Consider the following 107,030-nt stretch of genomic DNA (forward strand, 5'->3'; position numbering starts at 1 on the left):
GTATTCCGGCCGCCCCGGAGTCGGCTTTCTCTCTGCCAGTTCGTCGGGCCGAACCTCCAGGACCAGAACCTGCGGGCGGAAGTCCTCGATCGCGGAGCGCAGACGATCGTGGTCGAACGCCGGCTCGCGATCATGCAGGCCATGCAGGGCGCCGATGACCACGACCCGGTCGTCGGCCTCGAAGGCCTGGATCGAGCCGATCGCCAGCAGCAGCATGGGCAGAGCGAACAGCAAAGCGGAGTACATGTTGCGCACGGCGAAGCACCTCGTTCCTGGACCTGGAGGCAAGCTAAGCCGGGGCCGGGCGCACGGGCCAGGACAATTCTGCGAGCGGGACCGCCCGGTCGGCGAGCGGGTTCAGCGGGCCAGGAAGGTCGCGAGGTTGTCGCGGTAGCGCCGGCTCAGACGCAACGTGCGGCCGTCCCGCAGGACCACGCTGGCGTCGCCCCGGCCCAGGCTGCGCACCTCGCAGATCCGGTCCAGGCGCACGATCGCGCCGCGATGGATCCGGGCGAAGTCGGCCGGGAGTTCGCCGGTCAGGGCGGCAAGCGACCGGTCCATGAGCAGGCTGCGGCCGCCGGCGTGGACCTCGGCGTAGTCGCCGGCGGCGGCGATCCAGTCGATCTCCTGGAAGCGGACCAGGCGCGAGCCGGCGCCCACGCGAATCCAGAGGCCCTCGCTTTCGGGCTTTTCCAGCGCCGGCTCGGCGGCGCCGGGGCGCCGGCGCAGGTGCCGGCGGACCAGCACGACGATCATCAGGGCGGCATAGGCGAACGCGGCCTTGTCCACGTTGGCCATCACCACCGGCCAGACCATCGCCGACGGGCCGGGCAGCCCCACCCCGTAGACGGGCCAGAAAACAACCACGAACAGGGCCACGTGCAGTCCGGTCGCGACCGGATACCCGAGCACGGCGACGGCCGACTGCAGCCCTCTGCTCCAACCGGTCGCGAGCAACCGCTCGGCCCCTGCCAGTATGGCCGGCGCCAACGCGGCCCAGACCGAAAATATCGCAGCGGTATAACCGAGCGTCGCCCACCAATCCTGGGGGCGGCCCCGATAGGCGGCGAACGCCTGCCCCTGGGCCGCGCTGACCAGGGTCACAAACGCCCACGCCGCCACGCCCACCAGGATCGGTCGCGCGCCGGGCGCGGGCAGACGGGCCTCGATCAGGGTTCGAAGCGTGCCCCACTGCTTTCGCATCAAGGTTCGATCCGCTCGGGGAACTCGGAGCGGGGAGTCTGCAAGGTTTTGCGTTGCTTGTAACCTGCTCCCGACTGCGCTGGGGAACTAACAGCGGTTCGCGCGCTGGCGGGCTGCCTAGGCGTGCTGCGGCGGCAGCCGTCGGCCGCAGCGCCCGGATGGGGCATTGATGCCGAACGGCACGAGCCGGACGAAACCCGAGTTTGCATGGTCGGACGCGGCGACGACGGCTGGGCCAATCCGGGCGTCGGGTTGCGGTTTCGAGACGACGCCCACGCGCACCGTGCAAGGGAACAGCAGGGCGGGAGCACCGTTCTCAGCGATTCGCCGGAAGCCGTCGCGCGGTATATCCCGCTCGTCCCGGATGGGCGATCGTGCCTGAAATCCCCCGGGGAATTCGGACAAACCCGCCTGGGAAAAAAGCGCGCTGCTATTGGCTATCGCACGGAGATGGACTGGCCGCGCTGCGGCTCGCCGCGGGCGACGCGGCGGCCGTCGGCGGCGTAGTCGTTGAAGAATGCCGGCAGGCCGGCGCCCTGGCCGAAGTGTGGCGAATCCTGCAGGTGGAAATGCAGGTGGGGTTCGCTGGTGTTGCCGCTGTTGCCGCAGCGGCCGAGCACGTCGCCGGCGGCGACCCGGTCGTCCGCTTCGACCTGCACGCTGCCCTGGCGAAAATGCGCGAGCAGCGCGTACTCGCCGTTGCCGAGATCGAGCATGACGTGGTTGCCTGCCGGCGCGTCGGTGTTGGTGGTGCCGATCGCCTGGTCGGGCAGGCCGTCCACCGCGGCGACCACGCGTCCGGCCGCCGGAGCGAGTATCGGCTGGTTCCAGCAGTGGTAGTCCGCGAGCTGGGCGCCGTCGCCGCGATGGCTGCTGCCGTCGACGCGCTTGAGGAAGTCGTAGGCGAAACGCTGGTCCGGGCTCGCGGCATGATAGTTCTGCTCGAGCGACCGTCCGCCCCAGGCGACGAATCACCCGCCCTCGAACGGCAGCCGCAGCGCCGCCTTGGTCTCGTAGTCGAGATGAGGCGAAGCGGCGGCCTTGTTCGTCGGCTGCGCGGGGCGGACGTAGAAGCCTTCGACCCGCCCGTCGGCGCCGATCGCCCATTGCATCGCCACGGACACAGGCGCCTTGCTCCAGCGCGCGGTGCGCAGATACACGCGGATTCCGCCTTCCTCGCGGGTCGTCTCCGAGATAGGCGCCTGCTCCTCGCCGAACTGCGTGCCGAGTTGGGTGCGGAATGCGGCCAGCGTTTCGGCGTCCGGCACCGCCTGGCGCATCTTCGGTGAAAACCGTGACCAGACCTCCTCGGCCTTGCCGTCCAGGAACAGCCGCGACAACTCGCGGCCGGCACGGAGGGAGGCTTCGTCCTGTCCGGCGCTTTTGGCCGGCTGAGGACCGGTCGCCTCGGATTTCGTCTGCGGCATGGTGGACGCGGCGGTCGCAGCCAGCAGGCAGGCCGTCGCGACGAGGTGTCGAAGAACCTTCATGATCGATCTCCTGTGCTGGAGGGCATGCCTCGATCCGCGCTGCGAGTTGTTGCTAACGCACCGACGCATCGCGTCCTGGTGCAGCGATGGCGGACAAGCCGCCATCGCTCCCGGCGGCGGACGGTTTCGACGGGTCCAAACTACACCCGCTGCACGCCAGAGAACGCCGCGTGGATCGCCGGCCAAGCAGGTTCATGCACGATGCGATCGGCCGTCTCGATTGAAAGCTTAGTAGTGCGTCGTTCATCGGGTGGACGACATAGGCGAACGGGTCCACACGCTCCGGTTCGGCACGTTCCCTATTCGGGCTTAAGTCCGGCGAAGTGTAGCAATGCAGCCACTCGCTAATCCGTGTCTGGGATCAATCTTGCCTCGGCGAGTCGTCGGCGATACGCCCACGAAGCAAGCCAGGGGCGATCAGCGGGCGATTGTTATGAACCGCTTCTCGCTCCGGTCACAGTCGGAAAACGGCGCCGGAGTTATGCCTAGGCGCCCCGCTCAGAGTGAGGCCGGTTATGAGCGCGTCATCGCAAAAATCGACGATCGAGCGATTGGAGAAAGCGTTCTGGAAATCCATCGTGGACGGGCAGCCGAAAACGGCCACCGAGCTGCTCACCGAGCCGGCCCTGATGGTCAGCGCGCACGGGGTCAACAAGTTCGACCATGCCGCCTATACCAAGATGGCCCGCAGCGACCGGATGAAGCTGCTCGACTACCGCATCTCGGAGATGGACGTCCTGTTTCCGACCGACGATGTGGCGATCGCCACCTATCGCGTGGCCCAGACGGTGGAGGCGGACGGCAGGAAAACACAGATGGACGTCTACGACAGCTCCACCTGGCTCAAGGTCGACGACCGCTGGCAATGCGTGATGCATACCGAAAGCCCGATCTCCTCCAGCCACTAGCGAGCTCGCGCGCGCGAGCGCCAGCGGGCTCTTGCGCGAGACTCCATCCGCGGCTGCCGCGGATAGCGGCGCGTCCCCGCCTGCATCAGGCATCCAGCGAAGCTTGGGTCAGCGAGGCGGAGACGGAGGCTCTGAGAGTCGCCCCATTGAAGGGCAGATAGCGCGGCGAAGCGCAGGTGCGCGGGCGACCGACCGGAGGCACAGCGCTGCTCTGGCCGGTTGCGGGCGCACCGGGACGCCCCTCGCGGCACTAACCCGCCGCGCCGCGAGAGTCCGCAGCTGCAGAAGCAGCGACGCCGCCATCAGCCGGATAGCCGCCGGACGATCGACAGCGCCAGAGCATCAACGCACCCGGACCCGGTTATCCACGGCCCGAACCCCGGCCACCAGCCAGGCGGCGTCTTCGACGGCGTTGAGGGCTCGCCAGTCGGATACCTTCCCTTTCAGCACGACTTCGCCCTTCTCGTCCACCTCCACCCGGATATGTTCGGACTCCAGATCGGCACGCCGGCGCATCGCCTGTTTTATCGACTGTTTCACGTCGCGGCGGCAGTTGGCTTTGCGGATCTGTATCCGGTTGTCGATCGACGAAACCCCGGCCAGACGGCGCAGATCGGTTTCGACGCGGCTGCGCTGGTACTGCCAGTCCACTGTCCCGGTCAGCAGCAATTTTCCGTGTTCGACCACGACGGTGACGGCGCCCGGCGGCAAGGTCGTGTCCCAGGCGAGCACCTCCGCGGCGCGCCTGGCGATGACCTCGTCGTCGGGGCAGGATTCGGTTTTGCAGCGGACCTCCACATCGACGACCACGCCGCGCACGCCCTTGACCCGGGCGGCGGCGTTGGCCACGGCGTACTTGTCCGCCAGCGTGTGGACATGACCGGTAAGACGGACGATGCGGTCCTCGACGCCGACGCCGATGCCGCTGGCGTCGACGCGCGGATCGAACCCCAGTTCCTCCAGCACGTATTTCCTCAATCTCTCGCTGTTCATGGCCTTGACCCGTGGATGGGGCCTACAGTCGGCGCCGGCCGCCCCGGCCGGCCACTGACTCCGGTCAAGCCGGCTCGCGTTCAGCTTTTGGCGAGACGAGGATCTGTTGATCCAAATCAGGATTCCTCCGCGCCGTGGGCGTGCAATGACCGTATCCGGACCGCACGAGGAGCGGCGCCATGTACAAGAGTCTGTTGCTGCCCCTGGTCGACCGCGACGGCGACGCCGACGCGCTGGACCTGGCCGTCCGTCTGGCGGCGCTCCACGGCGCACATCTGTCGGTGTTGGTCATGATCGACCTGCCGCCGCCGGTGGTCGATCCTTGGGGGCTGATGCCGGACCCGGTGACCGCGCAATCGCATGCCGATCTGCGCGACCGCGGCAGCGCCCGGCTGGCGGCGCTGCGCGAGCGCCTGGCTGCCGAAACGATCGATTGGGAGGCCCGCACCGTCGAAGCGATGAGCATGGGCGCGCCGCGTGCAGCGACCCGAGAAAGCTACGATTGCGATCTGGTGGTACTCGGTGGCGCGATCGGCGATACGGTGGAGTCGGCGGTGCCCCGCGAATACTTCTCCAGTCTGCTGCTGGAGGCCGGCTGCCCGGTGCTGGTGGTGCCGCCGCGCTGCGCGGCGGAAGCGCCGACCCGCTGCATCACGATCGCCTGGCAGCCGACCCGCGAAGCGGCGCACGCGGTGCGCGCGGCGCTGCCGCTGCTGCGTGGCGCAAAAAACGTGGACCTGCTGGCGATCGACGACGGCAAGACGCCAGATGCCGAGCCTTCCGGGCGGCGCATGATCGCCTATCTGCGCCGGCACGGGGTCGAAGCGTCCTGGGTCGCGCGTCCGGCAGGCGAGGAGACCGTCGCCCAGCGCGTGCTCCAGTACGCCCGCCACAGTCGCTCGCAGTTGCTGGTCGCCGGCGGCTACGGCCATTCGCGCCTGCGCGAGTGGGCGCTGGGCGGGGTCACTCGCGAGCTGCTGATCGGCGCCGATCAACCCGTGCTCTACGCGCATTGAGCAAGCCGGCCTTCTGAACGCCATGTCGAGCGCCGCTCCGCCGTCGCTGGTCGGCCTGGGCGTCGCCCTGGGCGTCGGCCTGCTGGTCGGACTGGAGCGCGAGCGCGCCCACCGCGGCCGCGCCGCGCGCCAGCCGGCGGGAATACGCAGCTTCGCCCTCAGCGCGCTGATCGGCGCCACCTCGATGCAATTGGGCGAGGTCGGCCTGTTGGTGGCCGGAGCGACGCTGGGAGCGCTGGTCGTCGCCGGCTATCTGAGCACGCGCGAACACGATCCGGGCCTGACCACCGAAGCCGCCTGGCTGCTGACCTTCCTGATCGGCGCGCTGGCGATGCGCGCCGCCGCGGTGTCCGCGGCGCTCGGCGTGATCCTCGCGGTGCTGCTGGCCGCGCGCGAGCGCCTGCACCGCTTCAGCCGGCAATGGATAGGGCACGAGGAACTGCGCGGCCTGCTGCTGTTGGCCGCTTGCGCCTTCGTCGTCCTGCCGCTGTTGCCCGACCGTGCGCTGGATCCGTGGGACGCGTTCAACCCGCATCAGTTGTGGACTCTGGCGGTCGGCGTGATGACGATCAGCGCCGGCGGCTATCTGGCCACGCGCGTGTTCGGCGCGCGCGCCGGGTTGCCGGTCGCCGGCCTGGCCGGCGGCTTCGTGTCCAGCACCGCCACCATCGCGGCCATGGCCGAGCGCGCCCGCGCCACCCCGGCGCAGGCACCGTTGGCGGCCAGCGCCGCGTTGATGTCGAACATAGCGACCGTGCTGCAGTTGGCGCTGGTGCTGGGGCTGATCTCGCCGGTGTTGCTCGCCTGGGCGGCGCCGGCCCTGGTCGGCGCCGGCCTGGCCGCGCTGGCGGCGGCCTGGCTGGCGGCGCGCGCCGTCGCCGCGCTGAAGGAGCAGGCCGCGCCGGCGGTGGCAGGACGGCCTTACGACCTGTGGGCGGCGCTACGGATTTCGGCGCTGCTGGCTACGGTGCTGGTCGCCACCGCGCTGTTGCGGGCCTGGCTGGGGCCGACGAGTCTGCCGTGGGTGCTCAGCCTCGCCGGACTGGCCGACGTGCACGCCGCCGCGGCCGCCGCGGCCCAATGGGTCGCCCAGGGCGGCGAGGCGCGCCTGGCGCATTACGGCTTGTTCGGCGCGTTCGCGGTCAACGGCGCCATGAAGTGCCTGCTCGCGCTGGCGCGTGGAGGCGCGGCCTACGCAGGGCGGGTGACGGCCGGGGTGGCGGCGATGCTGGCGGCGTTCGCTCTCGGCGCCGCGCTGTCGGCCTGGTAATTCATCGGCGCTTTCGTGTCCGCTCGGCAAGCTCTTCGTAGCGGCGGCGGAACGCATCGAGGGATTCCTCGTCCAACTCTTCTATATCCATCAGCGCGTTATTGGCTTGCCTGGTGGCGCGAATGAGTTCGTCCAGCTTGATATGGATCGCCTCGGTGTCCCGGCTCTGAGTGTTCTGAATCAAAAACACCATCAAGAATGTGACGATGGTTGTGGCCGTGTTGATTACCAACTGCCAGGTATCCGAGAACCCGAACAGCGGTCCGACCGCCCACCAGACGCAAATGGCCCCGCCGGCGATTCCGAAAGCTGCGGGACGTCCTGCGAATCGGGCGGAGTGCTTGGCGAGACGATCAAAAGCGCGCGTCGTGGACATAAGGCGTCTTCGCCGAATCGAGCTCGGCGCTCACAATACGAGCTCATGAATGGTCAAACTTGCATCGCCAGGATCAATACGAGCGCGAAATCCCAAGTGCGACGCCAGTTCGTGCATGTCGGCGTTGCCGGCGAGATCCACAGAATACATCCGGTGCAGACCGCGGGCTCTGGCTCGCTCGGCCAGGTCTTGGATCAGCGCCGTGCCCAGCCCCTGATTCTGCCATTCATCGGCGACCACTACCGCGCATTCGCCGTCGACCGCGTCCGGCGACTCCATGCTGAATCGCGCTGCGCCAACGATCCGCTCGGTGCCGTAGTCCGATACGACCGCCACCAGGGCGGTCTCGCGCCGGGCGTCGATGTTCACCAACGAGTCGAGCAATCGATCGTCCGGCGATTTCAGCTGGGCCAGGAAGCGATGGCGGCGCGACTGCTCCGACAGTCCTTCGATGAACGCGCGCTCTGCGGCCCGGTCGGTCGGCGCGATGTCGCGGATGTGGACGACGCGGCCGTCGCGCAGCGTTTGCCGATGCGGCAGGCCGGAGGCAGAGGAGGCGGCGGAGATCGGGTCCATGGTTTGGGCTCCGGGATCGACAAGGCCAGCCTAGCCTCCGCGGCAAGCGTCCGATTGATCCGCGTCAAGTCCGGCGCTGGTCGGCGGTGCCCGGGCCAGCGATAGCGAGACGCGGGGCCCGTCCTGGCGGGCCGCGTTCGATTCCGACCCAGGGGGCGGTTATTCGCTGCTGGCGGGCCGCTGCTCGACCACGCGCTCCAGCACCAGGCTGCCACCGGCCGGGGACGCAGCCGGCAGCTCGCGGACCTGCAGCACGTACTCGGACCCCGGGCGGTAGTCGAACCCGTGCACTTTGGCGCAGCGGCGTATCAACCGGTTGCCGGCGCGCTCGCGCACTTGATAGCGCACGTGCTCGACGCCGACGCAGTCCCGGCTTTGAACCACCTCGACCCGTTTCCCGACCCCGCCCGCGATGCGCGATGCGTCGTGCGCGGGTGCGCCGTCGAGCAGGATCTGCGAGAAGCAACCGCTCGCGGACAACGCAATCGCGGCGACAGCAAGTGTTCGAATGCCCATGGCCAGCCTCCCGGATTCGTCGCAAAGCTCGGGGGCGCGATCGCTAACGACGGGCTCGCCCCACGCGGTCCGCCGCCCTGCGCGGGGTCCCTATTTGCCGCCGCCGCTGCGGAAAATCGCCGAAAGCAGCCATATGCCGAGCAACGAAGCGCCGACGAAGCCCAGCAGGCCGAACACAGGCAGGCCCAGAAAGGTCGGCCCTCCCTTGACGGTCATGGCGATCGACGAGCCGACGATCAGCGCCGATATCACCATGCTTCCGGCCAAGCGATTGGCCGAATGGGCCATTTGCCGGCTGAATTCGCCGACCTGGTCGAGGTCGACATGCAGGCGCGCACGCCCCGATTTCACGGACCGCATCAGCCTGCCCAGATCGCGCGGCAATGCGGAGATCAGGTTCGCGGCATCGGCGAAGGCGCGTGCGCTGCGCCTGGCGACCGCAGCCGGGCCGAATTGCACGGCGATCGCGCGGCGCAGAAAAGGCTGGGCCTGGCTGGCCATATCGAACCCCGGATCCAGCAGCCGCCCCATCCCCTCCAGGGTCAGGCACACCTTGACCAGCATGGCCAGGTCGGCCGGCAAGGCGAGACCGTACCGGCGCAGTATCTGCATCGTATCCAGCAACATGGCGGACAGATCGAGCCGGCCCAACGGCACCCCGTGATAGCGATCGACGAATCCTTCCACATCCGCGCATAACGACTCCTCGTCGATGTCGGACCGTTGAGTCCAATCCAGCAGCACCTCGGCGACCCGTTGCGCGTCGCGCTCGACCAGACCGAACAGCAGGCCGACCACCTGCTCTCGCCGCTCTTTCGACAGTCGTCCCACCATGCCGAAATCGATCAGCGCGATACGCCCGCCCGGGAGAACCAGGACGTTTCCGGGGTGCGGATCGGCGTGGAAGAAGCCGTGTTCCAGGACCATCTTCAGCACCACCTGCGCGCCGGTGCGGGCGATCCGGGTCCGATCCGCGCCGACGGCCCGCAACGCCGCAAGATCGGCGACCGGCACGCCGTCGGCGAAGTCCTGCACGTTCATGCGTTCGTCGGTGTAGTCCCAATACACCGTGGGCACCAGGATTCGATCGTCGCCGGCGAAGGCGGCGGCGACGCGGTCGGCATGCCGGCATTCGCAGGCCAGATTGAGTTCGTCGGTCAAGGCCTCGGCGAACTGGCGCACCACTTCGACCGGATGGAACCGGCGCGCTTCGACGAAGCGCGCCTCGATCTTCCGAGCCGCATAACGCAACAGCCGCAGGTCGGCGGCGACGATCGGCGTAATGCCGGGGCGGCGGACTTTCGCCACCACTTCCTGCCCCTGCGGCAGCCTGGCCCGATGCACTTGCGCGATGGATCCCGCGGCCAACGGCGCCGGGTCGATCCAGGCGAAGACGGCCTCCGGTTCGGTCCCCAGCGCCTGAATCATCTCGGCCCGAACGGCGTCGAACGGCACCGGCGGCACGGTGCTGTGCAGGCGACTGAACTCGGCGATCCAGTCCGGCGGGAACAAATCCACCCGGGTCGCCAACACCTGGCCCAGCTTGACGAAGCTCGGCCCCATTTCCTCCATCGCGCGCCGGACCCGGGTCGGCGCCGGCAAGGCCACCAGTTCTTCCAACTGCGCCAGCGGCAGCACCCTGCCTGCGCGAGCCAGTACGCGCACGAGGCCGAGGCGGCGGGCCATGTCGCCGAATCCGTAACGGCCCAGGATCGCCACCAGGGTCTGCAGCCGGCCCAGGTCGTGCGCTGCTACCAATGTGTCCCACATCGCCGGCGACTCCCTGCGCGGCGGCGCTCCACGCGCGTCACCGCGCCTTCCGGCCGCCATCGCGGCCAGTTGAGCGCCGCGGCCCGAACCCGGTTTTGATCTGGGTCAACTACCGGGCCGCCGGTCGTTTCGCCCTTTCCGAAGCCGCGGCTCTTCGCCGGCCCGCCGTCGCGACGGTGGTTTGACCCAGGTCAACGCGGCGATGCCGGACCGCTGGGACCATGGCTGCCTGGGCCGCCTGCGATAGCGCTATCGGCTGGTTCGTTCCCGCCGATCGGCGCCGATTGTGCCGGCAGGTTGGGCGCTGCCGCGCGGGGCCGATCCCGCCGCCAGGAGGCAGGAGGGGACGCCCGCGCCAGCCGGCGGTGACCGCGCCGTTCGCTGTACCTGGAGCGAGCATGACGATATCCCACTCCGCCAGCGAGCCTGCCGCCCCGCCCGGGCTATCGAGTGCGCAGGCGGCTCGGCGGCTGCAGCGCGACGGCCCCAATCGCCTGCCGCAACCGGACCGGCGCAACGCACTGCGCATCGCCGTCGGCGTGGTCCGGGAACCGATGCTGCTGTTGTTGCTCGCCGCAGCCGGGCTGTATCTGCTGCTGGGCGACCCGCGCGAGGCCTCGGTGCTGCTCGCATCGGTCGGCTTGGTGATCGCCCTGACCGTGATCCAGGAGTACCGGTCCGAGCGGGCGCTGCAGGCGCTGCGCGACCTCAGCAGCCCGCGCGCACGGGTGCTGCGCGACGGCGACATGCGCGTCGTGTCCTCGCAGGAGCTGGTGGTCGGCGACGTCATCGCCGTCGCCGAAGGCGACCGGGTTCCGGCCGATGCCCGGGTAGTGGACGACTACGACCTGATGCTCGACGAGTCGATGCTGACCGGGGAGTCGATGCCGGTTCGGCGCCAGGCCGGCGCGGCGGCGGACGCAGAGTCGAACCGGATCCACGCAGGCACCCTGGTGGTGCGCGGGCATGCCACGGCCGAGGTGGTCGCGACCGGAAGCGCCACCGCGATCGGCCGGATCGGCGCGCAGTTGCGGATCCAGCGCCCGCCGCCGACGCCGATGCAATTGGAAATACGCCGCGCGGTGGCGCTGTTCGCAACGCTGGGGCTGTTGGTCAGCGGGTTGATGACCGGTTTGTATGTCGCGGTCCATGGCGGATGGCTACAGGGGCTTCTGGCAGGCGTCACCCTGGCGATGGCCAACATCCCGGAGGAGTTTCCGGTAGTGCTGACCGTGTTCCTGGCGCTGGGTGGCTGGCGCATGGCGCGGCACCGGGCGCTGGTCCGCCGCGCGCCGGCGATCGAGGCGCTCGGCTCGGTGACGATCCTGTGCACGGACAAGACCGGCACCCTCACCGAGAACCGGATGACCCTGGCCGAGCTGATCGCCGCCGACGGGGCGGCTCGGCCCGACAGCTTGTCCTCCGCCGCGCAACGCCGGCTGTTGCGGACCGCCGACCGGGCTTGCCCGGACCGGCCCTTCGATCCGATGGAGCAGGCGATCCGCGCGGCGGCGGCCGCGCTGGCGCCACCGCCGGGATGGGTACGGATCCGCGAGTACCCGTTCGGCAAAGACCTGCTCGCGACCACGCACGTCTGGCACGACCCGGATGCGCGCGGGCTGGCGATCGCCAGCAAGGGTGCGCCGGAAACGATCGCGGCCCTATGCCGGCTGTCGCCGGAACGGACGGACGAGGTCCTGCGCGCGGTCGAGCGCATGGCCGGACGCGGCTTGCGGGTCATCGCCGTCGCCGCGGCGGCATGGTCTCCAGGCCCGGCGGCGCTGCCGACGTCGCCGCGCGAATTCCAGTTCGAATGGCTCGGGCTGCTCGGCTTCGTCGACCCGCTGCGCCGCGGGGTGGCCGAAGCCATCGGCCAAGCGCGCGCCGCCGGTGTGCGGGTGGTCATGCTGACCGGCGACCATGTAGCGACGGCGCGCGCCATCGCCGCTCAAGCCGGCGTGGACCGATGCGGCGACGTCGCTCTCGGCGCCGATCTGGAGCGACTCGACGACGCGGCGGTGATGCGCCGCATCCAAGATACGGACGTGTTCGCGCGGGTCAAGCCCGAGCACAAGCTGCGCCTGGTCGAAGCGCTGAAGCGCGCCGGCGAAGTCGTCGCCATGACCGGCGACGGAGTCAACGACGCGCCAGCGCTGATGGCGGCTCATGTCGGCGTGGCGATGGGAGGACGCGGCACCGATGTCGCCCGGGAGGCGGCCTCGATCGTGCTGCTGGACGACGACTTCGTCACCGTGGTGCGCGCCATCGGCCAGGGGCGGGTGATCTACGACAACATCGTTCGCGCGATCCGCTACATTCTGGCCGTCCACGTGCCGATCACCGGACTGGCGTTGCTGCCCTTGCTGTTCGGCGCCGCGCCGGTGCTCATGCCGTTGCACGTGGTATTCCTGGAACTGATCATCGACCCGGCGTCCACCCTGGTCTTCGAGCGCGAGCCTGCCGACCCTGGGGTCATGCGCAGGCCGCCCCGGCCGCCGTCGCAGCGCCTGCTGGACAGGCGCACCTTGTTCGGCAGCCTGGGCGCCGGACTCGCAGTATTCGCCGCCATCGCCGCGGTCTACGTACTGGGCCGCTCGGCGACGCTGGCCACATCGCAGCTCGCCGCGCTTTGTTTCACCGCGTTGATCTCGGGCAACCTGGGGCTGGTCGCAATGAACTGCAGTCGAGGCGATCGCCGCTGGACCTGGCGCTGGAATCCGGCGTTCTGGACCATCGTCTGCTGCGCGCTCGCTACGCTGGTCCTGATCACGCACGTCCCTTCCTTGGGGATCTGGTTCCGATTCTCGCCGCCGCCGGTGGCCGGGTCGGCGCTCGCGTTCCTGGCGCCGCTGGCGGGACTGGGCTTGATCGACGCCGGCTCCCGCAGGCGCCGGCGCTAGGCGCGCGCGCAGTGCGCACGCAGGCATTCGCGGGCGATCTGCGCTTCTTCGTCCACGTCGACGCGCCAGACCCGCGCGGTGCTGCCGCGGGCTTCGATCCGCGGGCTGCCGCTGCGGTTGGCGGTTTCGTCCAGTGCGATCCCGAGCCAGGCCAGATAGGCCGCGATCGACGAGCGCACCGGCGCGGAGCGAGCGCCGATGCCGCCGGAGAACGCCAGGTGGTCGATGCCGCCCAGGCGCGTCGCCATCGCGGCGACGGCTTGGGCGACGCGCAAGGCGAACAGATCCAGCGCCAGGGCCGCGGACGGGGCGGCGGAGGCGAGCAGCCGGCGGACATCGCCGGTTTCGCCTGATATGCCGCGCAGCCCGGAACGGCGGTACAACGCCTCCTGCAGCTCTTCGGCCGTCGCGCCGCGGCGCAGGAGATACAACAGCGCGCCCGGGTCCAGACTGCCGCTACGGGTCGTCATCGGCACCCCGTCCAGCGGCGTGACGGCCATGCTGGTGTCCAGGCTGTCGCCGGCACGGACCGCGCACAGGCTGGCGCCGCCGCCCAGATGGGCGAGCACGATCCGATCGCTGCCGATCCCGTTGCAGGCCCGGTCCAGTTCCTGCACCGCAGAGGCGAATGCGAGTCCGTGAAAGCCGTATCGCCGTATGCCCAAGGCGTGCCATTCCTCGGATACGGGCAACCGCCTGGTGTTCTCCGGGAGGTTGCGGTGCCATGCCGTGTCGTAAGCGGCGTACTGGGGCGTGTCGGGCCACCGCTGCGATACTGCGCCCACCAGCGCCAGCGCCGCCGGCTGGTGCAGCGGCGCCAGAAGCGAGAGTGCCTGCAATCGGTCGAGCTCCGCGCCATCGAGCGCGCGCGCTCGCTCCGCGTCGCCGCCGTGGACCAGCCGGTGGCCCACCCAGGCCGGCGCGCCGGGCAGCTCCAGGGCGTCGACCGCCGACGCGAGCAAAGATTCGGGGCCGCCATCGGCGGCCAGCGCCAGTTCGATGCGCCGCAGCGGAACCGGGCTCGCGTCCGGGCGCAGTTCGAATCCCGCATACCAGGCGGCCTTCAGAGTCGCCGAGCCCAGATTGAGCACCAGGCAGGCTCGCGGCGCGGGCCGGATCGGATTGACTAGCTCTGTTCCCACAACACGTCCGGCCGCGCCAGGCCGCAGGTCGCGGCATATTCGGCCGGCGACAGCCAGGCCGACGGTGCTTGTCCCATCACCCCCGCCGCCGCTGCCAACGCGTGCGCCCAGGTGCAACGGTTGGCGAACATCAGCCCCTGGGTGTCGAGCGTGCCGCCGCGGTTCCGGTAGCCCAATGCCGCAGTCAGCGCCGGCCCGTCGTCCAGCCGGCGCAGCGCTCCCAGCATCGGTTCGGGGCGCGTATGAGTCAGCAATACGCGCGGCCGCCCGGGCGCGAACCAGCGGCGGACGGTTTCGTCGTCGTGGACGCGCTCGAGTTCTTGCTCGTCGCGCGGCGTCCTGAATCGCCCGGGCTCGCCCAGATAGATCAGGTTGGCCCGCACGCCGTGCGCGCGGAGCCGGCGCCAAGCCAACGACATTTCGCCGAGCTGATAGGCGCCGGTGGCCACCAGGTCGATCTCGGGGTCGTGCGCGCGCTCGAGCAGCAGCGCGCCGTCGCGCAGCAGGGACTGCGCTTGCGCGCCGTCGAGGAGGACGGGCAATTCCCGTTTCGGCACCACCAAGGCGACGATGCCGCCGTGCTCGGCATAGACCGCCTGCAACGCCGCCTGCGCGGCGTTGGCGTCCGGCGGAAACAGGATGCGCACCGTGTCCTGCATCTCGCCGAGCAGGACTTCCGACAGGGTCGGATCCTGGTGGGACTGTTCGTTCTTGGCGTTCTCCCAGGTATGCGAAGTCAGCACCAACGGCACCGACAACCAGCCCGGCGGCCGCCGGGCCCGGCGCAACTGGCGGGCGAAGATGAGTTCCTGCCGGACCGCGCCCAGCATCTTCACCGCGAACGCCTCATAAGTGACGATCAGGTTGATGCCGCCTTTGTTGGCCAACGCCGCGCACGCCACCGCTTCCTCGTTGAGCGCGGTGATCACGGCGCCGGCCTCGGCCTCGGCGATGCCCGCCTCCGGCGACTGCACCCGGTGCTTGAGCAGATCCAGGCTGCGGTCCAGGCGGTTGCTGCGCAGTTCGTCCGGGTTCCCGACCCTGACGCGCAGCTGCGGGTTGGCCCGTACGATCTCCACGAAGCACTCGTCCAGCGCCGCCATCGGCGACGCGTTCTCGCCGCTCGCGCGCCATCGCGGCGGCGGCAGTTCCGGGATGGGCACGCGACGCGTCGCCAGAGGGTGATCGCGTTCGAGCGGCCGGCCGTTGCCCGCATGGTTGCGCAACGCCGCAACCGCATCGCGCAGCTCCGCGTCGGCGACGCGGAGCTGCCTGCAGGCCGCGTTGAAGCGGCGCCTGGAATCCTCGTCCTCGGCCGGGTTGCCGGGCAACGGAAGGTTGTGCGCACGGTTGCTTCCGGCGCCCGGGAAACCGAACCCCTTGGGCGCCTCGGCCATGCCGTAGCGCAGCGGCGCGCAGGTATCGAATCCGGCGCTCGCGTACGAGGCGACCCGGGTGAGCTGGCGCAGTTCGATTTCGTGGACGCCCCAGGCGATGCTGGCGGGATCGCGACCGTCCAGACCGACCGGCTCGAAACCGTTGAGGCGCAAATGGGCGCGCAGCCAGTGGCCGCCGCCTTGCTGTGCGATCTGGCTGCGCTGTTCGATGCGGCGGCCGTTCAAGATCATGATCGGCGCGACCAGGCCGCAGTCGTGCGGGCGCCACCAGCGCGGCGCCCAATCGCTGCCGCGTTGCTCCTCGAACGCGCCGTCGCTGAGGAAGGCGACCAGCCGCTCGCCGGGCAAAGGCGCGTGGACGTAGTGCAGCTCGGCGAAGCCCAGGTAGCCGCCCTCCTGCAGACTGCCGGCCGTGAAGGCGTTGACGTGCGAGCCCAGAGGCGACTCGGGATGCCCGTCCGGCCGGGTCCGGTAGGCGTAGAAGTCGTCGACGAAGCGGCTCAGGCCGGCTTCGTCGAGGCGGTAGCGCCGGGCGTGCTCGGCGCTCATGTTTCCGACCAGCAGATTGACTGCATCGATCGCCGCCACGCAATGCCCCTGCCCCATCATCCAGGCCCGCGTGTGCCCGGTCAGCGCGTCGATCGCCAGGTAGGCGACGTAGGCCGGCACCATGTTCAGCGAACCTCCGGTGTGGCCTTCGGGACTGGGCTTGAAATCCGTTTTCGCCAGATCCGAGCCGTCGAGCCTGACCCGGGCCGCGTAGGTCATATGCACGACCAACCAAATCGCAGCGCTGGCCAGCCGGTCGGCCGCGGCGAGGATCCGATAGCCGGCCTCGGCATCGGCGATCCTGCCTTGCGCCCGCAACGATTCGACCAGGGCGTGAATGCGGACCTGGGTCAGCGGATCGTGGGCGATCACGCCGTAACCGGCGGCCCAGGCGGCGAAGGCCGGATCGCTGCGCCGATGCGCCGCGGCGGCGGCGGCGACCTGCCGGCGCTGGGGCGCAGCCAGATCCGCGCAGGTCGCGCAGGCCCTGAGCGCCTCGTCCGGGGTTTCGTCGTAGGTCATGACGCGGCCTGCGCGGGCGGTGCGGCCAATCGCGCGGCGATCGCCGCGGCGATCGGCTCGTCCAGGCGGATGGCGTTGCTGGCATGGGGAACGCAGTCGGTACTCGCGACGAGGCGCGCGCCCGCCCGATACAGGGATTCGAAGGCGTCGCCGACGAACAACGGATGGATCACCACGCAGACCGCCGGCTCGCACCGGCCCTGCAGCTGCCCGAGCACCGTGCGCAAAGTGCCTCCGGTGGAAACGATGTCGTCGACCAGCACCGGCGTGCGGTCTCGCAGCCGCCCGAGGTCGGGCAGGCTGACCTCGACCTCGGCGGCGCCGTGCCGGATCTTGCTCAGCAGTTGGTACGGCGCGCCGGCCTCTGCCGCGATGCGTTCCACCCACTGCGCGCTTTCCTCGTCGGGACCGATCAGCATCGGCCGCTCGACCCGTTCGCGTATCCATCGGGCCAACCACGGAGCCGAGGAGACGCAATCGGCCGGAATCCGGAACACGCCGTCCAGGCGCTTGATGCGATGCAGATGCGGGTCGACGGTGATCAACCAGTCGACGCTCTCGTCGAGGAACCGCGCGAACGCCCGCGCGCTGACCGCCTCGCCGGGATGGAATGGGCGGTCCTGGCGCATATACGCCAGATACGCGGCGACCAGGCCGACGCTGCGCGCTCCCAGTGCCCGGGCCGTGTCGGCGGCGAAGCGCAGCGGCAGCGCCTTGCGGTCGGGCTGGTTCAGGCTGGCGACCAAGACCACGTCGGCGCCGCCGATCTCCCGGTCGATGCTTATCAGCGACTCCGCATCGGGGAAGCGAGTCCAGCGCAAAGCGCCGACCCGCGCCCCCAGCCGCGCGGCCAGCGCCGTGGCCATCGGCAGATCCTCGGCGAGCGGCAGTAGGACCGTGTTCATGCCGGATCGCTCCGGATCGACAGGATGTCGGCATGGCTGCTGGCATAGCTCAACGCATAGGCCAGTTCGCCGCGGGCCTCGGCGTGGACGACGAACAAGGGAGCGCCCGCGTCCACCCAGTCGCCTTCGCGCAGCGCGCACACCACCCCGGCGGTCGGATCGTTCGGAGCGCCGGCCAGCTTGGCCACGCGCGCCAGCAGGCGATTGTTGATGCAGGCGATCCGGCCCGCCGTCGGCGCGACGAACGCCTGGGTGAAACGCGCCCGGCCGGGTTCGCGAAAGCCGCCCTGCGCCTCGCAGATCGCGACGAATTTCTCCCAGGCCGCGCCGGACTCGAGCGCCAGCGCCGCCGCCTCGCGACCTCGCCCGGGACGCGACTCCGGCAGCAGCTCAAGCACCGCTCCGGCGATGTCCAGGGCGCGCTCGCGCAGATCGCGCGGCGCCTGAGGCAGGCCGCGCAGCACCGCCAACACGTCCTGGGCCTCCAGCGCCGGGCCGATGCCCCAGCCCACCGGCTGCCGGCCATCGGAGAGGTGGATTCCCACCCGCAGTCCGACCGCCTCGCCGACCAGGGCCAAGCGGCGGGCGAGAGCGTCGGCTGCGGCCGGCGTCCGAATCTTGGCCGTCGCACCGACCGGGATGTCGATCAGCACGTGAGTCGAACCGGCCGCCGCCTTCTTGGACAGGATGCTGGCGACCATCTGCCCGCCGCTGTCGATGTCGAGCGGGCGCTCGACCTGGATGAACACGTCGTCGGCCGGACTCAGGCGGATTTTTCCGCCGGACGCCAGGCAACCGCCCTCGCGCTCGACGACCCGGCGCAAGTCGCCCAGTTCCAGATCCACCGAAGTCATCGTCGCCATCACATCGGCCGTGCCCGCCGGCGAGGTGATCGCGCGCGAGGAGGTTTTGGGGATGCGATATCCCAGTGCCGCGACGATGGAGACGATGATCGGCGTGGTCCGGTTGCCGGGCAGCCCGCCGACGCAATGCTTGTCCAGCACGGGGCCGGCCCCCCAGTCGAGCCGATCGCCGGCCGCGACCATCGCCCGGGTAAACGCCGTGCACTCGTCGAGATCCAGGCGATCGCCGGCGCATGCGGTGACGAAGGCCGCGAGCTCGATGTCCGACAGGCGCGCCGCCAGGGCGTCGCGCAGCACCGCGGCGAATTCCCGCTCGCCCAGGCGGACGCCGTAGACCTTGGCCCGTAACAGCCCGCTGGACTCCGCCGGATCGGCGTGGGCGAACTCGGCCAGGGCGCCGGGCTCGGGACGCAGGGCCTGCCAGGCGGCTTCGGATACGGCGGCTTCGTGCGGTCCGAGCCAGTCGCCGGTGACCACGTTCAGCACCGCCACCGCATCGCGCCCGGCGCTGCTGATCCTGACCCGGGTCAGGGCTGCGAAGCCCTCGGCACGGCAGACGGGGCAGTCCCTGTGCAGGTACAGCACGGGCTGCCGGTAGGTGTCGATGCCCGCTCTGCGCACGGGAAGCCGGATCGGCGCCTGCCACGGCGAAACGGCTACGGGACTGGGATCGATCGCGTGCATGAGGGCGCCGAGCGAGTTTTCGTCCGAACCTACCCGCTTCGCGATCGCCGCTATTGATCCTGGTCAACGACCGCGGCCGCGGACCGGTCGGCTCGCGACAGCGCGCCCGGCGAAGTGCGCGGCTTTGCCGGCGAATCGTCCGATCCGGCAGCCGCTAGCGCGCCGTGTAGCCCCCATCGATGACCAGGCTGGCGCCGGTGACGAACTTGGCCTCGTCCGAGGCCAGATAGATCACGGCCCAGGCGATGTCGTCGGTGTCGCCGACATGCCCCAGCGGGTGAAGCCGCCCCAGTTCCTCGCGGGCCCGATCCAGGTCGTCCACGCCGTTGGCGCGCAGATGGTTCACGACCATCGGCGTCCAGATATAGCCGGGGTGCACGCTGTTGACCCGGATCCGGTTCGGCGCGTAGAGCAATGCATCGGTGCGGGTCATCAGGGTCACCGCGCCTTTCGACGCGTGGTACGGCGGCACGTCCGGCGCGCCGACCAAGCCGTAGATGGAAGAAAGGTTGATGATGCTGCCCTGGCCGGCGCGCAGCATAGGGGGAATCGCGTGTTTGGTGCACAGGAACACGCCTTTGACGTTCACGGCCTGGACCCGGTCCCACTCCTCCTCGGTGATCTCGTGGGTCGGCTTGTTCACGCCCGATATGCCGGCGTTGTTGACCAGCACGTCGACGCCGCCGAAGGTCTCGCCGACCGATTCCATTGCGTCCCGAATCGACGCCTCGTCGGTTACGTCGACGCGCCAGTAGCGGACCTGCGCCCCGCGGAAGCGCAGCTCCTCCGCCAGCGCATGCCCGGGTTCGTCCACGACATCGAACAGGGCCACGCTCGCGCCCTCTTCGGCCAGGCGCCTGGCGCACGCGCAGCCGATCCCCAGGCTGGCCCCGGTAACGACGCAGACTTTGCCTTTGACGCGGTTCATGTGGCCTCCTGACATTCGCGCCGAGGCCGCGCTCACCTGCACGGCCTTCGGCGCATCGTTCATTCGAACGATTCGAGTTCGTGAACGCGCTCTTTCAACGTCATCTGCCCCAGATCGCGCATCTGCGCGGCCAAGGCCGAGTACAGGTCGTCGGCGGTGACCAGTCCTATCGGCCGGCCGGCGGCGTCGAGCACCGGCAGGCGGCGGACGCCGCTCGAGCGCATGAGGCGGATCGCGTCGGCGATATCCTGGTCGTCGCGGCAGACTACGACCTGCCGGGTCATCGCGTCGGCGACTGCAACCGCCTCGGCGGACGCTCCCACCGCCATGACCCTGAGCACCAGGTCGCGGTCGGTCACCATCCCGAGCAAGGCCGGCTCGCCCGCGGCCTCGTCGGCCACCAGCAAGGTAGCGACGTGGGCGTCGCGCATGGCTTCGGCGGCGGCGCGCGCGGTGATGCCAGGCCCGATCAAGTGCATCTGTTGTCGACATATGTCACGCACTCGCATGGCTGATCTCCGGGTTGTCGCGACCGCATGGTGCGACGCGGGCGCACGCCGGCCTCGATGCGCTGGCGCGCCGGCCGACCGGCGCGTCTTCGGCGCGGGGCACCAAGGGCAAATGGCGTTGTTCGCGGTCCATCGGCGCACCTAATCGATCGCGAGCGCGGTGGTGGGCTCGGCGCTGGCCGAGTTCAGGTCGACGCGCGCGCCGAACTCGGGAACCAAGGCCCTCCAGCCCAGTTCTTGCTCGATGCGCAGCCTCAACCTGTCGGCGGCCTGCGGTTCGCCGTGAGTGACGAACACACCGCGCGGTCCGGCTTTCATCGTCGCCAGCCAAGCGAGGATCTCCGCGGCGTCGGCATGCGCCGAGGCCGACTCGAGCTGGAGCACCTGTGCCCTGACCGCTATCTCCTGCCCGTAAATGCGCAGGGACTTCGCCCCTTGCGCCAGCAGGGCGCCGCGGGTGCCGCCGGCCTGGTAGCCGCACAGCACGATCGCATTGTTCGGATCCGGCGCGAACGCGATCAGATGGTGCAGCACGCGCCCGCCCGTCGCCATTCCGCTCGCCGACACGATCACCATCGGTCCTTTGCGCCGGTTGAGCTCTTTCGACTCCTCCGGACTGTTCACGATATGGGTGTTCCTGCGCATCCGCTCCAGGTCCGCAGCGCTGAGCCGAAGCTGCTGCGGATACTGTGCGTACAAGGCAGTGGCATCGGTCGCCATCGGGCTGTTCAAGTACACCGGCGCCGGCGGCAGTTCGCCGGCGTCCTGCAGTTCGGCGATGACGTGAAGCAAGGACTGGGCGCGCCCCACCGCGAACGCCGGAATCACGGCGACGCCTCCGCGCTGCAGCACCGGGAGCAGAGCCGTTCGCAGCTCCCGACGCAAGTCGACAGGCGGATGCTCGCGGTCTCCGTAGGTCGACTCGGTGACCACCCAGTCCGCGCGATCCAGCGGTTGCGGCGCGCTCATCACCGGATCAAAAGGCCGGCCGATGTCGCCGCTGAAAGTGATCCTCACCCCGCGATGTTCCAGGCTGACCGCCGCCGCGCCCAGGATGTGGCCTTGGCTCCTGAAACTCGCCTTCACTCCCGCGACCGGCTCGAAAGGCTGCGCGAACTCGACGGTTCGCATCAACCGCAGGCAGGCCAGCGCGGCCGCCTCGTCGTACAGCGGTAGCGCCGGGCGGTGCTTGGTGGTCTGCTTGCGGTTGGCGTAGCTCGCCTCTTCCGCCAACAGACGGGCCGAATCGGGCAGCAGGATGCCGCACAGGCGCCGGGTGGCCGGCGTACACCAGATCGTGCCCTTGAACCCCTCGTCCACCAGGCGGGGAAGGTAGCCGCTGTGATCCAGATGCGCATGGGTCAGGACCACGGCGTCGATCGAGCCGGGCTCCATCGGGAAGCGCGCCCAGTTTTTCAGCCTGAGCGCCTTGTAGCCTTGAAACAGGCCGCAGTCGACCAGAATGCGCCGCTCGCCGGCCTCGATCAGGTACCGGGATCCGGTCACCGTTTGCGTCGCGCCGAGAAACGTCAGGCGGAAACGGGAGTCCGGCAGATTGAAGGTCGCTTCCATCGCGAGTTCGCCCAGGCGGTCGAGAGACCGGTGTCCAGGAGGCCGACGGGATCCTCGGGCCTTCTGATGCCGCCTTCACTTAGCTCGCTCCCGCTGCTGGCGGGCTTGATCCAAATCAAGCTTCTTGCGCGCGGCGAAGCCGACCGAGGCTCCGCCGGCCCGCCGAGCTGCGGATGGCACCATGGCTCGCCAGCCCGCCCGGCATATCGGCCGGGCGCGAACCGGCAGCCATCGCCGGCCCGGACCGGCGTCCCGGGCCGCAGCGCTTGTCCGCGAGGACCTACGGAAAAGCGCTCTGCCCGACTCCTGCTACTCAGTCGTCCGAGAAACAGCCCTGCGCCAGCTTGACGTACCAGTAGCCGGTCGCCGGCTGGAATTCTTCGACCAGGATCGTTTCCTCCTGAGTGGACTCTCCCCAGCCCAGGTAGCACGCCTGCTGCGCGTAGTACGACGCGGCTTCGTACGCCTGGTCGCGGTCGTGGCCGTAGCCCTCGCCGATGACCTGGTAGTGGTGGCGGTCCGCGAGGGCGGCGCCGCTGAACACGATCGACATCAGGAAGGCGGCGCCTGCGGCGCGATACTTCTTCATCTTCATACCTGCTCCTTGCGGTTGAAGTTTGGAGGCTGCGGAACGATCGTGACCGCCGTGTTAAACGCAGATGCCGGAGAGTTCCAACGGCCCCCGGGACGACGAGCCACGGCCTGAGCGCGAACGCGGACCGGTGGCTGCCGCGCGTTCGCCGCTGCTTAGGGGAAAGAAGCGCTCCTGCGCTCGCGGCCTGGAAACCCTAGCACGCGCGCCGCCGCCCGGTTCGCCCCGGCCGCCGCCCGGCCCCGCGACTGCCGGGATCGCCGCCGCGGCACTGGTGCAGAATGCGCCTGGACGCCTGCGGCCGCCGGCACCGATCGCCGGCCTGGCGGCCATCCACGCGCAGACATCCGTCCTCACGGGAACCGAGCCATGTCCGACACCGCAACGTCGCTATCCGCAAAGCTGATCCGCAATGTCCATGAGGTTCCGCTGGAACGCTTCGTGCGTGGCTCGCAGTACTTGAGCGATCGGGCGCGGATCACCGAAGGCACGGCCGCGCGCAAGCTGGCGGCGAGCTACGACGTGGTCCCGGCCGGAATGCGGGTGTGTCCCTATCACCTGCACTACGCGCAAGAGGAGATGTTCGTCATCCTGGAAGGTTCGGGCACCTTGCGCGTCGCAGGCGAAATGCTGCCGGTGAAGGCCGGCGACGTCATCTGCATCCCGCCCGGGCCGGAGTATCCGCACCAGCTCATCAACACGTCGTCGCAGCCCCTGAAGTACCTTTCGATCGGCACCACCGACGACCCGGAAATCTGCGTCTACCCCGATTCCGGGAAGTTCATGGCCGAAGCCAATCTGGCCGGCGCCGAGCCGTTCGAAGCGATCCAACGCGTCGATGGCGGCGTCGACTACTGGAGCGGTGAATCCTGAGCCTGTCGCAGGCAGTGCGGCTGCGAAGCGACGGCCGACGGCACAGCAGCCGCAGAACAGTCGGATAGCGAGCGCCTTTCGCCACAATCGGATGCAGATGGCCTTGGGTTCGTTGTCCGCGCAGAGGCTCTATCCGGCTGCCGCACCGAGCCGGAGCGCCAATGCCGCGACCGACGACGCTGGACGTCCCCGGCTTCGCCTGAGCGGTATAAGGTGAGGAACCAGCGCCCCGCCGCATCGCCTTCCCGCCGAGAACGCCGCATGAGCCCTGAACCCACTGGCCGCCTACGCGGCAACGACCTGATTCTGACCCGCCGGTTCCGCGCCCCCATCGACGAGGTCTGGGCGAGCCTGACCCGGCCGGAGCGCACCGCGCTGTGGTTCGGGCGCTGGCAGGGCGAAGCCGGCCCGGGCAAGACGGTGCGTCTGCAACTGGCGCGCGAACAGGGCCAGCCCTGGGCCGAGGTGGCGATCGAAGCCTGCGAAGCGCCCCATCGCCTGGCGATCTCGATGAAGGACGAGGCCGGGGATTGGCGGATCGAGCTGAGCCTGGCGCAGGACGGCGATACGACCGAGCTGCGCTTCGTGCAGCGGCTCGGCGACCGTACCCTGGCCGGCGAAGTCGGACCGGGCTGGGAGTACTACCTCGACCTGCTGGCCGCCGCGCGCGATGGCGCACCGCTGCCCGCGTTCGCGGACTATTACCCGGCGCAGAAAGCCTACTACCTGCACGACGCATGAAACCGCCGGTGTGGAAACGGCCCGCTCCGCCCCGGCGCCGCCCCGCCGGCACCTTGTCGGCGGCGCAGAAGGAGGCCGCGCGGGCCCGCGCGGCCGCGGCCGGGCGCCGCTATCCGAACCTGATCGACAACCTGTGGGCGGCCCGCCATGTGCCGACGCCGGCAGCGGAGGAAACCGGCGACGGGGACGAGGACGAAGACGAGCGCTGAGCCGGCCTCCCCGACGCGGTCCGGCGCCGCTCACTGGGCGGGCGCAGCCGCGGACTGCGGCACCCTGCGCAGCTTGGACAGGTCGTAGCCCAGCTCGCGCAGGCGCTGCAGGTGGGCGCGGTAGTCGGCGTCGGCGATCGCGGGGCTGCGGGCCATGATCCAGGCGTAGTCGCGCTTGCTGCGGGCGACGATGGTCTGGCGGTAGTCCGGGTCGATGTAGGCGATCACGTACTCGGCCTTGATCGGCCAGACGAATTGCATGCCCCAGACCGCATTGCCGGTGCCGGGGCGGACGAAGCCGGTCGGCCGCATGACCTCGATGGGGGCCTGGTGGCTGCCTTTGCGGAACGAGAAGGTGGTGCGGATGCGGCCGTCGCGGTCGAGGCGATAGGACTCGACCGCGTCGTAGGCCTCGCGTTCGGGCGCGGACGGGATATGGGCGATCACGTACCAGTCGCCCATGTAGCGCGGCAGGTCGACCGCCGCTACCGGCGCGATCGGGCGCGGGTCGGCAGCGCAGGCGCTCAGCGCCGAGAACAGGGCGAGCAGGGGCAGCGAACGGATCGGGCGCATCGCAGATTCCTCATCGCTTGGCGAACAGGTAGTGGGCCACGCCCCACTGGCGGCCGCGGTCGTAGCCGAACAGTTCCGCGCAGGCCATCCAGAACATGCGCCAGCGCTGGCTCCACAGCCGGTGCGCGTCGCCGTACACCGAGAACAGCGCCTGTTCGACCGCCTCGCGGTTGGCGTCGTGGTTGCGCAGCCAGTGATCGGCGGTGCGCTGGTAGTGGCTGCCGTCCAGCAACCAGCGCTGCTGCAGCTGCAGGTGGCGCTGGAACCAGAGCAGGGTGTCGGCGGCGGGCATCAGGCCGCCGGTGAAGAAGTGCCGGCCCATCCAGTCGTCGCGGCCGGCCGACTCGAACGGATACATCAGCTCGCGATGGCAGAACACGTGCACGAACAGCTTGCCGTCGGGCTGCAGCCAGCCGGCGACGCGGCGCATCAAGTCGTCGTAGTTGCGCATGTGCTCGAACATCTCCACCGACACGCAGCGGTCGAAGCGCAGCGGCTCCAGCGACAGCGCGCTCACGTCGGCGGTGAGCACCACCACGTTGCTCAGGCCGCGCTCGCGGCAACGGCTCTCGATGTAGCGGCGCTGCGAGGCCGAGTTGGACACGGCGACGATTTGCGCGCGCGGATAGCGGCGCGCCATCCACAGGGTCAGCGATCCCCAGCCGCAGCCGAGCTCGAGGATGCACTGGCCGTCCTCCAGTTCGGCCCGCTGCGCGTACAGCTCGAGCATCGCCTGCTCGGCCCGCGCCAGACTCTCCGTGCCGGTCGGGTAGTAGCAGCACGAGTACTTCATCTGCGGCCCCAGGCAGGCGGCGAAGAACGCCGCCGGCAGTTCGTAATGCTGGCCGTTGGCGGCGTCGGCGTGGATCGCGATCGGGCTGCGGCGCAGGGCCTCGATGCGGGCGCGGTACAGCTCGTGCTGGCCGGCCAGGCCGTCGCTGCGTTCCTCGCGCAGCCTTTGCGCGCACAGGCGGCGGATGCCGAGGCGGATCGCCGCGTCCGGCAGCCAGGCGCGCTCGGCCCAGCCCAACGGCCCGGCGGCCGGCGAGCGGTCGGCGGCGTAAGCGGCCGCGGTTTGGGTGGGGTAGGCGGAGTTCATCGGCGGACCTCGTCGTCGCGGCGCTCGGGTTTGGGAAACCAGGGGAAGAACATCGGCGTGCGTTGCTGGTAGCGGCGGTAGTCCGCGCCGCGGCTGCGCAGGGCCTGCGCCTCGGTGAACGGAATGCCGCTGAGATAGCGCAGGAACAGGTACATCAGCAGCGGCCCGGACCAGGCCAGCCACTGCAGCGGCGAGCCGACGGCGAAGGCCGCGTAGGCGAACCAGTGCAGCCATTCGAAGAAGTAGTTGGGGTGGCGCGAATAGCGCCATAGCCCGACCTGGCAGGTGCGGCCGCGATGGGCGGGATCGGCGCGGAACCGGGCCAGTTGCCGGTCCGCCAGCGCCTCGCCGGCCCAGGCCAGCGCCCACAAGCCGACGCCGGCGGCCAGCCAGGACGAACTCGGCCGCGGATTGGCCGCGGCCGCGGCGAACGGCAGGCAGAACAGCGGCACCAGCGCGGCCTGCGCCTGGAACAGCCCGAGGAACTTGCCCTGGTGGTCGTTCCAGTGTCGGCGCAGATGCCGGTAGCGGCCGTCCTCGGGCTCGTGCCGCACACGCCGCCACAGATGCGCGGCCAGCCGCAGGCCCCACAGGCCGCCGCACACGGCCACCGCCAGGCGCACGGACGCCGCGCCGTCGCCGAACCCGGCGCAGGCCACCGCGCCTGCGCCGACTCCGGCCGACCACAACACGTCGACATTGCCGGCGTTGCCGTGCCGGCGCTGCCAACGCCAGCCGGCGGTCATCGCCAGCGCCATCGCCGCCCAGATCGCCAGCAAGGTCGCCGCCACGCTCACGGCCGCGCTCCCGCTGCGGCCGGCGCCGGGCACCGGCCGAGCGCGCTCAACAGGGGCAGCGCCAGCGCCCAGCCGGCCGCCAGCCACAGCAGCCCGCGCCAGCGCGGCGCGGCGAATTCCAGCGCCCCCCAGCCTGACTCGGCCGCCAGGTAGGCCGCCGGCGCGCCGAGCGCGCCCAGCGCGGCCGCCAGCGCCGGCCGGGACTGCAAGACGCGCAGGCCGCGCGGCAGGCTGAGCGCGAACGCGCACCACAGCGCCAGGATCCAGGCCGGGGCGAACCGCGCCGAGGGCCAGGCCGCGGCGTACCCGGCCCAGCCGCTCAGCGCCAGTCCGCCGTCGACCGCCGCGCCGGCGGCGACGGCCGCGACGAGCAGGCGCGCGTCCGCGCCGGGCTGCGGCGACAACGCCATTTGCACCAGCACGAAGACCGCCGCCGCGGCCACGCCGGGCCAGGCCAGGCCGGCGCCGGCGCCGAGCACCGCGGCGAACCACACGGCCTGGTAGCCGGCCAGGTCTAGCCAGCCCCTCACGCCTGCAACTCCGTTTCGGGCAGCCACGCCTCGCGGCGATGACCGGGCTTGGCCAACAGCAGTTGCGCCACCCCGATCGAACGCTCGCGGAAGCCGCCCTCGCAGTAGCACAGGTAGAACTCCCACAGCCGCAGCAGGCGGCGGTCGTAGCCCAGCGCCTGGATCCGCGCGCGCGCGGCCAGGAAGCGCTGGCGCCAGGCGCGCAGGGTCAGGGCGTACGACGCTCCGAAGTCGTCCATCTGCAGCAGCGCCAGGTCGCTGGCGCGGGTCTTGGCCTCGAGCAAGGCCTGCACCGAAGGGATGAAGCTGCCCGGAAACACGAAGCGCTTGATGAAGTCGACCTGGCCCAGCGCCTGCCGGTAGCGGTGGTCCTCGATGGTGATCGCCTGCAGCATCGCCAGGCCGTCGGCTTGCAGCAGCGCGCCGACCCGTTCGAAATAGGTCTCCAGGTAATCGGCGCCGACCGCCTCGACCATTTCGATCGAGACCAGCTTGTCGTAGCGTCCGCGCAGGTCGCGGTAGTCGGCCAGCAATACGCTGACACGGTCTTCCAGCCCGGCCTCGCCCACCCGCCGGGTCGCCTCGGCATGCTGCTCGCGCGACACCGTCGCGCTGGTGACATGGCAGCCGTAGCGGCGCGCGGCGTGCAGGGCGAAGCCGCCCCAGCCGGTGCCGATCTCGATCACCCGATCGCCGGGCCGCAGGCGCAGCTTGCGGCAGATGCGGTCGAGCTTGCGCTCGGAGGCGGCTTCCAGCGGCTCGTCGGGGTGCGCGAAGACGGCGCTCGAGTACATCAGGTCGGCGGACAGGAAGCTGGCGAAGAACTCGTTGCCCAGGTCGTAGTGAGCGGCGATGTTGCGCCGGCTGCCGGCGCGGGTGTTCCGGCGCAGCAGGTGCCAGGCGCGCAGGGCCCAGCCGCCGAGCCGGGCCCAGCCGCCTTCCATCGCGTCGAGCAGGTCGCGATTGCGCACCAGCAGCCGCACCAGCGCGACCAGATCGTCGCAATCCCACAGTCCGTCCAGGTAGGCCTCGCCGGCGCCGACGCTGCCCTGCGCGGCCAGCGCGCGGTAGAAGCCGGGGCCGTGGACGCGGATCGCGACATCCAGTTCCGGATCGCTCGGCGCGGGCGCGCCCAGCTCGACCGTGCCCAGCGCGTCGTGCAGACGGATGCGGCCGTGGCGCAGCTGCGCCAGCCGATCGATCAGCCGGCGCCGCAGCAGGCTGTCGAGCGACGAGTAAGCGGCGGGGATCGGCGGAACACAGGTCGAATTCATGCGCGGCCTCGGGTCGGGTTCGGATGGTCGTGGACGGGAATCCGCTTCAGCCACAGCCGCAGCGCCTGCCAGTGGATCGCGCCGACGACTTGCGCGGTCATCAACGGATAGCGCCACAGCAGCCGCGCCAGCGCGGCGCCGTCGCAGGGGCGGCGGTGCAGGCGCAGGCTGGCGTCGAATTCGCGGCCTTCGGCGCCGAGCACGTCCATGTGCACATGCAGCTCGTCGCCCGGCGCGGTGAAGCGCCAGGCATAGCGCCGTTGCATGGCCATGAACGGCGAAACGTGGAAGCGTTTGTCGAAGCCCCACTCCAGCGCCCGGCCGCGGCGCCGCGCGTCGCGCGCGTCGAGCACGTAGGCGTGGCGCTCGCGCCAGGGCGTGTTGGTGATGTCGGCGACGACGAAGTCCAGCGCCTGCCCGTCCGCGGCGTAGCAGTAGTAGAAGCTGACCGGGTTGAACACGTAGCCGAAGTAGCGCGGATGGGTCAGCAGCCGGATCGGCCCTTGCGGGCGGACCCCGCACTGGCTGTCGACCCGTTGGCGCACCGCCTCGGCCAGCGGCAGGCCGGCCGGGCCGAGGTAGTCGGGGCGGTGGAAGCGGGCCAGGTTGGGCCGCCGCGAAGACCACAGCCAGCGTCGCTCGAACACCCGCTCCAACTCGTCCAGGTCCAGATAGAGCTGGGCGATCCGGTAGCCGAAGACGTGCGGCGCGGGCAGGTGGCGGCGGTGGCGCACGCGGCCCTCGTACACGGCGCTGTGCAGCGGCTCGACGCGGCTCGCGTTCATGCGCCGGCTCCGGCGGACGCCGGCGCGAACCGCGCCGCGCTCGTCGCGGCCAGCGCCTGCGCCACCTCCAGCGCCGAGCGCATGCCGTCTTCGTGGAAGCCCCAGCCCCAGTAGGCGCCGGCGTACCAAGTCCGGCGGCGTCCCTGGATCTCGTGCTTGCGCCGCTGCGCCGCGACCGCGGCCGGGTCGTGCACCGGATGGGCATAGCGCATCCGCGCCAGCACCCGCGCCGGGTCGATCTCGCTGCTGCGGTTGAGGCTGACTATCAGCGGCTCCGGCGCGTCCAGGCCCTGCAGCAGGTTCATGCAGTAGCTGACCGTGCAGGCCGCCGCGGGCGCCGCCGGCAGATAGGCGTTCCAGGCCGCCCAGGCCTTGCGCCGGCGCGGCAGCAGGCGCGCGTCGGTGTGCAGCACCACGTCGTTGTCCTGGTAGCCGATCGCGCCGAGGATCTGCCGCTCTTGCGGATCGGCGTCTTCCAGCAGGGCCAGCGCCTGGTCGCTGTGGCAGGCCAGCACGACCTGATCGAAGCGCTCCTCGCCCGCGGCATGGCGCAGGCGCACGCCGTCGCCGTCGCGGACCACGCCGGTCACCGCGCAGGCCGGCCGTTCCTGCACCCGCCAGCGCGCGCGCAACGCGGCCAGGTAACGGTCCGAACCGCCTTCCACCACCCGCCACTGCGGCCGGCCGGACAGCTGCAGCATCTGGTGGTTGGCCATGAAGCGCACCAGGTAGGCGGCCGGGAACTGCAGCGCGCGCTCGGCCGGCAGCGACCACAGCGCGCAGGCCATCGGCAGCAGGTGCAGGTCGCGGAAGGCCTCGCCATAGCCTTCGCGGCGCAGATACTCGCCCAGGGTCGGCCCCGGCTCCTGGGCCTGGAGCAGCCGCGGCGCGCGCCGGTAGAAGCGCACCAGATCGCGCAGCATGCTCCAGAACCGCGGCGACAGCAGGTTGCGGCGTTGGCAGAACAGCGCGTCCAGGTCGGTCGCGTTGTATTCCAGGCCGCTGCGCTGGCATTGCACCGAAAAACTCATGGTGGTGGCCCGGCTGCGCACCTCCAGCCGCTCGAACAGGCGGCTCAGCAGGGGGTAATGGCCGGGATTGAAGACGATGAAGCCGGTGTCGACGCGGTAGTCGCGTCCGCGCAGGCGGACCGCGTGGGTGTGGGTGTGGCCGCCCAGGCGCGGGTCGCGCTCGAACAGCACGACTTCGTGTTCGTCCTGCAGCAGCCAGGCGGAAGCGAGTCCGGCGATGCCGGAACCGACGACGGCGACGCGCATGCTCATTGCCTCGCCCGCGCCAGCACCCAGGCCGGCACCGGCTTGAGGTCGTGGACCAGGCCCAGCGCGGCCAGCGCGCGCAAGCCGTAGTAGGTCAGGTCGACCTCCCACCAGCGGAACCCCTGGCGCGCGCTGCCGGGAAAGAAATGGTGGTTGTTGTGCCAGCCTTCGCCGAAGGTCAGCAGGGCCAGCCACAGGTTGTTGCGGCTGTGGTCGCGGGTGTCGAAGCGGCGGCGGCCATAGCGGTGGGCGAGCGAGTTGATCGTGACGGTGGCGTGGAACAACACCGTGGTCGAGATGAAGAAGCCCCAGACCAGCATCTGCCAGGCCCCGGTGCCCAGTTGCGGCGCGACCGCATCGAGCGCGGCGCCGAGGCCGAACAGGCCCAGGGCGAGCAGCACCGGCACCACGGTGTCGTAGCGGTCGAGCCAGCGCAGCTCCGGATAGACGGCCAGGTCGGGCACCCGCGACAGGTCGGTGCGGAAGGCCTGCGGGGTCAGGAACCACAGCACGTGGCTGCGCCAGAACCCTTGCTGCACTGGCGAATGCGGGTCCAGCGCGGTGTCCGTGTGGCGGTGATGATGGCGGTGGTGCGCGGCCCACCACAGCGGGCCGCGCTGCACGCTGGAGGCGCCGATCAGGGCGAACGCGAACTGGACGCGGCGCGAGGCGCGGAAGCTGCGGTGCGAGAAGTAGCGGTGATAGAAGCCGGTCAGCGCGAACATCCTGATCGCGTACAGCGCGGCCGCCACCGCCAGCGCGACCGGCGACACGCCGGTCCACCAAGCGCCCAGGCAGCCCAGGTGCAGGCCCAGGAACGGCAACGCGCGCAACCAGTCGACGCGGTCGTCGCGGCCGGCGTCGCGGCCGGCCTCGGCCTCGGCCTCGGGGTCGGGGCCGGTATCGAACCAACGGCGGACGACGCGCAGGCGTCGGCCGAAGCGGCCGGAAGAGCCGGTCGGGCGGGCGAAACTCAGGCGCATATCGCGGTCCGGTGCGGATATGCCCGGACTTACGGGGCGCCGCCGTCCGCGGATGCAGCCGGACGGCGATTTTTTTTGCCGGCGCCGCCGAGGCGGCGCGGAACGCTCAGATCGCGCCGATATCGCCCTTGGCCACCACCGGCCCGCTCGGCGCCGCGTGCGGAATGCCTTGCGCCGGTTCCAGGGTCACCGCCAGGGTGCTGCCGACGACCAGTTTGCCGAGCAGGGCCGCCGGCACTGCGACCGAATGCGCCTTTTCGTTGGACACGAAGCCCAGCGACCGCGGCGCCTCGCCCTTGGCGATCAGCCACAGCTCGCCGACCCGGCCCTGGGCGTCGGCCGGCGCGGGAATCGGCACCATCAGCACCTTGCCGGCGCGCTTGTCGACCGAGGCCAGCCAGCCGGGCCGGCCGTCGTCGCGGGTCAACGGGGTCACCGGCCGCGCGGCCTCTTCTTCCTGCGTCACCGGCGGCGCCGGGGCGGGGCCGGCCGGCGGGCGGCCGAACAGGAACAGGGCGACCGCCGCCACGGCCGCGGCGCCGGCCAGGCCGCGCCACAGCGCCAGGTGATTCCACCAGCCGCTGCGCTCGCGCTCCCAGCCCAGGCGCAGCCGTACCCCGCGCCACAGCTGCGGCGCGAGTTCGGCGGCGGGCAGTTCCTGGGCCAACGCGTTGAGCCGTCGCTCCCACTGCGCAACCAGGCGGCCGAACGCCGGGTCGGTGCGCAGGCGTTGCCGGGTCTGCGCCCGGGTCTGCGCATCGAGCACGCCCAGCACGTACTCCCCGGCGCGCACTTCGGCGCTGGGCGGTTCCTGATCGGATTGATGATCGTGGATGTTCATTGTTCCAGGCACGCTCGCAGTTGCAGCAGTCCACGCCGGATCCAGCTCTTCACGCTGCCCAGCGGCGAGCCGGTGCGTTGCGCCAGTTCCTCGTAGGTGCTGCCTTCGAAGAACGCGACCCGGATCAGTTGCCGGCGCCGCGCGTCGAGCGCGTCCAGGCAGGTGCGCAGCAGTTCGGCCTCGCTGACCGCTTCGGCGCGCGCGGCCGGGCTCGGGCTGTCGTCGCCCAGTTCCTCAGCCAGCTCCACGCTGGCGCGCTTGAAGGCGTAGCCGCCGCTGCGCAGGCGGTCGATCGCCTTGTTGCGCACCACCGCGATCAGCCAGGTCATCGCTGTGGCGCGTTGCGGGTCGAATTGGTCGGCCTTGTGCCAGATCGCGACGAAGGACTCCTGCAGCACGTCTTCGGCTTCGGCGCGGTCGGGAATCAGGCGCAGGCAGGTGGCCAGCAGGGCGCCGGCGACGTGGCGATACAGCGCCTCGAACGCCGAGCGGTCGCCCATCGCCACGCGCAGCAACAGCGCCTGGGCTTCGGCCGTCGCCGGGGCCGCGGACGCTTCGGTCGGTTCGGTCATGAGGCGGAGGTCGGAAAGGCCGCGTGCGCGGCGAGCGCGAAATACACTACGGGAACCGCCCGGCTTGGGCAAAGAACGCGCACCGCGCAAACGGCGCCGGTGCGCTCGCCGTGCTGGCCCGGCACTGCGCGGCGCGGACGGGCTCATCGGCAGCGCCCGCTCAGCGGCGTCCGCAAGGCGGCGGCCGCATCCATGTCCGGCGCCGCCGTCGTGGCCGGAAACACGATCCGCACCTTGCGGTAGGCGCCGGCGTGGTCGCGGATGGTGCTGATGCCGGCGAAGGATCGCAGGCGCCGGGTCGAGCGGTCGTAGGCCAGTTCGATGTCCGGCGCGGCGAAGCCGTACCAGGCGTCCAGCCGCAGGCGCAGGCGCAGCTCGCCGGCGCCGGCCGGTTGCGCCGGCCGGGGCTCGGCGCGGAAGCGGTAGAACGCCTGCCGGCTGGGAATCAGGAACGGCACCGAGGCCGCGCGGCCTGCGGCCAGCAACGGCCACAGCTCGCGCACGCGCGCGTCGAAGCCGGCGTCGATGGCGGCGCCGGGCGGCACCTCGATCGCCCGGCTGCGCTCCTCGCCGTCCGCCGGCCGGGTGTAGACGAAGCGCCGGCCGTCGCGGCTGCGCACGCCTTCGCGATAGCCGTCGCGGGCGTCCTCGAAGGCGAAGTCCGGCGCGGCCGCGCCCGGGCCCTCGTCGACGATCCGGCGGGCGAACGCGCGCCCGTCGTCGACGCAGCGGAACAGGGTGATCCGGCGCAGGCCTGCGCCGTCGCGCTGCAGCCAATGGCTCTCCCGGTACAGCGGGCGCCCGTCGGCGGCGGCCGTGGCCAGGCCTTCGTAATAGGCGCCGGCGGCCCAGGCCCGGGGCAGGCATAGCGCCACCAGTAAGCAGGGCAGGGCCAGCTTGAACATGCGCGCTCCGGACGGGGTCTTGTGGTTGGATACGCAGCCAGGCCGCGGCCGGATGCACGCGACGGCGAGCGAACGCTGCCGTGCGCGCGCCGGAGCGCCGCCGCAGCCTTCCCGCGCTGGACGCAGCGTCGGCGATCGGCCGATTTGCGGCCGTGCCGCCGGGTAGGACGCAGGGTGTGCGGCTTCGGGGCGGCGGATCGCAGCCTGGTTGCGGACTGGGTCACAGTCCACGCCATCCGCGGCCCGCCGAGCGCCGTTCTTCGCACCGACTGAACGAAGCCGCCGTGAGCCTGGGGCCTCTACCCTGTTCGGGGAACGCGATGAAGAACCTCGTTTCCATTCTGGCGCTGCTGTCGACGATGCCGATCGCCGAGGCGCAACAGGGCGACGGCACCGAGGTCGCGATCCAGACCGAGGTGTTCAAGCCGGCGAAAGTCCCGGCCACGCCCGAGCGCCTGGCGGCCTTGCGCGTACCGGAGGGATTCAGCGTGCGCGCGTTCGCCACCGGCCTGAAGAATCCGCGCATCCTCGCCGTCGCCGCCGACGGCACGGTGTACGCCAGCCGGCGCGAACAGGGCGATGTGCTGATGCTGCGCGACGTCGACGGCGACGGCCGCGCCGACGGCGAGCCGGTGGTCGTCGCCCGCCGCGCCGGCGCCCACGGCCTGGCGATCCGCGCCGACGAGCTGTACCTGGCGACGGTGAAGGAGCTGTTCCGCGCCAGGATCCAGGCCGACGGGACGTTGGGGCCATTGCAGATGCTCGCCGGCGACCTGCCCGACGGCGGCCAGCACCCCAACCGCACCCTGGCCTTCGGCCCGGACGGCATGCTGTACCTGAGCGTGGGCTCGTCCTGCAACGCCTGCAACGAGACCAACCCCGAGCACGCGACCCTCCTGCGCCTGGAGCCGGACGGCAAGTCGCGGACGATTTTCGCCAGCGGCCTGCGCAACACCATCGGCTTCGACTGGGATCCGGCCAGCGGCGAACTGTGGGGCATGGACCACGGCATCGACTTCCTCGGCAACGAGATCCAAGCCGAAGAGCTCAACCGGATCCGCAAGGGCGGCCGCTACGGCTGGCCGCACGTGTACGGCGACGGCGGCCTCAACCCGCAAAGCACGCCGCCGGGCGGCCTGAGCAAGACGCAGTGGAAGGCGATCAGCGAGCCGATGGCGCTGGGCTACACCGCGCATGCCGCGCCGATGCAGATGCTGTTCTACACCGGCGGCATGTTCCCCGCCGAGTATCGCGGCGACGCCTTCGTCAGCCTGCGCGGTTCCTGGAACCGGCGTCCCGCGTCCGGCTACGAGTTGGTGCGGGTGAAATTCGAGGCGGGCCGACCGGCGGCCTTCGAACCCTTCGTGTCCGGCTTCCTGAGCGACGACGGACGCAGCCATATCGCGCGTCCGGTCGGCCTGGCCCAGGCCGGCGACGGCGCGCTGCTGCTGGCCGACGACGCCAACGGTGCGATCTACCGCATCGCCTATGAAGGCCAAGCCGGCCCGAGCGCGGCTAGAGCCGCGCCGGTGCCGGCGCGCAGCATGCAGCGGCAGAATCAGGCCGGCATCGGCGTGCCGCTGGCGCTGGCGCGCAGCGAGACCCAGGCCCGCGGCCGGCTGCAGGTGGCCTCGCCGGCGATCTCGGCCGACGGCGTCCTGGATCGGCGCTACAGCGAATACGCCGACGGCGTATCGCTGCCGCTGCGCTGGTCGGCCGCGCCGGGCGCCCGGTCCTACGTCGTCATCGCCGAAGATCCGGACGCCAAGCCGATCACCCCGTTCGTGCACTGGGTGGCCTGGAACATTCCGGCCGATCTCACTGAGCTGCCCGAAGGCCTGCCGGAACAGATGCGCCTGACCGAACCCGACGGCCTGATGCAGGGCGCGACCAGCCGCGGCTCGGTCGGCTATTACGGCCCGCGCCCGCCGGCCGGCGATCCGCCGCATCGCTACCACTTCCAGGTGCTGGCCCTGGACACCGTGCTCGACCTCGCTCCCGGCAGCGACCGCGACGCGGTGCTGAAGGCGGCCCGCGGCCATGTCCTCGCCCTGGGAGAGGTGGTGGGCCGCTACCGGCAGCCGGTGGCGCCGCCGAAGTAGCCGCCGGGACCGGGCGCCTGCGCCGGCAGGCGGCGGTACGCCGGCTACGGAAGGCCGACCGGCTTGTTCCGCAACGATCGCGTCACGACGGCTATCGGACCTGTACGGCATCGACCGGCATGAAGTAGCTCTCCGCCACCACCGCCGGCGCCGACTTGCCCAACAGATAGCCCTGCAGCTCGTCGCAGCCCAACTCGCGCAGGAAGGCCGCCTGTTCGGTGGTCTCCACGCCCTCGGCGACCACCTGCAGGCCCAAGTCGCGCGCCACGGCGAGGATCGCGCGGGTGACGGAGGCGTCCAGCGCGCTGTGCGGCAGGCCCTGGACGAAGGTCTGGTCGATCTTGAGTTTGTCCAGATCGAAATGTTTCAGATAGGTCAGGCTGGAATGGCCGGTGCCGAAATCGTCCAGAGTCAGCTGCGCGCCCAGGGCCTTGAGCGCGCCCAGTTCGGCTTGCACCCGGCCCAGGTTCTCCATCATGGTGCTCTCGGTCAGCTCGATCTCGAGCATCTCGGCAGGCACCCGATATTCCTTCAACGCATCGCCGACCGCGCGATGCAGGCCTGGCCGTCGCAGTTGTTGCGGCGAGACATTGACCGCGACGGTGAATCCGGCGTATCCGGCATCGAGCCATTCGCGGATCTGCCGGCAGGCCTCGCGCACCACCCAGGCGCCGATTTCCGGCATCAGGCCGAGGCCTTCGGCGACCGGGATGAACCGATCCGGCGGCACCTTGCCGAACGAGGGACCGGTCCAGCGCAGCAGCGATTCGAAACCGGTCAGGCGTCGGTCGAAGGCGCAGAACTTGGGTTGGTAGTGCAGGGCGAATTCCCCGGACTGCGCGGCCTGGCGCAGCAGCCCGCCCATCAGGATCCGGTCTTCGATGTCCTGCATGTCCTCGGTCTGGAACGAGCAGACGCAGTCGCGGCCGAGGTTCTTGCCGCGCTCGGCGGCCGCCTGCGCATGCCGCAGCAGATCCAGCGCGGTGCGGCCGTGCGCGGGCGCATGGCTGACGCCGATGGTCGCGGTAAGCAGAACCCGGTAGCGCTCGACTTCGAACGGCATCGACAGCAGGTTACGGATGTGCTCGGCCAGGCCCACCGCCGCGGCGCTGTCGCCGCCCTGCTGGACCACCACGAACTCGTCGCTGGCGAAATGGCAGACGGCGATCTGCTGGCCGGCCAGCGATTGCAGGCGCATGCCGACGGCGCGCAGGACCTCGTCGCCGTTGCGGTGGCCGATCGAGCCGTTGATGCCGTGGAAACGGTCGAGATTGACGAAGATCACCGCGGCGAAGCCGCCGCCCTCCTCGACCGCGCGGATCATCCGCGGTTCCAGGATGGAATACCGCTCCAGGCCGGTCACCACGTCGTAGCGGGCGTGGTAGGCGACTTCGGCCATCAGCCGCTTGTGTTCGCTCAGGTCGCGGATGAAGGCGGTGAAATACGGCGCCGCCCCGCTGTCGCTGCGGGTCACGGTCAATTCGACCGGGAACCGATCGCCGCCGGCGCGGACGGCGACGAGTTCCAGCCGCCGGTCCAGGACGGTCGACACGCCGGTCAGCAGGTGACGCTTGAAACCCTGCCGGTGCGCGTCGCGGAACTCGGGCGGCACGATGACTTCGGCCACTTCCAGACCCAGCACCTGCTCGCGCTTCCAGCGGAACACCCGCTCGGCCGCGGGATTGAACTCCCTGATCCGACCCGCCTCGTCGATCACGACGATCGCGTCCAGCGCCGAGTGCACGACGCCGCGGTATCGCAAGTCGCCCTCGGAGGGGCGCGCAACGCTCTGGCCTGCAACGTCCTGCATCAAGTCCCCTCCCAGGCACTTGTGGCGCCCCGCCGGCGCCAGGCCGCCGCCATCGCCCCTCGGCTCGCCGGGTGGCGTCGGCGCGCTCGACCGTTCGGCGGATTATTGCCGCAGCGCCGCAGGTCGCGGCTGTCGCAGGTCTCCGTTTCGGCAGAAAGCGGTCCCCGGACAGCGTGGCTCCATTGAACGGGGGTCATTGTTTGGTTCGCGTGAGCGACGCGGCCGGCGCCAGGGCGCCGTCGACGCCCCCTGCCCGGGCGGATCGGGCGGATCACCGGACTGGCGGCCGGGCCGGACGAAACCGACGCACGGCGATGCGCGTTACGGTTCGGGCCCGACGACGCGATGCGCTGCGCTTGTCGGCGAGCGCGCGGTCGGGCAACGGGCGGCGGCGATGGGGAGCGGTTCCGGGCGCCGTTCGCGGGACGCCCTCTGCCGCGCTTGTTAGGATCGTGCTCGAACCACCGACTGGGCCGGATGCATGACAGATCGAACCGGCGTATCCGGATCCTGCCACTGCGGCCAGGTGCGGATCGTGCTGAAGCGGTTTCCGCCGACCGTCACCGAGTGCAACTGCTCGCTCTGCCGCCGCTATGGCGTGCTCTGGGCGTATGTAGAGGCCGAGTCGATGATGGCGAGCCCCGATGAGTCGCTGACCGACCGCTACGCCTGGAACGGCCGGCACGTGGATTTCCATCGCTGCAAGCGCTGCGGCTGCGTCACCCACTGGATGCCCAGGGATGCGCGCCGCCAGTCTCGCGGGGTCAACGCCCGCCTGTTCGAACCGGCGGTGCTGGCGAACGCGACCCGGACGTTCCGGGACGGCGCGAGCAAGTAGCTCGATTGAGGCGAGCGGCCCCATCGCGGGGCCCACACCCCGGGGCGCCGTAGGAGTTCGGATTCCGTTGATCGCGCGCGGGCCGCTGCACATGCGTGCGCGCCACGACGGCGCTGGCGCACAGACCCTGGCGCGCCGGCCGTGCGACGTCAGCCGCGAACCGCGGGCCGCGAACCCTTTGGGTCGCGGCCCGCCGCGTGCCGCGTTTACTGCGGCGCGTCCTGCAACACGATGTCGTCGAGCTGGAAGCCCGCGCCGTGGTTGGCCGACCCGCCCGAACCGAGCAACTGCACCCATACGCTGGCGGTCTGCGCCGGCGGCTGCAAGTTGGCCGTCACCTGGGCCCAGTCGTCGCCGGCCGCGCCCAGCGATACGTCGCTGTACGAGGTGTCCTCATCGCCGGTCGCCGGGGTGCCGCCCTCTTTGAGCCAGCGCAGGCGCACGCGCGCGTTGGCGGGCAAAGGCGGCGTGCCGGCGACGTGCCGGACCCAGAAGCTCAACCGCTTGGCGCTGCTATCGGAGAGGTAGCCCGGGTGGTTGGCGAGCGCGGCGGCCCAGTAGTTGTCCTCGATCGTCAACTGCAGGCTGTGCGCGCCGCCATGGCCGGCATCGGCGCGGGCGACGCGGCTGCCGTACCACGGCGCCCACAGGCCGATCGAGCCTTCCAAGGTGGCGGTCGCCGGATCGATCAGGTTGAACGCCGAGCCGTCGGTGGTGCTGCCGGCATCCTGCAGGTAGGGCGCGGCGCGCCAGGCGTTGAAGCTCATCGTCTCGCCGTAGCGCTTGGCGAAACGCCAGGGCCCGTAGTAGTGGTTGTCGGCGAAGCGGTTGTTGTTGTTGAACATCACATCGTTCTGCACCTGCTGGACGGTGTACGGCGACCAGCTGAGGTTGTTCTCGCCGGTGGCGTACAGCGCCTGCGCGCCGCAGAAGCTGGAACTGCCGCAGGGCACCGCGACCGGATCGAAATAGAACTCGTTGCCGGTCACCTGGATGTTCTTGGCGTGCCAGCGGCAGTCGCGCTGCAGGATGGGATCGCCGTTGATCTGGGTGTAGCACGGATGCAGGTGGCTGACCGGGTCGGGGTACTTGCTCGGGCTATTCGGGTCCGGGCGCACGATCAGCGCCGGATGCACGAACGGGGTGCAATAGACCTGGCTGGTATTGCCGTTGGAGTTGCAAAATCGGTTGGAGCTTTCGTAGATCGACACCCCGGAGAAATTGTTCTCGAAGTAGTTGTCGTAGATTCGCAGCTGATCCGATCCGCTGACCTGGGTGGGCAGGCGGCTGTCGCCGCCGGATTCGGACAGATAGATCGCCGGCGCCGGCGCGCCGCGGTCGCTGTTGCCCGAGACCCAACCGTTGTTGATGAAGGTGTTGGCGCGGATGGTGGCGTTGTAGCTGATCTCGTACCAGATGCCGACGCCGTCGTTGTCGCGGATGTAGTTGTTCTCGAACAGGAAGTCGATGTTGTTGGTGTCGGCCCACAGGCCGGTGCCGCGGTTGTGGTGGACGTAGTTGCCGACCACCTTGGCCCCGCGCACGTCCCAGAACTTGCCGCCGCCGGTGCAGCCGCACTTGGTGCTGGCCTCCCAGTCGTCGACGTTGTTGCCGACGATCTCGTTGTAGCTCAGCTCGATGTCGACGATCGCCGAGCGCCCCGGAACCGGTTGTTCGGGCGTCGCCGGACCCTCGCTCTGCAGCGGCCACTTGAACATGCTGAAGCCGTACTGGCCGTTGTCTTTCAGGCAGTTGTAGCGGACCTTGTTGTGGCTGCCCAGAAACACGCCGGCGCCGCGGTTGTTGGCGATGGTGTTGTACTCGATCGTCCAACGGTCGCCGGCGTCGTGGTTGACCACGCCCTGGTCGAAGTTGCCGTAGTCCAGGGCGGGGTCGTCGCTGTAGCGGCCGAAGTTGCGGATGGTCAGGTAGCGCACCACCACGTTCTGCGCGGTGCTGGTGAAGGCGTAATGGTTGAGGTTCTGGCCGTCGATGATCGCGCCGGGCCCGCCGATATAGGCGTTTCCGTCGCGGGCGATGATCTGGCTGTACTTGTGCGTGCCCAGGGTGTGCACGCCGGGCGCGAACCAGAAGGTGCCGGAGCGGCGGAAATCGAAGCCGCTGTTGTCGCCGGCCGGGACCACGATCGCGCCCTCCGGCGGCGTCGCCGGGCCGCTGGGCATGACCCCGGCCTGGCAGTAATTGGCCGGCGGTTCGCCCGGCCACATCAGGCCCGCGTGGGCCTGGCCTTCGCCGCCGATGCGCGGCGGCGCCGCGATCGCCGGCGCCGCGGCGAGTCCGCTCAACAGCACAGCCGGCAGCAGGCGCGCGAAACGCCGGCGCCGGAACGAGGAGTTGCGAAAGTCGATAGCCACTGATCAATCCCCTGGACGATGACGATGTAAATGGCCGGCGATGGTCGCCCCACGGCGACCGGCCCGGCTCCGGCCACGACGGCCGGCGGGCGGGATCGCATAGCGCCCTGCCCGGTCCGCCGACAGATTCGGACCGGACGTTGATGCCAGCGGCTGTCATCCCGTCGTAGTGGCCGCCGTCATGACTTACGCACGTTGTGATGCAATTGGCGGTAGCGGCGGGGAAATCTGCGCCCGAAGCGAACGTCGGCGCGCCGGCGCTGGTTCGGCACAACGTTCATGTCGACGAGCTGCCTGCGCCAACACCGATCCGGCCTGGTCTATCGGGCTTGGAAGGAGGCTCGACGAAGGGCTGGTGATCGACCTGCTGCCGCTGCGCAAGAGCCGCGTCATGCCACTGCATTCTTGCCCGCCGGTATTTGAAGATAATGGTTTGCGCTGACTATTCGCGCATGGACAGATGTCCAATTCGAATCAGAGTTTTCCTACAGACATTCTCTGGCGAAAACCAGAACACTAGACACCACCGATTGCTTCGTCGCTAACGTCGCGCAAATCCAATCCGCATAGATCCATTGTTTCGAACGGGGTCGTCGCAGCCGCACCGAAGCCGCCCAGGCTGGTGATCCCGACGCTAGAGTAGAGCTCCGCGCCGAGACCGATCGACACTTCTCGCCACCCGCTTCGAACCTGTCCGAGCCCACGATGAAAGCGACCACGCCCCTCCTTGTTGCCGTCTGCATCCTGGCTGCGCTGGGCGCTTGCTCGAATGCGGTTTTGGATCCCAAGTACGAACGTAATCCGGAGCCACGGCAGAAGTATGTCGTGACGGCAACGGTAGACGGAGCCCCAGGGCCATTCGAAGTCGCTACAGCGGGCGCGCAGTATGTGATTGGTCCGACACAGACCTGCATGCCTTCGGCCGAACCGATATCCGGCACTTTCCCGACACCGTCTCGGGCCGGGGCTTCTGCGCAGGTTCGAAAGTTGTCAGGAGACAGATTCGAGTTCGATATCTATCTGGATGCGATGCGTCCTAAAGACTACTTCGGCAAAGGCGTCTGCACCTGGGTCGTGGAAGGCGTGAGCATCCGTCTCAAAGCGAGAAACGCTACGAATGAGCGTGAATTCGTCGCGTTTTTGGATCAAGAGCAGCTCTTAGGTCAGCAGCCGGTAGTTCTATATGCCCGCGGAAGTCTCTACGGAAAAGTTCCTGGTGCGTACGATGAAACGGAAGAGGCAATTGAAGAACAACATGCGGCCAGCCGCTACGGAACCGATGCAGGAAAGCTTTTCAAGATCACATTGCAGTCCCAGGAATCAGTCCAGTGACTATCAGCAGCCTCCATTATGCGGAGCTTAGTGATATCGCTTACGAGCCGCCCGCCCCCTTGCCCAATGGAGACCACTATGTGCGTATTGGCGGCGTTAGGTACGACATTCTCGAAATCGCCGACAACAGATTGTCCGGCTATCAAGGCGTCATGTTTCAGCGCTCGGATACCAAGGAAATAGTGGTTGCCCACCGCGGCACCGAGTTCTTCGGCGAACCGCTCGACGACGTGACCCGCGCGGATGGCGGCATGGTCGCCCGGCGCGCCAACCAGCAGGCGGCCGACGCCATCGCCTTCACCCGCAGGGCCATGCAGCGCGCCGAGGAACTGGGCGTTCCGGTCAGCGTGACCGGGCACTCGCTGGGCGGCTGCCTGACCCAGATCAGCGCGGCCAAGCTCGGCCTGTATGGGGAGACCTTCAACGCGTTCGGCGCGGCGGATCTCAACCTGCGCATTCCCGAGGGCGGCCGCCAGGTGGTCAACCATGTCATGGCCGCGGACTTCGTCAGTTCCGCCAGCCGCCACTTCGGCGAGGTGCGCGTCTATGCCAGCCGCCACGACGTGCAGACGTTGTCGCTGGCCGGCTATGCCAACAACGACAGCCGCTACGCCGACCCGCGCAACTTTCCCTTTGCCGCCGGGGCCGGCGCCCTATCGCACAGCCTGCACAACTTCCGCGACAGCGACGGCGACCGGCAACCCGACGTGTCCGTGCTGCGCGACCCGGAAACCCGGGTCAATGCTCACCGTTTCCACGACATGATCGACAAGTTCCGCAGCGATGTATGGACCCTGCGCGAAGGCATGTCGCTCGGCGGCGCCGTGCTCCGGGGGCCGAAAGGCGTCGCCGAGGAAATCCTGCGGCACGTTCCCGAGAAATCTCCCGACAGCCCGTTCGAGGACGCCCAAGGCGCGCTGCCGGCCGGCGAAGTACGGCCGTTCGATCCGCGCCGTCCGGAGCATCCGCAGCACGCGATGCACGCCGCGATCCGGCTCGGCGTGGAGCGGATCTTCGCCGAGCAGAGCCGGCCGTTCGATCAGGCCGGCGAACGCACCAGCGCGGCCCTGCTCGCGAACGCGCGCGAGAATGGGCTGAGCCGGGTCGACCATGTCGTCGCCGGCCGCCGCCGGGGCGCGGGCACGGACCTGTTCGCGGTGCAGGGCGAGCCGCACGACCCGGCGCATCGGCGGGCGCAGGTCGACACCGTACTCGCGGCCCAGGTTCCGGTCGAAACCTCGTTCCAACGCCTGGCCGCCGCCGACCGGCAGCAGGCCGCGGCCCAGGAACAACATCACCAGGAACAGGCCGTGGCCGCGATCGCGAGAACCGTCTGAGTTTTCCGACCAGCCGCTTCCGGCTGCACGCTCGTCGCACGCGAGCGCGCCCCGCTTCCCGCCATGCTCTCCTGCGCTGCGTCGATCGCCGATCGTTATCGCCTGCCGTAGGCGTAGGACGCCGCAAGCCTCACAATCGGCGACCTAACGGGAAGACGGCTCGCGCAGACGATGCCCGCCCACGCCAGGGACATGCCATGACCGCAACCGACCTCACTCCCTTGCTGCTCGACGCGCTCGGCCAGCGCATCGAGACCGATCCCGCGCAGGCGCTGGCCCAGGCCCTGGGCGGCAAGCCGTTCAAGCACGCGACGCCGAACGGCGGCGGCCACCTCGGCAGCGGCAAGCTCGGAATCGAGGTCGGCACCGCGATGCGGATCGACAACCGCGCTTATTTCCCGCCGCGCAAGGACGGCCGACGCTGGGTCACCTGGGTCTCGCACGCGTTCGTCTATCCCCACTACCGCGGCTCGCTGCCGGCCGGGTTCGACTGGACGATGGACGAGGCGGCGCTGGGCGCGAACTTCCGCCGCCGCGTCGAGGGCGCGGTCCAGGAGGTGCGCTACGTCTTGCCGGCGCCGCGCGAAGGCCTGGCGGCCAAGGCCATGCTCGGTTCGAACGGGCGGCCCAAGTGCCTGCTGCTGCGCGTCGCCGAAGAAGGCGCCTATGCCACCGTGTATCCGGACGGCAAGCCCGAGCACTCGGTCGAGGACGGCTTCTTCGCCGCCTGGGCCGCCTTGAACGGCGTGCTGCGGCCGGACCGGCTCGCCCCCTTACGGCTGGACGCGCTGCGACAGCGGCGGACCACCCCGTTGGGCTTTCTGATCGACGACCTCGGCGGCCTGTTGTGGGAAGGCGACGTGAGCGCGGACCATGCCGCGTTCTGCCATGCCTACATGAACCGGCTGATGGAACCGGAACAGGCCTGCGCCCTGTTCGACGCCGGCGAAACTTTCGGCGACACCAATCATTGGCGCAAGGCCGGCGAGGCGATGACCGAAGACGGCTGGGACAACTACGACCGCATCGCGCCGCGCTACGCGCAGCGCTGGGCGCAGTGGCAACGCGGCGAGATCCGTTCGATGGTCGACTGGCCGGACGACATGGTGCCGTCGGACGAGGACTGAGCGCGATCGCGCTTGCCGCAGCAGCCGGTCCCGCCGCGCGCGCGGCCAAGCGGCGGCACGGCCTCGACGCACGGTCGCGGTCTTCACCGGCCTTCTCCGCGCACTTCGGCCCGCGCGCGCTCCCAGGCTTTGCGCGCGATCGGCGCCGCCTGCTCCCAGGGCAAAGGCGAATCGCCGCGCACGTGCTCGTAGCGCTGGCGCAAGCGCGGCAGCAGTTCGTCGAAACTGCGGTGCGGGTAACCGATGTATCCGGTGAGGCCCACGTACAAGGCGGGGGCGACGTCGCGAAAGCTCAGGTCTTCGCGGTAGAAGCTGGAGGAGCGGTAGTTCAGCATCCAGTAGCCGAGGCCGGTGGACGCCGGGCCGCTCTCATGAGGTCTCTGGCTCATGGGTCTTAGCGGACTTGGGATATCCCTGCGCGGCGGATTTTTGCCAACCGCCGCAAGCGGCGTCAAGCCGGTCCGCGGCCGCGCGTACGCGGTGGCGGCAAGCGTGCGGCCGGGCCGGGCGGACGGGCCCGCGCGGCGGCGCCGCCGATGCGGCGTGGACCTGCTGCCACGCCACATCGGAAAGCACACATGACTTAATTGCGAACGGGCTGTCGCGACGGGTCAGATGTTGACGTTCGCGATCGGATCAGCAGGATCACGCGACCCAGTCCATCGGTTCCGAATAGATCAGCACCAGGCCCATGGCGCGCAATTCCGGCCCCAAACGATATGGCCAGGACGGGTTGTCGGTGTCGAAGCACACCGTCACCACCTTGGCCGCCTGATGGACGACTTTCAGATTACGGATATCGGCACAACGGTCGGCGAGGCGCTGAGCGCGGTCGACCAGGTCGGCCAGGGAGCGGAAGCCGCCGGCGCGCGCAGTCAGCATGACCAGATGCTTGTTGGAGGTGACCGGGTGCTTCGCAGAAACATCCATGGCGACGGCGGTGTTGTCCTGCAGCCACGGGCTGAACGAGTGAAGTGTGTTACGAAGCATGGGGTGCCCCTCTGTACGTTGGTGTACAGTGAACCGCGTCACAAAAATCATGCCAAGTTTGGCGGCCCAGGCCGGCCCGCTTCGCCACCGCTGACAGTCCGCTCGACGCGACGTCCGCCGTTCCCGCCGACCGCCCCCGGGCCTGCGATGGGCGGCCGCGCTCGCCGGCCGACCGGCGTCGACCGCGGCGCGCCGGCCTGCTTCGCCTCGCGAAACGACGGGAGCGAAGACGCGGACGATCGACGCGCGCAGCGATGCCGCCGCCACGCCGTATGCGGCGTGCGAGCGGCGACGGGTTCGCATAGGGCGGTCGCCCCATTCGCTCGCGAAGACGCGGTCGCGTCGACCTGCGTCCGTTCGCGGCTTGCGCCGTTCATCCGGCCGGCCGCAGCGTTGCCGCTCCCTCGCCACGACCCGAGACCGCCATGACTCAAGACCAGATCCGCCGCTACTTCGCCGCCGACCCGGCGGTGCGCATCCAGATCGCCTGCGCCGAAGACGGCAGCCCGCAGTTGGCCTGGGGCGACAGCTTCTGCTTCGTCGTCGACGACCAGGGCCGAAAGAAGAAGATGCCTTTCGCAACCATCGTCACCAAGGACTACCCCGGTTTCGACGACGCCTCGCAACTCGATCGCGGCGGGCGCTTCCGGCTCAACCTCGATCTGGGCAAGGACCGTTTCGGCCAGCTGTTCGGCTTCGCCCCGCGCGAGTTCGCCGCGCACCGCGACCGCTTCGACTTCAGCGAAGCCGACCGCCTGTTTCCGCATCCGGCTTATGGCGCGAACGGCTGGGCTTCGGTGATCGACCCCGGCCAACGCGCCGGCGCAGCGCTGGCGGAACTGATGGCGTTCGCGCTGCAACGGGCCAAGGGCTGAGCCGACGCTGCGACGCGTTGCGCATGCGCCGGCTGCGCGGCCGGTCGCGAGCGATCGGTCCGATCCGAGTCGGGCCGCTCAGGCGCAGGCCGCCAGCTCCGCCCGCACCGATTCGCCCTGCGCGCTGAGCCAGCGCGCGACCCAGTTGGCCGCGGCGGCTTCGGTGCGGAACGGGCGGCTGACGTGGTCGCGCACGCCGAGATGGCGGCGGATCGTCGCCACCGCGCAATGGCCCTCTCGCGGCGGCGTGACGGTGGCCAGCCAGGCTTCGGCATCCTCGTCGGGCACCGCGACCAGGTGCGAGGGGAAGATCGAGCCGGAAAACGGAGCCTCCCAGTGGAAGCCGGTGGGCAGGTCGTGCGGGGTCGGGGTCGTGTCCATGCGGCGGACCCTAGCCGGCCTGGGTCTCGCCGGCTAAGACGCGACCGCCGGCCGATGCCGCCCGCAGCGCGACCGGCGACCGGCGAGGATCCGGACCCGGCTCGCAAACCGCGCATCCGGCCCTCGCGTCTGCGGCGGCCGTCGCAGACGCGCCGGTCCGCGGCCGCGACGATGGCCGGGCGGACCTTCCAGGGGGAACAACGCATGGCCAGACTGCCGCTCAAGGAGGCTTCGGCGATGAGCGACGCCGAAGCCACGCAATACGCGCGCCTTCCCGCCAACCTGACCCGCGCCCTGCTCGCTACCGGCGGCTGCGCCGAGGCCTTCCTCGACCTGGGCTTCGCCCTGCGCCGCACCAGCCTGTCGGTGCGGCACTACGAAATGGCGATCCTGCGCGTGGCCAAGCTCAGCGGTTGCGCCTATCAGCGCATGCAGCATCTGCAGCCGGCCTTGAACGCGGGCTGGAGCGAAGCCGACATCGAGACGATCGAGAGCGGCCACTGGCAGCGCCTGGCCGCACCGGATGCGATCGTGCTGCGCCTGGTCGACGAATGCGTGGCTCATCCGCGCATCGCCGACCCGAGCTTCAAGCGCGCCCTGGCCCTGCTCGGCGAACGCGGCGTCGCCGAACTGATCCTGCTGACCGGCTTCTACATGATGACCGCGCGGTTTCTGGAAGGGCTGGACGTGGACCTGGACGCGCAGCCGTCGCCGCAGCTGTTGTCCTACCAGAACTGAGCGCGCGCGGCTCCGGCGCCGGGCCTCACTTCACCCGCCGGAACCGGCGCAGGAAGTGCACGCCTTCGCTATCGCCCTCGATGGTCAGCACGTCGCCGTCGAGCTTGAACGGGCGCGGCTGGTCGGTGCCGGTATAGCTCGGCATCAGGCTGCCCACGACCTGGTGCACCACCGTGCTGCGCTCCGCGTCGACCCGGTAACGGCCGAAATAGGCGACATAGCCGTCGTAGGCGGCGCGCACCTCCGCGTCGGTGCCCTTGGCGTCGTCGCCGGACGCGAACCGCGGCGTCGCCGGCGTGCGCATCACCTGCACGTGCAGGCGGCCGGTCGGATCGTAGACGATGTAGCCCTCGGGACGCTCGCCGTACGGATGGGTCACCTGGCCCGAGGCATCGGTGTCGGCGATGGTTTCGACCTTCCAGGTGCCGACCAGGGCGTCGGCATCGGCCGCGACCGCGGCGAACGGCAACGGGCACAGCGCCAGCGCCGACCACAGCGCGACCAGGCCGCGCGCGGGTACATGTTTCATCGGTGGCTCCGGGGTTCGACGGGGTAGCGCGGGTCCGGCATGCGCCGCTGCGCGCGCGTTCGGCGCAAGCGCGCCGACGCCGAGGCTGCCACACCGGCGCCGCGGCGGCTTATGCCATCGGTCGTGCGCGCGCATGCGCCGCTGCCGACCTCCGTCACTGGCGCGATGAGGACCGATCCGATCCGGCCCGGCGCCGGACCAGCGCTTCTTCGCCCTGGCCTTGGGCGCCCGCGAGCGCCGGGCCAGTTCGGTCAGGCGCGGCGGCGAGCCCTCGCCGTCGAGTTCGTCCAGCAGCGCCGTCGGATAGTCGTCGAACAGGTTGCCCCACCAGCGCTTGAGCGCGGTGTCCCAGACCCGCCAGCCTTCGCCCGCGACCGGCTTGCCGACGTAACCGCGTTTGCGGGGTCCCATGCCGTTCCCTGGATGGCGAGGGTGGCACAGTGTGCCTGGCGAACGCGGCGAGTTGCACATTCGCCTTCTCCCGGCCTACACCCGCGGCGCGGGAAGGTATGCGCACACGCAATCGCGCCCCGTACCGCACGCCATGGCCCAGGTTTTCCGCGCCGACGACGACATCCGCTCCCTGTGGACGGCGCTGACCGGCGACGGCCTGATCGGGGTCATGGGCCCCAGGCCGCAGGTCCAGGCGCGCCTGGCGCTGATCAAGGCGATCGTGCAGGCCGAGGACCTGGCCGACCGATACCGGATTTGCGCCTACCCCTGTTCGGCGCAGTCGACGATGGGCGTCGCCTACGATCCGCGGCGCTATCGCCGCGACCAAGCGCGCCTGGCGCTGGACTGCCGGCTGACCGAACCGGCCGGGGCGGGCAAGGCCGCCAGCGGGGAGCTGCCGGGCAGGCGGCACGCCGGGCATACGCACGGATAAGCCGGCAAGGCGACGCCGGCGACGGCGACCGGCGGCGCAGGCCGCGCGGCGATCGTCAAAAGCGGGGGCGGCCGCGACCGTCGTCGCCGAACCAGCACAGGGCGTCGAGCTCGCCCGGCGAGAGATAGCGGACCAGGATCTCGTCGTCGTCGGGCGGATGGATCAGGCGCACCGCGGTGCTCGCGCCGGACCCTTGATGGTGGGCTTTGGCAGCGGCGCAGGCGGCCGCGATGGCGTCGGCACGCAGCGGGTAACGGCCTCCCGACGGTTCGTCGGCGTCCGTCCTCACGGTCCATCGTCCCAACGAATCCTCGATGACATCGAAGTAGCGCATCGCCTTGCGACGTTTCCTTACGTCGCGCTCCCTGTCTGACCGGCCCACCGCCCGCACAGAAGATATCCCAATCCGCCGCTAGCGCCCATCACGCACGCCGTCGCTTCGGTGCAACATGCGCGGCGGACGAGGCGCCTGCCGTCCGGCTCGCGTCGCAGCCGCAATCGCGAACCGGCGGATCGCGGCGAAGCCGGAAGCCGGGCCCGGATCGATCGCCGCACGGCGCAGGTCACGTCGCGGCGGCGACCGCCTCGCTATGCTGGTCGGCGACCGGCGCGCCGTCGCCGCACCGAACGGAGCCGCGCTATGGACCGGGCCCTGGACACCGTCACTGGCGAGGAAGTGGATGCCGAGGACCTGTGGGACCTGGAGGCCGTCGATCCGGGCCGCTACGAATGCCACGGCTGCGACATCCAGGTGTTTCCGGCGTCGTACCGCAAGGACATCAACAAGAAGCGGCCGTACTTCTTCAAGCCCAAGGACATCGAGCACCATCCGGACTGCGGCGCCCAGGACGAGGACGGCTGCCTGCAGCGCGCGCGTACCGAGCGCGTCCCCGAGGAACAGCTCAGCCGGGCCGGCTTCATGCCCAACCGGCTGGTGCTGCGCGCCGCACGCGAAGTGCAGGCGCCGCCCGGAGGCGCCGGCCAGCCGGTCGCGCGCGGAAGTCGGCCGGGCGGCGGCGGCGGCGACGCGGCCGGCGCCGGCGACATGCGGCGCCATGCGACCACCGCCAACAGCTTGCGCCGGATCGCCAAGGACTACGCGCGCTTCCCCAACAACCGCAACAGCCCCCTGCACATCGACGGCATCGCCGGCCGCAGCTACGAGCGGGCGATCGCGCGGCTGAAGTTCGACGCCGTGGTCCGTTACGGCCAGGCCCAGGTCTGGCTGAGCCAGATCGCCTGGAGCGCGAAGCACGAAGACGATGCCGAGCGCTACGAGATCGTACTCAGCGTCGGCGATCGCCAGGACGGCCGGGTCACGCGGCCTTACCGCGTCCGCGTGCACTGGGCGAGTTGGAGCGCCCGCGCCCGCAACGCGCTGCGCACCGAGGTCGAAGTGCTGGTGCAGGAGCACAAGGCGCACCGCGGCAGCGGCAAGGCGGCCTGGGTGTTCTTCATCGGCGAGCAGGACGCACAGGAACCGGCCTTGTTTCACGTCCGCGACCGGCGCCTGATCTGCACGCTGTACGGCGAAGTGCCGGTCTCGGGCAAGGCTTGAGCCGCGCCGCGTCGCGCCCGCATTACGGGTTCAGTTGGCACACTTGACGCAAGGCGCAGGCAGGCGTCGCGGCGCGGCAGACTGTGACCCGACTCGACCCATTCCGCGCTCAGCGCGCCGGCAGCGCATCGGCCGCGCGCCGCGGTAACGGCATCGATGGCGCCATCCCGGCCCAGGCCATTGCCGCAGGCTCGCTGGGCCGGGCCGGAACCGTGATTTCGCGCGTGGGCGCCCGGCCCGGCGCATGCCAGGCGGTGCAGAACACGAATGCGGCCAGGCCGCATAGCGCCGCCTGGGCCAAGTCGCTCAGGCCGCGCGCCAGCGCGGACGCCACCCGCGCGCGATCGGGCGGCCGCCATCGGCTCGGTCGCGTCGCCCGCTTCACGCCAGTTGCGTCCCGATCACCAGGACCGCGATCAGGACCAGAAAGAAGGCCACCAACCAGGCGGCGGTCGACGAGGAACCGAGCGCGCGCTCGGCCGACGTGTCGGGAAGATCATCCATTCGCGACTCCAAGACGCCACAGACTTCGTGATTGTCCTCACAAAATCCGTGCCAGCACGCGAATGTGCTTTTTAATTCGGTTAAGGCAGCCAGTCGCTGAGCTCGGCGTAGATCAGCACCAGGCCGCTGGACTTCAGCTCCGGCACCAGCCGGCCCGGCCAGTCGGAGCGATCGGTTTCGAAACTGACCGTCGCCTCCAGTTCGGTCTGGCGTTCGACCCGGAAGTTGCGCACCTCCGGCACCCGCGCCATCGCCCGGCGCGCGAGGTCGCCGACCACGTCCACCGACGCGGCCCGTCCCGACACCGTAGTGAGCATCAACAAGTGCTTGCTCATCGATCGCTCCTGTGTGCAGCGGTGGACTTCATCCTCCCGGGTCGGACCGTGCAATTTCTTGCCGTTGGTCGGTCGGGCGACGGTGTCCGGCCCGCCGCCCGGATTTCGTCGGCGTCGTCGCCGCCTCAGCGCGGCGGGTCGCTGGCCGCGCAGACCAGGAAGAAATCGCGGTCGGCGGGAGTGCCGGCGTGGTCGAAGGTGCGCACGACCCACACCGTGTATTCGCCGCTGCTGTGCGGATTGGGCAGGGTATCCGGCCAGAAGGTCAGGCTGGAGCTGCGCGTACCGGGATGGCTGACGGTGCCGCTGCAATAGGTCGAGCGGGTCCAGATGCGATCGCTGATCTCGCCGTTTTCGATCCATACCCGGTACACCCCCGGCCCCTGCCGGTCGGCGCTGTGCACGCGGCAGGTGCTCCAGCGGTCGGGGATGTCCTGTTCCGACATGCGCACCGTGCCGTCGGCGTTGACGTAGCCGTAGCAGGCCACGGCTTGCGCCGCGCCGGGCAGGCACAGCGAAGCGGCCAGGATCGCAGCGGGCGTGCAGGTTGGGACGATCTTGCGTTTCATGATGGCGTCCTCACGGATGGTCGACGATGCGAACCCGCCGCGATGCCGCGTCGACGCGGCGCGCCGGCGAAGTCCGCATGCGTCGGTGTAGACCCATCGCCGGCGTTAAACCGTGCGCCCGGAGCGCGTTCGTCCAAGGTCGTAGGATCATCGCCGCGCGCGCCCGGCGCGGGTTTTCCGCGTCGCGAAGCGGTTTGTCGGCGACGAAACCGAACGCGCGGACACAACGCGCCCGGCAGCGGCGTCGTGCCGGCTCAGATGCGGCAGCAGTGCAGGATCGCCGCGTGCGGCCGCTGCCAGTACGCGCGCATGAAGCGGTCGGCGGACTCGTGGCGGTCGCCGCCGAGCAGGCCGTGCTGGACCCATTGCACCGGCGACAACCCGGCCTGGTGCATCGCCGATTCCAGGCTTTCCTTGCTCCAGTAGTAAGCGGTCACGCTGGCGTCGAACGGCGGCTTGCACAGGTCCAGGCGGACCTTTCCGCCGTCCACGTCGGCACCGTCGGGCATCATGCGGAAACCGTAGGGTTCGTAGTAGTCGCGCTGGCGCACGTAATCGGGATGGATCGGCAACGCGACCAGGCGTCCGCCGGGCTTGAGCGCGCGCGCCATCGTCGCGCACATCTCGAACAGTTCGTCGGCATTGGTCGCGTACGGCAGCACGTATACCGACAGCACCAGGTCGAAAACGCCCTCGAAGTCCCGGCCGAGCGCGGACACGTGCTCGATTCCCAGCCGCTCGCGCGCCTCGCGCTGCCGCGCATACGCCAACATGCCCTCGGACACGTCGTAGCCGACCACCCGGCGCGCGCCGCGCTGCTTCATCCAGCGCGCGTACATGCCGTTGCCGCAGCCGAAGTCGAGCACATCGCGGTTGTGCAGGTCGCCCAGCACGGCCAGCACGTTGGGGATCTCCATGTCGCGACGGAACGGCCACGTCGCCATGTCCTCGTACATCGCCGCCAAGGCGTCGAACTGAGCAGCCGCTTGCTGACCCATCTGCGATTCTCCGGCTCTCCGGCCCCGCCGGCCGGCGCAGCGCAGGGGCCGCGCGACCGCTGCGGGCGCAGAGCAAACCATGCGGCCGCCGGGTGCGGGCTCACCAAGCCTCACATTGCGACCGCAGGCAAGGCGGCGCCGTGCGGTACGCCGAGGCGGGCCGCCGCAGCGCGGCTTGGCGTCATTCTATGATTATCGCGATTCTCGCGCGTCGCACGGCGTACAGGCGCGCAGCGGGCGATCGCGACGCGCCGAGACGTCGCGTCCAGCCCGCTGCGTTCCTGCATCGACCGCAGCGATGCGTTCGGTGCCGCTGTCAGTTGACCGTGCAGCTCAGCGTGACCGTCACCGATCCGCCGTTGGCGATCGTGCCCAAGGGCGTGCCCGCATCCAGCCCGGCCAGGGTCAGCGGCGCCGCCGGACAGCCCGCGCCGGTGCAAACCGGCGGCGCGGTGCAGCTCAAGCCGAGCCGGTTGGCCGCTTGGTCGCGCAGAATCGCGCCGGTCACCGCATCCGGGCCGGCGTTGGTCACCACGATGGTGTAGGTCGTGGTCGCGTTTCGGCTGACGCTGTCGCCGGCCTGATCGTCCGCGCCGGCGGTGGGCGTGTTGGTCTTGCTGATGCGCAGGTCGGCCAACGGATTGCGGGTGTTGGTCAGAGTGCAGGTCAGGTCGTCTCCGGTCGTCGCGGTCAGATTGAAGCTGGTGCCGCTGCCGCTCGGCGTCTGCCCGCCGGCCAGCGCGTTGGTGCAGGCGTAGCTGGTGGCGTAGTTGCCCAGGCTGGCGCCGGCCGCGGCGGTTTCCGACAAGGTGTAGACGCCGCCGATGGTGCCGGTATTCAGAACAGCCACTTCCGTCGCAGTGCTGCCGCTACCGGTGGTGGTGGTCGTCGCCGGGCCGCCGGGGCCTGCGATATTCAGCACGAACTGGTCGGCGGCGACGAAGCGGCCCAGCGGCAAGGCCTTGGCCAAGCGCAAAATCGGCCGCTTGCCGTTGCTGAAGGAGCAGGTGATGTCCGAAGCCGCCGACAGCGATGCGCTCGGCAGCGTCGCGCGACGGTTGGCCAAGTCGTAGGTCGCGCCCGCCACCGCCGCGCCGCCGGCCTGGGTGCAGGCGATCGCGGTCAGCTGCCAGTCCGCCGGCAGCGCGCTTTCGGTCACCGTCAGGGTTGCAGCGAGGTCGTCGATCGACACTGGCGTGCCGGTCACCGTCGTGTTCGCCGCGACCGTGGTCAGCGGGCCCGGCTGAGCCAGCGTATTGGTCGTGGTGAACGCGAACGGACCGCCGGCAGCGGCCTGGGTCAGCTTGGCGACGCGGATCTGCGGGTCGACGATGCTCAGCGCATGGTCTTCGACTTCGCCGGTGCCGGCGACGCCGGTCGCGTTGGCGATCTCCAAGGGATTGGCGGCGGTGCGCACGCGCAGGAAGGTCGCGCCGGCGGCGATGTCGCTGGGCACGGTCCAGGTCATGGTCGCGTTGCCGGCGGCGCACAAGGCCGTGGCGGAACGCTCGTCGCTGTCGAAGGTGCCGTTGCGGTCGAAATCGATCCAGCCCGCCACCGAGGCAGTACCGACGCAGGCCGCCGTCATGCTGTAGCTGTTGCCGCTCAGACCGCGGTACAACGGCGCAATGGCGGCGATGTTGACGCCGTCCTCGTCGTCGGTGCCATTGCTGGAGTTGCTATCGTCGCCAAGCGCGTTGGCGCTGAACAGCGAGGCGGTTTCGACGTCGGCGCGGGCGCCGAGCAGGGCAGTGATCGGCTGCGCTTGGGTAGCCAAGCCGGTATTGAAGATGTTGGTCGTGGTGCCGTCGGCCAAGGTCCCCCCGTTCCAGCTGTACTGCGGGATGTGGGCGGCCACTCCGTAGCTGCTCGGCGCATCGCCGAAGTCGGCGACCTCGAGCATCACGCCCAAGGCCACCGCCTCGACCGCCGCGTTCAACTCGATATTGGCCGTGCTGGCGTTGTCGATGAAGAATACACCCGTCGGCCCCGGCGGATTGGCGCCGACACCTCTGCAATCGCCGATCCCGGTCATACGATAGGTCGTTCCGGTCCGGGTGACGTTGTAGGGATCGGTACAGGTGGTGCCGCGTATGCGCTCGATTACGCGCATCGTCGCGGTAGCCGGCAGCGTGGCCTGGATGTATTCGCCGCCGCTGGTGGATTCGGCGTCTGCGAACACCAGGCCATCGAGTGGATAAGGTACGCCACCCAACGTCGCAGAACAGCTATAGGTAAAAGTGACATTGCCGACAAGACGATTTCGCACGCCGATGTCCATCGTATTGGCCGTGCCGGTGCCGCCGATGTTGTACAGATCGTCGAGGCCGTCTTGAATGAAACCGCCCGGCCGGTAGATGCGCAAATCCGGGTCGGGGTTAGCCGAGTTTATGTTGCTCAAGCTGCAGCTCACCGACAGCGTCTGTCCGCCGACATTAAAGTTATTCGTCACCGTCGTACCGGCCTGCGGAATATCGGTGTCGAACGTGCCCCAATCGAACCACAGGATCTGATTGCGGTACTGGCCGCTACCGCCGGTGGCGTACTGCGCCGAGGCCGGCGTCGGCGCCATGACCGCCGCCAAGGCCGCTATTGCGACAGCCAGTACAGTGCGCCACGAACCGAACGCGGAAGACCGCAATCCGCAATCCGCGGCATCTGCGGCATCTGCGGCATCTGCGGCATCCGCGGCATCTGCGGCATCTGCGGCATCTGCGGAATGTAGCTTCGCCGTTCCACCGCGCGCGGGCTGCATGGCGTTCATCGAGACGGTCCCCTGTTGTGTCCGAGCGCATTTAGTGGCATCGGTCACAATTATGCCCAGGCCAGCAGCACGCGCTGCAAGTTGCACGGAATAAGCGAACTCTCCGCCATCGTCGCCGCGACTCGGCCTGTTCGTTTTAATTGATTGATTCGAATAGGAAAAAGGCGCAAGACCGGCTGCGGGCGACAGGCGCGCAACCGATAGGCGGCCGCGAAATGACACATTTCCCGGCCCGCGGGGCTTAAGCGCCCGCCCGCGTGCAGGCGTCGCGACCGCAGTGGCGCACTAAGGCGAGGCAGAGCGCAGGCTGCCGGCAAACGAACGGGGCGGGCCCGTCGCCGGCGCCCGCCCCGTTCGCGACCCAGCGAGGGATCGCCTGGTTTACATCTCGATGCAGTCGAAGCGCACGTCCGGATCGACCTCGGCGTCGTAGTCGACGTCGTCGCGCTCGAAGCCGAACAGCTTGAGGAACTCGTGCTTGTAGCCGGCGTAGTCGGTGAGCTGGAACAGGTTCTCGGTGGTGACCTGCGGCCACAGCGCCTTGCACCGGTTCTGCACGTCCTCGCGCAGTTCCCAATCGTCCAGGCGCAGGCGCTGCTGGTCGTCGGTCGCCGGCGACTGGCCGTCGTCGCGGTACATGCGCTCGCGGAACAGCCGGTCGAGCTGCTCGATCGGACCTTCGTGCAGGCCCTGTTCCTTCATCACCTTGAACACCAGCGAGATGTACAGCGGCATCACCGGAATCGCCGAGCTGGCCTGGGTCACCACCGACTTCAGCACGGCGACGTTGGCCGCGCCGCCGCCGTGCGCGCGCAAGCGCGCGTCCAGGCGTTGGGCGGTGGCGTCGAGGTCGAGCTTGGCCCGGCCGAGCGCGCCGTGCCAGTAGATCGGCCAGGTGATTTCGGTGCCGATGTAGCTGAAGGCCACCGTGCGCGCGCCCGGCGCCAACGCATCGGCGCGGTCCAGCGCGTCGATCCACAGCTCCCAATCCTGGCCGCCCATCACGGTGACGGTGTCTTCGATCTCCTGCTCGGTGGCCGGCTCGATCGAGGCCTGGACGATCTGGTCCTTGTTGGTGTCGATCGCGGTCGAGGTGTAGGTGCTGCCGATCGGCTTCAGCGCAGAGCGCTTGACCTCGCCGGTCGCCGGCAGCTTGCGCACCGGCGAGGCCAGCGAATAGATCACCAGGTCGACCTGGCCGCCCATCTCGTTCTTGATCAGCTCGATGGCTTGGGCGCGCACTTCGTCGGAGAAGGCGTCGCCGTTGATCGAACGCGCGTACAGGCCTTCGGCCTTGGCGAACTTGTCGAACGCGGCGGAGTTGTACCAGCCGGCGGTGCCGGGCTTCTTCTCGCTGCCGGGCTTTTCGAAGAACACGCCGAGGGTGTCGGCGCCGAAGCCGAACGCGGCGGAGATGCGGGCCGCCAGGCCGTAGCCGCTGGACGCGCCGATCACCAGCACCTTCTTCGGACCGTCCTGGCGCACGCCGCGGGCGCGGGTCGCCTGGATCTGGTCGCGCACGTTGAGCTCGCAGCCGAGCGGGTGCGTGGTGGTGCAGATGAAGCCGCGAACCTTGGGATGGATGATCAACGCAGTATCTCGTTTGTGGGGCGTCGGCGGCATCTTAGTGGCTGCGGCCGGTGCGCAGAAGCCCTGCGCCGGGCCTGCGCCAGACGCACGCGTACAGTCGCGGCGCGGCGCGCGCGGCCGTTCAGGCCAGCCCCAGCGTGCGGTCCCATTCGGGTTCCTCGCCGAAGCGTTCGACCAGGAAATCCAGGAACGCGCGCACGATCAGCGGCATCTGCCGCCGCGACAGGTACACGCCGAACACGCCCATCTCGTCGGGCGCGTAGTCCGGCAGCACCCGCGCCAGTTCGCCTGAGACCAGCATCGGCGCGACCAGATAAGTCGGCAGCAGGCCGATGCCGGCGCCGGCGCGCACCGCCTGGGCGATCAGGGTCGCATCGTTGGCGCTGATCGAGCCTTCCACCGCGACCGTGCTGACCTGGCCGTCGCGATGCAGCGACCACAGGCTTTTGCCGACGTAGTGATGGGTCAGGCAATTGTGGGTGGCCAGGTCGGCCGGCCGCTGCGGCAGGCCGCGCGAAGCCAGATACGCCGGCGCTGCGCACAGCACGGAGCGGCAGACGGTGATCCGGCGCGCGATCAGGCCCGGCTCCAGGCTGCGGCTGATCCGGATCGCGACGTCGATGCGCTCCTCGACCAGATTGACCGCGCGATCGGCCAGGACCACGTCGATCGCCGCGCCCGGGTGGCGGCGGACGAAATCGGCCACCGCGCCGGCGAGGTGGCTGAGCCCGAGCGAGGTGCTGCAGGTCAGCCGCAACTGGCCGTGCGGCACGCCTTCGGCGTCGGTCAGCGCGGTCTTGAGCTCGTCGCCGACCGCGAGCATGCGCCGGCAGCGTTCCAACGCCACCTCGCCGGCCGGGGTCAGGCTGAGCCGGCGGGTGGTGCGGTGCAGGACCCGCGCGCCCAGCCAGTCCTCGAGCGCGGCCAGGTAGCGCGTGGCCATCGCCCGCGACATGTCCAGGGCGTCGGCCGCGGCGGTCAGGCTGCCGCGCTCGGCGACCTCGACGAAAACGGTCATGGCGGTGATCCGGTCCATATCTGCGCGGTCCGCTCAACAAATATTTCGCTTATACGGCATTTTTTGCGCCGTTTCACTCAACTATCGTGCGGTCCTGCCCATCCACGACCGCCCCGCGGTCGAATCCAGGATCCGTCATGACCTCCTCCACCATCGCGGCCGCCCCCGTCGCCCGCCTGCACTACCTCTACGACCCGCTGTGCGGCTGGTGCTATGCCGTCGCCCCGCTGATCGCCGTCGCCGCGTCGCTGCCCGGGCTGGCGCTGGAACTGCACGCCGGCGGAATGATGGCCGGCGCGCAGCGCCGCCAGGTCGGCCGCGACTGGCGCGACTACGTGCTGCCGCACGACCGCCGGATCGCCCAGCTCAGCGGCCAACCGTTCGGCGCGGCCTATTTCGACGGCCTGCTGCGCGACGAGACGGCGCTGCTCGACTCCGAGCCGCCGATCGCCGCGGTGCTGGCGGCGCAGGCGCTGGCCGGACGCGGCCTGGAGTTGCTGCAGCGGATCCAGCGCGCGCATTACCAGCACGGCCTGCGCATCGCCGAGCCGGCGACCCTGCGCGCCCTGGCGGTCGAACTGGGCCTGGACGCGGCGGCCTTCGATGCCGCCTTGGCCGCGCACTGGGGGACGCCCAGCCAGGCCCATATCGAGGCCAGCCGCGCCCTGCTGCGACGCCTCGGCGGCCATGGTTTTCCGAGCGTGGCGCTGGCCATCGACGGCGCGCCCGCCGCGCCGCTCGACATCGGCCGCTACCTCGGCCAGCCGGACGCCTGGCGCGCGCACCTGCTCGAACGCCTGGCCGGCCTGCGCGCCGCCGCGCCGTCGGCGTTCGGTTGCGCCGCCGACGGTTGCGCCCTGCCCGCTTGATCCGCTGCCCATCGAGGAACCGCCGATGTCCACCGCCCACGCCCGAATCGCCAGCGCCCAGGCGCGCAAACTGCTGCGCACGCTGTGCAACCACTGGCGGCACAAGTTCGAGCTGGAATACGCCGACGATCGCGCCCGCATCGTGTTCGATGCCGATACCCAGTTGCGCGCCGGTGCCGACGAGACCGGTCTGGCGCTCGAACTCATCGCGGCCGATCCGGCGCGCCTGCATGCGTTGCAGGGCGTGGTGCTGGAACACCTGCAACGTTTCGCGCGCGAGGAAACGCTGGCGGCCGATTGGCGCTGAGCGGCCGAGTCGCGGGGCCGCGAGGATGACGGCGGGCGGGATCGCGGAACGACGCTAGGTGGGTTTCGCTGCGCGCTCCCAAGCCGTCAGGCCCGCGCAGGCGGGCATCCACAGACTTCAGCGTCCTGCCTCGGCCAGCGGGCAGCTCGGTGCGGGATCGGCGAGCCGCTCAGCGCGATCCGGCCGCTGGGCTGTGCGCCGCGGGCGCAGGGGACGGCATGGGGCCGCTGGCCTGACTGCGGCTGGCCAGCAGCGCGGCGACCACCGCCAGGGCGGTAGCGCAGGCCAGCGCGATCACCGAGGCGCGCGAGGGCTTGCGCCCGCCTTCGTCGTCGTCCGGTTTTTTGGTCCATCGGCCCACGGGGGGCCTCGCTGGCAGCATCATTCAGTGATACTGGTCACAAAAATCATGCCATCGGCGAAAGCCTTGCGTATCGGGGCCTGCCGGCTGCACGGGCATGGACACAACTGACGCGCAGCGGACAGGGGCACGCCTGTGCGTCACATCCTGTCGTGTGCCGACAGGCCCATGGTCGGTCCGTTCAGCCCGTCCGCCGGCGGCGACCGCGTCCGACGCAGCGCGGCCCGTTCAACCGCGCCGCGGCGAACGCCGACGAGCCGACGCCGGCAGGCGCAGGTCGGCGACCTTGCGCTCGCGCCGCCAGGCCTGCAGCCCCGGCTGGCGCAGCAGGCCCTTGCTGTTCGGACCATGGCTGCGCACCTCGACCACCAGGCGCGGGTTGCACCACACCGCGTCCTCGATCGGATCGACGTCGGGGCCGAAGGTCACCCGCCGCCGCGCCGCCGCGGTCAGCCGCGGCAGCAGCTCGCGCTCGAATTCGCTGCCGGCCTCGACCGCGACCCGGCCGACATAGCGCCAGCCGGTCTGGCCCTTAGGGCGGCCCAGCAGCAGGGTCGCCGGCCGGCGCCGCTCCGGCTCGGCCGGGGTGTAGCCGACCACCGCGAATTGACCGAACTGGAGCAGGCCGATCCGCCGCCAGTCCGGGCTCGGCCCATGCACGTGGCGGCCGAAGGCGCGCTTGCAGATCACCCCCTCCAGGTGCTGGCTCAGCGCCAACGCCAGCGCGTCCTTGCCGCTGCCGAGGATGTGGGTGCCGTATTCCAGGCCGCGCGGGGCCTGGCGCAGCATCAGCTCGAGCACGGTCTTGCGGTCGACCAGGGGCGATTGCTCGATATCGACCCCGTCGACATGCAACAGATCGAACAGGATCAGGGTCGAGGCCGGGCGCCGCTCCAGGCTGGCGCCGGGGGCGGCGGTGCGATAGCGCTCGCGCAAGCCGGGATCGGCGATCAGCACCCCGTCCAGGTGCGCCTGCTGCAGCCCCAATTGCTGCAGGGCCAGGACGATGCCGGGATAGTCCTCGCTGCGCTCCTCGCCGTCGGGCGTCCACAGCCGGGCCCGGCCGTCGACCACCACCGCGCTCAGGCGCAGCCCTTTCCACAGGATTTCGTGCAGCCAGCGCGGGCCGGTCGGCATGGCCCGGCCGAGCACCGCCTGCTGCGGCGGCGCCGGCGGCCAGTTCAGGCCGGCGCGACGGGCGCCGAGCAGGGTCGCGGCGATCTCGCTCCAGTCGACCTCGCCGCGCGAGCGCGCCATCGGCGCCGGCCGCGCGCCGGCCGCGTGGCGCGTCGCGGCCTGGCTGCGCAGGCGGGACTGCGCGATGCCGCGTTCGTGCAGGTGTGCGGGCCGGGGCTCGAAATCGGCATGCCGCCCGCCGCCGTCGCCATCGTTCTGGCGCGGCTCGTCCGGTCCCAGTCGGTCCAATGCTCTACGCAAGCAGTGCCCCCCGGATGCTTGTTTTCGCCGACCGCAGCCGCAGCGACCGCGGTCCATCGGGCACACAATGCAGCGCCGCAGCGCCCGCGTTCGTGACGGCAATCGCAAGGCGACGCAGCCGTGCGCGAGTCCGCCGCACCGGCCGTGCGCCTGAATCGTTCATATCGATCCGCAGATCGCCGCCGTGTGAAGACCGCGTGCGCGAACGCCGGTTCCGCGCCGTGGCGGCGAGGCCAGGCGTCGGCGTTCACTGGGCGAAACCGTGCTTGGCCGCCAGCCGGCTCAAGCCGACCGCGCCGCGCAGGCCGAGCTTGCGATAGGCGCGCGAGCGCACCGTGCGTACCGTGCTCTGGTCGATGCCGAGCAACTCGGCGATGGCGCGGGTGCTGTGATCCTGCACGGTCAGCATCGCCACCTCGCGCTCGCGCGCGCTCAGGCGCCGGAACGGCGACAGCCCGAGCAGCACGCTGCGCGGCATCGACGCGTCGACGTAGTCGTGGCCGCCGGCGACGCGGCGCAGGGCGTAAACCAGCGTGCGCGCGTTGCTGCCGCGGGCGAGGTAGCCGTGCACGCCGGCATCGAGCAGCGCCGCAGGCACGGCGACCTCGCCGGTGGCGAAGTAGACCAGGCGCAGGCTCGCGCGCAGCCGCAACAGATCGCGCACCACCCGAACGCCGTCGCTGTCGCCGTGCTCCAGCGCGCACAACGCCAGTTCGGCGTCGATCTGCGCGGCGCCGAGCGTGCGCAACGCCGCCGGCGCGATTTCCCCGGTCACGGTCAGGTCGGGCTCGCGTTCGAGCATCGAACGCAGGCCGCTGCCGAGTACGGGCAGGTCGACGACGATGAGGACTCGGATCATGACTGCTTCGCTGCGCGATGTCCGAACCCGGCGAGGCGGTCGCGTTGCCGTTTTCGCCGCGGCGGATGCCGCGTCCGTATCGCGTCCTGGGGCGCGGATTGTCGTCCGCCGTCGCGCAAGAATCAAAATGGTTATTGCTACACATTCGGCGAATGTGCGCAGCATGCCGCGCATGCGAAACCCGAGGTAGCGCTATCGGCGCGAACGTCCACGCGCGTGGCCGAACGCGCGCAATCGCGGCGTTTTCGCCCGATTTGCTCGATCCGGCGGCATGCGATAGTCGATCGCACCGCCGCCGCGCGACTCGCATCGAAAAGACCCGCCATGCCTACGCTCCTCCGATTCGCGCACCGACGCTTCGCCGCTGCGTCGCTGGCGGTGTTCGCCGCCGCCTGCGTTCCGACCGCCGCGGCGCAGGTCGTGGTCAGCGACCCGGGCAACTACAACGCGCAGGTCCAGCACATCGGCAAGGACGCGATCGAGTTCGGCAAGCAGGCGCAACGCTGGCGCGAGACCGTCGCCCACTTCCGCCGGCAGTTGGTCGGCCTGCGCCGGCTGAACTTCGCCCCGGCGCAGTTGCGCGACGAGTTCGCCGCGCGCCCCGACGACTACGGCATGGACGACCTGTGTCCGAACCGCAGCGGCGAGGTGCGCGAGCGCCCGCCCGGCGTGTTGCGCCAGGCCGCACCCGATTTGAACGCGCCGATCGCGCGCCAGCAACAGGCGATCTGCCAGCGCCTGGTGCTGGCCGAGAACGCGCGCTACAACGAGTCGGTACGGATGCTGAAGACGCTGGTCGAACGCGGCCGGCAGTTCCAGGACATCGAACGCCAGCGCGCCGGCGTGCGCGACAGCCCGGGCGACTTGGCCGCCAACGACAACGAAGTGCAGCGCTTCCTGGCCCGCAGCGCGATCGAGTTGGACTACTGGCAGGCGCGGATGAGGGCTTATCAGGATTACATCGCCGCGCTGCAGTGGGACCAGGCGCGATTGGCGCGTCGGGCGATGCGCGGCCCACCGCCCGCCGGCCTGGGCGGCCGCGCGGCGCAGGCCGCCGCGCTCAGTCTGGCGCTGCGTCGCTGACCGCGGCCGCGCTCAGGCGCAGGCGGTCGCCGCTCAGGCGCGCGTCGTAGACGGCGCCGCCGGCGAGGAAGTCCCACACCGGACGCAGCACCGCCTCGGCCTTGAGCAGCACCTCGTCGAACTCGGCCTGGGCATCGGACAGGTAGGTGATCGCGCCGCCGGCGCCGAACGCGGCCTCGCGGCCGTCGTAGGACAGGGTGCGGATGCCGATGTTGAGATCGGCGACGCGGTGGTAGCCCAGGTAGCCGATCGACCCGCAGTACACGCCGCGCGGGCTGCGTTCGAGCCGGTCGATGATCTGCAGGGTGCGCAGCTTGGGCGCGCCGCTGATCGAGCCGCCGGGAAAGGTCGCGCGCACCAGGTCGATCAGGCTGCGGTCCGGTCGCAGGCCCGCTTCGACCGTGCTGACCAGTTGGTGCACGGTGCGATAGCTCTCGACCACGCGCAGCTTCGGCACTTCGACCGAGCCGGGCAACGCGACCCGGTTGAGGTCGTTGCGCATCAGGTCGACGATCATCAGGTTCTCGGCCCGGTCCTTGGGCGAGTCGGCCAGCGTCTGCGCGTATTCGGCGTCGCTGTGCGGGTCGGCGGCGCGCCGGATCGTGCCCTTGATCGGCTTGGTCTGGATCCGGCCCGCACGGTCCACCCGCAGGAAGCGTTCCGGCGAGGTGCTGAGCACGCTGTGCGCGCCGCTGCGCAGGAAGGCGCCGAACGGCGCCGCGTTGCCGCGGCGCATGCGCCGGTACAGGGCGTAGGGATCGAACCCGGCGCGGAAGCGGAAGTGATTGGTCAGGCAGACCTGGTAGGACTCGCCGTCGACGATGGCCCGGCGGCATTCGCCGATCGCGGCCAGGTAGTCGTCGCGGCCCAGGTCCATCGCGACGTCCAACTCGGCGACGTCGGCTTCGGCGGCGTCGGCTTCGGCGGCGTCGGCTTCGGCGAGCGCCGGCTCTGCGGCCTCCGATCCGGCGACCGGCGCCGCCCCGATCGCGCCGCGCGTGGCTTGCGCCGCCAGCACGGTCGCCTCCAGCCAGGCCTCGGCCGCGGCCGGACCCTCGTCCGCATCGGCGATCGCGACCGCCCAGGCCGCGCCGCGCGCGTGGTCGAAGGCGACGAACCGCCGCACCCGCATCCACAAAGCATCGGGCGCCTCGGTACCGGGCCGGCGCTCGCCGCCGAACAAGGCCTGCATCTCGTAGCCGAAATAGCCGACGTAGCCGCCGCAGAACGCGAACGGCAAGGCCTCGGCGCCGGCGACACGGGTGCCTTCCAGGTCCCGGTCGAGCCGCGCCAGCCAGGCCTGGCCGGCGCTGCCGGCCGCATCGTCCTCGGCCAGGCGGTAGGCATGCACCTCGCCGGCCTCGGCCGCGCCCATGAACGAATGCTCGGCGGCCTGGTCGGCGCTCTGGCTGTCGAGCCAGAACGCATGCGGCTGCGACGCGTACAGCGCGCCGAACACCGCTTCCGGGTCCAGCCCCGGCGCCAGCGCGCGCCAGTGCAGCCGCGCCTGCGCCGCGGGCGCAGGCGGCGCGGACGGCGCCGGCGCCGCGCGGGCGGCCGGCGGCGTCGGCGCGCTCCAGGCCCGCCCGCGCGCGCGCGCGGCCAAGTCGCGGAAGTTGCCGATCATCGCCAGGCCGTGCTCGGTCAGGATCGACTCGGGGTGGAACTGCACGCCCCACTGCGGCCGCCGGCGATGGCGCAGGGCCATGATCAGGCCGTCGTCGGTGTGGGCGGTGGCGGCCAGCGCCGGCGGCAACGGCGCGGCGGCGATCAGAGAGTGATAGCGGATCGCCTGGAACGGGGACGGCAGGCCGGCGAACAACCCGTCGCCGTCGTGGTGCACCGCGCTGGCGCGGCCGTGGAAAGGCTCGGGCGCATGCACGATGCGGGCGCCGGCAGCATGGGCGATGCCCTGGAAACCCAGGCAGACGCCGAGCAGGGGCAGGCCGGTTTCGGCGATCGCCTGGGCCGAGACGTGGAAGTCGGCCTGCTGGCTGGGACGGCCCGGACCGGGCGAAATCACCACGCAGTCGAAGCCGCGCGCGCGCAGCTCGGGCCAGGCGTATTCGTCGTTGCGCACCACGACCGGGGCTTCGCCGAACGCCGTCCCGATCAGGTCGGCGAGGTTCCAGGTGAAAGAATCGTAGTTGTCGATCAACAGGCAACGCATCCGCCCATTGTCGTACAGATCGGCGCCGGCCAGGCCGTGCGGTCGGCGGATCAGTCGCGGCGCAGCACGCAGGCCACGGTGCGCACGTCCTCGCCGTCGAGCAGGTAGTCGACCGCGTACCGGTCGCCCTGGCGCACCGTCGCCGCCAGGTTCTGGGTCGCGGCGAACTCGATCCGCCCCGGCGCCAGTCCGGCGATGCGCATGGCCTCGAAGCCGAAGAATTCGCCGACCTGCGGGAACAAGGCCTTGAACAGGCTTTCCTTGGCCGAGAACACCGTCGCCAGGCCCTGCACCGGATCGGCGAAATGGGCCTCGATCGCCGCCGATTCGGCCGCGTCGACGACCTCGTTGCGGATGTCGGCGGCCATCCCCGGAGGCAGCCGGCCTTCGATGTCGATGCCCAGGCCGACGATCTGCGGGTCGGCGCTGGCCAGGCACACGGCGCGGTCGCCGGCGTGCGAGATCGAAGCGATCACTCCGGCCGGCCAGACCGGCTCGCGATCCGGCCCGATCGGTACGTCGACCGCAGCCAGGCCAAGCGCGGTCAGCGCGCGCCGCGCGCAGATCCGGCCGGCGAGGTAGTCGCTGCGCCGCTTGACCACGGCGCGGTCGAGCTGCGCCGGCCAGGCGATCGCATAGGCGGCGAACAGATCGTCGCGGTAACCGTCGCTGCGGAAGCGGCAGGCGTAGCCGGTGAGGTCGCGGCCGGCGGCGACGCAGGCGAAGGCGCCGGCGTCGAACACGAAGCCGTCGTCGCCGGGTTGCGGATCGGCCGCGTCCACGGCGGGCTCCAGCGCGGCGGCATCGGCGCTCATCGCCGCCCTCCCATCGCGCGACGGCGCTCGGCGGGCGGACAGGGCGAATGGGAAGCGGGCGGACAGGGCTGGCTCATGCGGGGTCGGTTCGTTCGCGTCGGGGGTCGCGTCGGATCGGCCCGGCAGGATCGCATAGCGCAACACCGGCTGCAGCGTCTGCGCCGGGTTTCGCGCTTGCGGACCGCGACCGTGCGCACGCTTGCGACCGCGCGCGAGGTTTCCGTCGCCGTACGGCGGCCCGCCGCAGCGGGCCGCCGCACCGTCGACGGGCGCCCGCGCCTCAGTTCACCGCGGCTGCGCTCCAGGCCCGCGCCACCGCGGTCTGTTCGGCCGAACCGGCGCCGTACAGTTCGGCCGCCGCGGCCAGGGTCGCGGCCCGCGCCTGCGGGTAGCTGGTGCTGGAGGTGAACTTGGTGGTCAGCGCGCGATACCAGATCTTGCCCGCCTTATCGCGTCCGATGCCGGCGATGGACGTGTCGCCATTGCACACCAGCTGGGCCGGGGTCAGGCCGGAACCGGCCGGCACCACCGCGCCTTCGGCGAGCAGATAGAAGAAACGGTTGCCGACTCCGGAGGTGTAGTGCGGATCGTGCGCGCCGCCGGCGCCCTGGGCGGGATCGAAACCGCCGGGGATGTAGCAGTTGAACGACTTGCCGTCCGCGCCCTGGTTGTACATGTCGCGGAAGGCCAGGCCGCCTTGGCGCATGATTTCGCCGATCCGGTAGTCGCCCGGATCGTTGGGATGGTTGGCGTAGAACTCGACCAGGGTGCCGAAGATGTCGGAATTGGCCTCGTTGAGGCCGCCGGCGTCGCCGGAATAGGCCAGGTTGGCGGTCGCGGCGTTGACCCCGTGCGACATCTCGTGGCCGGCGACGTCGATGCCGACGATCGGACCGAAGCCGCGCGCGGCGTCGCCGTCGCCGTAGAACATCACCTTGGTCAGGGCGAAATAGGCCGCGTTGACGCCGGTGGTGCTGCCGTCGGCGCGCTTGAAGTTGGTGTGGGCGTAGCTCTTGATGCCGACGCCGTCGTTGTACAGGCCGTTGCGGCCGTGCACGTTCTTGAAGTAGTCCCAGGTCGCGCCGACCCCGTAGTGGATGTCGGTGGCGACCGTGGCGCGGTCGCTGAGCGCGTTGTTGCCCCAGGTGTTGTCGGTGTCGGTGAACAGGGTCGCGCCCCAGGTGGCGAACAGGATGTCGAACAGGTTCGAGATCGCCGCGCCCTTGGCGTCGTAGACCGCGCCGTTGCCGCGAGTGGTGTCGATCAGGTCGAACTTGGTCGCGCTCTTCTGGTCGGTGGCGATGCTGAGGTTGCCGTAGTAGAAGGTCTTGCCGGTGCCGACCGCGGCCGCGGTCTGCAGTTGGTCCTGCGCGTCGAGGACCTTGCCGCTCATCGCATCGACGTAGTAGGCGACGAAGCCGGAGTGCTTGCGGGTGTCTTCGCCCTGCAGGACGACTTCGTACGCCAGCACGGGCTGGGCGCCGCGGGCGTAGATCACCAGTTCGTTGCGGTGGACCTGGGCGAGCTTGCCGTCGAAGCGCGCGCCGGCCTCGATCGCGGCGGCGTCGCGGCCGATCCGCGCCGTCAGCGAGGGCCGCTGCGCGCTGCGCAGGCTCAGCTGCGCCGAGCGCAGTTGGCCGCGTTGGGTCTTGGCGACCAGGTCGCCGCCGATCACCCGCAGGCCGCGGTAGCTGCGCTCGAAGCGCACGTGTCCGGTGCCGTCGCGGTCGATCAGGGTGTCGCGCACCTGGAAGGCGTCGCCGGCGGCGCCCTGGACCGTGGCCAGGTGCTGGCCGATCAGGCCGCGCGCCTGCGCCGCGGTGGCGGACTTGAGGTCGGCGGCGTGGGCGCTGCCGGCGACCAGCAACGCGGCGGCGATCGCCAGGGGGGTCGCCGGGGACTTGCGCTTGGGTTCGAGTCGCATAGCTTCCTTACTCCCGAGAATGGATCGAGGCGCCGGTCCGCGATGCGGACGCGGGCGGGCCGCCCGGCCCGCCCTCGGATCATCGATACATCCAGGGATCGCGGCCCGGGCTTTCACGGGCGCAATCACGGCCGAACTGGGCCGCAGTGCGGAATTCGCTCAATCCACGCGCCGGCGTATGGCGGCATCGCGGCCCGTCGCGGCGCCGCGCCCGGGCGACGGCGCCGGTCGCCGGCGTCGAACCCGGGATCAGTCTTCGACGATCGCGTGCGGCAGGAAGCGCGAGCTGTCCTGGGTGATCGGGCCGGCGTCCTCGCGCAGGCCCATGCCGGCGGCGACGTCGGCCACCACCCAGCTGCCGATCAACGGGTAGTTCGGCGCGCCGTCGGCGCCGTCGAAACGCGGCAGGGCGTGGTGCGCCTGGCGGATGGTCGGGCCGTCCCGATAGGGGCCGTCGCTGCTCAGGCGCTGGCCGTCGGCGGTGACCAGCTCGATGTTGGCTCCTTCGCGCGAGAACAGCGGCTTGCGCACCCAGCCGGCCGGCAACGGCGCCGCGGCATCGTCCTCGAAATGCGCCTCGAGCAGGTTCGGATGGCCGCGATGGCGCTGCCACAACAGCGGCAGCACGCCCTTGTTGCTGAGGATCGATTTCCAGGCCGGTTCGATCAGCTGCACCTGCGAGCCGGCGAGCTTGGCGCCGTACTCCTCGACGAACATCCACTCCAGCGGGTACAGCTTGAACAAGGTGCGGATGACCCGATCGTCGGCATCGGTGAACCAGCCCTCGGCGCTCAGGCCGATGGCTTCGATGCTCAGCTCCAGGGTGTCGACGCCGGCCTGTTCGGCGCAGTCGCGCAGATAGCGCACCGTGCCCTGGTCCTCGGCCGAACCTTCCACCGCGGCGAAGTGCACCGGGGTCAGGATGCGCTGGTCGCGGGCCAGGCTGCCGAAGGTTTCGATCAGCAGTTCCTGGATCCGGTTGTACTGGTCGCTGCCGGCGCGCAGGGTACCCGCGGCGATGGCCTGTTCCAGCCATAGCCACTGGAAGTACGCCGCCTCGTACAGCGAGGTCGGCGTGTCGTAGTTGAGTTCGTACAGCTTGGCCGGACCTCGGCCGTCGTAGGCCAGGTCCATGCGCCCGTACAGGTGCGGCTCGCGGCGGCGCCAGGAGTCCGCGATCCAGTCCCAGTACTGCGGCGGAATCGCCAGCTTCTGCAGCAGCTCTTCCGAGCCGACCACCTCGTCGACCAGGCCCATCGACAAGTCGTGCAGGTCCTGGGTCGGCTGTTCGATGTCGTCTTCGATCTGGCGCAGGCTGAAGGCGTAGTACGCCGACTCGTCCCAGTACGGCGCGCCGTCGATGGTGTGGAAATGGAAGCCCAGCGACTGGGCCTGCTCGCGCCAGTCAGGGCGCGGGGTCGTGGCGATGCGCTTCATTCGGTGCGGTCGTCGCTGCTCGATCGGATGCGTTGAAGTGGGGGCGGCGCTCAGCCGCCCCAACCGCGCGAGCTGCCGCTGCTGCGGCTGCCGCCGAAGCCGCCGCGCGCCGCGGCGCTGGAACCGAAGCCGGCGCGCGACACGGTCATCGCGCGGGTCGGTAGGGCGGTGTCGCCGTACTTGCCGCGGACCATGCCGCTGCTCTTGCCGACGTATTCGCCGCCCGGGCGCAGGTAGCCGCCGCCGCGGTAGTCGCGGTACAGCGGCGAGACGCCGCGCACGCCGTAGTAATAGCCGCCCCCGCCGCTGTTCATCGCCTGCGAGACGGCGTAGCCGATCAGGAAGCCGGCCATCGGCGGCATGAAGCTGTTCTGGTTGCCGTTGGCGTACTGCGGCGGCACCGGCTGGCAGGCGCCGAACTGGTCGTTGCATTCGCGCTCGCTTTCGAAGCGCGGCGCCAGCTTGGCGTGGTCGGCCAGCGCCTTCTCGTACGCGGCCTGGCATTCGGCGACCGAGATTTCGGTCTGCACCGCGCACTCTTCGCGCGCGGTCAGGATCTTGCCGCTGGGTTCGTCCTCGCAGCCGGTCAGCGCGGCCGGCACGGCCGCCGCCATCAGCACCAGCCGCAGCTGGCGCGAACGCTTGCTCTGGGTCGGGTTCATGGCATCGCTCACGGGGTCATCGCGGCGGCGTTGATCAGGCCGACGCTGATCGACACGCCGGCGGAAAAGATGCCGGCGGCGGCCTGGTTCAGGCTGATCTGCTGGGACAGCTTGGGCAGCACCACCCGCGCCAGCAGGAAGGCCAGCAGCTGCACCACCACCGACACCGCACCCCAGATCGCCGCGTCGATCAGGCTGACCGAGTTGGAGATCGCCGAATGCAGCGGCAGGGCCAGGCCGATCAGGGTGCCGGAGAACGCGGTCGCGGCGGCGACGTTGCCCTCGCGGATCAGGCTCAGCTCGCGGTGCGGGGTGATCAGCAGCACGGCCACCGCGGCGGCGATCAGCACGCCGATGCCGGTGCCGGCGTAGGCGAGGAAGTTGAGGAAGCTGTGGGCGGTGATCGGAGCGTCCATGAGGGTCCCTTGAGGCGAAAGTGCGAGCGGCGGGCGCTCAGGTGATGTCGAGGTCGGCGGTGGTCAGGTCCAGGCCGATCGCGTAGGTGACGACGAATTCGCTGGGGCCGTAGTCCTCGGCGGTGACCAGCAGGAACTCCTCGCGCGCAAGCTCGGCCACCTCGCGGCGGTAGAGCATGGCGTAATGGGTCAGGTCGTCGTCGCGGCGCGGCGGATCGTGGCGGTACAGGACTTCGTCGTAGACCACCGCAGGCACCTTGGCCGCGGCCCCGTCGTCGCCGAATTCGCGGTACCAGCTGCGGCCGGCGTATTCGATCCGGTCCGCGCCCAGGTGCGGGTGCTCGTGGATGAAGCGCTGGAACGCGGCCTGGTTGGGCGGGTTCACCGTTTCCTGGAACATGAAGGCCTTGATGCCCTCGACCTGGCCGCTGGCGGTGCTGACCTGCAGGTAGGCGTCGTCGTCCAGGTAGAAGCGGTGCAGGGCGTGGCCGCCGCCCAGATCGATGTGGCCGTAGCAGGGAATGCCCTGGTGGCCCTCGGGCAGCTGTGCGGTCCAGGCCTGCGGATGGGCGCGATACATCAGGGTGTCGAACGCGACCCTGCCGTTGATCCGCAGCCCCAGCGGCAGCGGATGCGCGAACGGCAGCGCCGGCTTCGCGGACGCCTTGTCGTTGCCGCCGAACAATCCCTTCAACCAGCTCATGACCTCAACCTCGCAGTGCCCGTATCGATGCGCATCGGCGGCGGCTCAGCCCGCGGCCAGCGCGGACCAGGGCACGCGGCGGCCGTCGATGCGCGCGTCGGCAAGGTAATACAACAAGGTGCCCGGCGCGATCTCGACATGATCGGGCGGATTGAGTATCGGCGCGGCGCTGCGGCCGTCGCGGTAGCCGACCCACAGCGCCGACTGGGCGCGGAACGCGCCGGCCAGCTTGCCCGCCTGGACCGGCGCGGCATCGGCCGGCACCTGCAGGCTGAACTGGGTCGGGCCGCCGGCGCCGAGCCATTCGCCGGCGACCAGCGAGCTGCCGGCGTCCTGCGCCGCGCGCGCGATCACGTCGACGTGCAGCGGGCGCGTGCACTCGATGTGCGGATAATGGCTGCGCACCAGCGCGGCGGCGGCGGCGCCGTCGAAATGCGCGACCACGTGCGCGGCCGGCCGGTGCGACATGACCGCGAACACGGCCGCCAGCGAGCGGTCGTCGTCGGCGGCGTGCACGATCACCCGCGCCGCGCCGGCCAGCGCGGCGCGCGGGTACTCGCCGCAGTCGGCGTAGGAGTCGACCGCGACGAAGCGGATTTGGTCCGGCATGGGATTCTCGCCCAGGCCTTCGGCGAGCAGGACGATGCCCTCGTCGTCGGTATGGCTGTCGGCCAGCAGCAGCCGCACCAGGCGCTCGGATTCGCGTCCGTGCCAGCCGATCAGCACGGTATGGCCTTGCAGGTCGTCGTAACTCATCTTGCCCATCTGATGGCGCTTCCAGAAATGCAGCAGGCTGGCGCTGGTCTTGGCCAGCACCGAGGCGAACAGGGCGATTCCGCCCGGCATCACGAACAGGGCCACGACCAAGCGCCCGGCCGGCGACCCCGGCGACAGGTCGCCGTAGCCGACCGTGCTGGCGGTGGTCATGTAGTAGTAGACGAAGGCGTCGGCGGCGACCAGCTTGGCCTCGCCGGCCCAGCTCAGCAGCAGCCAGGTCAGGCCCATGTGCAGGGCCAGCGCGGTCGCGACCACGCCCCAGCTGATCCGTCGCAGGTGGCCGCGGACGAGACGGTAAAGCTTGCCGATGACGATCATTCTGCGCGGGTGCCTGGGGACGTCCGTGTGGGGCGGTGCGGGTGGAGCGTGGTGCGGGAAGCGGTTCGCCGGCGCCCGTAATCCGGTCCGCTGCTATTGCGGCCGCGGTCGCGATCATGACTGCGGTTACGGTTGCTGCGACTACGGCGAACGATCGGCTGCGCCGACCTCCTTCAGTCCGTCGTCCCCGTGCAGGCGGGGATACGGAGACTTCCAACTCGTGCCGCGATGATGCCCTGGATTCCCGCTTGCGCGGGAATGACGAGCAAGAGCTGCCGATCCGGGGAGCGATGATGCCCTGGATCCCCGCTTGCGCGGGGACGAGGGGCAAGCGCGGGAGGTCGGGGCAGGCGGCATCCGGCCGCCGGCTGCGAACTCAGTTCTTGCGCTCGACGTGCTCGGCGTCCTTGATCTCCACCGCCGGCAGCGACAGCGGCTCGTGGCTCAGCTGCTGCACCGGCTTCTCGCGGAAACGCTCGAGGATGTTGTCGACGCTGGTCGATTCCGGCAGCAGGCCGGCGTTGGCCAGCTTGGCGTTGAGGTCGCCGTCGCCGCTCTCCGACTCCAGCTGCGCCGCCGCCTGCAGGCGCGCGCCGCGCTCGGCCTGGCGCTGCTGGATGCGCTCCAGCGAATCCAGCGCGGTGGTGACCTTGCCGGTGGCGCCGGAATGGCGCGCGGCGACCGCGGTCTGGGCGCGCTGCACCGCCTCGGTGGCCTTGACCGTGTCGACCTGCTGCTTGACCCGGGCCAGCTTGCGCTCGGTCGCGGTGATCGCGGTCTTGAGCTGGGTGATGCTGGCGTCGTAGTTGGCGATGGTCTGCTCGTCGTTCTTCAGGTCGGTCTCGACCGTCGCCAGGCGCTCGGCGACTTCGCGCGCCAGCTGCTCGTTGCCCTGGCGCAGAGCGCCGGCGATGTAGGTCTCGTACTCGGCCTTCTTGGCGAAGCGGTCCTTGCTGCGGTTGGCCTGCAGCTGGCGCTGGGCCATGACCTTGGTCAGCTCTTCCTTGGAGCGGATCAGCTCGTTGCCGGCGTCGCGGATTTCCTGGTCGAGGATCTTCAGCGCGTTGGCGTCGACCACGGCCTGGCCGGCCTCATGGGCGGTGCCGCGGAACAGGGTCAGGATTTTCTGCAGCAGGCTCATGCGCTCACCAGATAGGACTTGAGGGCCTCGACCGCGTCGATCGCGTTGTCGGCCAGGGTGCGGATTTCCAGCTCGACCTGCTCGGCGGTCGAGTCCGGCGCCATTTCGCCGAACACGATATAGACGTCGCGGTCGTTGATCGTGGTCAGGCCGAGATTGGACAGCGGGTTGATCGGGTTCAGGCGCAGGCAGGCTTCGTTGAAGCCGGCCGCGTCGCGGACCTGGGCGGCCTCGACCAGCGGGGTGGAGACGAAGATCTCGCGGTCGGTCAGGGCGATGGTGACGCCGAGGTCGCCGGCTTCCGGCAGGGTGATCTGGATCGCCGCATCGGCGGTCGGCACTTCCTCGACGTTTTCGGCACCGAACGAGGCGGCCAATCGGGTCAACAGTTCTTGCGTGGTCCAGCGGGACATTAGGGCGGTCCTTGTGGGGGTGGCGTACGGGCGCGGCGCGCGTCCGGGTCGCGGGCGGCGCGGGCGCCGGCGGCGGCCCGACCCTGGCCCTGCGATCATCGTCCGTGACCGTGCTCGTGGATCGGAAACGGTTATAGGGGCCGGCGATGACCGACGCAAGGCGCACAAGTCCCGCGCGCCGGCCGCAGCGGCGAGTGGGATGGGCGTCGCGACGAGGCTCGACGGCCCCTGCGGCGCCCGGTCGCAGGTCGCCGCGATTGGGCTAAACTGTCCGGCGGAACTACCCGACCGGCATTCCCGGCCCGCGATCCCTGCCCGCAAGGCAACGGTCGGCGGGCTCGTCCAGGGGCGGGTCCGCAGCGGCCGCGCCGATCCCCGGTACGGCCACGTCGATGGCTCAGGTGCGCCCTCGCGGACGCACGCAATAGGTGGATCGTGCGCAATTACGACCTGGAATTCCTGAAGAAATTCTCGATGGTGATCGGCTTCCTCATGCTGGTCACCCTCGGCCTGATGATCGCCGCCTACTTCGTCCACAAGCAGTTGCCGGCGGAAGTCGATCCGCGCGCCGCGCAGCGCACGCAGAACCGCATCGGCCCGGTCGGCGCGGTCTACGCCGGCGCGACCGGCGCCGCCTCGCAGCAGGCCGCGGTCGCCGCGGCCGCGGCCAAGGCCGCCTCGCAGGTCGCTTACGGCGGCACCCTCGACGGCCAGGTGATCTACGACAGCCTGTGCGCGGGCTGCCACAAGTCCGGCGCCGGCGGCGCGCCGACCCTGGACGCCTCGCATTGGGGCCCGCGCATCGCCAAGGGCAAGGACACGCTGCACAAGCACGCCATCGAAGGCTTCACCGGCAGCGCCGGGGTGATGCCGCCGAAGGGCGGCAACCCGGCCCTGACCAACGACCAGGTCGTGGCCACGGTCGACTGGATGCTGTCGAACATCAAGTAATCGCGTCGGCCGACCCGCCGCGCTGTCGCGAAACGCCGCCTTCGGGCGGCGTTTCGCGTTCCGGGCCGGGCCTGAGCGACCGGCGCCGCCGACCGGTCGCCGGCGCCGACCGCCCGAGTGCGAACCCTTCGCCGCCCGCCGGCACGCGACGCGCGGCCGCGGCGCTGTCGATAATGCCGGCTGTCCCGGCCCGCCCCGAGTCTCGCCATGCTGCATTCCCGTTCCGTCTGCGCGCTCGCGCCCTGCCTGCTGCTGGCCGCCTGCGCCGGCGCGCCGAGCCGAACGCCTTCCGCCCAGCCGGGCCTCGGCGCGATCGCCGTCGGCACGATCCAGGGCCGCGCGACGGCCAGCGCCTGGGCCGGCCGCGAAGCGACCGTGGAAGGCCGCATCAACGCCGCCCTGGCCGGCGCCGACGGCGCGTCCGGCTGGCTGCTGCAGGACGGCGGCGACGGCGACGAGGCCAGCTCCGACGCGATCTGGATCACCGGCCCGGCGGTCGCCGCGCTCGCGCCCGGACAAAGCGTGCGCGTCCACGGCCGGGTGTTCGAAACGCCGCGCGGCCACGGTTCGACCCTGACCGCGCTCGCCGTGCAGCGGGTCGAACCGCTGCCGGCGCGTGCGAGCAAAGCGCTGGCGCGACTGGCGCCGGTCGCGATCGCGCAGGCGCCGGACTGGAACCGGCTGGAGGGCATGCGCGTGCGCATCGCCGCGCCGCTGACCCTGGCCGAGGGCGATCGCAAGCGCGGCGCCCTGCGGGTCTCCTTCGACGGTCCGCTGTGGCAGCCGACCGAACGCGCCGAGCCCGGCAGCGAGGCCGCGCGCGCGGTCGCCGCCGACAACGCGCGCCGGCGCCTGTGGCTGCGCGGCGACGACGCCGCGCTCGGCGCGGCCGCATTCGCCGCGCGCAGCGGCAGCCGCCTGGACGGCGCGCAAGGCGTGGTCGTGCCCGGCGAGGACGGCGCGACGCTGCAACTCGACGCCGCGCCGGCGCTGCACGCGGCGCCGCGCCCGGCGCCGCCGCTGGTCGCCGGCGAGCTGCGCATCGCCGCGTTCAATCTGGAGAACCTGTTCAACGGCGACGGCCGCGGCGGCGGCTTTCCGACCCCGCGCGGCGCGCGCACCCTGGCCGAGTACCAGGCCCAGCTGGACAAGCTGGTCGCGACCATCCACGCGCTCGATCCCGACGTCGCCGCGCTGATGGAACTGGAGAACGACGGCTACGGCCCCGATTCCACCCTCGCCGCCCTGGTCGCCGCGCTCGACCGCGCCGACGCCGCGGTCGGCGGCGCCCAGGACTGGCGCTTCGCCGCGCCGTGCAAGCAGCCCTGCGCGCCGTCCCAACTGGGCCCGGGCGACAACCCGATCCGGGTCGGCCTGATTTACCGCGGCCAACGGGTAGCCGCAAAGGGCGTCGCCGCGACCCTGCAGCAAGACCCGTTCGGCCCGCTGGCGCGGGTGCCGATGGCGCAGGCCTTCCAGGCGCTGGGCCCGGGCGGCGCGCGCGGCCCGGCGTTCGTGGTCGCGGCCAATCACTTCAAGTCCAAAGGCTGCGGCAACGCGACAGGCGCCGACCGCGACCAGGGCGACGGCGCCTCGTGCTGGAACGCGTCGCGGGTCGACGCCGCGCGCCGGCTCGACGCCTGGCTGCAACGCGACCCCACCGCCAGCGGCGGCGACCTGAACCTGATCGTCGGCGACCTCAACGCGTACGCGCAGGAAGCGCCGCTGCGCGCGCTGTATGCGGCCGGCTGGCGCGATGCGTTCGCGGTCGCCGGCGTCGAGGCGCCGCATAGCTATGTGTATCGCGGCGAACTCGGCCGGCTCGACCACGCCTTGCTGTCGCCGGCGCTGGCGCAGCGCCTGCGCGGCGCGGCCGAGTGGCACGTCAACGCCGCCGAACCCGACCAGGCCGGCTATCGCGACGGCGGTACCGGCCCGTGGCGCAGCTCCGACCACGATCCGATGCTGCTCGGCTTCGATCTGCAGGCGCGCTGAATCGCCGCCGGGCGTGCCCGGTTCGCCCGCAAGCCGCGCCGCAGCGGGCCGATCGGCGCGGGCTACACGGCGCCGTAACACCTCGCCGGCGGCGCCCCGTATCATGCCGGCCATGAGCCTTCCCGCCTTTCCCGGCGACGCTTCCGCGACGCTGACTCTGCCCGGCCCGGCCGGCGCGCTCGAGCTGATCGTCGAAGCCGCCGAAGCCGCGCCGCGGCCGATCGTCGCCATCGTCTGCCATCCGCTGCCGACCGAAGGCGGCACCATGCACAACAAGGTCGTGACCATGACCGCGCGCGCCCTGCGCGAGTCCGGCGCGGCCACGGTGCGGTTCAATTTCCGCGGCGTCGGCGCCTCGGAAGGCGAGTTCGACCAGGGCGAAGGCGAATGCGACGACCTGCGCACGGTCGCGGCCTGGGTCCGCGCGACCCGGCCCGATGCGCAGCTGTGGCTGGCCGGTTTCAGCTTCGGCGCCTACGTCTCGCTGCGCATGGCCGACGAGTTGCAGCCCAGGCTGCTGATCTCGATCGCGCCGCCGGCCGGACGCTGGGACTTCGACCGCATCGCCCCGCCCAGCGGCTATCCCTGGCTGGTGATCCAGGGCGAGGCCGACGAGATCGTCGACCCGCAGGCGGTGTTCGCCTGGATCGAAGGCCTGCGCCAGCCGCCCGAGCTGGTGCGCATGCCCGACACCGGGCACTTCTTCCATCGCCGCCTGATCGATCTGCGCGGCGCGATCAAGAACGGCGTGCGGCCGCACCTGCCGCCGGAACTTCCCGCCGGTTCCGCGCCGGATCCGAACTGAGCCTCGCCCTGCCCATGTCCTCCGGCCTGCCCCGCGGGAAACGCCGCGCCTGCGCCTGCGCCTGCGCCGCCGCGGCCGCGGCGGCATGAGCCGGCCTTACGAGCGTTGCGCATGACCGTGCTGTCCCCATCCCAAGCCTATGCCGCCGGCGTCGCCCGCGGCGACTGGAGCGACGACCCGGCGCAGCGCCCGGCGCTGCGCGAGCTCGACCGTATCCACGCCGCGGTACAGGTACCGGCGCGCCAGGGCCTGTTCGACCGCCTGCGCGGCAAGCCGCGCGAAGGCGTGCGCGGCCTGTACCTGTGGGGCGGGGTCGGCCGCGGCAAGACCTTCCTGATCGACCTGTTCTACGAGCAGTTGCCGATCGCCGAGAAGCGGCGCACCCATTTCCACCGCTTCATGCGCGAAATCCACGCCCAGTTGCGCGAGCACGCCGGCGAGAGCGATCCGCTGGCGCGGATCGCCCGGCAGTGGCGCGAGAGCCTGCGGGTGCTGGTGCTGGACGAGTTCTTCGTCATCGATATCGGCGACGCGATGCTGCTCGGCCGGCTGATGGAGCGTTTGTTCGCCGAGGGCGTGACCCTGGTGACGACCTCCAACACCGCGCCGCCCAACCTCTATGCCGACGGCCTGCAGCGCGACCGCTTCAAGCCGGCGATCGCGCAGCTCCAGGCCCATTGCGAGGTGCTGCTGCTGGACAGCGCGCAGGACTACCGGCTGCGCGCGCTGACCCGCTCACCGGTGTATCGCGCGCCGCTGGACGCCGAATCCGACGCCTGGCTGGCCGGGCGCTGGAAGGAACTGACCGCCGCCTGCATCGCCGAAACCGGGCCGATGCGCATCGACGGCCGCGACATTCCGGTGCGCGCGCTCGCCGACGGCCATGCCTGGTTCGACTTCGCCGCGCTGTGCGAAGGCCCGCGCGCGGCCAGCGACTACATCGAGATCGCGACCGAATGCCACACCGTCCTGGTCGGCGGCATTCCACTGTTCGACGGCCTCAACGACGACCCGGCCCGGCGTTTCATCAATCTGATCGACGAGTTCTACGACCGCCATGTGAACCTGGTGTGCACGGCCGCCGACGGCCCGGCCGGCCTGTACCGCGGCCAGCGCCTGGCCGGCGCGTTCGAACGCACCGCCTCGCGCCTGATCGAAATGCAGTCGGCCGAGTACCTGGCGCTGGAACACCGGGGCTGAGCTTCGACCATGCCCGCGGCATGTGTGCCGAGCGTGTCCGCCGACAGCGCGACCGAACGCCCGCATCGCCGCCGCCACGACGCGCGCCGGGCGCGCGCGCAAACCGTCGCTGCGCCGCCGCAGGAACGCGGCAAGTCCGGGTTTTTCCGCTTCTTGCGTGGCGCGCGATGGCTGCGCACGCGGTCGCAAAACGCCTCGCCGGACGGGGTTTTGCCTGCACCGGAGCCGACCGACGCCGAGGCGGCACTAAAAAACAGCTAATTTTTCCTCGAAAACTCTTGGCGGCGCGTCGGGCATGCCCTACATTCCGCCTTGCCGAGGGGTTATCCAGGCAACCCATCCCATCCAACGAGTACTACCGGAAGAAACTATGGCTACCAAGAAAACCGCTGCAAAGAAGAAGGCCGCGCCGAAGGCCGCCGCCAAGCCGGCCGCTCCGAAGCCGATCAAGGAAGTGCTGAGCAAGTCGGGTCTGGTCGCGCATCTGGCGGAAACCACCGGCGTGGTCGCCAAGGACATCCGCGCGGTGCTCGGCGCGCTCGAAGGCGCGGTGCATGCCTCGATCAACAAGAAGGGCGCCGGCGCGTTCACCCTGCCGGGCCTGCTGAAGATCACCGCCGTCAACGTTCCGGCCAAGCCGAAGCGCAAGGGCATCAACCCGTTCACCAAGGAAGAGCAGTGGTTCGCCGCCAAGCCGGCCACGGTGAAGGTCAAGGTCCGTCCGCTGAAGAAGCTGAAGGACGCCGCGGCCTGAGGTCGCTGATGCGGCGCAACGCACGCCGCATCGCCCGCTTTGCCGGAATGCCGCCCTCGGGCGGCGTTCCTTTTTGGTGCCGCTGCCGCCCTCCGGCGGCGTTGCTTTTTTTTGGTGCCGCTGCCGCCCTTGGGCGGCGTTGCTTTGGGCGCCGCTGCCTCTAGGGCCGCTGTTGCCTTTGCGCGGATTCCTTTCGGTGCCGCATGCCGCCCTGCCCGGGTCTGTGGACGAACGTCCTTCCGCTTTCGCCGCCGTCGCTGAATCCGCTGTCGTGGCGCTGAACCTAACCAGGTTTCGGCACACTTCCTCGGCCATGGCATAGTGCGCCCAATCGCGCAGGAACGGCCGCATGGACCCGATCAGCCTCGAAGAACTGGCATTGTTGAACGTGTTGCAACGCCTCGACCACGGTCAGGCGCCGGAGCCGCATTCGGCGACCCTGCGCGAGCGCCTGATCGAGGCCGCACTGGTCGAAGCCGACGACAGCGACGGCTTGCGCCTCACCGACGCCGGCGTGGAGCGTTGCAAGTCGCTGCGCCACCGCGTCGCCGCAGACGCCGAAGCGGCAGCGCTGCTGAAGGAACGCGACGCCGCGGCCGCCACGGAAGCGGACGCCGCCGCCGACTGAACCGCGCGCTCGACAGCCGTTCGCAACCGCTCCGGCGCGGCGCAGCCGCCGCGATCGGCAAAGTCCGTTCCGCACGGTCGCGGCAGGACGCGACCGGAGCAGGTTCGAGCGCCGTTGGGTCCTGCCAACCCGCGCACGGTTCGCAACGCGCGCCGGCCCTCGTCACTTGCGCCGGCCGCAGCCGGCCCGATATCGAGCGCATCGTCCCGACCGCACGCCCATGTCCTCGCCCTTCGACCGTCATCTCGCCGCGTGGAACCTGGTTGCCGACGGCAGCCCCATCCGCACCCACAGCAGCGACTTGTTGCCGGTGCGCGCCGCCGGCGCGCCGGCCATGCTCAAGCTCGCGCGCGAAACCGAGGAGCGCCACGGCCGCCTGCTGATGCAGTGGTGGGACGGCGACGGCGCCGCGCGGGTGCTGGCCAGCGACGCCGACGCGCTGCTGCTGGAACGCGCCTGCGGCCCGCGCTCGCTGGCGCAGATGGCGCGCGACGGCCGCGACGACGAGGCCACCGCGATCCTGTGCGACACCGCCGCGCGCCTGCATGCGCCGCGCACGGCGCCGGTGCCTTCGGACCTGGTGCCGCTGCGGCCCTGGTTCGCCGACCTGGAGACGCAGGCCCGCAGCCACGGCGGCCTGCTCGCGCGCGGCTGGGAGATCGCCCAGCGCCTGCTCGCCGAGCCGCGCGACATCGTGCCTCTGCACGCCGACCTGCACCACGAGAACGTGCTCGACGCCGGCCCCGAGCGCGGCTGGATCGCGATCGACCCCAAGCGGGTGATCGGCGAGCGCGGCTTCGAGTACGCGGTGCTGTTCACCGCCCCCGACGGGGAGACCGCACTGGCGCCGGGCCGTTTCGAACGCCGCCTGGACATCGTGGTCGAACGCGCCGGCCTGGAACGGCAGCGCCTGTTGCGATGGATCGCCGCGTTCCAGTCGCTGTCGGCGGCCTGGTTCCTCAGCGACGAAGACGAAGCGGACAAGGAATTCGCGGTGATCGAGCTGGCGCTGGCGGAGTTGGAGCGCGGGTGAGGCGCACGCCGCAACCGTTCTGCGCTGATTTTCGCGATCTGGGCTAAATCCCCGCGCCGCTCGCAACCTCGCTGCGCCGAACGACGCAAGGCGCGCGCCCCCTTTTGCAAAGGGGGCGATGACTTAGGCACTCGCCGTTTCTCTTGTGAGAGACGACTTAGGCTCTTGCCGTTCCCCCCTTTGAAAAGGGGGGGCAGGGGGGATTTGCTCTTCGCTGCTAAGGCCTCGCCGCCACGCCCCACCCGCCGCCCAGCGCCTTGTACAGGTTCACTTCCGCCGCCAGCGCGTCGCCGCGCAGTTGCAGCACGGTCAGTTCGGCGTTGAACAGGTTGCGTTGCGCGTCCAGCTCTTCCAGGTACGAGGCATAACCCTCGTTGTAGCGGTTGTGGGCGATGCGCAAAGCCTCGGCCAGCGCCTGGCGCTGCAGCTCGGCCTGCTCGCCCTGCTCGCGCAGGCGGGCGATCGCGGCCAGCGCGTCCTCGACTTCGGCGAACGCGGTCAACACCGTCTTCTGATAGCCCAGCACCGCCTGGTCGCGGCGCGCGGCGCTGGCGTCGACCTGGGCGCGCAGCCGGCCGCGATTGAACAGCGGCGCCAGTACGCTGCCGCCGACGCTCCACAGCCGGATCGGGTCGTTGTGCAGCAGGCTCGACTCCAGCTGCCCCAGCGAGCCGGTCAGGCGCAGCGACGGCAGCAACTGCGCGCGCGCGGCAGCGAGGCTGGCGTCGGCAGCGGCGATCTGCGCCTCGGCCTGGGCGATGTCGGGACGGCGGCGCAGCAACTGCGAGGGCACGCCGGCATCGGGCAGCGCCGGCGCGGCGATATCGGTCAATGCGCGACCGCGCGGCAGCGCCTGCGGCGCATCGCCGAGCAGCACCGACAGTGCGTCCTCCTGGCGCCGGATCGCCAGTTGCAACTGCGGCACCACCTGGGCGGTGGCGCGGTACTCGGCCTGGGCCTGGGCCAGCTCCAGGCGCGAGCTGTAACCGGTGTCGAAACGCCGCTGCGCGACCTTCAGCGCGCCCTCGCGCGAGGCCAGGGTGCGCTGCGCCACCGCCAGGCGCGCGTCGCCGGCGCGCAGGCCCAGATAGGCCTGCGCCACCGCGGCGGCGATGCCGAGCCGGACCGCGTCGGCGCCGGTTTCGCTGGCCAGCAGATTGGCCCGCGCCGCGTCGGTCAGCGCGTCCAGCCGCCCCCACAGGTCGAGTTCGAACGCGGCCTGGAACTGCGGCTGGGTCACCTCCGACACCACGGCCCGGCCGCTGGCCGCGCTGAGGCTGCGCGAACGCGTCGCGCTCGCCGCCAGATCCAGGCTCGGCCACTGCGCCGCGCCTTGCGCCGCCAGCAGGGCGCGCGCTTCGGCGACGCGCGCCGCGGCCAGGCGCAGATCGGTGTTGTCGCGCAGGCCGCGTTCGACCAGTTCGGCCAGCACCGGGTCGTTGTAGCCGCGCCACCAGTCGCGCTGCACCGCGATCCCGGCGCCGGGCGCGTCGCGCCAGGCCGCGGGCGGCGCGGGCCGCGGCGGCGGCGGCGGCACGCTGGCGCAGGCGCTCAACAACGCGATCCCGGCCGCCCAGCCCAGCCCTCGTCCACCCAGCCGCAGCGCGCGCATCCGGGTCACGGCCTCGGCTCCGTCCGCGGCTCCGTCCGCGGCTCGGTCCGCGGCGATGCGGACGCCGCGCCGCGGGCGCGATCGGCCTGCGCCGGCGCCGCGTCGAATCGCGCCATCGGCACCGCCGCGTCGCGCGCGGCCTCGGCCGCGGCCGCCTGTTCGGCGCGGCGCACCGCGGCTTCGTCGATCGCGCTGGCGGTGTCGACCGTGGCCTCCACCGACAGGCCCGGCCGCAGCCGCTGGGCCAGTTCCTGGTCGGGGTCGATCGCGATGCGCACCGGCAGGCGTTGCGCGACCTTGGTGAAATTGCCGGTGGCGTTGTCGGTCTTGATCACGCTGAACTCCGAGCCGGTCGCCGGCGACAAGCGCTCGACCCGGCCCTTGAGCACCGCACCGTCGAGCGCGTCGACCCGGAACCAGGCCGCCTGGCCCGGACGAATGCGCGCGGTCTGCGATTCCTTGAAGTTGGCCACCACCCACAACCGCCGCGGCACCAGCTGCATCAGCTGGGTGCCGGGGGTGACGTACTGGCCCAGGCGCACGCCGATCTCGCCGAGCTGGCCGGCCTGCGGCGCGTGGATGCGGGTATTGGCCAGGTCGATCTCGGCCAGCCGCAGCGCCGCCTGGGCGTTGCCGACCGCGGCGCTCAGCGCCTCGCGGTTGACGATCACCGAACGCACGTCTTCGCCGGCCGAGCGCCGCGCGGCCTGGGCCTGGCCGAGCGCGGCTTCGGCCTGGCGCAGCGCGGCCAGGGTCTGGTCGCGTTCGCGCTGCGACAGCGAGCCGTCGCCGACCAGGGCATTGGCGCGGCGCATGTCGGCCCGGGCGCGGGCCAGGTTGGCCTGGGCCGCGGCCAGCTGCGCTTCGACATTGGCGATGGCCGCCTCGCGCACGCGCTGCGACTGGGTCGAATTGGCCAGGTTGGCCTGTTGCGCGGCCAGGTTGGCGCGCGCCTGCTCCAGCCGCTGGCGGTAGTTGCGGTCGTCCAGCTCGACCAGCACCTGGCCGGCTTCGACCCGCATGTAGTCCTGCACCCGCACCTGGGCGACGTAGCCGTCGACCTTGGGCGCGATCACGGTGACGCTGCCGCGCACGTAGGCGTTCTCGGTGGTCTGGCGCGCGCTGGAGAACGGCGGCAGGCGCCAGGCGTAGAGGATCAGCAGCACGCCGACCACGGCGATCAGGATCACCGGGAGGGTGGCTTTGGAGCGGAAGGGCGTCTTCAGTGGCATGGGGCGTCCTTCGCGGATCAGGAAACGGGGGAGGGAGCGGTCGGTGCAGCGGATTGGACGCCAGCGGACGTGGGCGCGGCGTCGCCGGAGGCGGCCGCAGCGCCCGGCGCGCCGAACGGCCCGGGCACTTGCGAGGCGAAGCTGACCACGGTGTGGCCGCGCCGCCACAGCTGCCACTTCAGCAGCCCGACCCAGACCAGCACCGCCAGCGCCAGCCAGGCCACCGCCAGGAACACGTCGTTGTAGGCCAGCACCCAGGACTCGCGCAGCACTTGCTGGTTCAGGCTGGCCAGCGCCTGCTGGCCGCGCGCGGCGCCATCGCCGACCACCCGCGCGACCGCGCCGCCGAGCTGCTGGGTGCGCAGCGCCACCTGCGGATCGGCGAGCGTCATCGGCTGCAGCAGGTGCTGGTAATGCGCGCTCTGGCGTTGCGCCAGATAGGTGCCGAGCACCGCCGAACCGAGCAGGCCGCCGAGCGCGTTGGTGGTGGTGAACAAGACGATGAAGGTGACCAGGTTGCGCACCCCGTCGGCGACCACCCGCACCAGGGCCAGCAGGATCGAGCTGGCCAGGAACATCGACGCCGCCATCGCGATCACGGTCTGGGTGAGGTAGAGCTGGGCCGGCCGGGTCAGGTTGCTGGCGTGCGAATCGACGTAGGCGCAGACCCCGACCAGCGCTACCGCGATCAGGCCGAGAATGTCGAAGCGCCGGCCCGGCAGGAACGGCAGGGTAACGACGAAGCCGGCGATGGTGCCGGCCAGCACCAGCCAGAACATCGTATGCATCTGGTCGTTGTTGAGGCCGAGCACGTTGAGCAGGCCGACCGCGCCGACCGACTGCTCCGACAGCACCATCCGCGACAGCACGATCGCCAGCCCCAGCCGCACCATGTAGCCGCCGTGCAGCAGCCAGCGCAGGTTGACCATCGGCCTGGAGCGGTTGATCTCGATCAGCACGAACGCGCCGGCGCAGACCACCGCCCAGGCCAGGCATTCGCCCAGCCAGGGCGTGTCCAGCCACCAGCGCAGCCGGCCCTGGGTCAGCACCACCGTGACCAGGGCGATCGCCGCCGAATACAGCGGGAAACTGACGATGTCGAGGCGATCGAACATCGGCTGGCGCGGCGCCGGAGTGACCCGCAACAGGTTGATCGCGGCCAGGCAGACCAGGGCCAGGCCGAGTTCGAAATAGACGATGCCGTGCCACTGGCCGTTGAGGAACAGGCTTTCGGCGACGATCCGCGACACCGGCGCGCCGGTCTGCAGGGCGGCGAAACCGAACATCAGCCCCAGCACCTTCTTCGGCCCGTCGAACACCTCGGCCATGTACAGCACGGTCAGCGAGCTCAGCGGCGCGGCGGCGATGCCGAGCGCGGCGCGCGCGGCCAGCGCCGAGTCCAGGTCCTTGGCCAGCAGGTGCACCACCGCCGCGACCACGAACAGGCCGATGCCCAGGTCGGCGAACAGGCGCAGGCCGTAATGCAGGCGGAACTTGGTCAGCAACAGGCTGGCCGGGATGTTGGTGGCGAAGTACACCGTCAGCAGCCAGGTCGCCTCGGCGCTGGTCGCGCCTAGCGCGCCCTGCACCTGCGGCAGGTTCGAGGCGACCAGGTTCATGCCCAGGCTCTGGGTCAGGCCCAGCAGCAGCGAGATCGCGACGAAGGCGGCGACGCGCCAGCGCGGCATCGGCGCGGCCGGTCCGGGCGGTCCCGCGGGCGGAGCGCCGGCCGGCGGCACGGCGCCGGCGTCCGCAGCGGCGGACGGTGGCGAAGATCCGGCGGGCGAGCCGGCAGGCACGGAAGCGGCGGCGGCGGACGACGCCGCGGCGTGCGGCAAGGCGGAATCGGACACGGCGGTGGCGGCGGTGCTGGCCATCTGCAAGCGCACGGCTCCCGCATGCGTCGGCGTTACGATGGAAGAGTAGGCCTCAGCGGCCGGTCAACGATCAAGCGCGCGCGAGGCGATTGGCCTGTCCGTTCGAGTCCGCTTTCCCCTGCCGGCCATGGTGCCGATCCGGCGTCGCGGGAATGTGATGCTTCAGCGCGCCCCGCGCCGGCGCAGCGCCAACAGCCCGTACACGCCGACCAGGGCCAGCAGCGACACCGCGATCGCCGCCCATTGCGCCGCACTCATCGTCGCCAGCACCGCGGCCATGATCGCCGTCGCCAGCGCAGGCACCGGCCAGCGTCCGCCGGGCAGGCGGAACGGCGCGCCGGCGCCGCGCAGGTCCAGGGTTTCGGCGCGCCAGGCCGCCACCGACACCGCCAGGAACAACAGGCAGATCGCGCCGCCGGAGATCAGCGCCAGGGTTTCGAAGTTGCCGGCCAGGGCCAGCGCCAGGGCGATGCCGGCGTGCGCCGCCAGCGCGGTGCGCGGCACGTGGTAGCGCGCGTCGACGCGGCCGAAGGCGTCGGGCAGGTAGCCGTCGCGGCCGAGCGCGAACAGCAGGCGCGAGGACGAAAACAGGTTGCCCATCAGGAAGCCGGCCATCGACACGCCGGCGGCGATCAGCAGCAGGGCCTGCGCCGGCGCCCACACCGCGCCCGCCGCGCCGGCGACCGGCGCGGGGTGATCGCGCAGACCGGCGCCGAGCAGGCCCTGGCAGGCGATCTGGATGCCCAGGTACAGCAGCACTACCACCGCGATCGCGGCCATGGTCGCGCGCGGCACGTGGCGCGAGGGGTCGCGCACTTCGCCGGTCGGCACCAGCGCGGTCTCCATGCCCGAGTAGGCGAACACCACCAGCACCATCGACGAGCCCAGCGCGCTCCACGACGGCGGCGCAGCCGGCGGACCGATCTGGCTCCAGTCGACGAACCAGATCCCGACCGCGACCAGCAACACCAGCGGGGTCAGCTTCAGCGTCGCCAGGGCCACGATCGCGCGCACCCCGAGCTTGACCCCGAAGGCGTTGAGCGCGAACAGCAGCGCATAGGCCGCGACCAGAAACGCGCTGCGCGGCGCCGGTTCGCGCAGCGCCGGCCAGGCCTGCGCGGCCTGCTCGGCCAGGGCCGCGGCGACGCCGGCGCTGGAGGCGGTATTGCACACCCACATCAGCGCGCCGGCGAGAAACCCCGCGAACGGTCCGAACGCGGCGCCGACGAAGGTGTAGGGCCCGCCGGTGGCCGAGGCGCGGCTGCCGATCGCCGAGAAACACAGCGCAATCGGCACGATCGCCAGCGCGCCGGCGACGAACACCCACGGCGCGCCGGGGCCCAACCGCCCGTACAGCAGCGCCGGCAGCATGAAGATGCCGGCGCCGACGATGATGTTGATGATCGACGCGCCGAGCTGGAACGGCCCCAGCGCGCGCACCAGCGCGGCCTCGCCGCGCAACGCGGCGACGGGCTCGGGCGGGTCGGACGGAACGGCAGCGGTCATGGCGGCTCCCCGGCGGATCGGGGCAGCCTCGCATGCCGCGGGAACGGAGAGAAGGGAGCGCAGCCAAGCGTGGACCGCAGAATGAGAAGTGCGACGCGCCAGGACGTGAGGTCGCTTGCAGCCGCACAGATCGACGCAGCGTCGCCGCCGCGACGTCGCGCCGCGCCGGCCGATGCGCTCCAGGGTAGCGCCGCATCGGTTCCCCCCTTGAAAAAGGGGGGGTAGGGGGATTTGCTTCTACGACGTGTCGGAGCCGGCAACGATCGCAGATCGCATCGGTCGCGTTGGAACGTGCGGTTTTCGGCACGGCAGAAGCAAAGGCAAATCCCCCCTCCCCCCTTTTTCAAAGGGGGACTGCTTCGGCGAACGAATGAACTACCGCGCGAATGGACGCATCACCCAGCCCCGCCTACCCCACCGCCTCGCGCAGGAAATCGACGAACACCCGCAGCTTCGGCGGCAGTTGCCGGCGCGCCGGGTAATAGACGTAGAAACCCGGGAACGGCGGCTGGTAGTCCTGCAGCGCCTCGACCAGACGGCCTGCACGCAAGTCCTGTCGCGCGATCGGCTCGAACAACTGGGCCAGGCCGAGGCCGGCGCGCGCCGCGTCCAGGATCGCGCCGCCGTCGTTGAGGATCAGCCGGCCGCGCACTTCGACCGCGATGTCGCGGCCATCGCGGTGGAACTCGAACGGATGCAGGCGGCGGCTGCCCGGCAGGCGCAGGCGGATGCAGTCGTGGCCGATCAGATCCTGCGGCGCGCGCGGCGGCGGCCGGCGGGCGAAGTACGCGGGCGCGGCCACCACCACTTGCCGCTGCGCGCCGCCGACCGGCACCGCGACCATCTCGCGGGCCAGGGTCTCGCCGAGGCGGATGCCGGCGTCGAAACCGCCCTCGACCAGGTCGGCCAGGGTGTCGTCGACGAACAACTCCACTTCCAGTTCCGGATAGCGCGCCAGGAACGCCGGCAGGTGCGGCTCGATCAGGATCTTCAGCGCGCTGCGGCCGGTGTTGATGCGCAGCCGGCCGGTCGGGCGGTCGCGCACCGCATCGAGGTCGTCGAAGGCGGCTTCGATCTGGGCCAGCCCCGGAGCGACCTGCTCGAGAAAACGTGCGCCGTGCTCGGTCAGGCCGACCCGGCGGGTCGTACGGTTGAGCAAGCGCACGCCCAGCCGCGTCTCCAGCGCGCGCACGGTCTGCGAAAGGGCCGAGGGCGACACCTCCAGTTCGGCCGCAGCGCGGGTGAAGCTGCCGCAATGGGCGACGCGGGCGAAGGCCAGGACCGCGGGCAGAGGATGGGCGGGCATGCGGGCGGCGACGGTCGGAAGGCCTCGATTATGAAGGAACGCTTCACAGGGAATGAGGATAAAGCCTGTTTTTCGCGCAATCGCCGCGGCCTAGAGTGCCCGTCACGCCCGGCCGCCGCGATCGACCCGGGCGATCGAACCGCCGTCGCAAGACTCCCCACACGATCAAGGAGCTTATCCATGAGCACGCTTCCGACCCGCCGCCTCGGACCGTCCGGCCCCACCGTGTCCGCCCTCGGCCTGGGCTGCATGGGCATGAGCTACGCCTACGGCAGCGCCGACGAAACCGAATCGCTGGCCACCTTGGACCGCGCCCTGGAACTGGGCGTCGACTTCCTCGACACCGCCGACATCTACGGCCCGCACGCCAACGAAGAACTGCTCGGCCGGTTCCTGCAGGGGCGCCGCGAGCGAGTGTTCCTGGCGACCAAGTTCGGCTTCGTGCCGGACCCGGCCGACCCGGAGCGGCGCAGCATCAGCGGCCGTCCCGAGTACGTGCGCCAGGCGGTCGAGGCCAGCCTGCAGCGGCTGCGCACCGACCGCATCGACCTGTACTACCAGCACCGCGTCGACCCGAACGTGCCGATCGAGGACACCGTCGGTGCGATGGCCGAGCTGGTCGCGCAGGGCAAGGTGCGCTACCTCGGCCTGTCCGAACCCTCGGCGCAGACCTTGCAGCGCGCCCAGGCGGTGCATCCGATCACCGCGGTGCAGAACGAGTACTCGCTGTGGACCCGCGACCCAGAACGCAACGACGTGCTGGCCACCTGCGTCCGCCTCGGCATCGGCTTCGTGCCCTACAGCCCGCTCGGCCGCGGCTTCCTGACCGGCGCGATCACCGACGCCGGCGCGCTGAGCAGCGACGACTTCCGTCTCAGCACCCCGCGTTTCCAGGGCGAGAACTTCGACCGCAACCTGGGCCTGGCGCGGCAGGTGCAGGCGCTGGCCGCCGACAAGGGCTGCACGCCGGCGCAACTGGCCCTGGCCTGGGTGCTGGCCCAGGGCGAGCACATCGTGCCGATCCCCGGCACCAAGCGGCGCAAGTACCTGGAGGACAACGTCGGCGCGGTGAACCTGACCCTGTCGCCGGCGGAACTGGCGCAGCTGGATGCCTGGTTCCGTCCGGAAGCGATCGCCGGCGCTCGCTATACCGAGGCGGGGATGGCGTTGATCGGGCGCTGAGATCGCTTTGCCTCGTCGTCCCGAGCAGCGAACAAAGCACCAGCAAATCCCCTGCCCCGTTTTCCAAAGGGGGAACGGCCCGAGCAGCCCGAGCGCCCGTCGTCATGGCCCCCTTCGTTGAGGGGGCTCGCGCCCAATGCGAGTACGAAGTCCGGCAGGCGCAGCGGCGCGGGGGATTTGCTTTTTGCCTTGTCCGCGACAGCTTAAGCATCTGCGCGCCGGTTTCGAAGCGGCCCAGGCCGCTGCACGACCGCTAGGCTCACCAGCGGTAGCGCACCGTCGCCGTGACCGTGCGCGGGTAGCCGTAGTAGCACCAGGTGGCGCTGTTGCACACCGCGACGTAGCGCTTGTCGCCGAGGTTGCTGGCGTTGAGCTGGAAGCGCCAGGCGCCCAGGTCGTAGCGCGCGGAGGCGTCGAACAAGGTGTAGGACGGCGTCTTCCATTGGTTGTACAGGTCGCCGTAGTGCGCGCCGGTGTAACGCGCGCCGGCGCCGAAGCCCAGCCCCGACAGCGCGCCGTAGCCGATCGTGTAGTCGGCGCCGAGCGAGGCGACATGGCGCGGCTGCAATGCGATCTGCTTGCCGAGCGCGCCGGCGTCGGTGCTGCGGACGATCTGCGAATCGGCGTAGGCGTAGGCGCCGTATGCGCTCAGGCCGTTGGCGAAGTTCCAGCGCCCTTCCAGTTCCGCGCCGCGCACCCGGGCCCGGCCCTGCTGCACCGAGAACAAGATGTGGTCGGGGTCCACGGTCAGGGTGTCGTCCTGCTTCAGCTCGTAGGCCGCCAGGGTCAGCAGGCCGCGCCCGTGCGCCGGCTGGAACTTCAACCCGGCCTCGATCTGCTCGCCGGTGGTCGGCACGAACGCGCGGCCGGCGAAGTCCGCGCCGACGGTGGGCTCGAAGGATTGCGACCAGGCCAGGTACGGCGCCCAGCCCGAATCGAACAGGTAGTTCACGCCGACGCGTCCCGAGAACTTCTCGTCGCGCTGGCGTTCGCGCGTCGCCGGCACGGCCAGGCGCTGGTCGGTGCGGGTGCGCACGCGATCCTGGCGCCCGGCCAGGGTGATCACCCAACGGTCGACCCGGATCTGGTCCTGCAGGTAGGCGCCGAGCTGATGCTGGACCTTGTCCTGGCGCGAGGTATAGGCCGGCTTGACGACGACGGCGCCGTACACCGGATCGAAGATGTCCAGCGACGGCGCGCCGAAGGCGAAGGCCGAGGCGTAGTCGCTGGCCAAGCGGCGGTAATCGACGCCGGCCAGCACGGTGTGGTCCCAGGCTCCGCGGCCGAACTTCCACTCGACGCGGTTGTCCAGCGCCAGCGCGGTCGACTGCTCTTCCAGCGGGAAGTAATAGCGGGACAGCGTGCGCAGGTCGTCCTGCAGGCCGAACGCGCCGACGCCGGCATCGTGGTCGACCTCGGTCTTGCCGTAGCGCAGGTGCTGCCGGAACGTCGCTCCGTTCTCGAAGCGGTGGCTGAACTCGTAGCCCAGCGAGCGCATGGTCTTGAGGTAGTCGTTCCAGCCCGGCTCGCCGGTGTAGCGCTCGCGCGGGATCCGCCCGTGCGGGTTCGGCAGCAAGGTGCCGGCCGCCGGCAGGAAACCGCCGCCCTGCGCGGTATCGGCTTTCTGCCAGCGCGCCAGCACGGTCAGCGCGGTGTCCTGGCTCGGCTTCCAGGTCAGCGCGGGGGCGAAGAAATAGCGGTCGTCGTGGACGTAGTCGACCACGTTGTCGCTGTTGCGGGCCAGGCCGGTGAGCCGGTAGAACAGCCTGCCGCTGTCGCCGAGCGGGCCGCCGAAATCGAACGCGGCCTGGCGCAGACCGTAATTGCCGAGCGTGGCTTCGATTTCGCCCGAGGGCTGCTCGGTCGGGCGCTTGCTGACCAGGTTGACCAGGCCGCCCGGCGGCATCGCGCCGTACGCCACCGAAGACGGCCCCTTGAGCACGTCCATCCGCTCCAGGCCGTAGGGCTCGATCCGGGTGCCGCCGGTCCACGCGCCATCGGTCAGCGCCAGTCCGTCGAGGTAGCGCGCCGGCGCGAAGCCGCGCACCAGCAGCCAGTCGCTGCGGGTGTCCTGGCCGTAACCGCCGCCCTGGGCGCCGGCGGTGTACCAGACCGCCTCCTCGATGCCTTGCACGCCGCGCTCGCGCATCTGCTCGGCGCCGATCACCGACACCGACTGCGGCACCTCGATCAGCGGCGTGTCGGTCTTGGTGACGGTCTGGCTGCGCTTGGCGATCGGCGCGCGCACCTGCACCTGGTCGAGGGTGGTCGGGTCGCTGGCGGGCTCGGCGGCGACCGCCAGGCCCCAGCCCAACGGCAGGGCGCAGCAGGCCAGGCGCAGGGCGCGCGCCAAGCCGGACAAGGGACGGACGGGGGCATGGGACATGCAGCGGACTCCGGCGTAGGCCAAACGGGAAAGGGAGGCGGGTCGCGTCCTGCGCGCCGCATGGGCAGCGCCCGCGGGCCGTAAGCGCGCCGGGCGGCGGTCACAACCACAAACAATAATCATTCTCATTTTCTCAGCGCGCCGCGGCAAGCGCAACGCACCGCGGCAAGCGCAATCGGCGCTACGCGGCCGCGCCTGCGGCCGTTGCTATGCTCGCCGGCTGTTCGCAGGAAGCGACCGCCGCATGCCCCGTCCGCTCAGCACCGAAACCCGCAACGCGCGCATCCGGCGCGTGCGCATCGCCGCGCCCGTCGCCGACGGTCGTTTCTGCCTGAGCCTGGCCGATGGCGAACGCGTGGCCGGACGGGTCGAGGATCCGGCCGCCGCGTCGGCCTCGCTCGCGGCCCTGTCGGCGCTGGCCCGGCGCGGCGCCGAGCTCAGCTTGGGCCTGTACCGCCTCGACGACGGCAGCGCCTGGCTGCACTGGGCGGTGGGCGCCGACGGCCAAGGCCTGATTCCGCCGAGCCGCGCGGCCTTGCGCAGCGCCGCGGCGCGCGGCCTGGCGCGCTGGCTGCCGATGCTGGCGCTCGCGCTGGCCGGCCTGGGCGGGGCCCTATGGCGGATCTTCGACGGCTTCGGCTGGGCGCTGCTGCTGGTCGCCTGTGCGGTCGCAGCGCTGATCGCCGCGATCATGGTGTTCGAACACGCCGCGACCCTGCACCGCAGCCGGCGCGACCGCCGCGTCGCCGCGGCCTCCGAGCAGGCGCTGGCGCAAGCGCTGCGCCTGCAGGGCCGACCGAGCGGCGAGTCCCGGCCGGCGCCCGGTCCGCGCGGACCCCGGCCCGCGCAAGCGCAAGCGCATGTGCAGGCGCAGGCCGCGCCGGACCCGACGCCGCCCGCGGCCCCGTCGCGCACGCGCGATCCGGCCGCGCCGGCCCGGCCGGACCATCCGCCCCTGCGCCGCTGGCAGGGCGAGCTGAGCGAACTGACGATGGAACAGATCGCCACCGGCTCGAGCGATTCGCGCCGCAGCTTCGGCCTGTACCGCTTCCGCCTCGGTGGGCAGCGTTTCCGGTTCTACGCCGCGCGCGACTTCGGCGACCGCGAACCGTTCCTGGCCGAAGCCGACCGGGTCGAACTGATCGCTCACGGCGAACCGGCGCAGACCGGCGCGGAGGCCTTGGTCTACGCCCTGCACTGCCTGGAAGACGGTCGCCGTTATGTCGCCCACACGATCTTCCTGGCGCGCTACTCCGAGCAGGCGATGACCCGCCTGACCTGGCCGGGCATGCGCCGCATGGCCCGGTTCCTGCTGGCCGCCGGTGTCGGCGCGGTCGCCCTGATCGCCGCGATCGGGCTCTGGACCACCGGCGGGGACGGGGACTTCGGCGCGCTGCTGATCGTCGCCGCGGTCTTCGCCGGCGCGGTGCCGGGCGTGCTGCTGCTGGGCTTCGCCGTCTCGCGCTGGCGCTGGCGGCGCGGCGCCGGCGGACGCCGCCGCGCCACCGCGGCACGGGTGTATGCGGCGATGGACCTGGGCCCGCCCTGGGCCTGGCGCCTGCCGGCGGACGCGGTCGAGGTCTAGCCGCGCTTGGCAGCGGCCGCGGCGCGGTGCAGGCTGCGGGTCTCCCCTTCGCTTCGAGACTCGCCGCGATGCCCCGACTGCGTCCGCGCGCCCTGGCCGCCGCGCTTTGCGCCCTGACCTGCGTTTCCGCGTTCGCGGCCGAACCGGCCGCCCTCGCTCCGCTCGATCGCGCCCAGGACGAGCGCGCTTCGGTCGACCCCGCCGCCGTCGCCGCGCAGGCCGCGCGGGTGCGCGAGCAGGTCGTGGCCTGGCGCCGCGACGTTCACCAGCACCCCGAACTCGGCCAGCACGAAATACGCACCGCCAAACTGATCGCCGAACAACTGCGCAAGCTCGGCCTGCAGCCGCGCACCGGCCTGGCCCACACCGGCGTGGTCGCGGTGCTCAAGGGCGGCCGGCCGGGGCCGCGCATCGCGATCCGCGCCGACATGGACGCGCTGCCGGTGACCGAACCGGCCGGGCTGCCGTTCGCGTCCAAGGTCAGCGCCGACTACCGCGGCCAACCGGTCGGGGTCATGCACGCCTGCGGCCACGACGCCCACGTCGCGATCGCGCTCGGCGTGGCCACTGCGCTGGCGGCGCAGAAAGAGCGGCTGCCGGGCGAAGTGATGTTCGTGTTCCAGCCGGCCGAGGAAGGCCCGCCGGTCGCGGGCGAGCCGTTCGGCGCCAAGCTGATGCTCGACCAGGGCGTGTTCGCCCAATTCAAGCCCGAGGCGGTGTTCGGCCTGCACGTCTGGGCCGGCTTGAACGTCGGCGAGATCGGCTACCGCAGCGGGCCGATGCTGGCCAGCGCCGACGAATGGAGCCTGACCGTGCGCGGCAAGCAGACCCACGGTTCGCGGCCCTGGGACGGAATCGACCCGATCACCGTCGGCGCGCAGATCCTGCTCGCCAGCCAGAGCCTGATCGCGCGCCAGATCAACATCGCCGCGACCCCGGTGGTGCTGACCGCCGGCCAGTTCAACAGCGGCGTGCGCTTCAACATCATTCCCGACGAAGCCAGGCTGGTCGGCACCCTGCGCACCTTCGACCCGGCGGTGCGCGAGGACGTGATCGCGCGCCTGCGCCGCACCGCCGAAGACCTGGCCCATGCCGCCGGCGCCAGCGCCGAGCTGCAGGTGGTCAACAACGCCCCGGCGACGATCAACGACGCGGCATTGACCCGACGCGTGCTGCCCTCGCTGCAGCGCGCGGCCGGCGCCGAACGGGTGCGCGAGTCGGCGCTGGTCACGGTGGCCGAGGATTTCTCCCAGTTCGCCAACACGGTGCCGGGTTTCTACTTCTTCGTCGGCTCGACCGCGCAGGGCATCGACCCGGCCAAGGCGCCGATCAATCACTCGCCGCAGTTCATGCTCGACGAAGGATCGCTGGAGGTCGGCACGCGGGCGATGCTGCAGGTGGCGCTGGACTATCTGCACGGCGGTTGAGCGACGTCGCTCGCCCGCAGCAGCGGCGTCCCGCCGGGATTTCCTCCGGGCACGAGCTGCGACCGAAGCGGGGATCGATCTCGGTGGAGCAAAGGCATCCCCCTACCCGTCCGGCCAGCAGGCCTAGCCTGCTGGCGTTCGATCGTGCGCGAACCTGCGGTTCGCAAGCGCACGCTCTCACCCTTTTCAAGGGGGGAACGGCAACAGCGCGCGAACCGTTGCCCCCTTTGGAAAAGGAGGCACGCGCCCGGCGCCGGCACGAAGTCAGGCCGCTGTAGCGGCGCGGGGGGATTTGCTTTGCGCGCAGGCGCCACCCGTTCGCTCGGCTAACGCGCAGCCACCGCCCTTGCGCGCCCGACCGGCGTTTGTGCCCCGATCGCGCACCCACCAAAGTCGCGCTGCCGCGACGGCGGGCTTGGGCTAGGATCGGGGCTTTCCCGCCCGGAGTTGCGTCGATGAAGCGTCCGCTGACCCTCGCACTGAGCTGCGCGCTCGGCTGTTCCGCCCTGGCCGCGCTGTCTCCGGCCGCCGCCGCGGAGCGTGCCGAGGTCACCGCCGCCGCGGCCAAGCTCAAGGCCGACGTGGTGCGCTGGCGGCGCGACTTCCATCAGAACCCGGAACTCTCCAACCGCGAACAGCGCACCGCGGCCAAGGTCGCCGAGCACCTGCGCGCGCTCGGCCTCAAGCCGCGCACCGGCATCGCCCGCCACGGCGTGGTCGCGATCATCGAGGGCGGCAAGCCCGGGCCGAAGATCGCCCTGCGCGCCGACATGGACGCGCTGCCGGTGACCGAGCAGGTCGACCTGCCGTTCGCGTCCAAGGCCACCGCCAACTTCCGCGGCGAAACCGTCGGCGTCATGCACGCCTGCGGCCACGACGCCCACACCGGCATCCTGCTCGGCGTGGCCGACGCGCTGGTGGCGATGAAGCATGACCTGCCGGGCCAGGTCATGCTGGTATTCCAACCGGCCGAGGAAGGCCCGCCCGCGGACGAGGCCGGCGGCGCGCCGCTGATGCTCGCCGAAGGGCTGTTCAAGGACTTCAAGCCCGAGGCGATGTTCGGCCTGCACGTGTTCTCGACCCTGCAGGCCGGCCAGATCGGCGTGCGCCAGGGCCCGCTGATGGCGGCTTCGGACCGCTTCTCGATCAAGATCAAGGGCCGCCAGACCCACGGCTCGCGCCCCTGGGGCGGGATCGACCCGATCGTCGCCGCGGCCGACGTGATCGGCAGCGCGCAAACCATCGTCAGCCGCCGCACCGACATCGCCAAGCTGCCGGCGGTGGTCAGCTTCGGCGCGATCAAGGGCGGGATCCGCTACAACATCATCCCCGACGAAGTGGAGATGATCGGCACCATCCGCACCTTCGACGAAGGCATGCGCCAGGCGATCTTCAAGGACCTCAAGAACGTCGCCGACCACGTCAGCGCCGCGCACGGCGCGCGCGCCGAGTCCAAAGTGCCGGACCAGGACGGCAATCCGGTGACCTACAACGACCCGGCGCTGACCGCGCGCATGCTGCCCAGCCTGAAGGCCGCGGCCGGCGCGGACAAGGTGGTGGAAATGTCGCTGGTGATGGGCGCGGAGGATTTCTCCTACTACGCCAAACAGGTGCCGGCGATGTTCTTCTTCGTCGGCTCGACCGAGCCCGGGGTCGACCCGGCGACCGCGCCGAGCAACCACTCGCCGCAGTTCAAGCTCGACGAGAGCTCGCTGGACCTGGGGCTGCGGGCGATGCTGCAGGTGACGCTGGACTATCTGCATGGGCAACCGGCGGCGGGGTGAGCTGCGGCGGGTAAGCGCGGAGCAACAGCAAATCCCCCCAGCCCCCCTTTTTCAAAGGGGGGAACAGCAACGACTACAGCTACAGCTGCAGCTATGACGGTACGGCGAGGGCGAGGGTAGGAAATACGGGCGCGCTGTGAGGCCCCCTTTGAAAAAGGGCGAGCGCCCGGCGCGGGCACGAGGCCTGGAGCGACTGGCGGCGCGGGGGGATGTGCTGTCCGGCTTACCGGCAAAAGCCAAGACCGAGGCCCCCAGCCCGTCCGGCCAGCAGGCATGGCCTGCTGGCGTCCGATCGTGCGCGAACCTGCGATCCGCCAGCGCACGCTCTCACGCTTCTCACCGGTGGATCGGCATAAGCGGGGCTTTGCGGCGGGGCGGGGCGGGGCGAGACCGGCAGCGGCTAAAATATCGCCATGACCACCCATGACCTCCCCCTCGGCCGCCACGTCGACTACCCGCGCGAGTACGACCCCTCGCTGCTGTTCCCGATCGCCCGCTCGCTCGGCCGCGCCCATATCGGCCTGTCGGACCAGGCGCTGCCCTTCGTCGGCATCGACCGCTGGCATGCCTACGAGCTGAGCTGGCTCGACCGCCGCGGCAAGCCGCGGGTCGGCACCGCCACCATCGCGGTGCCGGCGACCTCGCCGCAGCTGATCGAGTCCAAGTCGCTCAAGCTCTATCTCAATTCGTTCAACGCCACCGGCTTCGACAGCGACGACGAGGTGCGGGCGCGCATCGTCGCCGACCTGTCGGCCGCCGCCGGCGCGCCGGTCGAGGTCGCCTTCGGCCTGCCGCCCATCGACGAGGCCGGGCAAGGCGCGGAATCGATCGACGAGCTGGACGTCGCCATCGACGACTACGGCCCGCCCAATGCCGACCACCTGCGCGCCGACCCCGGCCAGCTGGTCGAAGAGACCCTGTGCAGCGCCTTGCTGAAGTCCAACTGCCCGGTCACCGGCCAGCCGGACTGGGCCCGGGTCGGCATCGCCTACCGCGGCCCGCGCCTGGACCGGGCGGCGCTGCTGCGTTACCTGATCTCGTTCCGCGACCACGCCGAATTCCACGAGCAGTGCGTGGAACGCATCTACGCCGACCTGTGGCAGCGCGCGCAGCCGCAATGGCTGTCGGTGGAAGCGCGCTACACCCGGCGGGGCGGGCTCGACATCAATCCCTGGCGCGGCAGCCCGGGGCGCGAGCGGCCGACGCCGGGACGCGATCTGCGCCAGTAAGCCGGCGGCGGCCGTTCGCGGCGCTACGCAGGCGATCGCCCTGTTTTCAATGGGGGGGCTGGTCCGTAGCGGGCTGGACCGTGCGCCTGGGTTCGACCGATCCCGGCGTACTGAATGCCGGCGATCGGATTATTCAGATTTGTAATGTGAGTTCACGCAGGCGCTATGCATTTTTAACAATCTTCGTGTCATGTTGCCTGCGCCACTTCGGCAGGAGCCCTCAATCCATGACTACCCCGGACAAGAAAGCCGATTTCTCCGATGTGAACGTCAACGTCGACACCACCGCGGACAAGGTCGAGAAGGCCGACTTCAGCGACGTGTCGGTGAATGTCGACACCACCGCGGAAAAGGTCGGCGAGCAGACCTACACGGTCGAAAAGGGCGACACGCTCTCGCACATCGCCAAGCAGTTTTACGGCAAGGCGAGCAAGTGGAACGCGATCTTCGAGGCCAACCGCGACCAGCTCGACGATCCGGACAAGATCCAGCCCGGTCAGATCCTCAAGATTCCGACCATCAACGACTGACGTCGACGGCGTTCCACCTCATCACCCGGCCTTTCCCAGGAGATCCACCCATGCTGATCCGCAATCGCACGCATTACGCCGTCGCCGCCGCCCTGGTCGCCGCTCTGGCGCTGGCGGGCTGCAAGAAGAAGGAAGAACCGGCTCCGACTCCGCCCCCGGCCGCCGAAACTCCGGCCCCGGCGCCCGAACCCGCTCCGGCTGCGACCCCGGCTCCGGCCGCGCTGAGCGTCACCTCGGTCACCCTGGGCACCGCCGCCGGTGCGGACAAGAAGATCGCCGCGCCGACCACCACCTTCAAGCCGACCGACACCATCATCGCCTCGGTCGCCACCGACGGCGCAGCGACCAATGCCAACCTGACCGCCAAGCTGAGCTTCCAGGACGGCCAGGTGGCCGGTGAGGAAACCCAGACCCTCAACACCGCCGGCGCCGAAACCAGCAACTTCATCTTCACCAAGAAGTCGCCGTGGCCGGCCGGCAAGTACAAGGTCGAGATCAGCGCCAACGGCGCGGTCGCCAACACCGCCGAACTGGAAGTGAAGTAACCCTCTCTCTCCGCCTCTATGGGCGGGCAAGCCCGGGCGCGGCTCACTGCCGCGCCCTTTTTTTATCTGCCGTGGCGGCCGGCGGTAGCGGCCGGCGCGGCGGCATCGGCTCAACCGCGCGGGAAGGTCCCGTCCAGGTAGCGCCAGCCGCCGTCGACGCGCTGGAAGCGGCTGATCTCGTGCAGCCGCACCGCCGAGGCGCCGCCGACCCGGTAGCGGGCGACGAACTCGACCGTGGCCGCGTCCGCGCCGTCCGGTTGGTGGCGCTTCACCTCCAGCCCCAGCCAGCGCACGGCGGGGTCGAACTCCAACTCGTCCGGGCAGGACGCCGGGTGCCAGCTGGCCCGCAGGTACTCCAGATCGCCCAGCACGTAGGCGCTGTAGCGCGAACGCATCAAGGCCTCGGCGCTGTCGGCCGGGGCGCCCCGGTGGAGGCGGCCGCAGCAGTCGGCGTAGCGGCGGGCGGGGTCGCAGGGGCAGGCGGCGGGCAAGGCGATTCGGGCGGTCATGGGGCCATTTTCAGCGCGAACACGCCGCAGCGACTACCATGCGCGTCCCCTCTCGTCCGCAGAACCCGATCATGAAAGCGCCCGCCTACCTCGACGACGGCCAGATCGAACGCCTGGCCGACCTGCTCGATCAGCGCGCCGTGCCCTACAAGGGCTTCAACCTGGAGGCCCTGGACGGGTTCGTCTCGGCCCTGGTGGTCGGCCCCGAGCAGCCCCCGGCGACCGAGTGGCAGCCGCCGGTGTGGGGCGGCAAGGAGCCGCGCTGGAACGACGAGGCCGAGGCGGCGGAGGTCGGCGCCCTGCTGCAGGGCCACTGGAACATGGTCAGCGCGCGCGTGCGCCATGGCGACGACGACCTGCCCGACCACCTGGCGCCGCTGCTGTGGCTGCCCGAGGAACCCGACACCGAACAGCCGGACGAACTCGACGTCGGCCGCGACTGGGCATTCGGCTTCTTCCGCGGGGTCGAGCTGCGCGAAGCCGGCTGGGACCGCTGGCTGGACGAGAACGACTGGATCGACGAGATCTTCGGCCTGCTCGACCGCCTCGCCAGCGGCGAGGTGCTGGGCGAAGACCCGACCGCGCCGGCGACCCCGATCAGCTACCGCGAGCGGCTGGAGATCGTCGCCGGCCTGCCGGGCATGCTGGCCGACCTGCACCACCACCGCATCGACGCGCTGACCCCGCGCGAACCGCTGCGCCGCGCCGACACTCCGGACCGCAACGATCCCTGCCCCTGCGGCAGCGGCAAGAAGTACAAGAAGTGCTGCGGGGCCTGAGGCCCGCGATCCGGCGCCGTTGTTCTGCTCCCCCGTCTCCCCGCCTCTGCTGCTGCTTTTCGACGTAGCGGTTCCCCCGTTGAAAAGGGTGAGAGCGTGCGCTTGCGAACCGCCGGTTCGGGCACGGTCGAGCGCCAGCCGGCTCTGCTTGCTGGCCGGGCACCGGCGTAGCGATCGATCCGACTCGGTCGCGACCGCAGGCCGTCGCCCCGCGCGGCCCTGGCTTGCCGCCCACCGTTGGAACGTCCCCCCCTTGGAAGGGGGGAGGGCGTGCGCCTGCGAACCGCCGGTTCGCGCACGACCGGACGCCGGCAGGCCATGCCTGCTGGCCGGACGGGCCAGCGGGATCGGCTCCCGCCCTTTTTCGCTCCGCGGCCTTGCCCGACAATACCGCTCCCTTCCCATCGCCCCTCGGCGCATGTCCACCCATCCGTGCCTGAGCTGCGGCGCCTGCTGCGCTCACTTCCGCGTCGCCTTCCATTGGAGCGAAACCGACGCGCATGCGGACGGGATCACCCCGAGCGCGCTGACCGAAACGCTGGATCCGCATCGGGTGGTCATGCGCGGCACGTACGGCGGCCCGAACGTGCGCTGCCTGCAGCTGCGCGGCGAGGTCGGCCGCGATGCGCATTGCGGCATCTACGCGCTGCGGCCCTCGCCCTGCCACGAGCTGCAGCCGGCTTGGGAGCAGGGCACGGCCAGCCCACAATGCGACAAGGCGCGGATCGCCCACGGCCTGGCGCCGCTGACGCCGGCGGATTGGCCGCCCGCGGCGGCCTGAGCAGCGCGCCGCCGCGGCGTTCGCCCGCCCCGCCCGACGCGTGCGGATTCGTCCGCGATCGCTCGGCGCGGGTCGCTCAGTGGGTGATGCGCCGCAGCAGCTGCAGCTCGTCGGCGTCGAGGTAATGGATCAGGCCGCCGAAGTCGGTGTCGACCATGATGCCTTCGCCCAGGTACAGCCACTGCTCGTAGCCGTCCAGATAGCGGCCGGTGTCGATGCACGCCACCACCGTGCCGCGGTAGCGGTCGGCGATGCGGACCCGGTCGCCGGGGTGGATGCGCTGGCCGTCGGGATAATGCATGAGCTGCATGTCGGCAGACCTCCTGTCGCTGTCCGCCCGCGGCGCTGCGGCCGACGGCGACGGTGCGGCCCAGAGTATCCATCAAAGCGACGACGGCGGAACCGGGATCCGGCGCCCGGCGCGAGCCGCCCGATCAACGGCAGCGGCTTGCACGCAACGAGGCGTTCCGCGACGCGGCCGGCTCGCGCACAGCCGCGCGCTTTGCCTCGTCCGGCCCGAACCGCGACAATGGCCGGCCGGGTCGGCTCGCCACCACGACCCGCAGGCACCCTGCACCGTCCATGCGCACGCGCACGGCGGCCCCACTGGAGATCGTAATGACCGAGTTCGTAGCGACGCCGCCCGCAGGCGGCGCCAAGATCACCAAGACCCCGACCGGCCTCAACGTGCCGGATCGCCCGATCATCCCGTTCATCGAAGGCGACGGCACCGGCCCGGACATCTGGCGCGCCTCCGTGCGCGTGCTCGATGCGGCGGTCGCCAAAGCCTACGGCGGCCAGAAGAAGATCGAATGGATGGAGGTCTATGCCGGCGAGAAGGCCAACAACACCTACGGCACCTGGCTGCCGGACGGCACCGTGCAGGCCTGCCGCGACTACCTGGTCAGCATCAAGGGCCCGCTGACCACGCCGGTCGGCGGCGGCATCCGCTCGCTCAACGTGGCGCTGCGCCAGATGCTCGACCTGTACGTCTGCCTGCGCCCGGTGCGCTGGTTCGAAGGCGTGCCCTCGCCGGTCAAGAAGCCGGGCGATGTCGACATGGTGATCTTCCGCGAGAACACCGAGGACATCTACGCCGGCATCGAATGGGCCGGCGGCAGCGCCGAGGCGCAGAAGGTGCTGGATTTCCTGAGCAAGGAGTTCCCGCAGGCCGCCGACAAGATCCGTTTCGGCACCGCCGAGAAGAACGCGGCGTGGCTGAAGGAACTGCAGGCCATCGGCGCCCCGGCGCGCGAGCTGCCGGTCGAAGTCGGCATCGGCATCAAGCCGGTCAGCCGCCTGGGCACCGAGCGCCTGGTGCACAGCGCCATCGCCTACGCGATCGAGAACAAGCGCAAGTCGGTGACCCTGGTCCACAAGGGCAACATCATGAAGTTCACCGAAGGTGGCTTCCGTGATTGGGGCTATCAGGTGGCGCGCGACTACTTCGGCGCGGTCGAGCTCGACGGCGGCCCGTGGCACGTGATTCCGGAAGGCAAGCCGGGCGCCGGCATCGTCATCAAGGACGCGATCGCCGACGCCTTCCTGCAGCAGATCCTGCTGCGGCCGAAGGAATACGACGTCTCCGCGACCCTGAACCTCAACGGCGACTACCTGTCCGACGCGCTCGCCGCGCAGGTCGGCGGCATCGGCATCGCGCCGGGCGCGAACATCAACTACGTGACCGGCCACGCTGTGTTCGAGGCGACCCACGGCACCGCGCCGAAGTACGCCGACCTGGACAAGGTCAACCCGGGCTCGGTGATCCTGTCGGGCGAAATGATGCTGCGCTACCTGGGCTGGACCGAAGCGGCCGACGCGATCATCGCCGCGATGGACAAGGCCATCGGCAGCAAGCGCGTGACCTACGATTTCGCCCGCCTGATGGACGGCGCGACCGAGGTCAAGTGCTCGGAGTTCGCCGACGAGATCATCAAGCATCTCTGAGGCGCGCGACGCGCATCGCGACACCGGCACGGGGCGCTTCGGCGCCCCGTGTTTTTTGCGGCCCGGGCTGCCGTTACCATGCCCAAGGCCGGCGCATCCGCCGGCGCGAAGGCGAAGGACGGCCGATGAGCGAAGCATTCCAGCGCGTTGCGGACCGGCGCGTCCGCCCGGCGGCGACGGCATGGCGGCAGGCGACGCTGGCCGCCGCGTCGGCGCTGCTGGCCGCGGGCTGCGCGCACGCCCCGCCGGCCTCGCCCCAGGCCGGCGCGATCGAGGTGCTGCAGGTCGAGGCGGCCGTCTTCCACGACCCCGCCGGGCGCGACGCCGCGCTGCAACCGGCCTGCCGCGACTGGCGCTTGAGCAAACGCCAGGTGGCCGCGTTCTTCGCCGCCGGCCACGCGCTGCGCGAGGGCGAGTACCACGACTTCTACTGGCTGCCGTGCACGATCGGCGGCCGCCTGCGCGCCGACGGCCGCGAGTGGACGTTCTCGATCAACGCCGCCGCCACCGCGGTCTGGCGCGACGGCGACGCGGTGCGCGAATGGGGCTGCGACGCGCCGGCCTGCGAAGCGCTGGTGCTGCTGATGCCCGACGGCCGCGAGCCCTGAGCCGCCCGGCTCCTGCACGGGCCGTGCGACCCGGACGCCCGGTCGCGCTCAGCGCATGTAGGGCGCCTGGCTGTTCTCGACCTGCTTCTGCTGGATCTCGGCGATCTTGGCCGCTTCCTCCTCGCGGGTCAGCCGGTGCTTGGGCGCGATGTTCGGCTCGATCAGGCGCATCCAGCTGCGGGTGATCTGCTTGCTTTCCTCTTCGCAGCGCAGCGCGCGCGCCTCCGGCAGGCGGCCGCTGGTGACGATGCGCAGGTACTTGCCGGGGTTGTTGCCGTAGATCATGCACTGCAGGTTGAAGAAGCGCTGCGCGCCGACCGAGTGCTCGTCGGCGTAGGTCGCCAAGTCGTGGTTGCCGTCGTCGGTCATCAGGAAGAAGTTCGACGCCAGCTGCAGCTTCTGGGCGATGTCGCCCTGCGACTCGTCGGCGCTGACCAGCGACAGCATCAGGGTGGTGGCGAGCTGGTCGACCGCGTCTTCCTCGCGTCCGGTCGAGGGCAGGTCGAGCATGTCGACCAGGGCGTGGCCGGTCTCGTGCAGCATCAGGAAGCGCAGGTTCGCCATCAGGTACTCGAGCTGATCGCGGGTGCCGCCGCCGCTGGCCTGGGCCATCGCCCCGCCCTGGCGCACCAGCAGCTCGAGCATCTCGTAGCACAGCACGATATCGCCCTTGTCCTTGGCGTAGAAGGCGTTGGTCGTGCCGCATTCGGCGGCGATGAAGTTGATCGGCCGCGGCAGGGTCAGCCAGCCGTCGAGCTGTTTGATCTCCGGCAGTTGCTTGAGCACGTCGATCTCGCGCGCCATGTTGTACATCGCCAGCAACTCGGGGTTGCGCGGCGAGATGTACTGGTAGGTGAAGTGGGTGCCGTCGGCCTTCTCCGCCGCCGGTACTTCGGCCGCGGTCGGCGCCAGTTCGGTCTCGGTCTTGACCGGTTCCGGCGGCTTGACCGGTGCGGGCGCGACAGCCGCCGCAGGCGCGGCGACCTGGCGCTTCTGCCATTCGGTGTAGCCCCAAATCGAGCAGACCGCGACCAGGGCCGTCGCCAGAATGCCGATGATGATTTTCTGTACCATGTCTGTGGCTCTTGTCTGCTGCGTTGCGGGACACGACGATCCCGGTTCCGAGCGCACAAGACGCGGTCGACGACTGGATTCCCCCGACCGGAAGGCCGGCCGTTCCAATCGGCGCCAGCAGCGTCCATGCACCGTCGGGCGGATGGTACTCCGTTCGTTTCGAGGATGGCATCGAATTTCTGACAGTTGCGCGGCAATCCCGAGGCCGTCCGCGCCGGCCGCCGAACGTCCTGGACCGGATGCCATGACCGCCGCCCCCGCCGATCCGTACACCGCGGCGTTCGCCGCCGACGGCCCCTACGCCGGGCTGGATCCGAATCTTCTGGCGCCCCAGCTGCGACGCTGCCTGGGCGAGGCGGCCGAGGATTTCCAGCGGGCGCAGGCCGGCCGTGCGCCGCGCCACGCGGTGTTGGAGGCGGACGCGCCGATGCTCAGCGACGGCGGCAGCCTGGCCTACGTCGGCCGCGGCTATCGCTTGTTCGTGCTCAAGCGCCTGACCCGGCTCGGCGGGGTCGACGGTCTGGTCTACGGGCCCGAATTGCGCTTCGACCCGACCATCGCGCCGCAGGTGCCGACGCTGAGCGCCACCCGCTTCTATGCTGGCGACGCCTTGCGCACGCTGTTGGGGCATCGGGCATGAGCCGCCTGTTGTTGCGCTGCCTGTGGTACTTGACCGCCAGCGTCGTGGTCCCGGCAAACGCGCTGTGGCTGGACGTGGTCGACGAGCTCGACGCGGCCTGGATGCGGATCCTGACGCCGGAAGTGTTCCTCGGCGAGCTGGCCCTGCTGAGCCTGGCGCTGATGGTGGCGACCCTGCTGCCGGGGTCGCTGTTGCTGCGCTGGCGCCAGCGCCGGCGCGGCCCGCGCGGCTACGATCGCTGGCTGGCGGCCGCGATATCGGCCGCGTCCCTGTTGCTGGCGCTGCACGCCAATCTCACCGACTACGCCCGCTTCTACGGCAACACCTGGGGCCTGTGGGAGCCGACCTTCGGCTTCTTCCTGCCGCAGTGGCCGTGGATCGCGGCCTGCGTGGCGGTGGCGGTGGCGTTGGAGTTGCGCGGCGGGGCCGCGAAACCGGCGGCGGCGGACGCAGGCATCGACGCCCTCCGCCGCGCGTAGGAGCGATGACCCGCCGTGCGCAGGGGTAGGAGCGGCGCGAGCCGCGACTGCCATCCTTCTCGCCGCGTCTTTGTCCCGCGTCCCCTGTAGGAGCGGCGTAAGCCGCGACCAAGGGACGCGCAGAGGAATCAACGCCTCCGCCATCGATCGAAGCCCGA

General features: G+C 70.6%; 105 protein-coding genes (1 of these 105 only partly in view). 41 read left to right on the forward strand and 64 right to left on the reverse strand.

Annotated features, from left to right (window positions below; translation table 11 throughout):
• The 4 genes from AC3A57_RS03560 to AC3A57_RS03575 form a co-directional block, all read right to left on the reverse strand.
• A protein-coding gene (locus AC3A57_RS03560; protein ID WP_487577599.1) for a TraB/GumN family protein crosses the window boundary here: on the reverse strand, window positions 1-255 show its 5' end (the start). 498 nt of this gene lie to the left of the window's left edge; only the first 255 of its 753 coding nucleotides appear in the window; the start codon lies at window positions 253-255; its stop codon lies off the left edge, out of view.
• Window positions 256-357: 102 nt separating this feature from the next.
• Window positions 358-1,203 (reverse strand): LytR/AlgR family response regulator transcription factor, encoded by an 846-nt coding sequence (locus tag AC3A57_RS03565; RefSeq protein WP_487577600.1) that lies wholly within the window; start codon window positions 1,201-1,203, stop codon window positions 358-360.
• Window positions 1,204-1,640: 437 nt separating this feature from the next.
• Window positions 1,641-2,021 (reverse strand): peptidoglycan DD-metalloendopeptidase family protein, encoded by a 381-nt coding sequence (locus AC3A57_RS03570; protein WP_487577716.1) that lies wholly within the window; start codon window positions 2,019-2,021, stop codon window positions 1,641-1,643.
• Between the two features lie 153 nt (window positions 2,022-2,174).
• Entirely contained in the window at window positions 2,175-2,693 is a 519-nt protein-coding gene (locus AC3A57_RS03575; protein WP_487577601.1) for a hypothetical protein, read from the reverse strand.
• Between the two features lie 515 nt (window positions 2,694-3,208).
• On the opposite strand from AC3A57_RS03575, the gene AC3A57_RS03580 reads away from it, so the two are divergent.
• Complete coding sequence (locus tag AC3A57_RS03580) at window positions 3,209-3,601, forward strand: nuclear transport factor 2 family protein (protein ID WP_487577602.1); 393 nt, start codon at window positions 3,209-3,211, stop codon at window positions 3,599-3,601.
• A 342-nt stretch (window positions 3,602-3,943) separates the two neighbouring features.
• On the opposite strand, the gene AC3A57_RS03585 is transcribed toward AC3A57_RS03580, so the two are convergent.
• Window positions 3,944-4,594: a BON domain-containing protein gene (locus AC3A57_RS03585; protein WP_487577603.1), complete on the reverse strand. Its 651-nt coding sequence runs from the start codon at window positions 4,592-4,594 to the stop codon at window positions 3,944-3,946.
• A 179-nt stretch (window positions 4,595-4,773) separates the two neighbouring features.
• Here AC3A57_RS03585 and AC3A57_RS03590 point away from each other — a divergent pair, with 179 nt between their 5' ends.
• Both AC3A57_RS03590 and AC3A57_RS03595 read left to right on the forward strand, forming a co-directional pair.
• Entirely contained in the window at window positions 4,774-5,610 is an 837-nt protein-coding gene (locus AC3A57_RS03590; protein WP_487577604.1) for a universal stress protein, read from the forward strand.
• Window positions 5,611-5,632: 22 nt separating this feature from the next.
• Window positions 5,633-6,880 carry an MgtC/SapB family protein gene (locus tag AC3A57_RS03595; RefSeq protein ID WP_487577605.1) on the forward strand — a complete coding sequence of 416 codons (1,248 nt, stop codon included), beginning with the start codon at window positions 5,633-5,635 and terminating at the stop codon, window positions 6,878-6,880.
• A 1-nt stretch (window position 6,881) separates the two neighbouring features.
• On the opposite strand, the gene AC3A57_RS03600 is transcribed toward AC3A57_RS03595, so the two are convergent.
• The 4 genes from AC3A57_RS03600 to AC3A57_RS03615 all read right to left on the reverse strand — a co-directional run bounded on the left by AC3A57_RS03600 (window position 6,882) and on the right by AC3A57_RS03615 (window position 10,118).
• On the reverse strand, window positions 6,882-7,256 hold the full coding sequence (locus AC3A57_RS03600; RefSeq protein ID WP_487577606.1) for a low affinity iron permease family protein: 375 nt from the start codon (window positions 7,254-7,256) through the stop codon (window positions 6,882-6,884).
• A gap of 30 nt (window positions 7,257-7,286) precedes the next feature.
• Window positions 7,287-7,832, reverse strand: coding sequence for an N-acetyltransferase family protein (locus AC3A57_RS03605; protein WP_487577607.1), 546 nt, complete (start codon window positions 7,830-7,832; stop codon window positions 7,287-7,289).
• A 159-nt stretch (window positions 7,833-7,991) separates the two neighbouring features.
• Complete coding sequence (locus AC3A57_RS03610; RefSeq protein WP_487577608.1) at window positions 7,992-8,348, reverse strand: DUF4377 domain-containing protein; 357 nt, start codon at window positions 8,346-8,348, stop codon at window positions 7,992-7,994.
• Window positions 8,349-8,438: 90 nt separating this feature from the next.
• Window positions 8,439-10,118 carry an ABC1 kinase family protein gene (locus AC3A57_RS03615; RefSeq protein WP_487577609.1) on the reverse strand — a complete coding sequence of 560 codons (1,680 nt, stop codon included), beginning with the start codon at window positions 10,116-10,118 and terminating at the stop codon, window positions 8,439-8,441.
• Between the two features lie 365 nt (window positions 10,119-10,483).
• Between AC3A57_RS03615 and AC3A57_RS03620 the strand changes: the two genes are divergently transcribed.
• Window positions 10,484-13,018, forward strand: coding sequence for a cation-translocating P-type ATPase (locus tag AC3A57_RS03620; RefSeq protein ID WP_487577610.1), 2,535 nt, complete (start codon window positions 10,484-10,486; stop codon window positions 13,016-13,018).
• On the opposite strand, the gene AC3A57_RS03625 is transcribed toward AC3A57_RS03620, so the two are convergent.
• The 8 genes from AC3A57_RS03625 to AC3A57_RS03660 all read right to left on the reverse strand — a co-directional run bounded on the left by AC3A57_RS03625 (window position 13,015) and on the right by AC3A57_RS03660 (window position 22,684).
• Window positions 13,015-14,109 (reverse strand): acetate/propionate family kinase, encoded by a 1,095-nt coding sequence (locus AC3A57_RS03625; RefSeq protein WP_487577611.1) that lies wholly within the window; start codon window positions 14,107-14,109, stop codon window positions 13,015-13,017. The two genes, AC3A57_RS03620 and AC3A57_RS03625, sit on opposite strands and share 4 nt — an antisense overlap.
• 35 nt (window positions 14,110-14,144) lie before the next feature.
• The gene (locus AC3A57_RS03630) at window positions 14,145-16,628 is read right to left on the reverse strand and encodes a phosphoketolase family protein (RefSeq protein WP_487577612.1); all 2,484 of its coding nucleotides are present in this window, start codon (window positions 16,626-16,628) and stop codon (window positions 14,145-14,147) included.
• Window positions 16,625-17,533 (reverse strand): ribose-phosphate diphosphokinase, encoded by a 909-nt coding sequence (locus AC3A57_RS03635; RefSeq protein WP_487577613.1) that lies wholly within the window; start codon window positions 17,531-17,533, stop codon window positions 16,625-16,627. The genes AC3A57_RS03630 and AC3A57_RS03635 overlap by 4 nt, the downstream gene beginning before the upstream one ends.
• Window positions 17,530-19,080 carry a thymidine phosphorylase family protein gene (locus AC3A57_RS03640; protein ID WP_487577614.1) on the reverse strand — a complete coding sequence of 517 codons (1,551 nt, stop codon included), beginning with the start codon at window positions 19,078-19,080 and terminating at the stop codon, window positions 17,530-17,532. Before AC3A57_RS03640 ends, AC3A57_RS03635 begins: the two co-directional genes overlap by 4 nt.
• 154 nt (window positions 19,081-19,234) lie before the next feature.
• On the reverse strand, window positions 19,235-20,071 hold the full coding sequence (locus AC3A57_RS03645) for an SDR family NAD(P)-dependent oxidoreductase (RefSeq protein WP_487577615.1): 837 nt from the start codon (window positions 20,069-20,071) through the stop codon (window positions 19,235-19,237).
• Entirely contained in the window at window positions 20,068-20,517 is a 450-nt protein-coding gene (locus tag AC3A57_RS03650) for a CBS domain-containing protein (protein ID WP_487577616.1), read from the reverse strand. Before AC3A57_RS03650 ends, AC3A57_RS03645 begins: the two co-directional genes overlap by 4 nt.
• A gap of 141 nt (window positions 20,518-20,658) precedes the next feature.
• Window positions 20,659-22,089, reverse strand: coding sequence for an MBL fold metallo-hydrolase RNA specificity domain-containing protein (locus AC3A57_RS03655; protein ID WP_487577617.1), 1,431 nt, complete (start codon window positions 22,087-22,089; stop codon window positions 20,659-20,661).
• 313 nt (window positions 22,090-22,402) lie between these two features.
• Window positions 22,403-22,684 (reverse strand): hypothetical protein, encoded by a 282-nt coding sequence (locus AC3A57_RS03660; protein WP_487577618.1) that lies wholly within the window; start codon window positions 22,682-22,684, stop codon window positions 22,403-22,405.
• A gap of 366 nt (window positions 22,685-23,050) precedes the next feature.
• Between AC3A57_RS03660 and AC3A57_RS03665 the strand changes: the two genes are divergently transcribed.
• From AC3A57_RS03665 to AC3A57_RS03675, 3 genes are all read left to right on the forward strand, one after another.
• Window positions 23,051-23,554, forward strand: a complete 504-nt coding sequence (locus AC3A57_RS03665) for a cupin domain-containing protein (RefSeq protein WP_487577619.1) — start codon at window positions 23,051-23,053, stop codon at window positions 23,552-23,554.
• A gap of 261 nt (window positions 23,555-23,815) precedes the next feature.
• A complete protein-coding gene (locus AC3A57_RS03670) occupies window positions 23,816-24,295 on the forward strand; it encodes an SRPBCC family protein (RefSeq protein ID WP_487577620.1) in 480 nt (159 codons plus the stop codon).
• Window positions 24,292-24,504 (forward strand): hypothetical protein, encoded by a 213-nt coding sequence (locus AC3A57_RS03675; RefSeq protein ID WP_487577621.1) that lies wholly within the window; start codon window positions 24,292-24,294, stop codon window positions 24,502-24,504. The genes AC3A57_RS03670 and AC3A57_RS03675 overlap by 4 nt, the downstream gene beginning before the upstream one ends.
• Window positions 24,505-24,534: 30 nt before the next feature.
• Here AC3A57_RS03675 and AC3A57_RS03680 read toward each other — a convergent pair whose 3' ends face one another.
• From AC3A57_RS03680 to AC3A57_RS03730, 11 genes are all read right to left on the reverse strand, one after another.
• On the reverse strand, window positions 24,535-25,077 hold the full coding sequence (locus AC3A57_RS03680; RefSeq protein WP_487577622.1) for a lipocalin family protein: 543 nt from the start codon (window positions 25,075-25,077) through the stop codon (window positions 24,535-24,537).
• A 10-nt stretch (window positions 25,078-25,087) separates the two neighbouring features.
• Window positions 25,088-26,176, reverse strand: a complete 1,089-nt coding sequence (locus AC3A57_RS03685) for an SAM-dependent methyltransferase (RefSeq protein WP_487577623.1) — start codon at window positions 26,174-26,176, stop codon at window positions 25,088-25,090.
• Window positions 26,173-26,934 carry a DUF1295 domain-containing protein gene (locus AC3A57_RS03690; protein ID WP_487577717.1) on the reverse strand — a complete coding sequence of 254 codons (762 nt, stop codon included), beginning with the start codon at window positions 26,932-26,934 and terminating at the stop codon, window positions 26,173-26,175. The genes AC3A57_RS03685 and AC3A57_RS03690 overlap by 4 nt, the downstream gene beginning before the upstream one ends.
• Window positions 26,935-26,969: 35 nt before the next feature.
• Window positions 26,970-27,503: a DUF2878 family protein gene (locus tag AC3A57_RS03695; protein ID WP_487577624.1), complete on the reverse strand. Its 534-nt coding sequence runs from the start codon at window positions 27,501-27,503 to the stop codon at window positions 26,970-26,972.
• Entirely contained in the window at window positions 27,500-28,777 is a 1,278-nt protein-coding gene (locus AC3A57_RS03700) for a class I SAM-dependent methyltransferase (protein WP_487577625.1), read from the reverse strand. Before AC3A57_RS03700 ends, AC3A57_RS03695 begins: the two co-directional genes overlap by 4 nt.
• Complete coding sequence (locus AC3A57_RS03705; RefSeq protein ID WP_487577626.1) at window positions 28,774-29,562, reverse strand: DUF1365 domain-containing protein; 789 nt, start codon at window positions 29,560-29,562, stop codon at window positions 28,774-28,776. The genes AC3A57_RS03700 and AC3A57_RS03705 overlap by 4 nt, the downstream gene beginning before the upstream one ends.
• Window positions 29,559-30,839 carry an NAD(P)/FAD-dependent oxidoreductase gene (locus tag AC3A57_RS03710; RefSeq protein WP_487577627.1) on the reverse strand — a complete coding sequence of 427 codons (1,281 nt, stop codon included), beginning with the start codon at window positions 30,837-30,839 and terminating at the stop codon, window positions 29,559-29,561. Before AC3A57_RS03710 ends, AC3A57_RS03705 begins: the two co-directional genes overlap by 4 nt.
• 2 nt (window positions 30,840-30,841) lie before the next feature.
• Complete coding sequence (locus tag AC3A57_RS03715; protein WP_487577628.1) at window positions 30,842-31,822, reverse strand: acyl-CoA desaturase; 981 nt, start codon at window positions 31,820-31,822, stop codon at window positions 30,842-30,844.
• A 106-nt stretch (window positions 31,823-31,928) separates the two neighbouring features.
• Window positions 31,929-32,663, reverse strand: a complete 735-nt coding sequence (locus AC3A57_RS03720) for an anti-sigma factor (protein ID WP_487577629.1) — start codon at window positions 32,661-32,663, stop codon at window positions 31,929-31,931.
• Window positions 32,660-33,235 (reverse strand): sigma-70 family RNA polymerase sigma factor, encoded by a 576-nt coding sequence (locus tag AC3A57_RS03725; protein ID WP_487577630.1) that lies wholly within the window; start codon window positions 33,233-33,235, stop codon window positions 32,660-32,662. Before AC3A57_RS03725 ends, AC3A57_RS03720 begins: the two co-directional genes overlap by 4 nt.
• A gap of 143 nt (window positions 33,236-33,378) precedes the next feature.
• Window positions 33,379-34,140, reverse strand: a complete 762-nt coding sequence (locus tag AC3A57_RS03730; RefSeq protein ID WP_487577631.1) for a hypothetical protein — start codon at window positions 34,138-34,140, stop codon at window positions 33,379-33,381.
• Between the two features lie 320 nt (window positions 34,141-34,460).
• Between AC3A57_RS03730 and AC3A57_RS03735 the strand changes: the two genes are divergently transcribed.
• Window positions 34,461-36,242, forward strand: coding sequence for a YbhB/YbcL family Raf kinase inhibitor-like protein (locus tag AC3A57_RS03735; RefSeq protein ID WP_487577632.1), 1,782 nt, complete (start codon window positions 34,461-34,463; stop codon window positions 36,240-36,242).
• 91 nt (window positions 36,243-36,333) lie between these two features.
• Here AC3A57_RS03735 and AC3A57_RS03740 read toward each other — a convergent pair whose 3' ends face one another.
• Window positions 36,334-38,052 carry a putative bifunctional diguanylate cyclase/phosphodiesterase gene (locus AC3A57_RS03740; RefSeq protein WP_487577633.1) on the reverse strand — a complete coding sequence of 573 codons (1,719 nt, stop codon included), beginning with the start codon at window positions 38,050-38,052 and terminating at the stop codon, window positions 36,334-36,336.
• A 481-nt stretch (window positions 38,053-38,533) separates the two neighbouring features.
• Between AC3A57_RS03740 and AC3A57_RS03745 the strand changes: the two genes are divergently transcribed.
• The gene (locus AC3A57_RS03745; RefSeq protein ID WP_487577634.1) at window positions 38,534-38,890 is read left to right on the forward strand and encodes a GFA family protein; all 357 of its coding nucleotides are present in this window, start codon (window positions 38,534-38,536) and stop codon (window positions 38,888-38,890) included.
• Between the two features lie 206 nt (window positions 38,891-39,096).
• Here AC3A57_RS03745 and AC3A57_RS03750 read toward each other — a convergent pair whose 3' ends face one another.
• Entirely contained in the window at window positions 39,097-41,265 is a 2,169-nt protein-coding gene (locus AC3A57_RS03750; protein WP_487577635.1) for a right-handed parallel beta-helix repeat-containing protein, read from the reverse strand.
• A gap of 181 nt (window positions 41,266-41,446) precedes the next feature.
• On the opposite strand from AC3A57_RS03750, the gene AC3A57_RS03755 reads away from it, so the two are divergent.
• The 4 genes from AC3A57_RS03755 to AC3A57_RS03770 all read left to right on the forward strand — a co-directional run bounded on the left by AC3A57_RS03755 (window position 41,447) and on the right by AC3A57_RS03770 (window position 45,061).
• Complete coding sequence (locus AC3A57_RS03755; RefSeq protein ID WP_487577636.1) at window positions 41,447-41,707, forward strand: hypothetical protein; 261 nt, start codon at window positions 41,447-41,449, stop codon at window positions 41,705-41,707.
• Between the two features lie 263 nt (window positions 41,708-41,970).
• Window positions 41,971-42,597, forward strand: coding sequence for a hypothetical protein (locus AC3A57_RS03760; RefSeq protein ID WP_487577637.1), 627 nt, complete (start codon window positions 41,971-41,973; stop codon window positions 42,595-42,597).
• Window positions 42,594-43,934, forward strand: a complete 1,341-nt coding sequence (locus tag AC3A57_RS03765; RefSeq protein WP_487577638.1) for an XVIPCD domain-containing protein — start codon at window positions 42,594-42,596, stop codon at window positions 43,932-43,934. The genes AC3A57_RS03760 and AC3A57_RS03765 overlap by 4 nt, the downstream gene beginning before the upstream one ends.
• A gap of 197 nt (window positions 43,935-44,131) precedes the next feature.
• Window positions 44,132-45,061, forward strand: coding sequence for a hypothetical protein (locus tag AC3A57_RS03770; RefSeq protein ID WP_487577639.1), 930 nt, complete (start codon window positions 44,132-44,134; stop codon window positions 45,059-45,061).
• An 83-nt stretch (window positions 45,062-45,144) separates the two neighbouring features.
• Here the strand turns inward: AC3A57_RS03770 and AC3A57_RS03775 are convergent, their stop codons facing one another.
• Both AC3A57_RS03775 and AC3A57_RS03780 read right to left on the reverse strand, forming a co-directional pair.
• Window positions 45,145-45,450, reverse strand: coding sequence for a hypothetical protein (locus AC3A57_RS03775; protein ID WP_487577640.1), 306 nt, complete (start codon window positions 45,448-45,450; stop codon window positions 45,145-45,147).
• A 256-nt stretch (window positions 45,451-45,706) separates the two neighbouring features.
• Complete coding sequence (locus AC3A57_RS03780) at window positions 45,707-46,051, reverse strand: hypothetical protein (protein ID WP_487577641.1); 345 nt, start codon at window positions 46,049-46,051, stop codon at window positions 45,707-45,709.
• Between the two features lie 425 nt (window positions 46,052-46,476).
• On the opposite strand from AC3A57_RS03780, the gene AC3A57_RS03785 reads away from it, so the two are divergent.
• A complete protein-coding gene (locus AC3A57_RS03785; protein WP_487577642.1) occupies window positions 46,477-46,926 on the forward strand; it encodes a DUF6194 family protein in 450 nt (149 codons plus the stop codon).
• A gap of 78 nt (window positions 46,927-47,004) precedes the next feature.
• On the opposite strand, the gene AC3A57_RS03790 is transcribed toward AC3A57_RS03785, so the two are convergent.
• On the reverse strand, window positions 47,005-47,307 hold the full coding sequence (locus AC3A57_RS03790; protein ID WP_487577643.1) for a hypothetical protein: 303 nt from the start codon (window positions 47,305-47,307) through the stop codon (window positions 47,005-47,007).
• A gap of 204 nt (window positions 47,308-47,511) precedes the next feature.
• On the opposite strand from AC3A57_RS03790, the gene AC3A57_RS03795 reads away from it, so the two are divergent.
• Window positions 47,512-48,045 (forward strand): carboxymuconolactone decarboxylase family protein, encoded by a 534-nt coding sequence (locus tag AC3A57_RS03795; protein ID WP_487577644.1) that lies wholly within the window; start codon window positions 47,512-47,514, stop codon window positions 48,043-48,045.
• Window positions 48,046-48,070: 25 nt separating this feature from the next.
• On the opposite strand, the gene AC3A57_RS03800 is transcribed toward AC3A57_RS03795, so the two are convergent.
• Entirely contained in the window at window positions 48,071-48,574 is a 504-nt protein-coding gene (locus AC3A57_RS03800) for a lipocalin-like domain-containing protein (protein ID WP_487577645.1), read from the reverse strand.
• Window positions 48,575-49,118: 544 nt separating this feature from the next.
• Between AC3A57_RS03800 and AC3A57_RS03805 the strand changes: the two genes are divergently transcribed.
• Complete coding sequence (locus tag AC3A57_RS03805) at window positions 49,119-49,460, forward strand: hypothetical protein (RefSeq protein WP_487577646.1); 342 nt, start codon at window positions 49,119-49,121, stop codon at window positions 49,458-49,460.
• A 55-nt stretch (window positions 49,461-49,515) separates the two neighbouring features.
• Here AC3A57_RS03805 and AC3A57_RS03810 read toward each other — a convergent pair whose 3' ends face one another.
• Entirely contained in the window at window positions 49,516-49,794 is a 279-nt protein-coding gene (locus AC3A57_RS03810; protein WP_487577647.1) for a hypothetical protein, read from the reverse strand.
• A 306-nt stretch (window positions 49,795-50,100) separates the two neighbouring features.
• On the opposite strand from AC3A57_RS03810, the gene AC3A57_RS03815 reads away from it, so the two are divergent.
• Entirely contained in the window at window positions 50,101-51,018 is a 918-nt protein-coding gene (locus AC3A57_RS03815; protein ID WP_487577648.1) for a hypothetical protein, read from the forward strand.
• A 381-nt stretch (window positions 51,019-51,399) separates the two neighbouring features.
• Here the strand turns inward: AC3A57_RS03815 and AC3A57_RS03820 are convergent, their stop codons facing one another.
• From AC3A57_RS03820 to AC3A57_RS03850, 7 genes are all read right to left on the reverse strand, one after another.
• Window positions 51,400-51,522: a hypothetical protein gene (locus AC3A57_RS03820; protein ID WP_487577649.1), complete on the reverse strand. Its 123-nt coding sequence runs from the start codon at window positions 51,520-51,522 to the stop codon at window positions 51,400-51,402.
• A gap of 80 nt (window positions 51,523-51,602) precedes the next feature.
• A complete protein-coding gene (locus AC3A57_RS03825) occupies window positions 51,603-51,857 on the reverse strand; it encodes a hypothetical protein (RefSeq protein WP_487577650.1) in 255 nt (84 codons plus the stop codon).
• Window positions 51,858-51,982: 125 nt separating this feature from the next.
• On the reverse strand, window positions 51,983-52,426 hold the full coding sequence (locus AC3A57_RS03830; RefSeq protein ID WP_487577651.1) for a hypothetical protein: 444 nt from the start codon (window positions 52,424-52,426) through the stop codon (window positions 51,983-51,985).
• A 254-nt stretch (window positions 52,427-52,680) separates the two neighbouring features.
• Entirely contained in the window at window positions 52,681-53,424 is a 744-nt protein-coding gene (locus AC3A57_RS03835) for a class I SAM-dependent methyltransferase (RefSeq protein WP_487577652.1), read from the reverse strand.
• A gap of 316 nt (window positions 53,425-53,740) precedes the next feature.
• The gene (locus tag AC3A57_RS03840) at window positions 53,741-56,236 is read right to left on the reverse strand and encodes a CshA/CshB family fibrillar adhesin-related protein (RefSeq protein ID WP_487577653.1); all 2,496 of its coding nucleotides are present in this window, start codon (window positions 56,234-56,236) and stop codon (window positions 53,741-53,743) included.
• A gap of 333 nt (window positions 56,237-56,569) precedes the next feature.
• Complete coding sequence (gene fabV, locus AC3A57_RS03845) at window positions 56,570-57,778, reverse strand: enoyl-ACP reductase FabV (protein ID WP_487577654.1); 1,209 nt, start codon at window positions 57,776-57,778, stop codon at window positions 56,570-56,572.
• A gap of 121 nt (window positions 57,779-57,899) precedes the next feature.
• Complete coding sequence (locus AC3A57_RS03850; RefSeq protein ID WP_487577655.1) at window positions 57,900-58,796, reverse strand: LysR family transcriptional regulator; 897 nt, start codon at window positions 58,794-58,796, stop codon at window positions 57,900-57,902.
• 137 nt (window positions 58,797-58,933) lie between these two features.
• Here AC3A57_RS03850 and AC3A57_RS03855 point away from each other — a divergent pair, with 137 nt between their 5' ends.
• Complete coding sequence (locus AC3A57_RS03855) at window positions 58,934-59,665, forward strand: DsbA family protein (protein ID WP_487577656.1); 732 nt, start codon at window positions 58,934-58,936, stop codon at window positions 59,663-59,665.
• A gap of 25 nt (window positions 59,666-59,690) precedes the next feature.
• The gene (locus AC3A57_RS03860; protein WP_487577657.1) at window positions 59,691-59,972 is read left to right on the forward strand and encodes a DUF2218 domain-containing protein; all 282 of its coding nucleotides are present in this window, start codon (window positions 59,691-59,693) and stop codon (window positions 59,970-59,972) included.
• A 169-nt stretch (window positions 59,973-60,141) separates the two neighbouring features.
• Here AC3A57_RS03860 and AC3A57_RS03865 read toward each other — a convergent pair whose 3' ends face one another.
• The 3 genes from AC3A57_RS03865 to AC3A57_RS03875 form a co-directional block, all read right to left on the reverse strand.
• On the reverse strand, window positions 60,142-60,333 hold the full coding sequence (locus AC3A57_RS03865; protein WP_487577658.1) for a hypothetical protein: 192 nt from the start codon (window positions 60,331-60,333) through the stop codon (window positions 60,142-60,144).
• 228 nt (window positions 60,334-60,561) lie between these two features.
• Complete coding sequence (locus AC3A57_RS03870; protein ID WP_487577659.1) at window positions 60,562-61,758, reverse strand: ATP dependent DNA ligase; 1,197 nt, start codon at window positions 61,756-61,758, stop codon at window positions 60,562-60,564.
• 259 nt (window positions 61,759-62,017) lie between these two features.
• Window positions 62,018-62,629: a response regulator transcription factor gene (locus AC3A57_RS03875; protein ID WP_487577660.1), complete on the reverse strand. Its 612-nt coding sequence runs from the start codon at window positions 62,627-62,629 to the stop codon at window positions 62,018-62,020.
• Window positions 62,630-62,953: 324 nt separating this feature from the next.
• Here AC3A57_RS03875 and AC3A57_RS03880 point away from each other — a divergent pair, with 324 nt between their 5' ends.
• Window positions 62,954-63,712 carry a hypothetical protein gene (locus AC3A57_RS03880; protein WP_487577661.1) on the forward strand — a complete coding sequence of 253 codons (759 nt, stop codon included), beginning with the start codon at window positions 62,954-62,956 and terminating at the stop codon, window positions 63,710-63,712.
• Here the strand turns inward: AC3A57_RS03880 and pabB are convergent.
• From pabB to AC3A57_RS03930, 10 genes are all read right to left on the reverse strand, one after another.
• Window positions 63,690-65,882 (reverse strand): aminodeoxychorismate synthase component I, encoded by a 2,193-nt coding sequence (pabB, locus tag AC3A57_RS03885; protein WP_487577662.1) that lies wholly within the window; start codon window positions 65,880-65,882, stop codon window positions 63,690-63,692. The two genes, AC3A57_RS03880 and pabB, sit on opposite strands and share 23 nt — an antisense overlap.
• A 50-nt stretch (window positions 65,883-65,932) precedes the next feature.
• The gene (locus tag AC3A57_RS03890; protein ID WP_487577663.1) at window positions 65,933-66,697 is read right to left on the reverse strand and encodes a 4'-phosphopantetheinyl transferase family protein; all 765 of its coding nucleotides are present in this window, start codon (window positions 66,695-66,697) and stop codon (window positions 65,933-65,935) included.
• Between the two features lie 280 nt (window positions 66,698-66,977).
• Window positions 66,978-68,621 carry a M4 family metallopeptidase gene (locus tag AC3A57_RS03895; RefSeq protein WP_487577664.1) on the reverse strand — a complete coding sequence of 548 codons (1,644 nt, stop codon included), beginning with the start codon at window positions 68,619-68,621 and terminating at the stop codon, window positions 66,978-66,980.
• Between the two features lie 249 nt (window positions 68,622-68,870).
• Window positions 68,871-70,058, reverse strand: coding sequence for a glutathionylspermidine synthase family protein (locus AC3A57_RS03900; protein WP_487577665.1), 1,188 nt, complete (start codon window positions 70,056-70,058; stop codon window positions 68,871-68,873).
• Window positions 70,059-70,108: 50 nt separating this feature from the next.
• A complete protein-coding gene (locus AC3A57_RS03905; protein WP_487577666.1) occupies window positions 70,109-70,720 on the reverse strand; it encodes a DUF1190 domain-containing protein in 612 nt (203 codons plus the stop codon).
• Between the two features lie 8 nt (window positions 70,721-70,728).
• Entirely contained in the window at window positions 70,729-71,136 is a 408-nt protein-coding gene (locus AC3A57_RS03910; RefSeq protein WP_221670601.1) for a DUF350 domain-containing protein, read from the reverse strand.
• Between the two features lie 37 nt (window positions 71,137-71,173).
• Window positions 71,174-71,839, reverse strand: coding sequence for a DUF2491 family protein (locus AC3A57_RS03915; protein WP_487577667.1), 666 nt, complete (start codon window positions 71,837-71,839; stop codon window positions 71,174-71,176).
• Window positions 71,840-71,884: 45 nt separating this feature from the next.
• Window positions 71,885-72,934, reverse strand: a complete 1,050-nt coding sequence (locus AC3A57_RS03920) for a potassium channel family protein (protein ID WP_487577668.1) — start codon at window positions 72,932-72,934, stop codon at window positions 71,885-71,887.
• 376 nt (window positions 72,935-73,310) lie between these two features.
• Entirely contained in the window at window positions 73,311-74,075 is a 765-nt protein-coding gene (locus tag AC3A57_RS03925; protein ID WP_487577669.1) for a PspA/IM30 family protein, read from the reverse strand.
• Window positions 74,072-74,488, reverse strand: a complete 417-nt coding sequence (locus AC3A57_RS03930; RefSeq protein ID WP_221670605.1) for a YjfI family protein — start codon at window positions 74,486-74,488, stop codon at window positions 74,072-74,074. The genes AC3A57_RS03925 and AC3A57_RS03930 overlap by 4 nt, the downstream gene beginning before the upstream one ends.
• A gap of 435 nt (window positions 74,489-74,923) precedes the next feature.
• Here AC3A57_RS03930 and AC3A57_RS03935 point away from each other — a divergent pair, with 435 nt between their 5' ends.
• From AC3A57_RS03935 to AC3A57_RS03970, 8 genes are all read left to right on the forward strand, one after another.
• A complete protein-coding gene (locus AC3A57_RS03935) occupies window positions 74,924-75,439 on the forward strand; it encodes a c-type cytochrome (protein WP_487577670.1) in 516 nt (171 codons plus the stop codon).
• Between the two features lie 207 nt (window positions 75,440-75,646).
• Window positions 75,647-77,434: an ExeM/NucH family extracellular endonuclease gene (locus AC3A57_RS03940; protein ID WP_487577671.1), complete on the forward strand. Its 1,788-nt coding sequence runs from the start codon at window positions 75,647-75,649 to the stop codon at window positions 77,432-77,434.
• A 112-nt stretch (window positions 77,435-77,546) separates the two neighbouring features.
• Complete coding sequence (locus AC3A57_RS03945) at window positions 77,547-78,239, forward strand: alpha/beta hydrolase (RefSeq protein ID WP_487577672.1); 693 nt, start codon at window positions 77,547-77,549, stop codon at window positions 78,237-78,239.
• Between the two features lie 111 nt (window positions 78,240-78,350).
• A complete protein-coding gene (gene zapE / locus AC3A57_RS03950) occupies window positions 78,351-79,439 on the forward strand; it encodes a cell division protein ZapE (RefSeq protein ID WP_487577673.1) in 1,089 nt (362 codons plus the stop codon).
• Window positions 79,440-79,472: 33 nt separating this feature from the next.
• Window positions 79,473-79,700 carry a hypothetical protein gene (locus tag AC3A57_RS03955; RefSeq protein WP_487577674.1) on the forward strand — a complete coding sequence of 76 codons (228 nt, stop codon included), beginning with the start codon at window positions 79,473-79,475 and terminating at the stop codon, window positions 79,698-79,700.
• Window positions 79,701-79,809: 109 nt separating this feature from the next.
• On the forward strand, window positions 79,810-80,193 hold the full coding sequence (locus AC3A57_RS03960) for an HU family DNA-binding protein (protein ID WP_221670610.1): 384 nt from the start codon (window positions 79,810-79,812) through the stop codon (window positions 80,191-80,193).
• A 349-nt stretch (window positions 80,194-80,542) separates the two neighbouring features.
• Window positions 80,543-80,821, forward strand: a complete 279-nt coding sequence (locus tag AC3A57_RS03965) for a hypothetical protein (RefSeq protein WP_221670611.1) — start codon at window positions 80,543-80,545, stop codon at window positions 80,819-80,821.
• Window positions 80,822-81,041: 220 nt separating this feature from the next.
• Window positions 81,042-81,854, forward strand: a complete 813-nt coding sequence (locus AC3A57_RS03970) for an aminoglycoside phosphotransferase family protein (RefSeq protein WP_487577675.1) — start codon at window positions 81,042-81,044, stop codon at window positions 81,852-81,854.
• Between the two features lie 217 nt (window positions 81,855-82,071).
• Here AC3A57_RS03970 and AC3A57_RS03975 read toward each other — a convergent pair whose 3' ends face one another.
• From AC3A57_RS03975 to AC3A57_RS03995, 5 genes are all read right to left on the reverse strand, one after another.
• Entirely contained in the window at window positions 82,072-83,466 is a 1,395-nt protein-coding gene (locus AC3A57_RS03975) for an efflux transporter outer membrane subunit (protein ID WP_487577718.1), read from the reverse strand.
• Between the two features lie 5 nt (window positions 83,467-83,471).
• Window positions 83,472-84,698 carry an HlyD family secretion protein gene (locus AC3A57_RS03980; RefSeq protein ID WP_487577676.1) on the reverse strand — a complete coding sequence of 409 codons (1,227 nt, stop codon included), beginning with the start codon at window positions 84,696-84,698 and terminating at the stop codon, window positions 83,472-83,474.
• A gap of 17 nt (window positions 84,699-84,715) precedes the next feature.
• The gene (locus tag AC3A57_RS03985) at window positions 84,716-86,386 is read right to left on the reverse strand and encodes an MFS transporter (protein ID WP_487577677.1); all 1,671 of its coding nucleotides are present in this window, start codon (window positions 86,384-86,386) and stop codon (window positions 84,716-84,718) included.
• A 351-nt stretch (window positions 86,387-86,737) separates the two neighbouring features.
• Window positions 86,738-88,081, reverse strand: coding sequence for an APC family permease (locus AC3A57_RS03990; RefSeq protein WP_487577678.1), 1,344 nt, complete (start codon window positions 88,079-88,081; stop codon window positions 86,738-86,740).
• 409 nt (window positions 88,082-88,490) lie between these two features.
• Complete coding sequence (locus AC3A57_RS03995; protein WP_487577679.1) at window positions 88,491-89,387, reverse strand: LysR family transcriptional regulator; 897 nt, start codon at window positions 89,385-89,387, stop codon at window positions 88,491-88,493.
• 180 nt (window positions 89,388-89,567) lie between these two features.
• Between AC3A57_RS03995 and AC3A57_RS04000 the strand changes: the two genes are divergently transcribed.
• Window positions 89,568-90,569: an aldo/keto reductase gene (locus AC3A57_RS04000; protein WP_487577680.1), complete on the forward strand. Its 1,002-nt coding sequence runs from the start codon at window positions 89,568-89,570 to the stop codon at window positions 90,567-90,569.
• A gap of 259 nt (window positions 90,570-90,828) precedes the next feature.
• Here AC3A57_RS04000 and AC3A57_RS04005 read toward each other — a convergent pair whose 3' ends face one another.
• Window positions 90,829-92,955, reverse strand: coding sequence for a TonB-dependent siderophore receptor (locus AC3A57_RS04005; RefSeq protein WP_487577681.1), 2,127 nt, complete (start codon window positions 92,953-92,955; stop codon window positions 90,829-90,831).
• Window positions 92,956-93,199: 244 nt separating this feature from the next.
• Between AC3A57_RS04005 and AC3A57_RS04010 the strand changes: the two genes are divergently transcribed.
• From AC3A57_RS04010 to AC3A57_RS04035, 6 genes are all read left to right on the forward strand, one after another.
• Complete coding sequence (locus tag AC3A57_RS04010) at window positions 93,200-94,540, forward strand: hypothetical protein (RefSeq protein ID WP_487577682.1); 1,341 nt, start codon at window positions 93,200-93,202, stop codon at window positions 94,538-94,540.
• Window positions 94,541-94,617: 77 nt separating this feature from the next.
• Window positions 94,618-95,967, forward strand: coding sequence for an amidohydrolase (locus AC3A57_RS04015; RefSeq protein WP_487577719.1), 1,350 nt, complete (start codon window positions 94,618-94,620; stop codon window positions 95,965-95,967).
• A 455-nt stretch (window positions 95,968-96,422) separates the two neighbouring features.
• Window positions 96,423-97,751: a M20 family metallopeptidase gene (locus tag AC3A57_RS04020; protein ID WP_487577683.1), complete on the forward strand. Its 1,329-nt coding sequence runs from the start codon at window positions 96,423-96,425 to the stop codon at window positions 97,749-97,751.
• Between the two features lie 413 nt (window positions 97,752-98,164).
• Window positions 98,165-98,980 (forward strand): NADPH-dependent 7-cyano-7-deazaguanine reductase QueF, encoded by an 816-nt coding sequence (gene queF, locus AC3A57_RS04025; protein ID WP_487577684.1) that lies wholly within the window; start codon window positions 98,165-98,167, stop codon window positions 98,978-98,980.
• Between the two features lie 227 nt (window positions 98,981-99,207).
• Complete coding sequence (locus AC3A57_RS04030; protein WP_221670625.1) at window positions 99,208-99,510, forward strand: LysM peptidoglycan-binding domain-containing protein; 303 nt, start codon at window positions 99,208-99,210, stop codon at window positions 99,508-99,510.
• Window positions 99,511-99,560: 50 nt separating this feature from the next.
• Entirely contained in the window at window positions 99,561-100,055 is a 495-nt protein-coding gene (locus AC3A57_RS04035; RefSeq protein WP_221670626.1) for a hypothetical protein, read from the forward strand.
• A gap of 110 nt (window positions 100,056-100,165) precedes the next feature.
• On the opposite strand, the gene AC3A57_RS04040 is transcribed toward AC3A57_RS04035, so the two are convergent.
• Window positions 100,166-100,564 carry a YchJ family protein gene (locus AC3A57_RS04040; protein ID WP_487577685.1) on the reverse strand — a complete coding sequence of 133 codons (399 nt, stop codon included), beginning with the start codon at window positions 100,562-100,564 and terminating at the stop codon, window positions 100,166-100,168.
• 71 nt (window positions 100,565-100,635) lie between these two features.
• On the opposite strand from AC3A57_RS04040, the gene AC3A57_RS04045 reads away from it, so the two are divergent.
• Window positions 100,636-101,343, forward strand: coding sequence for a UPF0149 family protein (locus AC3A57_RS04045; protein ID WP_255595000.1), 708 nt, complete (start codon window positions 100,636-100,638; stop codon window positions 101,341-101,343).
• A gap of 418 nt (window positions 101,344-101,761) precedes the next feature.
• On the forward strand, window positions 101,762-102,124 hold the full coding sequence (locus AC3A57_RS04050) for a YkgJ family cysteine cluster protein (protein WP_487577686.1): 363 nt from the start codon (window positions 101,762-101,764) through the stop codon (window positions 102,122-102,124).
• A gap of 76 nt (window positions 102,125-102,200) precedes the next feature.
• On the opposite strand, the gene AC3A57_RS04055 is transcribed toward AC3A57_RS04050, so the two are convergent.
• Window positions 102,201-102,434, reverse strand: a complete 234-nt coding sequence (locus AC3A57_RS04055; RefSeq protein ID WP_487577687.1) for a hypothetical protein — start codon at window positions 102,432-102,434, stop codon at window positions 102,201-102,203.
• A gap of 308 nt (window positions 102,435-102,742) precedes the next feature.
• On the opposite strand from AC3A57_RS04055, the gene icd reads away from it, so the two are divergent.
• Window positions 102,743-104,071, forward strand: coding sequence for an isocitrate dehydrogenase (NADP(+)) (gene icd, locus AC3A57_RS04060; RefSeq protein WP_487577688.1), 1,329 nt, complete (start codon window positions 102,743-102,745; stop codon window positions 104,069-104,071).
• A gap of 125 nt (window positions 104,072-104,196) precedes the next feature.
• Window positions 104,197-104,679: a hypothetical protein gene (locus tag AC3A57_RS04065; RefSeq protein WP_487577689.1), complete on the forward strand. Its 483-nt coding sequence runs from the start codon at window positions 104,197-104,199 to the stop codon at window positions 104,677-104,679.
• A 48-nt stretch (window positions 104,680-104,727) separates the two neighbouring features.
• Here AC3A57_RS04065 and AC3A57_RS04070 read toward each other — a convergent pair whose 3' ends face one another.
• Window positions 104,728-105,753, reverse strand: coding sequence for a DUF4344 domain-containing metallopeptidase (locus tag AC3A57_RS04070; protein WP_487577690.1), 1,026 nt, complete (start codon window positions 105,751-105,753; stop codon window positions 104,728-104,730).
• 244 nt (window positions 105,754-105,997) lie between these two features.
• On the opposite strand from AC3A57_RS04070, the gene AC3A57_RS04075 reads away from it, so the two are divergent.
• A complete protein-coding gene (locus AC3A57_RS04075; protein ID WP_487577691.1) occupies window positions 105,998-106,393 on the forward strand; it encodes a hypothetical protein in 396 nt (131 codons plus the stop codon).
• On the forward strand, window positions 106,390-106,872 hold the full coding sequence (locus AC3A57_RS04080) for a hypothetical protein (protein ID WP_487577692.1): 483 nt from the start codon (window positions 106,390-106,392) through the stop codon (window positions 106,870-106,872). The genes AC3A57_RS04075 and AC3A57_RS04080 overlap by 4 nt, the downstream gene beginning before the upstream one ends.
• Window positions 106,873-107,030 lie beyond the last annotated feature (158 nt).

Source organism: Lysobacter sp. Soil_C_15, assembly GCF_057657315.1.

Bases quoted from the DNA above. Each gene is read 5' to 3' on its own strand.
- AC3A57_RS03565 (WP_487577600.1), bottom strand. From the start codon at position 1,203: ATGCGAAAGCAGTGGGGCACGCTTCGAACCCTGATCGAGGCCCGTCTG.
- AC3A57_RS03575 (WP_487577601.1), bottom strand. From the start codon at position 2,693: ATGAAGGTTCTTCGACACCTCGTCGCGACGGCCTGCCTGCTGGCTGCG.
- AC3A57_RS03580 (WP_487577602.1), top strand. From the start codon at position 3,209: ATGAGCGCGTCATCGCAAAAATCGACGATCGAGCGATTGGAGAAAGCG.
- AC3A57_RS03585 (WP_487577603.1), bottom strand. From the start codon at position 4,594: ATGAACAGCGAGAGATTGAGGAAATACGTGCTGGAGGAACTGGGGTTC.
- AC3A57_RS03590 (WP_487577604.1), top strand. From the start codon at position 4,774: ATGTACAAGAGTCTGTTGCTGCCCCTGGTCGACCGCGACGGCGACGCC.
- AC3A57_RS03595 (WP_487577605.1), top strand. From the start codon at position 5,633: ATGTCGAGCGCCGCTCCGCCGTCGCTGGTCGGCCTGGGCGTCGCCCTG.
- AC3A57_RS03600 (WP_487577606.1), bottom strand. From the start codon at position 7,256: ATGTCCACGACGCGCGCTTTTGATCGTCTCGCCAAGCACTCCGCCCGA.
- AC3A57_RS03605 (WP_487577607.1), bottom strand. From the start codon at position 7,832: ATGGACCCGATCTCCGCCGCCTCCTCTGCCTCCGGCCTGCCGCATCGG.
- AC3A57_RS03610 (WP_487577608.1), bottom strand. From the start codon at position 8,348: ATGGGCATTCGAACACTTGCTGTCGCCGCGATTGCGTTGTCCGCGAGC.
- AC3A57_RS03615 (WP_487577609.1), bottom strand. From the start codon at position 10,118: ATGTGGGACACATTGGTAGCAGCGCACGACCTGGGCCGGCTGCAGACC.
- AC3A57_RS03630 (WP_487577612.1), bottom strand. From the start codon at position 16,628: ATGACCTACGACGAAACCCCGGACGAGGCGCTCAGGGCCTGCGCGACC.
- AC3A57_RS03635 (WP_487577613.1), bottom strand. From the start codon at position 17,533: ATGAACACGGTCCTACTGCCGCTCGCCGAGGATCTGCCGATGGCCACG.
- AC3A57_RS03640 (WP_487577614.1), bottom strand. From the start codon at position 19,080: ATGCACGCGATCGATCCCAGTCCCGTAGCCGTTTCGCCGTGGCAGGCG.
- AC3A57_RS03645 (WP_487577615.1), bottom strand. From the start codon at position 20,071: ATGAACGATGCGCCGAAGGCCGTGCAGGTGAGCGCGGCCTCGGCGCGA.
- AC3A57_RS03650 (WP_487577616.1), bottom strand. From the start codon at position 20,517: ATGCGAGTGCGTGACATATGTCGACAACAGATGCACTTGATCGGGCCT.
- AC3A57_RS03655 (WP_487577617.1), bottom strand. From the start codon at position 22,089: ATGGAAGCGACCTTCAATCTGCCGGACTCCCGTTTCCGCCTGACGTTT.
- AC3A57_RS03660 (WP_487577618.1), bottom strand. From the start codon at position 22,684: ATGAAGATGAAGAAGTATCGCGCCGCAGGCGCCGCCTTCCTGATGTCG.
- AC3A57_RS03665 (WP_487577619.1), top strand. From the start codon at position 23,051: ATGTCCGACACCGCAACGTCGCTATCCGCAAAGCTGATCCGCAATGTC.
- AC3A57_RS03670 (WP_487577620.1), top strand. From the start codon at position 23,816: ATGAGCCCTGAACCCACTGGCCGCCTACGCGGCAACGACCTGATTCTG.
- AC3A57_RS03675 (WP_487577621.1), top strand. From the start codon at position 24,292: ATGAAACCGCCGGTGTGGAAACGGCCCGCTCCGCCCCGGCGCCGCCCC.
- AC3A57_RS03680 (WP_487577622.1), bottom strand. From the start codon at position 25,077: ATGCGCCCGATCCGTTCGCTGCCCCTGCTCGCCCTGTTCTCGGCGCTG.
- AC3A57_RS03685 (WP_487577623.1), bottom strand. From the start codon at position 26,176: ATGAACTCCGCCTACCCCACCCAAACCGCGGCCGCTTACGCCGCCGAC.
- AC3A57_RS03690 (WP_487577717.1), bottom strand. From the start codon at position 26,934: ATGGCGCTGGCGATGACCGCCGGCTGGCGTTGGCAGCGCCGGCACGGC.
- AC3A57_RS03700 (WP_487577625.1), bottom strand. From the start codon at position 28,777: ATGAATTCGACCTGTGTTCCGCCGATCCCCGCCGCTTACTCGTCGCTC.
- AC3A57_RS03705 (WP_487577626.1), bottom strand. From the start codon at position 29,562: ATGAACGCGAGCCGCGTCGAGCCGCTGCACAGCGCCGTGTACGAGGGC.
- AC3A57_RS03710 (WP_487577627.1), bottom strand. From the start codon at position 30,839: ATGCGCGTCGCCGTCGTCGGTTCCGGCATCGCCGGACTCGCTTCCGCC.
- AC3A57_RS03715 (WP_487577628.1), bottom strand. From the start codon at position 31,822: ATGCGCCTGAGTTTCGCCCGCCCGACCGGCTCTTCCGGCCGCTTCGGC.
- AC3A57_RS03720 (WP_487577629.1), bottom strand. From the start codon at position 32,663: ATGAACATCCACGATCATCAATCCGATCAGGAACCGCCCAGCGCCGAA.
- AC3A57_RS03725 (WP_487577630.1), bottom strand. From the start codon at position 33,235: ATGACCGAACCGACCGAAGCGTCCGCGGCCCCGGCGACGGCCGAAGCC.
- AC3A57_RS03730 (WP_487577631.1), bottom strand. From the start codon at position 34,140: ATGTTCAAGCTGGCCCTGCCCTGCTTACTGGTGGCGCTATGCCTGCCC.
- AC3A57_RS03735 (WP_487577632.1), top strand. From the start codon at position 34,461: ATGAAGAACCTCGTTTCCATTCTGGCGCTGCTGTCGACGATGCCGATC.
- AC3A57_RS03740 (WP_487577633.1), bottom strand. From the start codon at position 38,052: ATGCAGGACGTTGCAGGCCAGAGCGTTGCGCGCCCCTCCGAGGGCGAC.
- AC3A57_RS03745 (WP_487577634.1), top strand. From the start codon at position 38,534: ATGACAGATCGAACCGGCGTATCCGGATCCTGCCACTGCGGCCAGGTG.
- AC3A57_RS03755 (WP_487577636.1), top strand. From the start codon at position 41,447: ATGACTTACGCACGTTGTGATGCAATTGGCGGTAGCGGCGGGGAAATC.
- AC3A57_RS03760 (WP_487577637.1), top strand. From the start codon at position 41,971: ATGAAAGCGACCACGCCCCTCCTTGTTGCCGTCTGCATCCTGGCTGCG.
- AC3A57_RS03770 (WP_487577639.1), top strand. From the start codon at position 44,132: ATGACCGCAACCGACCTCACTCCCTTGCTGCTCGACGCGCTCGGCCAG.
- AC3A57_RS03775 (WP_487577640.1), bottom strand. From the start codon at position 45,450: ATGAGCCAGAGACCTCATGAGAGCGGCCCGGCGTCCACCGGCCTCGGC.
- AC3A57_RS03780 (WP_487577641.1), bottom strand. From the start codon at position 46,051: ATGCTTCGTAACACACTTCACTCGTTCAGCCCGTGGCTGCAGGACAAC.
- AC3A57_RS03785 (WP_487577642.1), top strand. From the start codon at position 46,477: ATGACTCAAGACCAGATCCGCCGCTACTTCGCCGCCGACCCGGCGGTG.
- AC3A57_RS03790 (WP_487577643.1), bottom strand. From the start codon at position 47,307: ATGGACACGACCCCGACCCCGCACGACCTGCCCACCGGCTTCCACTGG.
- AC3A57_RS03795 (WP_487577644.1), top strand. From the start codon at position 47,512: ATGGCCAGACTGCCGCTCAAGGAGGCTTCGGCGATGAGCGACGCCGAA.
- AC3A57_RS03800 (WP_487577645.1), bottom strand. From the start codon at position 48,574: ATGAAACATGTACCCGCGCGCGGCCTGGTCGCGCTGTGGTCGGCGCTG.
- AC3A57_RS03805 (WP_487577646.1), top strand. From the start codon at position 49,119: ATGGCCCAGGTTTTCCGCGCCGACGACGACATCCGCTCCCTGTGGACG.
- AC3A57_RS03810 (WP_487577647.1), bottom strand. From the start codon at position 49,794: ATGCGCTACTTCGATGTCATCGAGGATTCGTTGGGACGATGGACCGTG.
- AC3A57_RS03815 (WP_487577648.1), top strand. From the start codon at position 50,101: ATGGACCGGGCCCTGGACACCGTCACTGGCGAGGAAGTGGATGCCGAG.
- AC3A57_RS03820 (WP_487577649.1), bottom strand. From the start codon at position 51,522: ATGGATGATCTTCCCGACACGTCGGCCGAGCGCGCGCTCGGTTCCTCG.
- AC3A57_RS03825 (WP_487577650.1), bottom strand. From the start codon at position 51,857: ATGAGCAAGCACTTGTTGATGCTCACTACGGTGTCGGGACGGGCCGCG.
- AC3A57_RS03830 (WP_487577651.1), bottom strand. From the start codon at position 52,426: ATGAAACGCAAGATCGTCCCAACCTGCACGCCCGCTGCGATCCTGGCC.
- AC3A57_RS03835 (WP_487577652.1), bottom strand. From the start codon at position 53,424: ATGGGTCAGCAAGCGGCTGCTCAGTTCGACGCCTTGGCGGCGATGTAC.
- AC3A57_RS03850 (WP_487577655.1), bottom strand. From the start codon at position 58,796: ATGACCGTTTTCGTCGAGGTCGCCGAGCGCGGCAGCCTGACCGCCGCG.
- AC3A57_RS03855 (WP_487577656.1), top strand. From the start codon at position 58,934: ATGACCTCCTCCACCATCGCGGCCGCCCCCGTCGCCCGCCTGCACTAC.
- AC3A57_RS03860 (WP_487577657.1), top strand. From the start codon at position 59,691: ATGTCCACCGCCCACGCCCGAATCGCCAGCGCCCAGGCGCGCAAACTG.
- AC3A57_RS03875 (WP_487577660.1), bottom strand. From the start codon at position 62,629: ATGATCCGAGTCCTCATCGTCGTCGACCTGCCCGTACTCGGCAGCGGC.
- AC3A57_RS03880 (WP_487577661.1), top strand. From the start codon at position 62,954: ATGCCTACGCTCCTCCGATTCGCGCACCGACGCTTCGCCGCTGCGTCG.
- pabB (WP_487577662.1), bottom strand. From the start codon at position 65,882: ATGCGTTGCCTGTTGATCGACAACTACGATTCTTTCACCTGGAACCTC.
- AC3A57_RS03890 (WP_487577663.1), bottom strand. From the start codon at position 66,697: ATGAGCGCCGATGCCGCCGCGCTGGAGCCCGCCGTGGACGCGGCCGAT.
- AC3A57_RS03895 (WP_487577664.1), bottom strand. From the start codon at position 68,621: ATGCGACTCGAACCCAAGCGCAAGTCCCCGGCGACCCCCCTGGCGATC.
- AC3A57_RS03900 (WP_487577665.1), bottom strand. From the start codon at position 70,058: ATGAAGCGCATCGCCACGACCCCGCGCCCTGACTGGCGCGAGCAGGCC.
- AC3A57_RS03905 (WP_487577666.1), bottom strand. From the start codon at position 70,720: ATGAACCCGACCCAGAGCAAGCGTTCGCGCCAGCTGCGGCTGGTGCTG.
- AC3A57_RS03910 (WP_221670601.1), bottom strand. From the start codon at position 71,136: ATGGACGCTCCGATCACCGCCCACAGCTTCCTCAACTTCCTCGCCTAC.
- AC3A57_RS03915 (WP_487577667.1), bottom strand. From the start codon at position 71,839: ATGAGCTGGTTGAAGGGATTGTTCGGCGGCAACGACAAGGCGTCCGCG.
- AC3A57_RS03920 (WP_487577668.1), bottom strand. From the start codon at position 72,934: ATGATCGTCATCGGCAAGCTTTACCGTCTCGTCCGCGGCCACCTGCGA.
- AC3A57_RS03925 (WP_487577669.1), bottom strand. From the start codon at position 74,075: ATGAGCCTGCTGCAGAAAATCCTGACCCTGTTCCGCGGCACCGCCCAT.
- AC3A57_RS03930 (WP_221670605.1), bottom strand. From the start codon at position 74,488: ATGTCCCGCTGGACCACGCAAGAACTGTTGACCCGATTGGCCGCCTCG.
- AC3A57_RS03940 (WP_487577671.1), top strand. From the start codon at position 75,647: ATGCTGCATTCCCGTTCCGTCTGCGCGCTCGCGCCCTGCCTGCTGCTG.
- AC3A57_RS03945 (WP_487577672.1), top strand. From the start codon at position 77,547: ATGAGCCTTCCCGCCTTTCCCGGCGACGCTTCCGCGACGCTGACTCTG.
- zapE (WP_487577673.1), top strand. From the start codon at position 78,351: ATGACCGTGCTGTCCCCATCCCAAGCCTATGCCGCCGGCGTCGCCCGC.
- AC3A57_RS03960 (WP_221670610.1), top strand. From the start codon at position 79,810: ATGGCTACCAAGAAAACCGCTGCAAAGAAGAAGGCCGCGCCGAAGGCC.
- AC3A57_RS03965 (WP_221670611.1), top strand. From the start codon at position 80,543: ATGGACCCGATCAGCCTCGAAGAACTGGCATTGTTGAACGTGTTGCAA.
- AC3A57_RS03970 (WP_487577675.1), top strand. From the start codon at position 81,042: ATGTCCTCGCCCTTCGACCGTCATCTCGCCGCGTGGAACCTGGTTGCC.
- AC3A57_RS03975 (WP_487577718.1), bottom strand. From the start codon at position 83,466: ATGCGCGCGCTGCGGCTGGGTGGACGAGGGCTGGGCTGGGCGGCCGGG.
- AC3A57_RS03980 (WP_487577676.1), bottom strand. From the start codon at position 84,698: ATGCCACTGAAGACGCCCTTCCGCTCCAAAGCCACCCTCCCGGTGATC.
- AC3A57_RS03985 (WP_487577677.1), bottom strand. From the start codon at position 86,386: ATGCCGCGCTGGCGCGTCGCCGCCTTCGTCGCGATCTCGCTGCTGCTG.
- AC3A57_RS03990 (WP_487577678.1), bottom strand. From the start codon at position 88,081: ATGACCGCTGCCGTTCCGTCCGACCCGCCCGAGCCCGTCGCCGCGTTG.
- AC3A57_RS03995 (WP_487577679.1), bottom strand. From the start codon at position 89,387: ATGCCCGCCCATCCTCTGCCCGCGGTCCTGGCCTTCGCCCGCGTCGCC.
- AC3A57_RS04000 (WP_487577680.1), top strand. From the start codon at position 89,568: ATGAGCACGCTTCCGACCCGCCGCCTCGGACCGTCCGGCCCCACCGTG.
- AC3A57_RS04005 (WP_487577681.1), bottom strand. From the start codon at position 92,955: ATGTCCCATGCCCCCGTCCGTCCCTTGTCCGGCTTGGCGCGCGCCCTG.
- AC3A57_RS04010 (WP_487577682.1), top strand. From the start codon at position 93,200: ATGCCCCGTCCGCTCAGCACCGAAACCCGCAACGCGCGCATCCGGCGC.
- AC3A57_RS04020 (WP_487577683.1), top strand. From the start codon at position 96,423: ATGAAGCGTCCGCTGACCCTCGCACTGAGCTGCGCGCTCGGCTGTTCC.
- queF (WP_487577684.1), top strand. From the start codon at position 98,165: ATGACCACCCATGACCTCCCCCTCGGCCGCCACGTCGACTACCCGCGC.
- AC3A57_RS04030 (WP_221670625.1), top strand. From the start codon at position 99,208: ATGACTACCCCGGACAAGAAAGCCGATTTCTCCGATGTGAACGTCAAC.
- AC3A57_RS04035 (WP_221670626.1), top strand. From the start codon at position 99,561: ATGCTGATCCGCAATCGCACGCATTACGCCGTCGCCGCCGCCCTGGTC.
- AC3A57_RS04040 (WP_487577685.1), bottom strand. From the start codon at position 100,564: ATGACCGCCCGAATCGCCTTGCCCGCCGCCTGCCCCTGCGACCCCGCC.
- AC3A57_RS04045 (WP_255595000.1), top strand. From the start codon at position 100,636: ATGAAAGCGCCCGCCTACCTCGACGACGGCCAGATCGAACGCCTGGCC.
- AC3A57_RS04050 (WP_487577686.1), top strand. From the start codon at position 101,762: ATGTCCACCCATCCGTGCCTGAGCTGCGGCGCCTGCTGCGCTCACTTC.
- AC3A57_RS04055 (WP_487577687.1), bottom strand. From the start codon at position 102,434: ATGCAGCTCATGCATTATCCCGACGGCCAGCGCATCCACCCCGGCGAC.
- icd (WP_487577688.1), top strand. From the start codon at position 102,743: ATGACCGAGTTCGTAGCGACGCCGCCCGCAGGCGGCGCCAAGATCACC.
- AC3A57_RS04065 (WP_487577689.1), top strand. From the start codon at position 104,197: ATGAGCGAAGCATTCCAGCGCGTTGCGGACCGGCGCGTCCGCCCGGCG.
- AC3A57_RS04070 (WP_487577690.1), bottom strand. From the start codon at position 105,753: ATGGTACAGAAAATCATCATCGGCATTCTGGCGACGGCCCTGGTCGCG.
- AC3A57_RS04075 (WP_487577691.1), top strand. From the start codon at position 105,998: ATGACCGCCGCCCCCGCCGATCCGTACACCGCGGCGTTCGCCGCCGAC.
- AC3A57_RS04080 (WP_487577692.1), top strand. From the start codon at position 106,390: ATGAGCCGCCTGTTGTTGCGCTGCCTGTGGTACTTGACCGCCAGCGTC.